The 114,586-nt window shown below is 54.4% G+C and carries 113 protein-coding genes, 1 other RNA gene, 1 pseudogene and 1 other annotated feature (2 of these 116 only partly in view); of the genes and pseudogenes, 47 read left to right on the forward strand and 68 right to left on the reverse strand.

Going from position 1 to position 114,586, the window contains the following annotated elements:
- The 3 genes from copA to ybaK all read left to right on the forward strand — a co-directional run.
- On the forward strand, positions 1–1,414 hold the 3' portion of the coding sequence (gene copA, locus C1N58_RS12825) for a copper-exporting P-type ATPase CopA (RefSeq protein ID WP_394564223.1). Its footprint begins 1,103 nt before the window's first position; 1,414 of the gene's 2,517 nt are visible here — the last part of the coding sequence; its start codon lies off the left edge, out of view; it ends in the stop codon at positions 1,412–1,414.
- A 67-nt stretch (positions 1,415–1,481) separates the two neighbouring features.
- Positions 1,482–2,285 carry a TraB/GumN family protein gene (locus C1N58_RS12830; protein WP_006117911.1) on the forward strand — a complete coding sequence of 268 codons (804 nt, stop codon included), beginning with the start codon at positions 1,482–1,484 and terminating at the stop codon, positions 2,283–2,285.
- Between the two features lie 184 nt (positions 2,286–2,469).
- Entirely contained in the window at positions 2,470–2,949 is a 480-nt protein-coding gene (gene ybaK / locus C1N58_RS12835) for a Cys-tRNA(Pro)/Cys-tRNA(Cys) deacylase YbaK (RefSeq protein WP_006117912.1), read from the forward strand.
- Here ybaK and C1N58_RS12840 read toward each other — a convergent pair.
- Positions 2,946–3,815, reverse strand: a pseudogene (locus C1N58_RS12840) (LysR family transcriptional regulator). The gene ybaK and the pseudogene C1N58_RS12840 overlap by 4 nt on opposite strands.
- A gap of 86 nt (positions 3,816–3,901) precedes the next feature.
- Here C1N58_RS12840 and C1N58_RS12845 point away from each other — a divergent pair.
- Positions 3,902–4,333 (forward strand): multidrug/biocide efflux PACE transporter, encoded by a 432-nt coding sequence (locus tag C1N58_RS12845; protein WP_394549830.1) that lies wholly within the window; start codon positions 3,902–3,904, stop codon positions 4,331–4,333.
- 36 nt (positions 4,334–4,369) lie between these two features.
- Here the strand turns inward: C1N58_RS12845 and ushA are convergent, their stop codons facing one another.
- Positions 4,370–6,094 (reverse strand): bifunctional UDP-sugar hydrolase/5'-nucleotidase UshA, encoded by a 1,725-nt coding sequence (gene ushA, locus C1N58_RS12850; RefSeq protein WP_394564887.1) that lies wholly within the window; start codon positions 6,092–6,094, stop codon positions 4,370–4,372.
- Positions 6,095–6,852: 758 nt separating this feature from the next.
- On the opposite strand from ushA, the gene ybaL reads away from it, so the two are divergent.
- The gene (gene ybaL, locus C1N58_RS12855; RefSeq protein ID WP_205951349.1) at positions 6,853–8,547 is read left to right on the forward strand and encodes a YbaL family putative K(+) efflux transporter; all 1,695 of its coding nucleotides are present in this window, start codon (positions 6,853–6,855) and stop codon (positions 8,545–8,547) included.
- Between the two features lie 67 nt (positions 8,548–8,614).
- On the opposite strand, the gene C1N58_RS12860 is transcribed toward ybaL, so the two are convergent.
- From C1N58_RS12860 to C1N58_RS12895, 8 genes are all read right to left on the reverse strand, one after another.
- Positions 8,615–9,916, reverse strand: a complete 1,302-nt coding sequence (locus tag C1N58_RS12860) for an inosine/guanosine kinase (protein WP_033738797.1) — start codon at positions 9,914–9,916, stop codon at positions 8,615–8,617.
- Positions 9,917–10,284: 368 nt separating this feature from the next.
- Positions 10,285–10,929, reverse strand: coding sequence for an adenylate kinase (adk, locus tag C1N58_RS12865; RefSeq protein ID WP_394564224.1), 645 nt, complete (start codon positions 10,927–10,929; stop codon positions 10,285–10,287).
- Between the two features lie 275 nt (positions 10,930–11,204).
- Entirely contained in the window at positions 11,205–13,079 is a 1,875-nt protein-coding gene (htpG, locus tag C1N58_RS12870) for a molecular chaperone HtpG (protein WP_033738700.1), read from the reverse strand.
- Positions 13,080–13,177: 98 nt separating this feature from the next.
- Positions 13,178–13,783, reverse strand: a complete 606-nt coding sequence (gene recR, locus C1N58_RS12875) for a recombination mediator RecR (protein ID WP_006117920.1) — start codon at positions 13,781–13,783, stop codon at positions 13,178–13,180.
- Positions 13,783–14,112 (reverse strand): YbaB/EbfC family nucleoid-associated protein, encoded by a 330-nt coding sequence (locus tag C1N58_RS12880; protein WP_033738698.1) that lies wholly within the window; start codon positions 14,110–14,112, stop codon positions 13,783–13,785. The genes recR and C1N58_RS12880 overlap by 1 nt, the downstream gene beginning before the upstream one ends.
- 56 nt (positions 14,113–14,168) lie before the next feature.
- Positions 14,169–16,052, reverse strand: coding sequence for a DNA polymerase III subunit gamma/tau (dnaX, locus tag C1N58_RS12885; RefSeq protein ID WP_394564225.1), 1,884 nt, complete (start codon positions 16,050–16,052; stop codon positions 14,169–14,171).
- Positions 14,685–14,734: a sequence feature (DnaX frameshifting element), on the reverse strand. Its footprint overlaps the gene before it by 50 nt.
- 158 nt (positions 16,053–16,210) lie before the next feature.
- Complete coding sequence (gene apt / locus C1N58_RS12890; protein ID WP_006117923.1) at positions 16,211–16,762, reverse strand: adenine phosphoribosyltransferase; 552 nt, start codon at positions 16,760–16,762, stop codon at positions 16,211–16,213.
- Positions 16,763–16,907: 145 nt separating this feature from the next.
- On the reverse strand, positions 16,908–17,297 hold the full coding sequence (locus C1N58_RS12895) for a DUF454 family protein (protein ID WP_033738795.1): 390 nt from the start codon (positions 17,295–17,297) through the stop codon (positions 16,908–16,910).
- 57 nt (positions 17,298–17,354) lie between these two features.
- Here C1N58_RS12895 and priC point away from each other — a divergent pair, with 57 nt between their 5' ends.
- Both priC and rsmS read left to right on the forward strand, forming a co-directional pair.
- Positions 17,355–17,885 (forward strand): primosomal replication protein PriC, encoded by a 531-nt coding sequence (gene priC, locus C1N58_RS12900; RefSeq protein ID WP_394564226.1) that lies wholly within the window; start codon positions 17,355–17,357, stop codon positions 17,883–17,885.
- Between the two features lie 76 nt (positions 17,886–17,961).
- Positions 17,962–18,117 (forward strand): pleiotropic regulatory protein RsmS, encoded by a 156-nt coding sequence (gene rsmS / locus C1N58_RS12905; protein ID WP_006117926.1) that lies wholly within the window; start codon positions 17,962–17,964, stop codon positions 18,115–18,117.
- Here rsmS and acrR read toward each other — a convergent pair.
- A complete protein-coding gene (gene acrR, locus C1N58_RS12910) occupies positions 18,114–18,752 on the reverse strand; it encodes a multidrug efflux transporter transcriptional repressor AcrR (RefSeq protein WP_039338471.1) in 639 nt (212 codons plus the stop codon). The genes rsmS and acrR overlap by 4 nt on opposite strands.
- A 142-nt stretch (positions 18,753–18,894) precedes the next feature.
- Between acrR and C1N58_RS12915 the strand changes: the two genes are divergently transcribed.
- The 4 genes from C1N58_RS12915 (at position 18,895) to ykgO (ending at position 24,238) form a co-directional block, all read left to right on the forward strand.
- Positions 18,895–20,097 (forward strand): efflux RND transporter periplasmic adaptor subunit, encoded by a 1,203-nt coding sequence (locus C1N58_RS12915; RefSeq protein ID WP_006117928.1) that lies wholly within the window; start codon positions 18,895–18,897, stop codon positions 20,095–20,097.
- 16 nt (positions 20,098–20,113) lie between these two features.
- Positions 20,114–23,272, forward strand: a complete 3,159-nt coding sequence (locus tag C1N58_RS12920) for a multidrug efflux RND transporter permease subunit AcrB (RefSeq protein WP_033738689.1) — start codon at positions 20,114–20,116, stop codon at positions 23,270–23,272.
- Positions 23,273–23,831: 559 nt separating this feature from the next.
- Positions 23,832–24,086, forward strand: a complete 255-nt coding sequence (locus C1N58_RS12925; protein WP_033738687.1) for a type B 50S ribosomal protein L31 — start codon at positions 23,832–23,834, stop codon at positions 24,084–24,086.
- 11 nt (positions 24,087–24,097) lie between these two features.
- Positions 24,098–24,238, forward strand: a complete 141-nt coding sequence (ykgO, locus tag C1N58_RS12930; RefSeq protein WP_006117931.1) for a type B 50S ribosomal protein L36 — start codon at positions 24,098–24,100, stop codon at positions 24,236–24,238.
- Between the two features lie 57 nt (positions 24,239–24,295).
- On the opposite strand, the gene C1N58_RS12935 is transcribed toward ykgO, so the two are convergent.
- From C1N58_RS12935 to C1N58_RS12945, 3 genes are read right to left on the reverse strand one after another with little or no spacing between them, the layout of a single operon-like run.
- Positions 24,296–25,174, reverse strand: coding sequence for a metal ABC transporter substrate-binding protein (locus C1N58_RS12935; protein WP_033738684.1), 879 nt, complete (start codon positions 25,172–25,174; stop codon positions 24,296–24,298).
- Positions 25,175–25,186: 12 nt separating this feature from the next.
- A complete protein-coding gene (locus C1N58_RS12940) occupies positions 25,187–26,026 on the reverse strand; it encodes a metal ABC transporter permease (RefSeq protein ID WP_006117933.1) in 840 nt (279 codons plus the stop codon).
- Complete coding sequence (locus C1N58_RS12945; protein ID WP_033738793.1) at positions 26,023–26,691, reverse strand: metal ABC transporter ATP-binding protein; 669 nt, start codon at positions 26,689–26,691, stop codon at positions 26,023–26,025. The genes C1N58_RS12940 and C1N58_RS12945 overlap by 4 nt, the downstream gene beginning before the upstream one ends.
- Before the next feature lie 349 nt (positions 26,692–27,040).
- Between C1N58_RS12945 and C1N58_RS12950 the strand changes: the two genes are divergently transcribed.
- From C1N58_RS12950 to C1N58_RS12960, 3 genes are all read left to right on the forward strand, one after another.
- Positions 27,041–27,394 (forward strand): hypothetical protein, encoded by a 354-nt coding sequence (locus C1N58_RS12950; RefSeq protein ID WP_033738682.1) that lies wholly within the window; start codon positions 27,041–27,043, stop codon positions 27,392–27,394.
- Positions 27,395–27,540: 146 nt separating this feature from the next.
- Positions 27,541–27,918 (forward strand): Hha toxicity modulator TomB, encoded by a 378-nt coding sequence (gene tomB, locus C1N58_RS12955; RefSeq protein WP_039338473.1) that lies wholly within the window; start codon positions 27,541–27,543, stop codon positions 27,916–27,918.
- Positions 27,919–27,942: 24 nt separating this feature from the next.
- Positions 27,943–28,158 carry an HHA domain-containing protein gene (locus C1N58_RS12960; protein WP_006117940.1) on the forward strand — a complete coding sequence of 72 codons (216 nt, stop codon included), beginning with the start codon at positions 27,943–27,945 and terminating at the stop codon, positions 28,156–28,158.
- Positions 28,159–28,325: 167 nt separating this feature from the next.
- On the opposite strand, the gene ffs is transcribed toward C1N58_RS12960, so the two are convergent.
- Positions 28,326–28,422, reverse strand: an RNA gene (gene ffs, locus C1N58_RS12965) — signal recognition particle sRNA small type.
- 134 nt (positions 28,423–28,556) lie between these two features.
- On the opposite strand from ffs, the gene C1N58_RS12970 reads away from it, so the two are divergent.
- A complete protein-coding gene (locus C1N58_RS12970; protein ID WP_394549831.1) occupies positions 28,557–28,898 on the forward strand; it encodes an MGMT family protein in 342 nt (113 codons plus the stop codon).
- A gap of 40 nt (positions 28,899–28,938) precedes the next feature.
- Here C1N58_RS12970 and C1N58_RS12975 read toward each other — a convergent pair whose 3' ends face one another.
- Positions 28,939–29,496 carry a YbaY family lipoprotein gene (locus C1N58_RS12975; RefSeq protein ID WP_054688066.1) on the reverse strand — a complete coding sequence of 186 codons (558 nt, stop codon included), beginning with the start codon at positions 29,494–29,496 and terminating at the stop codon, positions 28,939–28,941.
- A gap of 192 nt (positions 29,497–29,688) precedes the next feature.
- On the opposite strand from C1N58_RS12975, the gene tesB reads away from it, so the two are divergent.
- On the forward strand, positions 29,689–30,552 hold the full coding sequence (gene tesB, locus C1N58_RS12980; RefSeq protein ID WP_006117944.1) for an acyl-CoA thioesterase II: 864 nt from the start codon (positions 29,689–29,691) through the stop codon (positions 30,550–30,552).
- A 48-nt stretch (positions 30,553–30,600) separates the two neighbouring features.
- On the opposite strand, the gene amtB is transcribed toward tesB, so the two are convergent.
- The 5 genes from amtB to C1N58_RS13005 all read right to left on the reverse strand — a co-directional run bounded on the left by amtB (position 30,601) and on the right by C1N58_RS13005 (position 36,540).
- Positions 30,601–31,887 carry an ammonium transporter AmtB gene (gene amtB, locus C1N58_RS12985; protein ID WP_033738675.1) on the reverse strand — a complete coding sequence of 429 codons (1,287 nt, stop codon included), beginning with the start codon at positions 31,885–31,887 and terminating at the stop codon, positions 30,601–30,603.
- A gap of 33 nt (positions 31,888–31,920) precedes the next feature.
- Entirely contained in the window at positions 31,921–32,259 is a 339-nt protein-coding gene (gene glnK / locus C1N58_RS12990) for a P-II family nitrogen regulator (protein ID WP_003850469.1), read from the reverse strand.
- Between the two features lie 257 nt (positions 32,260–32,516).
- Entirely contained in the window at positions 32,517–34,292 is a 1,776-nt protein-coding gene (locus C1N58_RS12995) for a SmdB family multidrug efflux ABC transporter permease/ATP-binding protein (RefSeq protein ID WP_394564227.1), read from the reverse strand.
- Positions 34,285–36,054 carry a SmdA family multidrug ABC transporter permease/ATP-binding protein gene (locus C1N58_RS13000; RefSeq protein ID WP_394564228.1) on the reverse strand — a complete coding sequence of 590 codons (1,770 nt, stop codon included), beginning with the start codon at positions 36,052–36,054 and terminating at the stop codon, positions 34,285–34,287. The genes C1N58_RS12995 and C1N58_RS13000 overlap by 8 nt, the downstream gene beginning before the upstream one ends.
- Before the next feature lie 24 nt (positions 36,055–36,078).
- Positions 36,079–36,540 carry an Lrp/AsnC family transcriptional regulator gene (locus C1N58_RS13005; RefSeq protein ID WP_033738670.1) on the reverse strand — a complete coding sequence of 154 codons (462 nt, stop codon included), beginning with the start codon at positions 36,538–36,540 and terminating at the stop codon, positions 36,079–36,081.
- Between the two features lie 117 nt (positions 36,541–36,657).
- On the opposite strand from C1N58_RS13005, the gene C1N58_RS13010 reads away from it, so the two are divergent.
- On the forward strand, positions 36,658–37,692 hold the full coding sequence (locus C1N58_RS13010; RefSeq protein WP_033738668.1) for a PLP-dependent cysteine synthase family protein: 1,035 nt from the start codon (positions 36,658–36,660) through the stop codon (positions 37,690–37,692).
- Between the two features lie 108 nt (positions 37,693–37,800).
- A complete protein-coding gene (gene queC, locus C1N58_RS13015) occupies positions 37,801–38,496 on the forward strand; it encodes a 7-cyano-7-deazaguanine synthase QueC (protein WP_006117951.1) in 696 nt (231 codons plus the stop codon).
- A gap of 36 nt (positions 38,497–38,532) precedes the next feature.
- Here the strand turns inward: queC and C1N58_RS13020 are convergent, their stop codons facing one another.
- From C1N58_RS13020 to bolA, 9 genes are all read right to left on the reverse strand, one after another.
- The gene (locus tag C1N58_RS13020) at positions 38,533–38,937 is read right to left on the reverse strand and encodes an acyl-CoA thioesterase (protein ID WP_394549834.1); all 405 of its coding nucleotides are present in this window, start codon (positions 38,935–38,937) and stop codon (positions 38,533–38,535) included.
- 95 nt (positions 38,938–39,032) lie between these two features.
- Entirely contained in the window at positions 39,033–39,356 is a 324-nt protein-coding gene (locus C1N58_RS13025) for a helix-hairpin-helix domain-containing protein (RefSeq protein ID WP_033738667.1), read from the reverse strand.
- A gap of 139 nt (positions 39,357–39,495) precedes the next feature.
- Positions 39,496–41,364: a peptidylprolyl isomerase gene (ppiD, locus tag C1N58_RS13030; RefSeq protein ID WP_262959921.1), complete on the reverse strand. Its 1,869-nt coding sequence runs from the start codon at positions 41,362–41,364 to the stop codon at positions 39,496–39,498.
- 250 nt (positions 41,365–41,614) lie between these two features.
- The gene (hupB, locus tag C1N58_RS13035) at positions 41,615–41,887 is read right to left on the reverse strand and encodes a nucleoid-associated protein HU-beta (RefSeq protein WP_006117956.1); all 273 of its coding nucleotides are present in this window, start codon (positions 41,885–41,887) and stop codon (positions 41,615–41,617) included.
- A 215-nt stretch (positions 41,888–42,102) separates the two neighbouring features.
- Positions 42,103–44,457, reverse strand: coding sequence for an endopeptidase La (lon, locus tag C1N58_RS13040; RefSeq protein WP_033738666.1), 2,355 nt, complete (start codon positions 44,455–44,457; stop codon positions 42,103–42,105).
- 186 nt (positions 44,458–44,643) lie between these two features.
- Entirely contained in the window at positions 44,644–45,915 is a 1,272-nt protein-coding gene (gene clpX / locus C1N58_RS13045) for an ATP-dependent protease ATP-binding subunit ClpX (RefSeq protein WP_033738665.1), read from the reverse strand.
- 132 nt (positions 45,916–46,047) lie between these two features.
- Positions 46,048–46,671, reverse strand: coding sequence for an ATP-dependent Clp endopeptidase proteolytic subunit ClpP (clpP, locus tag C1N58_RS13050; protein WP_006117959.1), 624 nt, complete (start codon positions 46,669–46,671; stop codon positions 46,048–46,050).
- 335 nt (positions 46,672–47,006) lie between these two features.
- On the reverse strand, positions 47,007–48,311 hold the full coding sequence (gene tig, locus C1N58_RS13055) for a trigger factor (protein WP_039338475.1): 1,305 nt from the start codon (positions 48,309–48,311) through the stop codon (positions 47,007–47,009).
- Between the two features lie 294 nt (positions 48,312–48,605).
- Positions 48,606–48,920 carry a transcriptional regulator BolA gene (gene bolA, locus C1N58_RS13060; RefSeq protein ID WP_006117961.1) on the reverse strand — a complete coding sequence of 105 codons (315 nt, stop codon included), beginning with the start codon at positions 48,918–48,920 and terminating at the stop codon, positions 48,606–48,608.
- A gap of 266 nt (positions 48,921–49,186) precedes the next feature.
- Here bolA and C1N58_RS13065 point away from each other — a divergent pair, with 266 nt between their 5' ends.
- From C1N58_RS13065 to C1N58_RS13100, 8 genes are all read left to right on the forward strand, one after another.
- Positions 49,187–49,765 carry a lipoprotein gene (locus C1N58_RS13065; RefSeq protein ID WP_006117962.1) on the forward strand — a complete coding sequence of 193 codons (579 nt, stop codon included), beginning with the start codon at positions 49,187–49,189 and terminating at the stop codon, positions 49,763–49,765.
- A 46-nt stretch (positions 49,766–49,811) separates the two neighbouring features.
- Complete coding sequence (gene ampG / locus C1N58_RS13070; RefSeq protein WP_006117963.1) at positions 49,812–51,284, forward strand: muropeptide MFS transporter AmpG; 1,473 nt, start codon at positions 49,812–49,814, stop codon at positions 51,282–51,284.
- A gap of 446 nt (positions 51,285–51,730) precedes the next feature.
- Positions 51,731–52,657, forward strand: a complete 927-nt coding sequence (cyoA, locus tag C1N58_RS13075) for a cytochrome o ubiquinol oxidase subunit II (RefSeq protein WP_033738657.1) — start codon at positions 51,731–51,733, stop codon at positions 52,655–52,657.
- A 4-nt stretch (positions 52,658–52,661) separates the two neighbouring features.
- Positions 52,662–54,644: a cytochrome o ubiquinol oxidase subunit I gene (gene cyoB, locus C1N58_RS13080; RefSeq protein WP_033738655.1), complete on the forward strand. Its 1,983-nt coding sequence runs from the start codon at positions 52,662–52,664 to the stop codon at positions 54,642–54,644.
- On the forward strand, positions 54,644–55,255 hold the full coding sequence (locus tag C1N58_RS13085; protein WP_006117966.1) for a cytochrome o ubiquinol oxidase subunit III: 612 nt from the start codon (positions 54,644–54,646) through the stop codon (positions 55,253–55,255). Before cyoB ends, C1N58_RS13085 begins: the two co-directional genes overlap by 1 nt.
- Positions 55,255–55,584 carry a cytochrome o ubiquinol oxidase subunit IV gene (locus tag C1N58_RS13090; RefSeq protein ID WP_006117967.1) on the forward strand — a complete coding sequence of 110 codons (330 nt, stop codon included), beginning with the start codon at positions 55,255–55,257 and terminating at the stop codon, positions 55,582–55,584. Before C1N58_RS13085 ends, C1N58_RS13090 begins: the two co-directional genes overlap by 1 nt.
- A gap of 12 nt (positions 55,585–55,596) precedes the next feature.
- The gene (gene cyoE, locus C1N58_RS13095; RefSeq protein WP_006117969.1) at positions 55,597–56,484 is read left to right on the forward strand and encodes a heme o synthase; all 888 of its coding nucleotides are present in this window, start codon (positions 55,597–55,599) and stop codon (positions 56,482–56,484) included.
- Positions 56,485–56,616: 132 nt separating this feature from the next.
- Positions 56,617–57,981, forward strand: a complete 1,365-nt coding sequence (locus tag C1N58_RS13100) for an MFS transporter (protein ID WP_006117970.1) — start codon at positions 56,617–56,619, stop codon at positions 57,979–57,981.
- Between the two features lie 237 nt (positions 57,982–58,218).
- Here the strand turns inward: C1N58_RS13100 and C1N58_RS13105 are convergent, their stop codons facing one another.
- Positions 58,219–58,710, reverse strand: a complete 492-nt coding sequence (locus C1N58_RS13105) for a YajQ family cyclic di-GMP-binding protein (RefSeq protein WP_006117971.1) — start codon at positions 58,708–58,710, stop codon at positions 58,219–58,221.
- Between the two features lie 133 nt (positions 58,711–58,843).
- Here C1N58_RS13105 and panE point away from each other — a divergent pair, with 133 nt between their 5' ends.
- Entirely contained in the window at positions 58,844–59,764 is a 921-nt protein-coding gene (gene panE, locus C1N58_RS13110; RefSeq protein WP_054688072.1) for a 2-dehydropantoate 2-reductase, read from the forward strand.
- Positions 59,718–60,317, forward strand: coding sequence for a protein deglycase YajL (gene yajL / locus C1N58_RS13115; RefSeq protein ID WP_394564229.1), 600 nt, complete (start codon positions 59,718–59,720; stop codon positions 60,315–60,317). The genes panE and yajL overlap by 47 nt, the downstream gene beginning before the upstream one ends.
- A gap of 96 nt (positions 60,318–60,413) precedes the next feature.
- On the opposite strand, the gene thiI is transcribed toward yajL, so the two are convergent.
- Entirely contained in the window at positions 60,414–61,862 is a 1,449-nt protein-coding gene (thiI, locus tag C1N58_RS13120; protein WP_039338476.1) for a tRNA uracil 4-sulfurtransferase ThiI, read from the reverse strand.
- A gap of 232 nt (positions 61,863–62,094) precedes the next feature.
- Between thiI and xseB the strand changes: the two genes are divergently transcribed.
- From xseB to C1N58_RS13140, 4 genes are all read left to right on the forward strand, one after another.
- A complete protein-coding gene (xseB, locus tag C1N58_RS13125; RefSeq protein WP_006117975.1) occupies positions 62,095–62,337 on the forward strand; it encodes an exodeoxyribonuclease VII small subunit in 243 nt (80 codons plus the stop codon).
- Entirely contained in the window at positions 62,337–63,236 is a 900-nt protein-coding gene (gene ispA / locus C1N58_RS13130; protein ID WP_033738647.1) for a (2E,6E)-farnesyl diphosphate synthase, read from the forward strand. Before xseB ends, ispA begins: the two co-directional genes overlap by 1 nt.
- A 19-nt stretch (positions 63,237–63,255) precedes the next feature.
- Positions 63,256–65,121, forward strand: a complete 1,866-nt coding sequence (gene dxs, locus C1N58_RS13135; RefSeq protein WP_039338477.1) for a 1-deoxy-D-xylulose-5-phosphate synthase — start codon at positions 63,256–63,258, stop codon at positions 65,119–65,121.
- 78 nt (positions 65,122–65,199) lie between these two features.
- Entirely contained in the window at positions 65,200–66,174 is a 975-nt protein-coding gene (locus C1N58_RS13140) for an aldo/keto reductase (protein WP_054688075.1), read from the forward strand.
- Positions 66,175–66,308: 134 nt separating this feature from the next.
- Here the strand turns inward: C1N58_RS13140 and pgpA are convergent, their stop codons facing one another.
- From pgpA to nrdR, 6 genes are all read right to left on the reverse strand, one after another.
- A complete protein-coding gene (pgpA, locus tag C1N58_RS13145; protein WP_054634407.1) occupies positions 66,309–66,806 on the reverse strand; it encodes a phosphatidylglycerophosphatase A in 498 nt (165 codons plus the stop codon).
- Entirely contained in the window at positions 66,793–67,770 is a 978-nt protein-coding gene (gene thiL / locus C1N58_RS13150) for a thiamine-phosphate kinase (protein WP_054634408.1), read from the reverse strand. The genes pgpA and thiL overlap by 14 nt, the downstream gene beginning before the upstream one ends.
- Positions 67,771–67,824: 54 nt before the next feature.
- A complete protein-coding gene (nusB, locus tag C1N58_RS13155; protein WP_006117983.1) occupies positions 67,825–68,244 on the reverse strand; it encodes a transcription antitermination factor NusB in 420 nt (139 codons plus the stop codon).
- A gap of 19 nt (positions 68,245–68,263) precedes the next feature.
- Positions 68,264–68,734: a 6,7-dimethyl-8-ribityllumazine synthase gene (gene ribE / locus C1N58_RS13160; RefSeq protein WP_006117984.1), complete on the reverse strand. Its 471-nt coding sequence runs from the start codon at positions 68,732–68,734 to the stop codon at positions 68,264–68,266.
- Positions 68,735–68,824: 90 nt separating this feature from the next.
- The gene (gene ribD, locus C1N58_RS13165) at positions 68,825–69,928 is read right to left on the reverse strand and encodes a bifunctional diaminohydroxyphosphoribosylaminopyrimidine deaminase/5-amino-6-(5-phosphoribosylamino)uracil reductase RibD (RefSeq protein ID WP_394564230.1); all 1,104 of its coding nucleotides are present in this window, start codon (positions 69,926–69,928) and stop codon (positions 68,825–68,827) included.
- A gap of 3 nt (positions 69,929–69,931) precedes the next feature.
- A complete protein-coding gene (gene nrdR, locus C1N58_RS13170; RefSeq protein WP_006117986.1) occupies positions 69,932–70,381 on the reverse strand; it encodes a transcriptional regulator NrdR in 450 nt (149 codons plus the stop codon).
- A gap of 458 nt (positions 70,382–70,839) precedes the next feature.
- On the opposite strand from nrdR, the gene C1N58_RS13175 reads away from it, so the two are divergent.
- On the forward strand, positions 70,840–71,388 hold the full coding sequence (locus C1N58_RS13175) for a SadB/YajI family lipoprotein (protein ID WP_205952804.1): 549 nt from the start codon (positions 70,840–70,842) through the stop codon (positions 71,386–71,388).
- 51 nt (positions 71,389–71,439) lie between these two features.
- Here C1N58_RS13175 and secF read toward each other — a convergent pair whose 3' ends face one another.
- The 5 genes from secF to queA are packed head-to-tail and all read right to left on the reverse strand — an operon-like array spanning position 71,440 to position 76,887.
- Complete coding sequence (secF, locus tag C1N58_RS13180; RefSeq protein WP_006117989.1) at positions 71,440–72,408, reverse strand: protein translocase subunit SecF; 969 nt, start codon at positions 72,406–72,408, stop codon at positions 71,440–71,442.
- Positions 72,409–72,418: 10 nt separating this feature from the next.
- A complete protein-coding gene (gene secD / locus C1N58_RS13185; RefSeq protein ID WP_072021736.1) occupies positions 72,419–74,266 on the reverse strand; it encodes a protein translocase subunit SecD in 1,848 nt (615 codons plus the stop codon).
- A gap of 25 nt (positions 74,267–74,291) precedes the next feature.
- A complete protein-coding gene (yajC, locus tag C1N58_RS13190; protein WP_006117993.1) occupies positions 74,292–74,624 on the reverse strand; it encodes a preprotein translocase subunit YajC in 333 nt (110 codons plus the stop codon).
- Positions 74,624–75,772 carry a tRNA guanosine(34) transglycosylase Tgt gene (gene tgt, locus C1N58_RS13195; RefSeq protein WP_006117994.1) on the reverse strand — a complete coding sequence of 383 codons (1,149 nt, stop codon included), beginning with the start codon at positions 75,770–75,772 and terminating at the stop codon, positions 74,624–74,626. The genes yajC and tgt overlap by 1 nt, the downstream gene beginning before the upstream one ends.
- Before the next feature lie 44 nt (positions 75,773–75,816).
- Positions 75,817–76,887, reverse strand: a complete 1,071-nt coding sequence (queA, locus tag C1N58_RS13200; RefSeq protein WP_394564231.1) for a tRNA preQ1(34) S-adenosylmethionine ribosyltransferase-isomerase QueA — start codon at positions 76,885–76,887, stop codon at positions 75,817–75,819.
- A gap of 101 nt (positions 76,888–76,988) precedes the next feature.
- Here queA and C1N58_RS13205 point away from each other — a divergent pair, with 101 nt between their 5' ends.
- The 3 genes from C1N58_RS13205 to C1N58_RS13215 all read left to right on the forward strand — a co-directional run bounded on the left by C1N58_RS13205 (position 76,989) and on the right by C1N58_RS13215 (position 79,874).
- Positions 76,989–77,570 carry an acyl carrier protein phosphodiesterase gene (locus tag C1N58_RS13205; protein WP_006117568.1) on the forward strand — a complete coding sequence of 194 codons (582 nt, stop codon included), beginning with the start codon at positions 76,989–76,991 and terminating at the stop codon, positions 77,568–77,570.
- A 202-nt stretch (positions 77,571–77,772) separates the two neighbouring features.
- Positions 77,773–78,588 carry an inositol monophosphatase family protein gene (locus C1N58_RS13210; protein ID WP_205959243.1) on the forward strand — a complete coding sequence of 272 codons (816 nt, stop codon included), beginning with the start codon at positions 77,773–77,775 and terminating at the stop codon, positions 78,586–78,588.
- On the forward strand, positions 78,588–79,874 hold the full coding sequence (locus C1N58_RS13215; protein ID WP_394564232.1) for a histidine-type phosphatase: 1,287 nt from the start codon (positions 78,588–78,590) through the stop codon (positions 79,872–79,874). Before C1N58_RS13210 ends, C1N58_RS13215 begins: the two co-directional genes overlap by 1 nt.
- A 167-nt stretch (positions 79,875–80,041) precedes the next feature.
- Here C1N58_RS13215 and proY read toward each other — a convergent pair whose 3' ends face one another.
- The 6 genes from proY to phoB form a co-directional block, all read right to left on the reverse strand.
- Positions 80,042–81,394 carry a proline-specific permease ProY gene (gene proY / locus C1N58_RS13220; RefSeq protein WP_006117571.1) on the reverse strand — a complete coding sequence of 451 codons (1,353 nt, stop codon included), beginning with the start codon at positions 81,392–81,394 and terminating at the stop codon, positions 80,042–80,044.
- A 70-nt stretch (positions 81,395–81,464) separates the two neighbouring features.
- Positions 81,465–82,784, reverse strand: a complete 1,320-nt coding sequence (gene brnQ, locus C1N58_RS13225; protein ID WP_006117572.1) for a branched-chain amino acid transport system II carrier protein — start codon at positions 82,782–82,784, stop codon at positions 81,465–81,467.
- A gap of 390 nt (positions 82,785–83,174) precedes the next feature.
- Entirely contained in the window at positions 83,175–84,278 is a 1,104-nt protein-coding gene (locus C1N58_RS13230; RefSeq protein WP_039338488.1) for a cobalamin-independent methionine synthase II family protein, read from the reverse strand.
- Positions 84,279–84,557: 279 nt separating this feature from the next.
- Positions 84,558–85,478 carry a PstS family phosphate ABC transporter substrate-binding protein gene (locus C1N58_RS13235; RefSeq protein WP_394564233.1) on the reverse strand — a complete coding sequence of 307 codons (921 nt, stop codon included), beginning with the start codon at positions 85,476–85,478 and terminating at the stop codon, positions 84,558–84,560.
- A gap of 13 nt (positions 85,479–85,491) precedes the next feature.
- Positions 85,492–86,811 carry a phosphate regulon sensor histidine kinase PhoR gene (gene phoR, locus C1N58_RS13240; RefSeq protein WP_033738623.1) on the reverse strand — a complete coding sequence of 440 codons (1,320 nt, stop codon included), beginning with the start codon at positions 86,809–86,811 and terminating at the stop codon, positions 85,492–85,494.
- Positions 86,812–86,825: 14 nt separating this feature from the next.
- Positions 86,826–87,515, reverse strand: a complete 690-nt coding sequence (gene phoB, locus C1N58_RS13245; protein WP_014606457.1) for a phosphate response regulator transcription factor PhoB — start codon at positions 87,513–87,515, stop codon at positions 86,826–86,828.
- A 197-nt stretch (positions 87,516–87,712) separates the two neighbouring features.
- On the opposite strand from phoB, the gene sbcD reads away from it, so the two are divergent.
- From sbcD to C1N58_RS13260, 3 genes are read left to right on the forward strand one after another with little or no spacing between them, the layout of a single operon-like run.
- Positions 87,713–88,909 carry an exonuclease subunit SbcD gene (sbcD, locus tag C1N58_RS13250; RefSeq protein WP_006117577.1) on the forward strand — a complete coding sequence of 399 codons (1,197 nt, stop codon included), beginning with the start codon at positions 87,713–87,715 and terminating at the stop codon, positions 88,907–88,909.
- Complete coding sequence (locus C1N58_RS13255; RefSeq protein ID WP_394564234.1) at positions 88,906–92,580, forward strand: AAA family ATPase; 3,675 nt, start codon at positions 88,906–88,908, stop codon at positions 92,578–92,580. The genes sbcD and C1N58_RS13255 overlap by 4 nt, the downstream gene beginning before the upstream one ends.
- A gap of 10 nt (positions 92,581–92,590) precedes the next feature.
- Positions 92,591–92,956: a cell envelope integrity protein TolA gene (locus C1N58_RS13260; RefSeq protein ID WP_367143262.1), complete on the forward strand. Its 366-nt coding sequence runs from the start codon at positions 92,591–92,593 to the stop codon at positions 92,954–92,956.
- 132 nt (positions 92,957–93,088) lie between these two features.
- Here the strand turns inward: C1N58_RS13260 and mak are convergent, their stop codons facing one another.
- The gene (gene mak, locus C1N58_RS13265; RefSeq protein WP_394564235.1) at positions 93,089–93,994 is read right to left on the reverse strand and encodes a fructokinase; all 906 of its coding nucleotides are present in this window, start codon (positions 93,992–93,994) and stop codon (positions 93,089–93,091) included.
- Positions 93,995–94,137: 143 nt separating this feature from the next.
- Between mak and rdgC the strand changes: the two genes are divergently transcribed.
- Entirely contained in the window at positions 94,138–95,049 is a 912-nt protein-coding gene (gene rdgC, locus C1N58_RS13270) for a recombination-associated protein RdgC (RefSeq protein WP_033738615.1), read from the forward strand.
- Positions 95,050–95,082: 33 nt separating this feature from the next.
- On the opposite strand, the gene ppnP is transcribed toward rdgC, so the two are convergent.
- From ppnP to aroL, 3 genes are all read right to left on the reverse strand, one after another.
- Positions 95,083–95,373: a pyrimidine/purine nucleoside phosphorylase gene (gene ppnP / locus C1N58_RS13275; protein WP_006117582.1), complete on the reverse strand. Its 291-nt coding sequence runs from the start codon at positions 95,371–95,373 to the stop codon at positions 95,083–95,085.
- A gap of 154 nt (positions 95,374–95,527) precedes the next feature.
- Positions 95,528–95,719 (reverse strand): YaiA family protein, encoded by a 192-nt coding sequence (locus C1N58_RS13280; protein ID WP_006117583.1) that lies wholly within the window; start codon positions 95,717–95,719, stop codon positions 95,528–95,530.
- Positions 95,720–95,830: 111 nt separating this feature from the next.
- A complete protein-coding gene (gene aroL, locus C1N58_RS13285; RefSeq protein WP_006117584.1) occupies positions 95,831–96,355 on the reverse strand; it encodes a shikimate kinase AroL in 525 nt (174 codons plus the stop codon).
- Between the two features lie 282 nt (positions 96,356–96,637).
- Here aroL and C1N58_RS13290 point away from each other — a divergent pair, with 282 nt between their 5' ends.
- Positions 96,638–97,345, forward strand: a complete 708-nt coding sequence (locus tag C1N58_RS13290) for a DUF2076 domain-containing protein (protein ID WP_006117585.1) — start codon at positions 96,638–96,640, stop codon at positions 97,343–97,345.
- Position 97,346: 1 nt separating this feature from the next.
- Here the strand turns inward: C1N58_RS13290 and C1N58_RS13295 are convergent, their stop codons facing one another.
- Positions 97,347–97,796, reverse strand: coding sequence for a YaiI/YqxD family protein (locus C1N58_RS13295; RefSeq protein ID WP_006117586.1), 450 nt, complete (start codon positions 97,794–97,796; stop codon positions 97,347–97,349).
- Positions 97,797–98,076: 280 nt separating this feature from the next.
- Here C1N58_RS13295 and proC point away from each other — a divergent pair, with 280 nt between their 5' ends.
- Positions 98,077–98,889, forward strand: a complete 813-nt coding sequence (gene proC, locus C1N58_RS13300) for a pyrroline-5-carboxylate reductase (RefSeq protein ID WP_033738612.1) — start codon at positions 98,077–98,079, stop codon at positions 98,887–98,889.
- A 47-nt stretch (positions 98,890–98,936) separates the two neighbouring features.
- Here proC and C1N58_RS13305 read toward each other — a convergent pair whose 3' ends face one another.
- From C1N58_RS13305 to iraP, 3 genes are all read right to left on the reverse strand, one after another.
- On the reverse strand, positions 98,937–100,469 hold the full coding sequence (locus tag C1N58_RS13305; protein WP_394564236.1) for an FAD-dependent oxidoreductase: 1,533 nt from the start codon (positions 100,467–100,469) through the stop codon (positions 98,937–98,939).
- 223 nt (positions 100,470–100,692) lie between these two features.
- Entirely contained in the window at positions 100,693–100,995 is a 303-nt protein-coding gene (locus C1N58_RS13310) for a PsiF family protein (protein ID WP_006117589.1), read from the reverse strand.
- Between the two features lie 116 nt (positions 100,996–101,111).
- Positions 101,112–101,366: an anti-adapter protein IraP gene (iraP, locus tag C1N58_RS13315; RefSeq protein ID WP_006117590.1), complete on the reverse strand. Its 255-nt coding sequence runs from the start codon at positions 101,364–101,366 to the stop codon at positions 101,112–101,114.
- A gap of 699 nt (positions 101,367–102,065) precedes the next feature.
- Here iraP and C1N58_RS13320 point away from each other — a divergent pair.
- Positions 102,066–102,317 carry a biofilm development regulator YmgB/AriR family protein gene (locus C1N58_RS13320; RefSeq protein WP_006118140.1) on the forward strand — a complete coding sequence of 84 codons (252 nt, stop codon included), beginning with the start codon at positions 102,066–102,068 and terminating at the stop codon, positions 102,315–102,317.
- 12 nt (positions 102,318–102,329) lie between these two features.
- Here C1N58_RS13320 and C1N58_RS13325 read toward each other — a convergent pair whose 3' ends face one another.
- Together C1N58_RS13325 and C1N58_RS13330 are read right to left on the reverse strand one after the other, a co-directional pair.
- Positions 102,330–102,650, reverse strand: coding sequence for a hypothetical protein (locus C1N58_RS13325; protein WP_006118139.1), 321 nt, complete (start codon positions 102,648–102,650; stop codon positions 102,330–102,332).
- 208 nt (positions 102,651–102,858) lie between these two features.
- Positions 102,859–103,155, reverse strand: coding sequence for an I78 family peptidase inhibitor (locus tag C1N58_RS13330; protein WP_033738606.1), 297 nt, complete (start codon positions 103,153–103,155; stop codon positions 102,859–102,861).
- A gap of 482 nt (positions 103,156–103,637) precedes the next feature.
- Here C1N58_RS13330 and C1N58_RS13335 point away from each other — a divergent pair, with 482 nt between their 5' ends.
- Positions 103,638–104,285: a CPBP family intramembrane glutamic endopeptidase gene (locus tag C1N58_RS13335; RefSeq protein ID WP_033738779.1), complete on the forward strand. Its 648-nt coding sequence runs from the start codon at positions 103,638–103,640 to the stop codon at positions 104,283–104,285.
- A gap of 91 nt (positions 104,286–104,376) precedes the next feature.
- On the forward strand, positions 104,377–105,390 hold the full coding sequence (locus C1N58_RS13340) for a LacI family DNA-binding transcriptional regulator (RefSeq protein ID WP_394564237.1): 1,014 nt from the start codon (positions 104,377–104,379) through the stop codon (positions 105,388–105,390).
- A 25-nt stretch (positions 105,391–105,415) separates the two neighbouring features.
- On the opposite strand, the gene C1N58_RS13345 is transcribed toward C1N58_RS13340, so the two are convergent.
- The 4 genes from C1N58_RS13345 to C1N58_RS13360 all read right to left on the reverse strand — a co-directional run bounded on the left by C1N58_RS13345 (position 105,416) and on the right by C1N58_RS13360 (position 108,881).
- The gene (locus tag C1N58_RS13345; protein WP_110268590.1) at positions 105,416–106,846 is read right to left on the reverse strand and encodes a glycoside hydrolase family 1 protein; all 1,431 of its coding nucleotides are present in this window, start codon (positions 106,844–106,846) and stop codon (positions 105,416–105,418) included.
- Positions 106,847–106,858: 12 nt separating this feature from the next.
- The gene (locus C1N58_RS13350; RefSeq protein WP_006118134.1) at positions 106,859–107,173 is read right to left on the reverse strand and encodes a PTS lactose/cellobiose transporter subunit IIA; all 315 of its coding nucleotides are present in this window, start codon (positions 107,171–107,173) and stop codon (positions 106,859–106,861) included.
- 3 nt (positions 107,174–107,176) lie between these two features.
- Positions 107,177–108,487, reverse strand: coding sequence for a PTS sugar transporter subunit IIC (locus tag C1N58_RS13355; protein ID WP_033738601.1), 1,311 nt, complete (start codon positions 108,485–108,487; stop codon positions 107,177–107,179).
- An 85-nt stretch (positions 108,488–108,572) separates the two neighbouring features.
- Positions 108,573–108,881 (reverse strand): PTS sugar transporter subunit IIB, encoded by a 309-nt coding sequence (locus C1N58_RS13360; protein WP_006118087.1) that lies wholly within the window; start codon positions 108,879–108,881, stop codon positions 108,573–108,575.
- A 401-nt stretch (positions 108,882–109,282) separates the two neighbouring features.
- Here C1N58_RS13360 and C1N58_RS13365 point away from each other — a divergent pair, with 401 nt between their 5' ends.
- Positions 109,283–109,453 (forward strand): hypothetical protein, encoded by a 171-nt coding sequence (locus C1N58_RS13365; protein ID WP_006118086.1) that lies wholly within the window; start codon positions 109,283–109,285, stop codon positions 109,451–109,453.
- Between the two features lie 107 nt (positions 109,454–109,560).
- A complete protein-coding gene (locus tag C1N58_RS13370; protein WP_006118085.1) occupies positions 109,561–109,791 on the forward strand; it encodes a hypothetical protein in 231 nt (76 codons plus the stop codon).
- A gap of 304 nt (positions 109,792–110,095) precedes the next feature.
- Here the strand turns inward: C1N58_RS13370 and C1N58_RS13375 are convergent, their stop codons facing one another.
- The 5 genes from C1N58_RS13375 to C1N58_RS13395 all read right to left on the reverse strand — a co-directional run.
- A complete protein-coding gene (locus C1N58_RS13375) occupies positions 110,096–110,524 on the reverse strand; it encodes an OsmC family protein (RefSeq protein ID WP_394564238.1) in 429 nt (142 codons plus the stop codon).
- A 45-nt stretch (positions 110,525–110,569) separates the two neighbouring features.
- The gene (lldD, locus tag C1N58_RS13380; RefSeq protein WP_394564239.1) at positions 110,570–111,757 is read right to left on the reverse strand and encodes an FMN-dependent L-lactate dehydrogenase LldD; all 1,188 of its coding nucleotides are present in this window, start codon (positions 111,755–111,757) and stop codon (positions 110,570–110,572) included.
- Positions 111,757–112,527: a transcriptional regulator LldR gene (gene lldR / locus C1N58_RS13385; RefSeq protein ID WP_033738599.1), complete on the reverse strand. Its 771-nt coding sequence runs from the start codon at positions 112,525–112,527 to the stop codon at positions 111,757–111,759. Before lldR ends, lldD begins: the two co-directional genes overlap by 1 nt.
- On the reverse strand, positions 112,524–114,179 hold the full coding sequence (lldP, locus tag C1N58_RS13390) for an L-lactate permease (protein WP_394564888.1): 1,656 nt from the start codon (positions 114,177–114,179) through the stop codon (positions 112,524–112,526). The genes lldR and lldP overlap by 4 nt, the downstream gene beginning before the upstream one ends.
- A 219-nt stretch (positions 114,180–114,398) precedes the next feature.
- A protein-coding gene (locus tag C1N58_RS13395; protein ID WP_162286718.1) for a cyanate transporter crosses the window boundary here: on the reverse strand, positions 114,399–114,586 show its 3' end. Its footprint extends 976 nt past the window's final position; 188 of the gene's 1,164 nt are visible here — the last part of the coding sequence; its start codon lies off the right edge, out of view; it ends in the stop codon at positions 114,399–114,401.

The following is a 114,586-nucleotide window of genomic DNA, read 5'->3' on the forward strand; positions in this document are numbered from 1 at the left end:
CTGGTGTGACGAAGCAATGCTGACTGGCGAAGCGGTTCCCCAATCCAAAACACAGGGCGATCGCCTGTTTGCCGGTACGCTGGTGCAGGACGGGACCGTTCGCTTTATTGCGCAGGCGACTGGCGGCAATACCGCGCTGGCACGAATTATTCAGCTGGTACGTAAAGCGCAGAGCAGCAAACCTGAGGTTGGCCGTCTTGCGGATCGTATCTCTGCGGTCTTCGTACCGGTGGTCGTGGTTATTGCCTTGCTGAGTGCGCTGATTTGGTACCTGGTGGGTCCACAGCCCCAACTGGCCTATGCGCTGGTTGTGGCCACCACCGTCATGATCATCGCCTGTCCCTGTGCGCTGGGTCTGGCAACACCGATGTCGATTATCGCGGGCACCGGACGCGCTGCTGAATACGGTGTGCTGGTGCGGGATGCCGATGCATTGCAACGCGCAAGTCATATCGACACGCTGGTGTTTGATAAAACGGGCACGCTTACCCAAGGTGCCCCGCAGGTCACCGAGGTTATCACCTGGCAGGGCAGCACCCGCGATGCCGTGCTCTCTGCCGCTGCGGCACTGGAACAGGCGTCAGGGCATCCACTGGCGAAAGCTATCGTGGCAGAGGACGGCGCTGGCGAGAAGCCTGAGATTTCGCAATTTCGTACAATACGCGGCAAAGGGGTGAGTGGCATTCTTAACGGCAGACAACTTGTCCTGGGTAATGTCAGCCTGTTAAGCGAGCACGGTGTGGATTGCCAGGCGGCACAGGAAGAAACGGAGAGACTAACCCGCCAGGGCGCAACGCCGGTTTTACTGGCTGAAGACGGGAAGCTTACTGGCCTGATTAGCCTGCGTGATACTCTGCGGCCGGAGGCGGGTGAAGCGCTGCAACGGCTGCATCAGGCAGGTTACCGGTTGATTATGCTGACCGGGGACCATGAGAATACCGCCCGCGCTATTGCTGATGACGTGGGCATGGATGAAGTGATTGCGGGTGTTTTGCCGGAAGGTAAAGCCGATGCGATCAGCCAGTTGCAGCAGCAAGGCCGTCAGGTCGCCATGATCGGCGATGGGATTAATGATGCACCCGCGCTGGCTCAGGCGGATGTCGGCATAGCCATGGGCGGCGGCAGTGATGTGGCGGTGGAAAGCGCATCGATAACGTTGCTACGTGACGATCTGCATGGCGTGGCAGATGCCTTAGCGATTGCATCCGCCACACTCAGGAATATCCGTCAGAACCTGTTTGGTGCCTTTATCTACAACATTATCGGTATTCCGCTAGCTGCGGGCGTGCTCTATCCCTTCACGGGGTTGTTACTCAGCCCGATTGTTGCCGGCGCGGCGATGGCACTCTCATCGATTACCGTCGTCAGCAATGCTAACCGGCTACTGCGCTTCACACCGCGCAAGAAGCCTTAACGGCCGCCTCTGTTTTTCGCCGCCGGATCCCGCTAGCATGGTGTCTTTAACACAGTAAGGACAGGGAATGACTGCGAGCCTTTGGCAACGTTTGCGTAACTGGATGGCGCCCCTTTTTCCCACCAGCTACCGGTGGCCGGCCGTCGATATCCGGTCGGGAGCATGCCAGTTTCATCTGGTGGGAAGCATTCATATGGGCACGCGCGATATGCAGCCTCTGCCAGTGCGGCTGCTACAACAGTTGCAAAATGCCGATGCCCTGGTAGTGGAAGCGGATATTACTCAGGGCGGTTCGCCATTTGATGACACCGAAGTATGCCCGCCGCTGTCGGTGCGTATGGATGAAGGCACGCTGGCGAAGCTGGACGCGTTATGCAATGAGACCGGTTTGTCCCTGACGCAGTTTGATACGTCACCGGCCTGGCAAATTGCGTTGATGCTGCAGGCCCGTCAGGCCCAGCGGCTGGGATTGCGCCCGGATTACGGCATTGATTATCAGTTGCTTCAGGCGGCACGTTCACTGCAAAAACCCGTGATTGAGCTTGAGGGCGCAGACGCGCAAATCACCCTGTTAAAGTCGCTGCCCGATAACGGCATGGCGCTGCTGCAGGATACGCTGACGCACTGGCACACCAACGCGCGCATGTTGCAGACGATGGTGAGCTGGTGGCTGGAAAGCCCGCCCCGCGAACCGCAAATCGCCTTACCGGCGACGTTCAGTCAGACGCTCAATGACACGCTGATTAGCCAGCGCAACCGTGAGTGGCGCGGGCGATTACAAACGTTGCCCGCGGGACGTTATGTGGTGGCCGTCGGCGCACTGCATTTATATGGTGAGAACAATCTGCCAGCCCTGCTACGGGCGGAGTAATCAGGGATAAAAAAAAGAGAGCCGACAGTCATATCGGCTCTTCAAAGAGGAATGTGTTAATGATTTTAGTTATCGCTCAACAACCCAGTTGCTGGCGCGTGGCAATTCTCGCCTAAAGCACATTATTTCGCCACATTTATCTTTCAATAAAACGTAATAAGATTTTTCTGAATCAGAGGCCATTATGACGCCTGCGGTAAAACTGCTGGAAAAACAAAAAGTCAGCTTCACACTGCACCCTTATGAGCATGACGCAAGCGAAACGCATTTTGGCGATGAAGCGGTACGTAAGCTTAACCTGGACGCCCGCCAGGTCTATAAAACGTTGCTTGTAGCGCTGAACGGCGATGCAAAGCAGCTGGCCGTGGCGGTGACGCCCGTGGCAACGCAGCTTGATCTCAAAAAGGTGGCTAAGGCTCTCGGGGCAAAAAAAGCGGAGATGGCCGATCCCCTGCTGGCGCAGCGGATTACGGGTTATCTGATCGGCGGCATCAGTCCGCTGGGGCAAAAAAAGCGTCTGCCGACGGTGATTGACCACTCAGCCAACGACTTTGCCACGCTGTTCATTTCTGGCGGTAAACGCGGACTGGATATTGAACTCAGCCCGCAGGATTTGTCCCGTCTTCTGGATGCCCCGCTGGCAGACATTGCCCGACGCGATTAAGCCGGTTGCAGAGCGCAGAGTTCATCAATCATCCAGCGCCCGGCCGGGCCGGGCGGATGGCGGCGCGACCAGACCACTTCTACGGCGATGCGCTGCGGCCACCCGGCGACAGGCAATTCCTTTAAGACACCATGTCCAAACTGTTTCACCAGCCAGCGCGGCAAAATGCTCCAGCCAAAGCCCTGTTCCGCCATTTCAAGCAGCACATAATATGTCTGAGCAGACCAGGCCCGGCCCTGAAAAGTGGGGGCGCGGCGTTCGGTTCAGGTATTGAGACGAAGGTGACGAAGGGGGTCAAGCTGGCTTTCATTCACCGTCGCTTCCTGCGCCAGAGGATGATCCCGGTGCAGGTAAATCCCTAACTCAGCATCGACCTGCAGGCGGGCGACCGCGATGTCAGCCGGGAGCGTCGGCTGGGCACGAATCACGCCGATCTGCGCGCGCCCGGTTTGCAACAGTTCGACGACATCGTCATCTTCCGCCGCGATGCCTTCCAGCTCCACCTCCGGATAGCGCCTGTCAAATTGCCTGAGCAGGCGCTGATGGTAGTGCGTTTGCCAGAAGTCAGATACCGCCACGCTGAGCCGCGGTTCGATTCCCTCGGACAGGCGCGTTGCCAGCGCATCCAGTCGCTCACTGGCGGCAAGAATCTGCTGAACCTGCGGTAAGACGCGTCGCCCTTGTTCGGTCAGTTGCGGCTGACGACCGCGCCGGTCAAATAAGGCAAAACCCAGATCGTCTTCCAGGTTAACCACAGCCACGCTGATGGTGGACTGGCTTTTGTTTAAGGCGCGCGCGGCGGCAGAAAACGAGCCACTGGCTACCGTTTGCACAAAGGCTTCCAGGGATTCAGGAGAGTAACGCATGTGAACCATCGCTTTTATCGATAGATGATCATTTTATCTTAGCATGATGCCATGGGAAAATAGGCACCTGAACTAAGGAGACTGACATGCAAACCCATTCACTCACCGAGCGCATCTTACATGCCAGCCTGTTTGAAGGTCTGGCCATCCTCACCATTGCCCCGCTGGCAGCCTGGATGATGGATAAACCGCTGTTTCAGATGGGCGCACTGGCCATCATGTTGTCCACGGTCGCGATGCTCTGGAATATGATGTACAACAGCGTGTTTGATCGCTGGTATCCGCCTCGTCAGAAACGCAGTGCGTGGGTTCGTGTGCTGCATGCTCTGGGATTTGAGGGCGGCTTTATCCTGATAGGGCTTCCGCTGGCCGCCTGGATGCTGGAGATTTCGTTATGGCAGGCCTTTATGATCGAAGTGGCGTTTTTTCTGTTCTTTCTGCCCTACACCTTCGTCTATAACCTGGTGTGGGATAAACTGCGGTCGCACTGGTTCAACCGTAAGGCCTGCCGCGCCTGACAAGGCACCGGGGAGACGAAGCGCCTCCCCGGTGATTTAACGCGGTGCTGCACGTTCCCCGTTCCAGTGTTGTATCCATGCCAAAATCATTTTGGGATAACGACGCGCGGGCACCGTTTCTTTCGCGTCTTTCAATGCATCCTGGGCCGTTGCCGTCTGGTAAATCACCTTATCGCGAGGCACGTAGTCGCTGGCATTCAGCGGCGAATGTTTACTGACCCAGTCACGCAGCACCACGGCGTCAACGTTGCCACTGTTGACATAACCCGGATGTGAATCAATACGGGGATAGCCATCGCCGCCCGCCGCATTGAAGCTGTTAGTCGCCATCCGATAAGTTTTGGTGTCATCCAGCGGCTGTCCGTTGATCGTGACTTTACTCACGCCGCTGCCATTCGCGGTCAGACTGACATTTGCAAACTGGGCATAACCGCCTGAACCCGGTTCGATATTCGCCACCACCGCCAGATAGCGTTTAATTTCCGCCCCACTCAGCGTGACGGAAACGACCTGATTGGCAAAGGGTTGGACCTGGAGCAAATCGCGCCACGCTAAGGGCCCTGGTTTGAGCGAGGCCCGAATTCCGCCGCCGCTCATCACGGCGAAGTCGGCCTGGGTCGCGGCCATCTGCGCCCGCAGGATGAGCTGCCCGAGGCTGCTTTGCTGAACGCGCACGGTTTCTTTTTCGCCGGAAAACACCCCGTTGACGCGCCCGACATTCACCTGCAACGTCGCTTCAGCGCGTTTTTGAAACGGCGTCAGTAATTTCATCATAGCCGTGTTTTTGGGGATCTCTTCCTGCCAGGTCAGCCAGGATTCGCTGCCATCGAGATTTTTGATTTTATGTTTGAGGTTAACCGGGATGAGCTGATACGACGCCAGGGTAACCTCGCCATTGCGGTAGGTAAAATCGCCACGTCCGACATATTTTCCCCACTTTTCCGCCTGCATAATCCAGACGCCATTTTGCCGGTCAGGCTGACAGGGCTGACCCGGCTGGTAATCTTTGCGGCTCACATTCTCTTTTTCCATACAGACCGCGTCATGCGAATGCCCCCCTACGATCATATTGAGGGTGCCCGCAGGCAACCTGCGCGCCAGCGTCACATCATCAATCCCGTTACTGCCGTGTTTGCCGTCGTCATAATGACTAAGATGGGTCAGCGCCACGATCACATCCGGTTTTTCTTTGGCGCGTAGTTCAGACACAACCTTTACGGCTTCGGCTACCGGGTCACGGAATTCGATATCCGTTAACTGTTCAGGGTTGGTCAGGCGGGCGGTATCCGGCGTGATTAACCCGATAACCGCAATCTTCAGCCCCATGCGCCGGAACATCGCCCAGGGTTTAAACAGACGTTTACCTGTGCTTTTTTGATAAACATTCGCGGCCAGAAAAGGAAATTTGGCCCATTTTTCCTGTTTCCGCAGCACGGCGAGGGGTTTATCGAATTCATGGTTGCCCAGCGTCATGGCATCGTAACCAATCAGGTTCATGCCACGGATATCAGGTTCGGCATCCAGGGCATCCGATTCCGGCACGCCAGTGTTGACATCTCCGGCCGACAAAATCAGTGCACCACCGCCTTTGGCCTGAATATCGTAGCGTGCGGTATCTATTAATGTTTTTTGTGCCGCCAGACCGTACTCGCCCTGCTCATCAAACCAGAAATGGCCGTGCAGATCGTTGGTGTGCAAAATGCTGAAACGGTAACTCCGGTCAGGCACGGCAGCCTGAGTAAACAGTGATGAGAGCAACATCGCCCCGGTCAGACCCGCACCCGCCCATCGAGATAACACCACAGCCTCTCTCCTTTGAATAATGATTCTTGCCGATCGTCAGCGCCCTTTTGTGTCGCACATTCCCTGTGTTAACTCAAGTTTATCGCGCGTCGTCCGGTCATTATCGCAGGTTGTTCAGCGCAGGACAGGGTCTGATTTTGTCATCACTGTTATGCATGAAGGCGCAATGTTAAGCAGAAGGAACAATCAGCTTGTTAATTTTTAGCTACTTTCGCTGGTGTGATTCGCCCTGTGTTAAATTTATGTATTACTCTGTTTTTAACAGTGCATTTCGTCAAGATGGCCTTCGCGCGCGCAGACAAGGCTGGCTGAGCCAATGCTAAATAACAGACTGTTTTGTTTGCTGTTTTATCACCCGCTTTCATGCCATCAGGTCAGCCGCCTATCCGACCGCCCCGACGCACAGAGGCCAACGAAGCAAAGGGAGCAGGCAAATCGCTGCCTGAGTGCGGTTGTAGGCTGTTACCAACACATTTTCACCTCATTATCGTCACGCTTGTGTCATTTAGAATGAATAAACTCCTTCATGACCGTACGCAACAGACCGTTGTATCGACCCATAACTGCGATAAGTGAGAAAAACAGCCTTCATCTTGCACTTTTCGCCTATTTCCCTAATTTCTTTTGATAATCCCACAAATTATTCAGCGATGCCGCCTGATATGCATTAAACTCATTTGTTACAACCGGATACATTTACATCCAAGGAGACAGGCATGCATCACACCACACCGCTGATCACCACTATTGTCGGGGCACTGGTTCTGGCTTTCCTCCTTGGTATGCTGGCTAACCGGTTACGAATTTCTCCGCTGGTGGGTTACCTTGTTGCTGGTGTTATGGCCGGCCCTTTTACACCCGGCTTTGTGGCAGACACGAATCTGGCACCGGAACTGGCCGAACTGGGCGTGATTCTGCTGATGTTTGGCGTCGGTCTGCACTTTTCACTGAAGGACCTGATGTCGGTAAAGCGGATAGCCATTCCCGGCGCGATTGCACAGATCGCGGTAGCCACCTTGCTGGGAATGCTGATGTCGTGGGCGATGGGTTGGTCGTGGATGACCGGCCTGGTGTTTGGCTTGTGTCTTTCAACCGCCAGTACTGTGGTGTTGCTGCGTGCGTTAGAAGAACGGCAGCTGATTGAAAGCCAGCGCGGTCAAATTGCTATCGGCTGGTTAATTGTCGAAGACCTGGTGATGGTGCTTACGCTGGTCTTGCTGCCCGCCATTGCGGGCATGATGGAACAGGGCAACGCCAGCGCCAGCCTGGTGATCTGGGATCTGCTCTGGACCATCGGCAAAGTTGCCGCCTTTATGGTGCTGATGATGGTGGTAGGCCGCCGTGCGGTCCCCTGGATTCTGGCGAAAAGTGCGGCCACGGGTTCACGCGAGCTGTTTACGCTGTCTGTCCTGGCGCTGGCGCTGGGCATCGCATTTGGCGCCGTCGAGTTCTTCGACGTGTCTTTTGCGCTGGGTGCGTTCTTTGCCGGAATGGTGCTGAATGAATCGGAGTTAAGTCAGCGCGCTGCCCGTGACACGTTGCCGTTACGGGATGCTTTTGCAGTGCTGTTCTTTGTCTCTGTCGGCATGTTATTTGATCCCATGATCCTGGTGAAAGAGCCGCTGGCCGTGCTGGGTGCGTTGGTGATTGTCGTCATCGGCAAATCCGCCGCCGCCTGGCTGTTGGTTTCGCTGCTGGGTCATTCGCGTCGGACAGCGATGACCATCTCGGTGAGTCTGGCGCAAATCGGCGAGTTTGCCTTTATTCTTGCCGGTCTGGGCATTTCACTTGGCCTGCTTGATGAAGAAGGCCGAAATCTGGTCCTGGCGGCCGCTATCCTTTCGATCATGCTCAATCCGGTTCTGTTTACGCTGCTGGGGCGTTACCTCGCCAAAAATGAAACGATGGAGCAGCAGACGCTGGAAGAAGCGCTGGAAGAAGAACAAGAGATTCCTGTGGATGTCTGCAACCATGCGGTCATCGTTGGCTATGGTCGCGTCGGCAACCTGCTGTGTGAGCAACTGATCAAACTGAATATTCCGGTGGTGGTGGTAGAAAGCTCCATCCCGCGCGTAAAAGCCTTACGGGATCAGGGGATCAGAGCGGTGCTGGCGAATGCCGCCCGCGCCAATACCCTGGCGCTGGCCCGGGTGGACTGTGCCAGTTGGCTGTTAGTCACTATCCCTAACGGCTACGAGGTAGGCGAAATTGTGACGGCAGCACGACAGAAGCAGGCTGATATCGATATTATCGTGCATGCCCATTATGACGATGAAGTGGAGTATATTCTGGAGCGCGGTGCAAACCACGTCGTTATGGGTGAGCGGGAAATTGCCGCCAGTATTATTCAGAAGTTACAGGAAAAGCTAACGCTGCGGGAAGAAAAAACCGTCCGCGAAGGCCAGCACTAATCCATCCCAAACGGCTGTCGCCCCGCTGAACTCTCAGAGATTCAGCGGGGCGTCTGACTTGTCGGCCTTAACGATCCCAGTAGGACTCTTCCAGGCTGTCTTCACGCTCAGGCAAACCGCGCGTCAGTCGGGGCGAATGCTGATTCAGGACCTGATAGCTGACCCGGTTAGCATATTTGCAGACCTGCGCCAGCGACGAATAGGTCAGATAAGCACGCGCATGTTTACTGGAGTTAGGTACGTTGCGGCGATGGTAGTTATTCGCCGTAATGTCATGCAGCAACGCTGCCAGCGCGCCGTCCCCTGCCCCATTGGTATTCATGATCTTCTCCGGGCCGCCCATGTAAGGCGCGATGTGCGAGAAAATGCGTAACGGCTGCTGACAATCCTGTTTACGCATTGCGCGACTGAATTCGTACTGGTTGAATTCAGCAATCGCGCCCGGTAACAAAGGATGGTTGGTTTTACGCTTAAATTCGTCTTCGGTATAGCCCGCCATATATAAACCGGTCGGCCCTGCCGTGCACAGCACCAGATCCACCCACTCCAGCGCCCTGTCCGAGGCCAGTAGCGGGTCGGCCTCGCCCGTCAGCGCCAGCGCCTCTTCTTCGTTCATCGCCACAATCGACACGTGGTCACGCAGGAAATCACGCCAGAACTGAGGATTGTCACCTATCACGTGTTTCGTGCCTAACGTCAGCACCACCGGCACGTTGTGGCGCTTTGCATACTCGATAGCCTGCAGCGTCGCCTGTGGCATCGGTTCACCGTCTTTGCAACGCACCAGATACGAGGTCAGAACCAGCGCGGAAGCGCCCGCAATTACGTCCTCAGGCACACTTTCCGCTTTGAGCTGGTTCATCTGGCCAGGGCTAATCGCAAAGGTCCGATCGCCCTGATCGCCGATCAGGGTGAAACAGCGGCCAATCGCTCCGTCCACGCCCTGAAGATAGTTAAGATCCATGCGGCTCGACGTATTACAAAGGTAACGATACGCATAACCGCCAATCTGAATGTTATTGCACATCACGCCCAGCAATACGGAACGGTCGTCCGCCAGCACGGAGAAATTGTGCAGCGTGTTGCCAATCGTGCCGCCTGCGAACTGGTGAGTAATCAGTTCGTCACGCATCAGTTCAGCGTACAGCGCTTCTGCCACGGCATCGTCAATGACCAGCGAATGGCCGGCACTCAGACCATAGCGGACCAGAAAGGCATCATCGACTTTCGCTTCGATATCGACCAACGTCTGATCGATGCCCACTACCCAACTGCCGTCTTCGTTATCGAATGACGAGGACTGGAGAAGGGGATCGCGCGCGCTGACGGGAAAATAGTGTTTGGATTTACGTTTGCCGGGAAATTTCATGGTGACTGCCGTGAGGAAAAACAGGCAGAGAAGCATATCATATTCTCTGCGACGACTTTAACGCTGCGCGCGAATCCGTAGCACGCCCATCCCGCCCTGCCAGACTCCGGCGCATCTGACGTGTCAGCGTATATTCCTGGCAGGCCATCTGATGAACGCCGGGACGTGGCGCCTGCAGGTTCATGACAGCCTGTAGGAGGATGCAGCACGACTGCAATGCGGTTCCGTACCTGTCAGGCAGCAAGGGCCAGAAAACGGTCTGCGACAAGCGCGGCTGGCGTTCAGAGGACAACGAAGAAGGAAAACGCAGGAAAATATGGGTAGATTCACTACAGCAAAAGGGGCCAGTCGTACCGGCCCCTCTCTGCTTAGCCCAGAATTTTAGCCAGCTCTGCACTCACGTCGGACACATTACGTGTGCCGTCGATTTTGTGGTACTCAGTGTTACCCGCTTCGGCTTCTTTGCTGTAGTAAGCAATCAGCGGTGCGGTTAGCTGATGGTATTCCACCAGACGTTTGCGCACCGTTTCTTCCTGATCGTCTTTACGCGTGGTCAGCTCTTCACCGGTCACGTCATCCTTGCCTTCCACTTTCGGTGGATTGAATTTGACATGGTAAACACGGCCTGATGGCGCATGAACACGGCGACCGACGATGCGTTCAACGATCAGTTCATCCGGCACAGCGAACTCCAGCACATAGTCCACTTTGATACCGGCTTCTTTCATTGCGTCAGCCTGAGGAATGGTGCGTGGGAAACCATCAAGCAGGAAACCGTTTTTGCAATCTTCCTGGGCGATGCGCTCTTTAACCAGCGCAATCACCAGCTCATCAGTAACCAGCTTGCCGGCATCCATAATGGCTTTCGCCTGGTTGCCCAGTTCGGTGCTCGCTTTAACCGCTGCACGCAACATGTCGCCAGTGGAGATCTGCGGAATGCCGTATTTCTCCATGATGAATTGGGCTTGAGTCCCCTTACCTGCGCCCGGAGCTCCGAGCAGAATAATACGCATTGCGTAAATCCCCTTGCGAATCGCATTGATGAATCTGAGAAGCGGAAGAACATACCATTATGATCCGCGCACCACAAGGAAGGGGCGGATCAACGCAGATCAGTGTACTGACTTTAGCCAGCGATCGCAGTGCGCGATACCAGTGAAAAGGCATTTTCGGACTGGTAGCGGGTACAATGGGGCTTTTAAGGCGGTTGCGCAACAAATATGGGTGCCGGAAGGCAGGAAGGCTGCAGCCAAAAAAAACCGGTGAGGATCTCACCGGTTTCGTCGTCTTACGCCGTCAGCAGTTGGTTCATCCGACGGATAAACTGATTAGGATCGTCCAGCGTGCCGCGCTCTGCCAGCAGGGCCTGATCCAGTAACAGCTCAATCCATTCACCGAAGCGGGCTTCATCCTGGGTATCTGCCACGCGCTTCACCAGTTGGTGATCGGGGTTGATCTCGAAGATATATTTCACTTCCGGCACGTCCTGTCCTGCCGCCGCGAACAGTTTGGCCATTTGCGTGGTCATCTCGTTTGCATCGGTGGTCACAATCGCAGGCGTATCGGTCAGACGGTGCGTCAGACGGACTTCTTTCACACGTTCGCCCAGCAGCGTTTTCACGCGCTCAACAAAAGGTTCCAGCGCTTTTTCCGCTTCTTTCTGCGCTTCCGTTTCTTCGTCAGCCAGCTTATCCAGCGCTTCATCCGCTTTGCTGACGGACTGGAAGGCCTTACCGTCGAACTCGGTCAGATAGCTCATCATCCATTCATCGATACGATCGGACAGCAGCAGGACCTCAATGCCTTTTTTACGGAACAGCTCCAGATGCGGACTGCTTTTCGCTGCAGCATAGCTGTCGGCGGTAATGTAGTAGATCTTCTCCTGACCCTCGACCATACGGCTGACGTAATCTTCCAGCGACACGGTTTGCGCCGCGCTCTCGCTTTGTGTGGTGGCAAAACGCAGCAGTTTGGCAATCGTCTCTTTGTTGGCGTGATCTTCAGCGGGGCCCTCTTTCAGGACCAGACCAAACTCTTTCCAGAAGGTCTGGTACTTTTCGCTGTCCTCTTTCGCCAGCTTCTCCAGCATCTGCAGAACACGTTTGGTCAACGCACCGCGCAGATTCTGGGTAACACGGCTGTCCTGCAGAATCTCACGCGATACGTTGAGCGGCAGATCGTTAGAGTCAATCAGGCCGCGCACAAAGCGCAGGTAGTTCGGCATAAACTGCTCGGCGTCATCCATGATAAACACGCGCTGCACGTAGAGTTTCAGACCATGTTTATGGTCGCGGTTCCACATGTCGAACGGTGCGCGAGCCGGGATATATAGCAGGCTGGTGTACTCCTGTTTCCCTTCTACGCGGTTGTGGCTCCATGTCGCCGGATCGCTGAAATCATGGGCAATATGTTTGTAGAACTCTTTGTACTCTTCGTCGCTGATCTCTGACTTGCTGCGGGTCCACAGCGCCTGAGCTTTGTTGATTTTCTCCCAGGTCGTGGTGCCGCTTTCTTCATCTTTGGTTTCGATTTCAACCGGCAACGCAATGTGATCGGAGTATTTACCAATGATGTTGCGGACGCGCCAGCTGTCGAGGAATTCATCTTCGCCTTCACGCAGGTGCAAGGTGATTTCCGTACCGCGATCGGCTTTGCTGATGTCAGCGATGGTATACTCACCTTCACCTGCCGATTCCCAGAACACGCCTTCGTCTTCGGCGGCACCCGCCGCGCGCGTGCGCACCGAGACTTTGTCGGCAACGATAAAGGCCGAGTAGAAACCCACACCGAACTGACCGATCAGCTGACTGTCTTTGGCCTGATCGGAGCCCAGGGATTCCAGAAAGGCTTTGGTGCCGGATTTTGCAATAGTGCCAAGGTTTTCAATCACTTCATCACGGCGCATGCCGATACCGTTATCGCTCAGCGTGATGGTGCGGTTATCCTTATCGACAGAGAGACGCACGCGCAGGTCACCATCGCCTTCGTACAGGCTGGCATCAGACAGCGCGCGGAAGCGCAGTTTATCCGCCGCATCCGAGGCGTTGGAAATCAGTTCACGCAGGAAAATCTCTTTGTTTGAATAGAGAGAATGGATCATCAGGTGCAGAAGTTGTTTTACCTCTGACTGAAAGCCACGAGTCTCTTGTCCTTTCATGGTCATTGCTACCTCAACAGAATCAGATTTAACGAACGTTGAGGAGGATGTGGGGGTACATGCAGGATTTTCAAGCCGGCGTTTTTCACAACGCCGGCAAGCGTTTAAAATTTAATCTTCTGGCGGCCTGCCAGTGAGTGGGATAGCGTGGTGCCATCCACCATTTCCAGTTCGCCGCCCATCGGAACGCCATGCGCAATGCGGCTGGCTTCAACGCCATACTGGCCGCATAATTCTGCAATGTAGTTCGCGGTCGCTTCGCCTTCCACGGTGGGGTTGGTCGCCAGGATCACTTCCTGAATCGCTTCCTTCTCCAGACGCTGTTCCAGCCGATCGAGACCGATATCTGCCGGGCCAATGCCATCCAGGGGCGAAAGATGGCCCATCAGAACGAAATAACGGCCGGCAAATTGCCCGGTTTGCTCAATAGCATGGATATCTGCCGGACTTTCCACCACGCAGATCTGACCGTTTTGCTGACGCCGGGGATTGGCGCAGATAGTGCAGATTTCCTGCTCGGTGAAGGTGCGGCAATCGGCACAGTGACCGATTTCCGACATTGCCCGGGTCAGCGCCTGTGCCAGCCGCATTCCCCCACTACGATCGCGCTGTAGCAGTTGGAACGCCATCCGTTGCGCCGACTTCGGCCCAACGCCCGGCAAACAGCGCAATGATTCCATTAAGGACTCTAGCAGTGGGCTGGTTTGCATCAGAACGGCATCTTGAAGCCTGGTGGCAACTGCATGCCTGAAGAGACAGACGCCATTTTCTCTTTCTGCGCTTCATCAATGCGACGCGCCGCGTCGTTGAAGGCGGCAGCGATCAAATCTTCCAGCATGTCTTTGTCATCTTCCAGCAAGCTGGGATCGACTTCCACACGGCGGCAGTTGTGGGCACCATTGATGGTCACTTTGACCATGCCTGCGCCTGATTCACCCGTGACTTCCAGGGCGGCAATTTCTTCCTGAACCTGGGCCATTTTGTCTTGCATCTGCTGGGCCTGTTTCATCAGGTTGCCCAATCCGCCTTTACCAAACATAGTTTTCTCTCTCTGCTGAGGCTACAACGCGGTTTATTCATAACGTTGCAGCGTGTTCAAACGGGTCGAATGCTTTCCTCATCCAAATCGGCATCGAAAAAGCGACGAAGGGTTTGAATGTGGCTGTCACTCAAGATGGACTGACGCGCCTGCGCCAGCTTCTCTTCATAAATGGCCTGACGCCACTCCAGTGGCGTCAATACCGTAGGATTATCGTCTTCAATAACCGACAGTTCAACCTGATGTCCGGCAACCTGACTCAATGCGGCGGTCAGGGCCTGCTGCGCGGAGGCCGAATTCAGGTGGCGCTGGCTGGAACGTAAATGCAGGCAAATACCCTGATCGGTGGTCTCTTTCCAGGCATTCAACGCCAGCTGTTGAACCAGTTTAGGCAGCGGCAAACCGGCCACTTCAGCCGCCCAGGCATCACGCTGCTGGGCTTCTTCAGCCAGCCGTGCGGCCAGCTCAGGATTTTTCTCATGCTCCAGCGCAGAACGCAAGGCTTTTGGCGTGGCGACGGGCGCGGCCGCTTCGGTTACGGGCGTCAGCGCTTTCCAGCGGTACGCCTCTTTTTTTACTGGCGCTGCCGGCTCACTCTTTTTTGCTTTGTTTGCTCCCTGGCGCAGCAGTTGGGTTCGCGCCTGCAGGAGCTGGCTGGTGGAACTGGACAGTGACGGTTCGGGTGCCGCAGGCGAGACAGACTGCGCGGTTGGTGCCGAAGCGGGTTCGGGTGCCGCCATTTGTGGCCGGGCAGCGGGCGCCGATTCGGTTGGCGACGGCGGTACGTTCTGTACCGGCACCGGCGCTGACTGCGCGGTCAGCGTGGGCCGCGCGATCGGCTCCGCGACGGCCGCTTTGGGATGAAACGCCAGCGCGCGCAATAAGGCCATCTCAATGCCCATACGACGATCGGGCGCAAGGGGTAAATCTTTGCGCCCCATCAGCAGGGTTTGATAATAAAGCTGCAGATCGGCAGGCGGCACGACGCGCGCCAGTTCCCGTAGGCGCAACGCATTGCTTTCTTCATCGTCGTTAAGAGAGGCAGGCAGTAACTGTACCATGGCAATGCGGTGCAGCAGGCGAAGCATCTCAACGAGCAATGCCTCCCAGTCAACCCCGCGCGAAGCTGCCTGCGCCAGCAACGCCATCACCTGTTCCCCGTTGCCGTCGACTACGGCTTCAAGCAGCCCCAGGGGTTGCTCATCGTCAAGCGTCCCGAGCATCGCCCCGACGGTCGCGCTGGTCACGCTGCCCTCGCCCATCGCAATGGCCTGATCGGTAAGGCTCAGCGCATCGCGCATACTGCCATCGGCAGCACGGGCCAGCAGTTGCAGCGCCCGAGGTTCCCGGGCGATCTGCTCCTGTTCTAATACATTGTCAAGCTGCTGACGGATCTGGTCAACATCCAGCGCTTTAAGGTGAAACTGCAGACAACGGGACAGGATTGTCACCGGCAGCTTCTGCGGATCGGTCGTCGCCAGCAGGAATTTAACGTGTGAAGGCGGTTCTTCCAGCGTTTTCAGCAGCGCATTGAAGCTGTGACGCGACAGCATGTGCACTTCATCAATAAGGTAAACTTTAAAGCGGCCGCGGGCGGGCGCATACTGCACGTTATCAAGCAGATCGCGCGTGTCTTCCACTTTGGTGCGCGAGGCGGCATCAATTTCGATGAGATCGACAAAACGGCCCTGTTCGATCTCACGGCAGTTATCGCACTGGCCACAGGGCGTGGCGGTGATCCCGGTTTCGCAGTTAAGGCCTTTTGCCAGCAGACGGGCAATCGTGGTTTTCCCTACGCCCCGTGTGCCGGAGAAGAGATAAGCATGATGGATGCGTCCCAGAGACAATCCATTCGCCAGCGCCGTCAGAACATGTTCCTGACCGACAACATCAGCAAACGCCTGTGGACGCCATTTTCGGGCAAGTACCTGATAGCTCATGTGGTTTCGACGAATTTGGATGGAAATGTGAGCGCAGACGCACTGCAACCCCTGTATATGATTGCAGTAGTCTAACAGCTACGCTTTCACCTATCACTCGTTATCTTGAAGCGGTAAAGCGGAATGGCCCCACAGGTGCGCGAGGCCAGAAGCGAGGCTTAGTGGCCGGGGAAATTGACCAGGCTGTAGCTGTCAACGCCCAGCGCCTTGAGGCGGGCTTCCCCTGCCAAATCGAACAGGTTAATAATAAAAGCAGCATCTTTTACTTCACCGCCTGCACGACGGATCAGTTTGATCGTGGCTTCCAGCGTTCCGCCGGTCGCCAGCAGATCGTCGACCACCAGCACGACGTCGCCCGGCTGGATCGCATCTTTGTGCAATTCCAGTTGGTCGGTACCGTATTCCAGCTCGTAGGATTCGCTGTAGGTTTCACGTGGCAGTTTGCCCGGTTTACGCACCGGGACAAAACCCAGCCCCAGCCCCAGGGCAACCGGCGCACCAAAGAGGAAGCCACGCGCTTCTGTGCCGACAACTTTGGTGATGCCTTTATTACGGTAGCGCTCAACCAGCAGGGCGATGGACGCTGCATAGGCGTTCGGGTCTTCCAACAGGCTGGTGACGTCACGGAAAAGAATACCCGGCTTCGGGTAATCAGGAATACTTTTGATACTGTTTTTAATCAGTTCAAGCTGCTGCGCAGTGTCGGTCATAATCTTAAGCCTGGTAAAAAAATTCTGTTTTGCGCAGCTTCAATAGCGCCAATACCTGATTAAAGGTTCAGCGGAAATACATTCATAATGGGAAGCCGCACACGAAGAGGCCCAAATCTAAGCAAATGGCCGGCTAATTGCAACTTTATCGCGGAGGTAAACTGTCGTCTGGTGTTTCTGCCACCACCGGCATCCGCCACATAAACAGCAACAGAAGGCACAACATGATGCCCAGCATGATCCGTACCCACAGCACTGGCACCAGCCACAAGGATAACGCAAATGTCGCCACAATCAGTATGATGGCGCGGCTTTTTGCCCCTGGCGGCATGCCACGATGCTGTTGCCAGTGACGAATATAGCGACCAAAGGGCGATTTCCAGAGCAGCCAGTGATGAAAACGTGGTGAAGAACGGGCAAAACACCATGCTGCCAGCAGCATGAATGGCGTTGTAGGTAATAAAGGTAATACAATGCCCAGTATGCCAAGCACTATCGCCAGCCAACCCAGGGTTAATAAGACAATGCGTTGCATACCTGCCACCCAGTGCGTTTTCCGTTGCATGACTTTAGCATACCTGCGTTGGGCGCAATGAGTAAGCATCCGACGCGGCAAAGGCTGCATCACTGCCTTCTCACCTTGCGCCAGGCCATCCACAGCCATCCCGACGGCGAGTGTCGCTCGCCGCGTTTTGACAACCAACTCTTTACGACGAAAGGGACCCGACTGACCGATTATCTGCAGGAGATTGAGCACAACTATCAGCGCCTTTGTCAGGCCGGCGAGGATGTGGAACGTAGCCAGTGGCTGGCGGGTCATCTGGTGGACCAAATCGCTGCCCTGCAGCGTGAAGCCAGTACCCAGCAACTTCGTAGCCGCGCAGAACGTGTCCGGCCTTCCGCCCGTCAGCAAAAATATCTGGAATACCGGGAATATGAGCGTCGACTACAGGCGATGATCGACCAGCGGGAGCAACGGCTGTCGCTGGCAGAAACCTTTGCCGTTCAGCAGCAGTTGAAAAAAGACCTGGAGGTACTGGAAGGCCGTATGGCACGCTGCCGGCAGGCGATCCGCTCGGTGGAGTGGGCAATGTCACTGTCAGACAGCCCGTTTAGCAGTTAATGCGCTATCTTTGCAAGACCGCCATCGCAGGATGGCACGCTTATCAGGCCCATGATACAACGTCGCAGGAGGAATGATGTCCCTGGAAACGGCCCCCGAAGAGGTCAAACTGGCGGTAGATTTGATTCAGCTGTTTGAAGAACACCAACTGTCGGTGGAAACGGTGTTGTCCGCCCTGGCCATTGTTCAGCGCGATTACGAAAAGAAACGCGACGAACAGCGCAAAGACTAAGCCTTTTTTGCCAGCGTCGGACTTAAGCGCAACATATCAATCAGGGCATCCACCAGTTCGGGCGCATCGGCAACCAGATCGAATTTGCCAGGCGTAAAAAGCCAGCTTTCCATCATGCCATTGACATAGCTGCGCATGATTAACGCCGCCTGTCGGGTCTGGAACGTTTCTGGAAGTTGCCCGGCATCAATGCACTGACGCAGTACGTCTTCAATTTCGTTGTAACGCTCAAGCAACAGACTTTGCTGGATACTTTTTACGGCAGCCATTTCCCCGACAAATTCGCATTTATGAAAGATGATTTCCATCAACGCACGGCGCTGCGGATCGCGCGCAGTCGCCTGAAAGATATAGACCAGCATCGCCCGTAAAATGGAGAGTGGATCACCGGGGTATTTTGTTTGATACTCAAGTTTCACTTCATTAAGCCCGGCATCGCAGCGAAGCCATATTTCGTTCAACAAATCGGCTTTGTTTTTGAAATGCCAGTAGATAGCGCCACGGGTTACGCTGGCTGCAGAAGCGATGTCCGCCAGGGAGGTGGCTGAAACCCCCTCTTTCGAAAACAGAGCAAGGGCGGCGTCCAGAATTTGATGCCGGGTTTCAAGAGCTTGCGCTTTGGTTTTTCGTGCCATAGGGGACTTTTTTTACAAACAGGTAAGTTTACATACATTTGTGAATGTATGTACCATAGCACGAGCTAAAATAATACGCAGCAATGGGTTCATGGCTTTGTGATCCATTGATCATTTGATATCGGACTCTAGAGGTTTATTTATGAACAAATTCAGAGGGTTAACGCCTCTGGCGGCCGTCCTGATGCTCTCAGGCAGCTTTGTGTTAACAGGATGTGACGGAAATAAATCCGACCAGGCCGCCCAACAACAGCCGCCGGAAGTCGGTGTTGTCACCGTTAAAAGTGAACCCCTAAAAATTTCGACCGAACTGCCTGGCCGTACCTTGGCTTACCGTATTGCCGAAGTGCGTCCGCAGGTTTCCGGTATCATTCTGAAGCGTAACTTTATTGAAGGCAGTGAGATTAAAGCCGGTGAATCGCTCTATCAGATCGATCCCGCGACCTATCAGGCGTCCTATGACAGCGCCAAAGCCGATTTAGCGAAAGCAGAGGCCAATGCACGTATAGCGCAACTGACGGTCAATCGTTATAAGCCGCTGCTTGGCACCAAATATATCAGTCAGCAGGACTACGATAATGCCGTCGCCACCGCGGCACAAAACAATGCGGCCGTTCAGGCCGCGAAGGCTAACGTAGAAACCGCACGCATTAACCTGGCGTACACAAAAGTCTCTTCGCCTATCAGTGGCCGCATTGGTAAGTCATCCGTTACAGAAGGTGCGCTGGTACAAAGCGGGCAAACCACAGCGCTGGCCACGGTGCAGCAGTTGGATCCGATGTATGTCGATGTTACCCAGTCGAGTGAAGATTTCCTGCGTCTGCGTTCAGAACTGGAGTCCGGTCAGCTGAAACAGAACGATGGCAAAGCCAACGTTACCCTGCTGATGCAGAATGGTAAAAACTATGCTCAGCCGGGTACGCTGGAGTTCTCGGATGTGACCGTTGATCAAACCACCGGCTCGATCACCCTGCGCGCGATCTTCCCTAACCCTGATAAAGCCTTGCTGCCAGGGATGTTTGTACGTGCCCGTCTGGATGAAGGTACCAATCCAAACGCCCTGCTCGTTCCTCAGCAGGCGGTAACGCGCACACCAACCGGTGACGCCTCTGTCATGGTGGTCGGCGCGGACAATAAAGTTGAAGCACGTAAGATCAAAGCAGCCCAGGCTATTGGCGATAAATGGCTGGTAACAGAAGGTCTGAAAGCGGGCGAGCGTGTGATCTTTACAGGTCTGCAGCGTGCAAAACCGGGTGCACAAGTTACACCTAAAGAAGTCACAGACGATGCAAAAGCCGCAAAAGGTGATCCCTCTCAGGCCCAGTCTGCTAAAACATCGTCCTAACAGGAGCCGTTGATACATGGCTAAGTTCTTTATCGATCGCCCAATCTTTGCGTGGGTGCTGGCTATTATCGTCATGCTGGCGGGCGCGTTATCGATTATTAAATTACCGATTGAGCAATATCCCAATGTTGCGCCACCGGCCATTGAGATTCAGGCTAACTACCCTGGTGCTGACGCGAAAACGTTGCAAGACTCGGTGACGCAGGTCATCGAACAAAACATGAACGGCATTGATGGCCTGATGTATATGTCATCAAGCAGTGATTCCTCGGGTGCTCTGACGCTGACTATCTCCTTCCAGTCAGGGACTGATGCGGATATCGCGCAGGTTCAGGTGCAGAACAAACTGCAGCTGGCAATGCCACTGCTGCCTCAGGAAGTGCAACAACAGGGGATTCAGGTTAAAAAATCCTCCAGTAGCTTCCTGATGGTAGCGGGTTTCATCAGCGATGATGGCAGCATGACGCAGAACGATATTGCTGACTATGTTGCCTCTAACATCAAAGATCCTATCAGCCGTACGCCTGGCGTGGGTGATACCCAGGTCTTTGGTGCGCAGTACGCGATGCGCATCTGGATGGATCCGAGTAAGTTAAATAACTATCAGCTGACGCCGGTTGATGTGATCAATGCACTTAAAACCCAGAACGCCCAGGTGGCTGCCGGTCAGTTAGGCGGAACACCGCCGGTGCCGGGACAGCAGCTGAACGCCTCGATTATTGCGCAAACGCGTCTGACCTCCACCAAAGAGTTCGGCAACATTCTGCTGAAAGTGAATAACGATGGCTCTCAGGTGCGTCTGCGCGATGTGGCACAGATCGAACTGGGTGGTGAAAACTACGAGATCATTGCGCGCTATAACGGTAAGCCTGCGTCCGGTATCGGTATCAAACTGGCGACTGGCGCTAACGCCCTGAATACCGCCGAAGCCGTTAAAGCCGAGCTGGCTAAGCTGCAGCCAACGTTCCCGGCGGGAATGAAGGTCGTTTATCCTTACGACACCACACCGTTCGTTAAAATTTCTATTTTCGAAGTGGTGAAAACACTGATGGAAGCGATTCTGTTGGTGTTCCTGGTGATGTATCTGTTCCTGCAAAACTTCCGAGCCACGCTGATTCCGACTATTGCCGTGCCGGTTGTGTTGCTGGGGACCTTCGCCATTATCGGCGCCTTTGGTTACTCGATAAACACCCTGACGATGTTCGGGATGGTGCTGGCCATCGGCCTGTTGGTGGATGACGCCATCGTGGTGGTCGAGAACGTCGAGCGCGTCATGGTGGAGGAAGGACTGCCACCGAAAGAAGCGACCAAGCGCTCGATGGAGCAGATTCAGGGCGCACTGGTCGGTATTGCCCTGGTGCTGTCAGCGGTCTTTATTCCCATGGCTTTCTTTGGTGGATCGACCGGCGTGATTTATCGTCAGTTCTCCATCACCATCGTGTCGGCCATGGCGCTGTCAGTACTGGTTGCGTTGATTCTGACCCCCGCACTCTGCGCCACTATGCTCAAGCCGGTGAAAAAAGGCGATCACGGCGCCACCAAAGGCTTCTTTGGCTGGTTTAACCGCCTGTTCGACAAGAGTACGCATCACTATGTTGACAGCGTAGGTCACATCGTTCGCGGTACGGGTCGCTATCTGCTGCTTTATCTGCTGATTGTGCTGGGGATGGCATTTCTGTTCCTGCGTCTGCCTTCATCGTTCCTGCCGGAAGAAGATCAGGGCCTGTTACTGGCTCAGGCTCAGCTCCCTGCCGGTGCCACACAGGAGCGCACGCAGAAAGTGCTGGATCAGGTTTCTGATTACTTCCTGACGAAAGAAAAAGACTCGGTGAAATCTGTCTTTACCGTTGCGGGCTTTGGCTTTGCGGGCCGTGGACAGAATACCGGTATTGCCTTCGTCAGCCTCAAGCCGTGGGATGAGCGTACCAGCAGCGACATGAAAGTGCCTGCGATCCAGGGACGTGCAATGCAAGCGCTGGCGCAAATTAAAGACGGTATGGTCTTTGCGTTTAACCTGCCTGCCATTATCGAGTTAGGTAACGCGACCGGCTTTGACTTTGAACTTATCGATCAGGGTAACCTGGGGCATGAAAAGCTGACGCAGGCGCGTAACCAGCTGTTTGGCATGATCGCACAACATCCGGATACGCTGGTCGGTGTGCGTCCCAACGGTCTGGAAGATACGCCGCAGTTCAAACTGGATATCGATCAGGAGAAAGCCCAGGCACTGGGTGTCTCACTCAGTGATATCAATACCACGCTGGGCGCATCCTGGGGCGGCTCTTACGTTAATGACTTCATTGACCGCGGTCGTGTGAAGAAAGTCTACGTGATGGGTAAAGCTGATGCGCGTATGCTGCCTGACGACATCAATAAGTGGTATGTCCGAAACAGCAACGGCGAGATGGTGCCCTTCTCTGCCTTCTCATCAGCACGCTGGCAGTATGGTTCACCGCGTCTGGAACGTTACAACGGTTTACCGTCTATGGAAATCCTTGGGCAGGCAGCCCCCGGCAAGAGCTCCGGTGATGCCATGAACCTGATGGAAGAACTGGCTTCGAAACTGCCGTCGGGCATTGGCTTTGACTGGACCGGGATGTCCTATCAGGAACGTCTGTCGGGTAACCAGGCACCTGCCTTGTATGCCATTTCACTGATCGTCGTGTTCCTGTGCCTCGCGGCCCTGTATGAGAGCTGGTCCATTCCGTTCTCGGTCATGCTGGTGGTTCCGCTGGGCGTGGTCGGTGCATTGATCTTTACGACCTTGCGCGGACTGAGCAATGACGTTTACTTTGTCGTGGGGTTACTGACCACTATTGGCCTCTCGGCGAAGAACGCCATCCTGATCGTGGAATTTGCGAAGGACCTGATGGAGAAAGAAGGCAAAGGGCTGGTGGAAGCCACGCTTGAAGCCTGCCGTATGCGTCTGCGTCCTATCCTGATGACCTCACTGGCGTTTATTCTGGGCGTACTGCCGCTGGCCATCAGTACCGGTGCCGGCTCTGGTGCACAGAATGCGGTCGGTACGGGCGTCATGGGCGGGATGGTGACCGCGACCGCGCTGGCCATCTTCTTCGTACCGGTATTCTTTGTGGTGGTGCGTCGTCGCTTTGGTAAAAACAAAGCCGAAATCGAAAAGGGTCATCCCGTCGATCATCCTGACCACTCGCATTAATCTGTAAACTTAAAGGCCGCATCAGCGGCCTTTTTTAATGCCTCACGCCGTCTCTTTTTTGACAGCCGCAGGGATTAACCGCTGCCACGATGACGCTGGCTTGTATTATCGCGATAACTTCCTGTTCACTCGGGGTGAACGCTGCCTTCCTCACCCTCTTTTACATTCAGGCTGGTCACGTCCGGCGCGATCCCGGATGACCTGACGAGTCACTTTGCTTCTTTTCGGTCTTAACCGGTTCACGCTGATTTCACACCCGCTTCTTTCTCTTGTCTCTGCCCGGCTTCTTACCCTCTCGTCAGACTGCGCTGACGTGTCACGCGGCTGACAAGCGTGTCTGAAGCCACTTTGTCTTTGTGGCAGCGCAAATCTGTTCTTTCCTGTCTGCCTGAAGCACGGTCTGCCCTGCGCCTGTTCTCAGTCAGCGACAGCGTGCTATCCGTTGCACGGTTTGCCCGCCATCGCCGCCCCGCTGTTTCCCCTGGGTTTTACAGGGTTGCATTCATATCGGCCACGGCGCATAATATTGTTATATTATAACATTACATTGGTGAGAAGTATGAAAGCGAATATTCATCCCTCCTATCGTGCCGTGGTGTTCCATGACACCTCGGCTGATGTCTTTTTCAAAATCGGTTCAACAATCAAAACCGACCGTACCGTTGAGTTTGAAGGCGAAACCCTGCCGTATGTGACGCTTGATGTCTCCTCGGCCTCTCATGTGTTTTACACCGGTAAGCAGAAAGACTTTGCCAAAGAAGGCAGTACCGCGCGCTTTAATCAGCGTTTTGGGCGTTTTCTGGGTCGGAAATAAGCGAGGGCAACATGCAGGTACTCAGCTCACTCCGTTGCGCAAAGCGTCGCCATCGGGATTGCAAAGTCGTTCGGCGTAAAGGCCGTATCTATGTCATCTGCAAAACGAATCCGCGCTTTAAAGCCGTGCAGGGAAGAAAGAAAAAACGTTGATGTGTCGTGAACCTTAGCCGGACTGTCTCTTTCGAGCCATTCCGGCTTTTTTTATGCTTAGCGCATGCTCTTGAGCATCACGTCAACGTTGTGTTTAAACGCGGCTTCATAGGTCGGCGCCGGGCCGGACGCGGTGGACAGCGCTTCCGGATAAAGCTCACCACCCGGCTTCGCGCCTGTCGCGCTGGCAATCTGTTTCACCAGACGGGGATCGGTCTGATTTTCCATAAAGTAGGTTTTGATATGCTCCTGCTTAAGTTGGGTGATCAAACTGGCTACATCGCTGGCGCTGGCTTCCGCTTCGGTGGAGAAACCAACCGGCGCAAGGAACGTGACGCCATAGCGTTGGCCAAAGTAACCGAAAGCATCATGGCTGGTCAGCACCTTACGTTTTTGCTGCGGAATGGCGGCAAAAGAGGTTTTGGCCCAGGCGTCCAGCTTTTGCAGTTGCTGAATATATTTTTCGCCGCGCTGACGGATATCTTCAGCGTCCTGGGGATCGGCCTTGATTAACGCATTCATCACGTTTTTGGCATAAATGGTGCCGTTATACATGCTGTTCCACGCATGGGGATCGGTAATGGTTTTGCCATCCTCTTCCATCGTGCGGGTTTCAATCCCTGTCGAGGCCACTACGGGCTCCCCTTTATAACCTGAGGCCGTCACCAGACGGTTCATCCAGCCCTCCAGACCGAGTCCGCTGACAAACACCACATCGGCTTTTGCCAGCGCTTCGCTGTCCTGCGGCGTCGGTTCGAAAGTATGGGGATCGCCATTGGGCCCGACCAGGCTTTTAACATGAACATGATCGCCGCCAATTTGTTTGACGATATCGGCCAGCACGGTAAAACTCGCCACTGCATCGATCGTTTTCGCCATGGTGAAGGGGCTGACGACTAATGCACCGATTGCCAGACTAATGGGTAATATCTTCATCGCTACCTCTGATTAATGGCGGCGCAGAATGCCACCGCACGGCCCTGTTAAGATGGAGAGAAAAAACAACATTGCGGCACTCAACACCACCGCCGGTCCGGCCGGCAGTGAAAAGTGCCAGGAAAGGACTAATCCCGTAAATGCCGACAGGACAGCCATCAACATGGCCGCGCCCAGCATCAGCACCAGATGACGGCTCCAGAATCGCGCGCTGGCGGCAGGCAACATCATCAGCCCGACCGACATCAGCGTGCCCAGCACCTGAAAACCCGCCACCAGGTTAAGCACCACCAGCGTCAGGAAAATACCGTGCACCAGTGGTGCGCTCCATTTACCTTGCGCACGAAGGAAATCCGCATCAAAAGCGTCAATGACCAGAGGGCGATAGATCACCGCCAGCATCAAGAGGGTAAACGCGGCGATGCTGCCCACCACGATCAGGGCCGGGTTGTCCACCGCCAGCAATGAACCGAACAGGACGTGAAGCAGATCCACGCTGGAACCGCGTAGTGACACTAACGTCACGCCCAGCGCCAGCGAACCCAGATAGAAGCCGGCAAAACTCGCATCTTCTTTCAGTGGCGTATAACGGCTGACCGCACCGGACAATAACGCCACCGCCAGCCCCGCTATCAGCCCACCCACGCCCATCGCAACAAGGGATAAGCCTGAGATTAAATAGCCAATGGCGGCACCGGGCAGTACGGCATGGGATAACGCATCACCGATCAGGCTCATACGCCGCAAGGAGAGAAAGACGCCCAGCGGGGTGGCACTGAATGCCAGAGCAATACAGGCCACCAGCGCCCTGCGCATAAAGCTGAATTCAATAAAAGGTTGAATAAGCGTCACGGGGCAATGCTCCGTAACGGCGTCATAGCAACCGCACTGCGCTGATGCGATCCCTCATCCATTGACAGCACATCCGTAAAATAACGTTCAACTAACGGACGGTCATGCAACACGACCAGCAGCGTCGTGCCCGCCTGCTGCTGCTGCTGCAGAATTGACATCAGTAACGCCACCGTTTTGCTGTCAATGCCGTTAAAAGGCTCATCCAGCAGCCACAAGCGACTACGTTGCAGCATGAGCCGGGCAAACAGGACACGCTGTAGCTGGCCGCCAGACAATGTCGCGGGCTGAGCATCCGCATAATCACGCATCTGCACCGCATCCAGCGCGGCGTTTATCTCATTGCGCAGTGCCCGGTTAATGCCGCCAAACCAGCCACAGCGCGGCCAGCAGCCAATAGAAACCAGCTCAAACACGGTGAGAGGGAAACGCGTTTCCAGTTCGCTACGTTGCGGCAACCAGCCCACTTCACGGCGCGAGATCCGCACATCACACTGCCCGCTTACCGGGGGTAATAATCCGGCGATCGTCTTTATCAGGGTAGATTTACCGCTGCCGTTGGCACCGATTAAGGCGGTCATACTGCCCTGCGCCAGTTCTGTTGTCACAACGGGCGTGACCGCGCGTCCCTGATAACCTGCCTGCAAATGCCTGAACGTTATCACGGCTGCATTCCCCACCACATCGCCAGCGCCAGTACGGCGATTAACATCAATGCCACCAACAGCCGTCCACCGAGTGACATCAACAGTCCACTTTGATTCATCACTACACCAAAAATGTTATAACATAACAACCATCATACCCGATGTTGTCCGCCCGCTGGCACGGCAATGTGTTTCAAAAAATAAACCAGGGCACAAATTGCCCGTATAAGGCCCAATAAGAAGCAGCAGTGAATCAATCACTTGCTTAAATGAGAGCATCACAGCGCAATATTGCTGAAGAGGGGGACTTGCAAAGCGACAAAAGAACATCAATGATGGGTCTGAAGACATTTATTATGAGTAAGCTATGTCAGTAAGCATTGAATGTGATGTTGCGCAGAATGAAACGGATTGCGTAAAATTAGCTACAATCATTGAACGGAATATTCTCAAAATAACAGAATCTCTGGTTGGCGATTTGCAATGGTATTCCGCAAACGCTCAGTTAGTACCAGACAGTTTAAAAGTTATTGATGTTCAGATGACCGGACCGAATAGATTTAAGTTACTTTACGATTTCCAGTGGAATTTATTTAATCCTTGTCTGGATTTAAATGAAACCATTACGCAAAATGAACAAGTCAGTTTTCATATCGGCCCTGCCGCGCTTGTGTTTGAGCCCATTGAGAATCACCGTCCCTCACCCGGAGATGAATTGTAATATTTAGTAATGGAGGTGAGCAGAACTAATGATTTTACACTATCCTTAATGCAGTCCGTTAATTATAAGCCCAACCACCACTTCCTGGCCGCTTCACCGAACCTGGCCGCATTGCGGTAACTTTGCTAGCTACGGAGGGGAAAAAGATGGACGAATACTCACCGAAACGGCATGATATTGCCCAGCTTAAATACGTGTGTGAGAGTTTGTTTGACGCCAGTATGGCAACATTAACCGACAGCCATCATGGCTGGGTAAATGACCCTACTGCCGATGGTAATTTACAGCTGAACGATTTGATAGAGCATATCGCCTCTTTCACCATGAATTACAAAATTAAGCATGCAGAAGACGAAGCGCTGATTACCCAAATCGATGAATATCTTGATGATACTTTTATGCTATTTAGCAACTATAGCGTTAACACTCAGGATCTGCAGCGCTGGCAACGTTCAGCAAAACGTTTATTTAATCTGTTTCAAGAAGAGTGCGCTTATCTTCAACAGCCAAGCCATTCATTATAGTACTGACGTGAGAACGGTTTATTTATGAACAAAACCCTGACTAAAACTGATTATTTGATGCGACTGAGACGTTGTCGCTCAATTGACACGCTCGAAAGAGTGATTGAGAAAAATAAGTATGAATTGTCCGATGATGAATTAGCCGTATTTTACTCCGCAGCCGATCACCGCCTGGCTGAACTGACGATGAACAAACTGTATGACAAAGTCCCCGTGTCAGTATGGAAATTTGTACGCTAAGTTAATTTTTGCGTTACGTTTAATCTGATTTAACCCGCCCGTTTCTGTTCGACTCGCCTGCCGGCAATGGATCGGCCCAGGCGAGCTTTGCCTGCCTGCGAAGAAAGAGGCGTGTCAAAAAAAGCGAGTGACAAGAGAGGAATCGGGTGGAGACAAAATGGTGGAGGCCCTGCCAGCTACATCCCGGCACACGCGTCACCTGCTGCGGCTGCTTCCTTCCGGACCTGACCGAGTTCACAAGCTAGCATTGCGGGAGAACCAACAGGGCCCCCATTGACAAGCCCTCATATCGAGAGCGCAGGCATTATCGGGGAAGCCTATGGCAATTGCAAGCCTGGCACGGATGACCGTTGGTTTCTTGTACGATCCCTGTAAATTACCCCCTTTATGTTAGCATTATGGTTCTTTTACTGGCAGGTAAGCCTATGAACTCAACCACTGACGGCTTTAAACAACGTATCTGGCAAATTGTGGCCGCCATTCCGCCCGGCAAGGTTACCACCTATGGCGATGTGGCATTACTGGCAGGCTCGCCCCGCGCGGCGCGCCAGGTGGGCGGCGTTCTGAGCCGCTTACCGGAAGGCAGTACGCTTCCCTGGCATAGAGTGATTAACCGTAACGGTACGCTTTCGCTCCAGGGCGAACGTTTTTTTCGTCAGCGTGAAGCGCTGGAAGCGGAAGGCGTGGAAGTTACGGAGGCAGGTCAGATCGATCTGGCTAAGTTTCGCTGGCAGTTTTAATACTGCAGGGCGGTACAGCACGCCGCCCTGCCTCAGAGCCTTACATCGTTGTCGGTGCCGGCACGGCGGCGGACGGCGTAACCTGCGTGGGCGATGTGGGTGGCACAGTGGTGACGGCGCCAGGCTGAGTCTTCATCGGTACAGAAGGCACGGGCACTAACACCAGATCGGCTTTGGTGCCGCCCTGATTCACGACCGGTTTCACTTCTTCCGTAACGAAGGCCAGCTTGCCATCAACCGTAATTGCTGCGCTCAACAAAATGCGTGCATTTGGCTGAACATCCGCTGGGTTAAACGGCAGTATGAAATGGAACGGCGCCTGTTTCCCGTCGGTGCGAACCACGCGCTGTGCCAACACTTTGGACGGTGCATCTGCCACCGATGCATCAGACAGGGTCACTGTCAGGGCTGCATCAGGCGGTAACGCGATACGCTGACGAATATAAACCGCCCCGCTTACATTAGGCTGAGCGATGGTCGCCGTTTGTCCTGCGACCGCAGAACCCAATGTCGGTGTCGGTACCGGTTTTCCTTTATGGGCACAACCTGCGAGAGCCATGGCCATCGCGACGCCACTTAACACATGCCAGAATTTCATCGATGTCGTCTCCTTTTGATCAGAATGATTTTTAGCAGTGAATCTTTATTACAGCGTTTCACTCGCCGTATAGCTTTAATGTTGGCACAAAATCAAAAGTTTGCCTGGTTGGATGAAAGTCCAAAAGTGTGGTTGACGGAAACTGGTCGGATCTTTCACACTTAACAAAATACATTTTCTCAGGATAGCGCCATGAGTCAGGCACTCGAAAATCTGCTTAATCTTATTCATCTGGAAAAACTCGACGAGGGGTTATTTCGCGGCCAGAGCGAAGATTTGGGCCTGCGTCAGGTATTTGGCGGTCAGGTCGTTGGACAGGCTCTCTTTGCGGCCAAACAGACCGTTCCCGAGGATCGGGGCGTTCACTCCTTTCACAGCTATTTTCTTCGCCCCGGCGACAGCCAAAAGGCGATTATTTACGATGTTGAAAGTCTGCGCGACGGCAAAAGTTTTAGCGCGCGCCGCGTCAGTGCCATCCAAAATGGTCAGCCGATCTTTTATATGACGGCATCCTTCCAGTCTCCGGAAAGCGGGTTTGAACATCAAAAACCGATGCCGCAGGTTAAAGGACCGGAAAACCTGGCCAACGAGCAGCAAATGGCGCAAAAAATGGCGCATATGCTGCCGGAAAAATTACGCGAAAAATTTGTCGCTGAACGCCCGCTGGAAATCCGCCCGGTACAGATCCACAACCCGTTAAGAGGCCATGTCGATAAACCGCAGCGTCAGGTGTGGATTCGGGCCAATGGCACCCTGCCCGACGATGTGCGTATCCATCAGTACCTCCTTGGCTATGCGTCCGATCTCAACTTTCTGCCTGTGGCCTTACAACCGCATGGTAAAGGTTTTCTTGAAGCCGATATGCAGGTGGCGACCATTGATCACTCTATGTGGTTCCATCGGCCACTGAACTTTAATGACTGGCTGCTTTACAGCGTTGAAAGCACCTCAGCATCGGGTGCACGCGGCTTTGTTCGCGGGGAGTTTTACAATCAACAGGGTGAGCTGGTCGCGTCTACCGTGCAGGAAGGCGTTATGCGTCAGCGCAGCGAATAGCAAAAAGGGGCGAATCATCGCCCCTTTTTATTTATTCAGACTGACAAGTTACTGGTTGTAAGCGTTCTCGCCATGGCTGTTGACGTCCAGACCTTCGCGCTCCTGCTCTTCCGGTACACGCAGACCGACGATCATATCGGCCAGTTTAAAGCCAATAAAGGCAACGACGGCAGACCAGACAATGGTAACGCCCACGCTCAGCAACTGAATCGCAACCTGATGGCCCATGGTCACGCCAGGCGCATAACCCACGCCGCCCAGTGAAGATGAAGCAAACACGCCGGTCAGGATACAACCGATGATGCCACAGACACCGTGGACACCGAACACATCGCAGGGATCGTCAACGCGCAGCCATTTTTTCAGCGTTGTCACGCCCCAGATACCTGCCAGACCACCCACGATACCGATGATCAGCGCGCCGCCGACACCGACATAACCACAAGCCGGCGTGATGGCAACCAGACCAGCAATAAAGCCAGAACAGGCACCTAACAAAGACGGTTTACCACGCAGCGCCCACTCGCCAAAGGTCCAGGCCAGCACCGCACCCGCCGTCGCAACCACGGTATTCAGGAAGGCCAGAGCAGCAATTTCATTCGCAGCGGAAGCTGAACCGGCGTTAAAACCAAACCAGCCAACATACAGAATCGCAGTACCGGTGAACACCATCGGCAGGTTGTGTGGTTTGAATGCTTCTTTGCCAAAACCGGCACGTTTGCCCACCAGGTAAGCACCAACCAGACCGGCTACCGCAGCGTTAATGTGCACCACCGTGCCGCCCGCGAAGTCCAGTGCGCCATCCTGAGCCAGTAAGCCGCCCGCCCAGACCATATGCGCAATGGGAAGATAAGCCAGGGTCAGCCAGACACCGACAAAAATCAGCACCGCGGAGAAACGGATACGTTCCGCCAGCGCACCGACGACCAGACCGACCGTGATACAGGCAAAGGATGCCTGGAACGCGACGTGAATATATTGATAAAAGGTGCCCATGACGGCGGTCAGTGCAATGTTTTTCAGCATGGCCCAGTTGAAGCTGCCAAAGAAGGCATTGCCTTCGCTGAAGGCCAGTGAGTAGCCATAAACCACCCACAGCACACACACCAGCGAGAAGGTCACCGCAACCTGTGTGAGCATCGACAGCACATTTTTACTGCGGATCAGGCCGCCGTAAAACAGTGCAATCCCAGGAATTGACATAAACAGCACCAGTGCGGTGCAAATCATCATAAAGGCGTTGTCGGCTTTGTCCGCTACGGCAGGTGCCGCCATCGCCAGCGACGGTAACAGTGCCAGGCTGGTCAGGCCCAACTTGGTCAGCATTTTATTCATTTTTTTCCATCCCATCACATTACTGAGTCTTGTTTACAGTGCGGCTTCGTCGGTTTCGCCGGTACGTATGCGAATCACGCGCTGCAGTTCAGCAACGAAAATCTTGCCGTCGCCAATTTTTCCGGTGTAAGCCGCTTTACTGATTACGTCCACTACTTCGTCCAGTTGGTCATCGGCAATGGCGATATCAATTTTTACTTTCGGCAGAAAATTTACGCTGTATTCCGCCCCGCGATAGAGTTCAGCATGTCCTTTCTGACGCCCAAAACCTTTAACTTCGGAGACGGTCAGTCCCTGAATACCAATTGAAGACAATGCTTCTCGCACATCTTCCAGCTTGAACGGCTTAATCACAACGGTAACCAGCTTCATAGCCTCTCCTTAAGGATTAAAATAGGTCGGTCTCATGGACACGGAGAGAGTTAAGCAAAGCCTGTGCCAGATATAATTAATGGGCACAATCACTTTCCAGGCTGCGATAGAATCAGGGTTAGGAAACGCAGAATAAATAAGCAGGACGCAGTGATGGGATGGCTAAGCGAAGCGGATGCACGCTTTTGGTGCTGTTAAGCACAAAGACGTGCATCCAAACGGGTCAACAAGGAAAAAATGCGCAAAAAAGGTGCAGATCATCCGGCACTGGTCAGCACCTCATCCGATTCGAGCCGATCACCTGCCTGCTGCAGCTGGTACATTTGCCAGTAACGGCCCTGCAAGGCCAGCAGCTGCTGATGATTCCCCTGCTCGACAACGCGGCCACGGTGCAAAACCAGAATCGTATCGGCCTCGGTGATAGTGGAAAGGCGGTGAGCAATCACTACCAGGGTCGTATATTGACGTAAGGTGCGCAGCGTGTGTTGGATCGCCTGCTCCGTGCCGGAGTCAATATTCGCGGTAGCTTCATCCAGTATTAAAATCTGCGGCAGTTGCACCAGCACCCGAGCCAGGGCCAGTAACTGTTTCTGCCCTACCGAGAGATTATTACCCTGCTCTCCCAGTCGGGTATGGATACCGTCAGGCAAGGCGCGCGCCAGCGGGGCCATCTGTACCTGTTCAAGTATCGACCAGACCGCCTCTTCACTGATATCCCGACCCAGCCGTACATTCGCTAACAGCGTGTCGGCCAGCACCACCGGATCCTGCTGTACCATCGCGATACCGCGACGCAGTGCCTCATGGGAATACTGGTTAAGCGGACGATCGTCCAGGCGCACCTCGCCGCGCGTGGCGGGGTAATAGCCCATCAGCAAATTTGCCAGTGTGCTCTTGCCGCTGCCGGTATGTCCCACCAGGGCGACAAAGCCCCGCGAAGGCACGTCGAGATCAATATTACTCAGCACCTCACGATCGTCCCGGTAGGCAAAGCTCAGGTTCTCCAGCGTAATGCGTCCCGATTGCAGAGGCCGATCGTCATGACCGTAATGCTGCTGTGGCGCATCCATGAGTTCAAAAATACGTTCGCCCGCCACGACCGCCTGTTGCAGCATCGACTGCTGGGTGGTCAGTTCGATCAGCGGTTCATTGAGGCGCCCCAGATAGGTAATAAAGGCGTAAAGTACCCCAACTTCAAACACACCCGGCACCGAAAAGCTGAACAGCAACAGCAATCCGCAGAGTATCAGCGCGGAGAACAGGCTCAGCAGCGGCCGTAGCAGGAAACCATCCAGCCTGAGCGTTTCCATGCGCGCCAGATAATGTGAACGGCTGGCCTCCAGCATGCGTTCACCAAAGCGCGCCTGCTGGCGAAACTGTTGTATCACGCTCATTCCGCTGATGACTTCATTGAAGCCATTATTAATGTCTGCCAGGTAGCTGCGTACACGACGGGCTATCGGCGTGCTGTAGCGCTGATAAATCAGCATCACAATGAGCACCATCGGGAAAATTAACATCGCCACCAGCGCCATGCGCCAGTCCAGACTAAACATCGCCACCATCATGGCACCGACCAGCGCGGCGCTACGCAGCACCGTTGCCACCACCGTGACGTACAGATCCCGAACAACTTCGGTATCATTCGTGACCCGGGAAATAATTTGCCCGACCGGCTGCGTATCAAAGGCGCCGAGCGGCTGGCGCAGTGCCGCATTCATGGCGTCGGTGCGCAGGCGCTGTACCACGCCAATGGCGGCCCGGTTAAACAGTAAGGCCTGCCAGTAATGCAAAGCGGCAGCCAGAAGCTGCAACAGGATAAAACTTACGACCAGTCCCGCCACCGTGCCCCACGGCATCTGATGCTTTGCGACCAGATTATCAATAAAATAGCTCACCAGAACCGGACCGGTCACTTCTGCCGCGGCCGCAATCCACAGCATCAACACGGCCAAAGACAATGACTTGCGCCACGGGCTGCCATAACTGAGCAGGCGTTTGAGCGTTGGCCACATACGTTGTGATTTAGCCATGTGCCACCTCTTCTTCCCTCTCAGCGTCGTCCAGTGCCGCTTCCAGCTGTTGGTAACGGTACATATCGCGATACCAGCCAGGCATATTCGCCAGCCCGGCATGATCGCCACGCTGTGCCACCGTGCCTTTTTGCAGCACCAGAATTTCGCTGGCCTCTGTCAGCGCCGACAAACGATGCGCACTGATAATGATCGTTCGCCCTTTGCCCCACTGCCGCAGATTATGCAGGATGTCGTGTTCAGTGCGACCATCAACCGCCGAGAGTGCATCATCAAGCACCAGAATTTCCGCATTCATCAGCAAGGCACGGGCGATGGAAATACGTTGTTTTTGACCACCCGACAGCATGACGCCGCGCTCGCCCACCTCGGTTTCATAGCCCTGCGGCAGACGCAGAATATCCTCGTGCACGCAGGCCATTTTCGCCGCCTGCTCAATCTCGTCCTGCGTAGCGTTGGGCTTACCCAACGCAATATTGCGGGCCACACTGTCCGAGAACAGGAACGGAGTTTGGCTCACCACGGCCAGGCGACTGCGCCAGCTGTCCAGACGCAGCGACGGCAGCGGGATGGCATGGTAGCGAATATCACCTTGCTGAATGTCGAAATGACGCTGAATCAGACTCAGTAACGTGGTTTTACCACTGCCGGTCGGGCCACACAGCCCCAGCATATCGCCCGGTTTTAACTGGAACGTGACATTGCTTAATACCGCACCGGCACTGGCGGGATAATGAAATTCGCGGATAGCCACCTGCAGCGTTCCCGCTGGCTCAGGCAAGGTGTGATCACCGTCTTCCACCACTGGCGCTTCGGATAATAATGCGCGGATGCGGCTCCAGGCTGCGCTGCCTCGTTCAACGATGTTAAACATCCATGCCAGCGCCAGCATCGGCCAAATCATCAGGCCAAGATACATTACAAAGCTGGTGAGCTGGCCCAGCGTCATGTCTCCGTGCCACACCAGCCAGCTTCCGCCGCCTATCGCCAGCAGGTTGGCAAAACCAATGGCAATATAGATGGTGGGATCGAAACGCGCATCCACCCGGGCGACGCGCAGATTTTTTTCGCCGGTATCGCGTGCAATATCGGCAAACTGCTGGGACTGATGCTGCTCAAGTCCAAATGCTTTGATCATACGGATACTGGTCAGGCTCTCCTGCGTTTGATCGTTCAGGCTGGAAAAGGCGGCCTGAGCCAGTTTGAAACGGTTATGGAGTTGCTCGCCATAGCGGTGAATTACCAGTGCCATAAACGGCATTGGAATAAGCGAAATCAGCGTTAACTGCCAGCTGATTTGGGTACTCATGGCAATCAGCACAACACATCCCATCACCAGCGAATCCACCAGCGTGAGCACGCCTTCCCCGGCAGCAAAAACCACGCGATCCACATCGTTCGTGGCACGGGCAATGAGATCGCCGGTGCGATGGCGCAGGTAAAAGGCGGGCTGCTGTCGGCTGAGCTGACGGTAAAAGTCCTCGCGTAATTCGACGGCGAGTTGATAGGACGCGCCAAACAACAGCACGCGCCAGACATAACGCAGCAGATAAACCACGACGGCAGTCAGCAGCATCACCCCAATCCACATCATAATGCGGCTGGCGCTCATGCTGTGATGCGTTACGCCGTCAACCACCACGCCAATCACCCACGGCGGCAGAAGTTGCAGTACGGCAATGATGATTAATAAAGTGACGGCGCCCAGATAACGCCGCCACTCACGGATAAAATACCAACTTAACTGGCTGAATAATCGCACAAGGCAGCTCTCAATCTCAGGTAATCAGGGGGCAACCGGCAGGGCTGTAGTGTATTTGATCTCTTCCATCGCAAAGCTGGAGGTCACATCGATCAGGCCTGTTACACCATTAACTAAACGCTTATAGAAGGCATCATAACTTTTCATGTCGGCAACCTGAATACGCAGCAGATAATCATACTCCCCGGCCATGCGATAGAAGCCCATCACTTCAGGCATGCTTTGCACTACCGACACAAATTCCTGATACCAGTCTTTGCTGTGCTGGGTGGTTTTCACAAACATAAAGGCGGTAAGTGACAGGCCGAGTTTTTCATTATCAAGTAGGGCAACGCGTGCGCGGATGAAGCCATCTTCTTCCAGCTTTTTCAGGCGCTTCCAGCAGGGCGTGGTGGTGAGGTTAACCGCATCCGCCAGTACCTGGAGCGAAACTGTGCAATCCTGCTGCAGCATCGCCAGCAGTTTAAGGTCGATTTTATCTAACATGCGCACTCCGGTAGAAATTTTTTCTCCATTACGCCGATCTTACTGCAAAAGCTGCAAGCTCTTTTTCCTGCACGTGCCTTAAAATAGGGGGCTTTCACCCGGTCGGAAATAACCCTTATGTCTTCATGCTGGATACGCCACGCGATAAACGAAATCAATGCTGACTTTCAACGCTCTGCGGATACGCATCTGATCCGCTTTGCATTGCCCGATTTCCCGGGAATCGGGTTCTATCTGAAAGACGAAAGTACGCATCCCAGCGGTAGCCTGAAACACCGTCTGGCGCGGTCATTGTTTCTTTATGCTCTCGCTAATGGCTGGATCAAACAGGGTACGCCCGTGATTGAAGCGTCATCGGGCAGCACCGCCGTCTCAGAGGCGTATTTTGCCCGCCTGCTGGGCCTGCCCTTTATCGCCGTGATGCCAGCCAGTACGGCCCGACGTAAAATCGAACAAATCACGTTCTATGGTGGACAGTGTCATTTTGTGAGCGATCCCTGTCAGCTTTATGCCGAATCAGAACGGCTGGCGCGGGAACTGAATGGCCACTTCATGGATCAGTTCACCTATGCAGAGCGGGCAACTGACTGGCGCGGCAATAACAACATTGCCGAGAGTATTTTCCGCCAGATGGCGAATGAGCCTTTTCCTGTTCCTCATACGCTGATTATGAGTGCGGGAACCGGTGGGACCTCCGCCACGCTTGGCCGCTACATTCGCTATCAGGGATGCGATACCCGTTTGCTGGTTGTTGATCCGGAGCATTCCGTGTTTTACGACTACTGGCGAAACCGTGATGCCTTGCTCACCGGTCAGCGCGGCAGCATGATTGAAGGCATTGGACGTCCGCGCGTGGAACCGTCGTTTATGCCCGACGTTATTGATGAAATGATCAAAGTCCCGGATGCAGCCTCGATTGCCGCCATGCTTAAGCTGGAAACCCTGCTGGGGCGTAAACCGGGCCCGTCTACCGGCACAAACTTCTGGGGCATGATGCAGGTGGCCAAACGCCTGCGCGACAATAACCAACAGGGTTCACTGGTTACCCTGCTGTGCGACAGCGGCGAGCGCTATCCTGACACTTACTACCAGCCTGACTGGGTCGCACAACATATTGGTGATATCACGCCCTGGCAGCGCGAACTGGAATAATATTTCACCCCGCCAGGCAGATATAACCTGATGTGATCGCCGCCTGCAGCTGTTCAGCGGCGCACTCAGGTATTACCATAAGCGCAAATGTTTAAACTGGGATATCTCATGAAACGCGCTGTTGTGGTGTTTAGCGGTGGGCAAGACTCCACCACCTGTCTGGTTCAGGCTTTGCAACGTTATGATGAAGTGCACTGTGTGACCTTTGATTACGGTCAGCGTCATCGTGAAGAGATTGACGTTGCCCGCGACCTGGCCCTGAAGCTGGGTGCCCGTGCTCATAAAGTGCTGGATGTGACGATGCTGAATGCGCTGGCGGTGAGCAGCCTGACGCGTGACAGCATCCCGGTGCCATCGTATGACCCGACTGCAACCGGCCTGCCCAGCACCTTTGTCCCCGGCCGCAATATCCTGTTTCTGACCCTGGCATCAGTTTATGCCTATCAGGTTGAAGCGGAAGCTGTCATCACAGGCGTTTGCGAGACCGACTTCTCGGGCTACCCCGACTGCCGCGATGAGTTTGTCAAGGCGCTCAACCATGCCGTCAGCCTGGGCATGGCGCGTAACATTCGTTTTGAAACACCGCTGATGTGGCTTAATAAAGCCGAAACCTGGGCGCTGGCCGATTACTGGCAGCAGCTCACCTTAATCCGCGAAGACACCCTCACCTGCTACAACGGCATTAAAGGCGATGGTTGCGGCGACTGTGCCGCCTGCCATCTGCGGGCCAATGGCCTGAAGGCCTATCAGCAGGATCGCGCTGGCATTATGGCCGCCATGAAGGCCAAAACCGGTCTGGAATAATACTTTTGCGGCGACGATGGCGTGTCGCCGCCTCAATCAGACCGGCTTCATTAATCTTTCCAGTCGCTGCCGCAGTTCTCCTTCGAGCGGAACGGCTTTTTGCGTGCGAAGATCAATGCACACAAACGTCAGTGCAGCATCCGCGACCACCGTTTCACTGCCCGCTAACAAAATGTGTTGAGTGATGATGCCACTTTTCCCATTGAGGTGCTTAATATCACTGCTGACCTCCAGTACGTCGCCCAATACGGCCGGGCGACGATAATTGATATTGATGTTTACCACCACAAAAGCCAGTTTTTGCTCAAGCAGCCAGGTAAAGGCCTCTGCTTCTTCCAGCCATTGCCAGCGCGCTTCCTCTAAAAACTCCAGATAACGCGCATTGTTAACATGCTGGTAAACATCCAGATGGTAGCCGCGCACTTTTATCGTGGTCTGCATGATCCTTCTCCTGCTGCTTATTGACTGGTTGGACCTGTTCACTCTAGCAGAGTCCCGCCCTGACAGCAGGTTAAGCATCAGAGTTGCGCTTCACTTCACAATTTTAACCGTGAGGCATTTCGCTCCACCAGCGCGTGACCAAAGCCAGGCACGTCTTTCAGTTGATCTACCGCCGTGAACGGCCCGTATTCTTCACGATAGCTGACGATAGATTGCGCCTTTTTCAGACCAACGCCATTCATCACCGCTGAGAGTTGCTCCGCCGTGGCTTCATTGATACTGACCTGCTCCTGATGCGGCATTGAAACCTGTGCAGCCTGTGTCTCACTGGGGGTTTCCGCCGCTGCCAGTGGCGTTTGAACGAGGGCGCCACACAGGGCGAGGGAAAGATAAAAGGCATGTAAGTGGGTTTTAGCCATGCTGTGTTTCTCCTTGTGTTAAACAGCAGGCTCAGCGTGTCATGTCCGCTAAACAGACTCAAAGGGCAACGTTCTAAAATGGAAAAGGCCGCATAAGCGGCCTTTAGTCATTTCAGCTGTTACCTGAAATTTGCGAGGATTACTGCATTTGAGCAGCGGCACCGTATTTGATTTTGGCCGCTTTACGCAGGTTTTGCAGTAAGGCTTCAAAGGTCAGTTGCGCGTTGTTTTGCGTGACGCCTTTGACCATCTCGTCAATCTGCGCCTGAGGCAGGCTACCGGTCGTAACCTTATTCACCGCGATCAGCACCACATTGCCTTGCATGTCCTCACCCACGCCCCATGACGGTTTGTTATCCGCTGGCTCTGGCAGGTTGAAGGCAGCCTGAGCAACGGGATCCTGCGTGTTACGGTCAACCGTTTTGCTGGCGGTTAACGTCAGACCTGCGGCTTTCAGCACATCCGGTTTACCGGCTTTCAGCTCGGCTAACAGTTTATCAGCCTGGGCTTTTGCCTGTTGCGTCGCTTTATCATGCTTGATCGTCTCGGTGATTTGCGCTTTTACCTTGTCGAGGGGTTCCACCGCTTCGGGTTTATGCGCACTGATACGCAGTACAAAGGCACGATCGCCATCGACATTGATGATGTCAGAGTTATTTCCGGGCGCACCGTTTTGTCCCACTAACCCACCATTGAAGATGGCCTGCTTAACGGCATCAAAGTCGAGATCTTTAGGCACATCGTCACGGCTGAACCAGCCTGTTTCTGTGGCTTTCATACCTGACGCCTGCTCTGCACCAGCCAGCGACTCATTATCATTGCTCGCGGCTTCACTGACTTTCTGCTGCAGTTTGTAGAATTCCGCCTGTGCTTTATCCTGTTTGACCGCGTCCGCGATCTCATCACGTACTTCTGCCAGCGGTTTAACCTGCTCAGGCTTGATGTCGTCAAGACGGGCAATCAGGAAACCTACAGAAGACTTGATTACACCGGAAAGCTGACCCTTTTCTTTCAGTCCCGCATTCTTCAGCTCGTCTGGCGTTGTTGACGGCTCAAGCCAGCCCATATCGCCGCCTTTACGGGAAGAGATCGGGTCAATGGATTTGGTTTTTGCCAGTTCCGCGAAATCCGCGCCGCCTTTCAGCTGCGCCAGAATAGCGTCGGCATCGGCTTCGGTTTTGGTCTGAATCACGCTGTAACGATCGCGCTGGGGCTGCGTGTAGTCCGCTTTATGTTGATCGTACCAGGCCTGAATATCCGCATCGCTGGCATTTTCCTGCATGCTGGCGGCATCCAGTTTGATATAGCTTACGCGGAACTGCTCAGGGGCCATAAAGCTGCTTTTATGCTGCTGATAATACTGGTTGATTTCGTCGTCATTGACGGTTTGCTTTGCAGCCAGAGCATTCACATCGAGGGTAGCCGTCTGAATATCACGCTTTTGCGCCACCAAATCCACCAGCTTAGTGGTTTCATTTTTCAGCATAAAATCGGTATTCGCGACCGCATTGATCAGCTGTTGGGTGGCCAGTTGTTTACGCAACGCTTCGGCATACTGATCCGGCGTGAATCCCATATTGCGGATCATCGCATTGTATTTAGCATTATCGAACTTGCCGTTGGTCTGAAACGCAGACTGGCTGAAGATAGCCTGTTTGACCTGATCGTCACTGATGGCAATATGCAGATCTTTTATGTAGGTATCCAGTAATGCCTGGTCAATCAGCTGAGACAGCGCCTGCTGGCGCATCTGCTGCATGTAACCTTCGTTGCCTGCAAGCTGCGAGAACTGATCACCCAGCATCTGCTGCTGACGATTGCGCTCGTTGTTGAACGCCTGCTCTAACTGCGCACGGCTGATCTCCTGGCCATTAACTTTGGCCGCATAATCGTTGTTACCGCCAATCAGATAGTTGCCAACGCCGGTCAGCACAAAGGAGAGAATGATCAACCCCAAAATAATCTTGAGCACGACATGGTTCGACGCCGCGCGTAAATTGTCCATCATGGTATGACAACACTCCGCTGTAGTGTGAATGTAAAGCCCTGCCGCAATAACGCCATCTTCCCGACGCATTACTCCGCTGCAAGTCTGGCTGGCAGCATGCATCCTGTTGAGACAAGTCTCGCAACCTTAAACCGCCTCTCCGGATGTAAAAAAGGCACATCTTATTGATGTGCCCGTATGTTACATGAGAACGCGTTAACCGTCCTCTAATCCACTCAAGAAAATGTGTTATTGAGTGGTGGCGTTGTCATTAGTTGACAGCGTCTTTCAGTGCTTTACCTGCACGGAAACCCGGTACTTTACCTGCCGGGATAGTAATCTCTTTACCGGTTTGTGGGTTACGGCCGGTGCGCGCTGCACGCTCACGTACTGAGAAAGTGCCGAAACCTACCAGCGCCACTTCATCTCCGCTTTTCAGCGCGTCAGAAACAGAGCCCATAAATGCATCTAAAACACGTCCTGCTGCTGCTTTAGAAATGTCGGCATCGGCAGCAATTTTATCGATCAGTTGTGACTTATTCACTCTATTCATCCCCTCTTTATTATTTCACATCGTACCCACGCTTCCTGTCGGGCACGAACGCGCAGCAAGTTATATCAAGCCTTATATGCCGAAACAACGGTAATCCTCTTATAACATCGCTTCAGCAGCCACCTAAATTAGCGGGACAAAAAAAAGCTGGCAAGCACCAATTGGTGTTGCCAGCGCGGCTTTTTAACGCTTTATGCCATTAATCACTATTTTGCGGTAGCTACCTGCATACCGTAAGGCGCGTTTTCCAGTGCCAGGTTCAGCACTTCCTCAATACGTTTGACCGGATGAATTTCCAGATCGGCAATCACGTTCTGAGGAATTTCTTCCAGATCGCGTTTGTTTTCGTCCGGGATCAGCACCACTTTAATACCACCGCGGTGTGCCGCCAGCAGCTTCTCTTTCAGCCCGCCGATAGGCAGGACCTGACCACGCAGGGTGATCTCGCCGGTCATCGCGACGTTTGAACGCACCGGGTTACCGGTCAGGCAGGACACCAGGGCAGTACACATGGCAATACCGGCACTGGGACCATCTTTCGGCGTCGCGCCTTCCGGTACGTGCACATGGATATCGCGTTTTTCATAGAAATCGCCATTGATACCCAGTTTTTCCGCCCGGGCGCGGACGACAGTCAGCGCGGCCTGAATGGATTCCTGCATGACTTCGCCCAGCGAACCGGTATAAGTCAGCTTGCCTTTACCCGGTACACAGGCGGTTTCAATGGTCAGCAAATCGCCACCCACTTCCGTCCAGGCCAGACCTGTTACCTGACCCACGCGGTTTTCGCTGTCGGCGCGGCCATAGTCAAAACGCTGCACCCCAAGGAAATCCTTCAGGTTTTCACCATTAATGGTGATGTGCTTTTTGGTTTTGTCCATGAGCAGCGTTTTCACTGCTTTACGGCACAGCTTGGACAGTTCACGTTCCAGGCTACGCACACCGGCTTCACGCGTGTAGTAACGAATGATGCCAATGATGGCGCTGTCTTCGACGGTGATCTCAGACGACTTCAGGGCGTTACGCTCAATCTGCTTCGGCAGGAGATGCTGCTTGGCGATATTGAGTTTTTCGTCCTCGGTATAGCCAGAAAGACGAATCACTTCCATACGATCCAGCAGTGGAGCCGGAATGTTCATGGAGTTCGACGTCGCCACAAACATCACATCAGACAGATCGTAATCGACTTCCAGATAGTGGTCGTTAAAGGCGATGTTCTGTTCAGGATCCAGTACTTCCAGCAGCGCTGAGGCCGGATCGCCGCGCATATCCGACGACATTTTGTCGATTTCATCCAACAGGAACAGCGGGTTTTTCACGCCGACTTTCGCCATCTTCTGAATCAACTTGCCCGGCATAGAGCCAATATAGGTACGGCGATGACCGCGAATTTCCGCTTCATCCCGCACGCCGCCGAGGGCCATGCGTACATACTTACGCCCGGTTGCTTTCGCAATAGACTGACCCAGCGAGGTTTTACCCACGCCCGGCGGTCCCACCAGACACAGAATCGGCCCTTTAATTTTGCTGACGCGACTTTGCACCGCAAGGTACTCAAGGATGCGGTCTTTGACGCGTTCCAGGCCATAATGGTCGGTATCCAGCGTTTCCTGGGCTTTGCGCAGATCTTTCTTCACTTTGCTGCGCGCATTCCACGGAACCTGAACCATCCAGTCGATATAGCCGCGCACCACGGTCGCCTCGGCAGACATCGGCGACATCATTTTCAGCTTCTGCAGTTCTGCTTCAGCTTTCTCACGCGCTTCCTGCGGCATTTTGGCCGCATCGATTTTACGTTTTAACGCTTCGTACTCGTCAGGCGTATCATCCATCTCGCCCAGCTCTTTCTGAATGGCCTTCATCTGCTCATTCAGGTAGTACTCACGCTGGCTCTTTTCCATCTGCTTTTTGACGCGATTGCGAATGCGTTTCTCAACCTGCAGCAGATCGATTTCAGATTCCATCATGGCCATCAGATATTCCAGACGTTCATTGACGTCTGACATCTCCAGCACTGACTGTTTATCCGCGAGTTTTAATGGCATGTGCGCCGCCACCGTATCCGCCAGGCGCGCCGCATCATCAATATTGTTCAGTGACGTTAAGACCTCAGGCGGGATCTTTTTATTCAGTTTGATATAGCCTTCAAACTGATTGATCGCCGTGCGCACCAGCACTTCCTGCTCGCGCTCTTCAATCTCCGGAGAGACCAGATATTCCGCCTGGGCGACAAAATGGTCACCGTTGTCAGCCAGCGTAGTGATATTGGCACGCTGTAAACCTTCAACCAGCACTTTTACCGTTCCGTCTGGCAGTTTTAACATCTGCAGTACGGAGGCAATGGTACCCACTGAAAAAAGATCGTTTATGCCAGGTTCATCCGTTGAAGCCTCTTTCTGTGCGACCAGCATGATCTTTTTATCATGATCCATTGCGGCTTCGAGGCACCGAATTGATTTTTCCCGGCCAACAAACAACGGAATTACCATGTGCGGATAAACTACCACGTCGCGCAACGGCAGGACGGGGATTTCAATGCGTTCAGAACGCTCAGGATTCATAGAGCTCTCTCTTAGTTTAGTGTCCGCAAGGTGATGGGTACCGCATCAGGCAGGTGTGCGGTCAAACCCACAGGTGTCTGAGTATATGGGGATGATTGTCAGACATTCAATGTCACAACGGTGAGAAATGCAAAAGGGGAAAGATTTTCCCCTTTATAGATGGCACAATGTGGACGATTTGTTTATTTATTCGCCAGAAGCCTGAGCTTCGTGCTTGCCATAAATCAGCATGGGTTCAGACTGACCTTCAATCACCGACTCATCAATCACCACTTTCTCGACATCTTCCATGGACGGCAGATCGTACATGGTTTCGAGCAGCGCGCCTTCCACGATAGAACGCAGACCGCGCGCACCGGTTTTACGTGACATCGCCTTTTTAGCAATCGCCGTCAGGGCTTCGTCACGGAACTCCAGCTCAACGCCTTCCAGGTTAAACAACGCCTGATACTGCTTGGTGAGTGCGTTTTTCGGCTCACGCAGAATCTGAATCAGCGCTTCCTCACTCAGTTCATTGAGCGTGGCTACCACAGGCAGACGGCCAATGAATTCTGGGATCAGGCCAAATTTGATCAGATCTTCCGGCTCACATTGCGCCAGTAACTCGCCTTCTGTTGCCTTCTGTGATTTACCTTTCACCGTTGCGCCAAAGCCAATGCCTGAACCGGTTTCAACGCGCTGCGAGATAACCTTATCCAGACCGGCGAAGGCGCCACCACAGATAAACAGAATCTTAGAGGTATCGACCTGCAAAAACTCCTGCTGCGGATGCTTACGGCCACCCTGCGGCGGCACAGCGGCGACGGTGCCTTCAATCAACTTCAGTAACGCCTGTTGCACACCCTCACCCGATACGTCACGGGTGATCGATGGGTTGTCTGATTTACGTGAAATTTTATCGATTTCATCGATATAGACGATACCACGTTGGGCTTTCTGCACATCGTAGTCACATTTTTGCAGCAGCTTCTGGATGATATTTTCGACGTCTTCCCCCACATAACCGGCTTCGGTCAGCGTGGTTGCATCCGCCATGGTAAAAGGCACATCCAGTAAACGGGCCAGGGTTTCAGCCAGCAACGTTTTACCGCTACCGGTCGGACCGATCAGCAGAATGTTACTTTTGCCCAGTTCGATACCGTTGCTGGTATCCCCGTTGCGTAAACGTTTGTAGTGGTTGTACACCGCCACGGCCAGGACTTTTTTGGCCCGTTCCTGACCAATAACGTAATCGTCGAGGTGATGGCGGATCTCATGCGGCGTAGGCAGCGCACTACGTTCGCGATGCGGGGCAACCTCTTTAATCTCTTCGCGAATAATGTCGTTACACAGATCAACGCACTCATCGCAGATATACACTGACGGCCCGGCAATCAGCTTACGCACTTCATGCTGGCTTTTGCCGCAAAAAGAGCAGTACAGCAACTTTCCTGAACCGTCTTTGCGCTTATCTGTCATCAGTTAACCTCTTCTTGTTCTCAGGCCGTACCAGCCGTACAGCACTGGCCGTGGGTACACGGCCGATGTTCATTCAACCCGTCATTATCTTGTCCTGTTAACTATAGACCAGAGACAAGGTGAAGTTAGGGCTTATTGGCGATGCGTCAGGATTGAATCGACCAATCCATACTCTACCGCTTCGCTGGCGGAGAGGAAACGGTCACGCTCAGTGTCACGCTCAATTTCTTCCAGTGACTTACCGGTATGTTCCGCCATGAGCTCGTTCATGCGCTGCTTCACTTTCAAAATTTCACGCGCATGAATCTCAATGTCGGTCGCCTGTCCCTGATAGCCACCCAGCGGTTGGTGAATCATCACGCGTGAGTTTGGCAGGCAGAAACGCTTGCCTTTCGTCCCGGCTGTCAGCAGGAAAGCCCCCATTGAGCAGGCCTGGCCCATACAAATGGTGCTGACGTCAGGCTTGATAAACTTCATGGTGTCATAAATTGACATGCCAGCCGTAATGACGCCACCCGGTGAGTTGATATAAAGGTAAATATCTTTTTCCGGGTTCTCCGCTTCCAGAAACAGCATCTGGGCCACAATCAGGTTAGCCATGTGATCTTCTACCTGGCCGGTTAAGAAGATAACGCGCTCTTTAAGCAGACGGGAATAGATGTCGTATGAACGCTCGCCGCGCGAGGTTTGCTCGACCACCATTGGCACCAACGCATTGTGCGGTGCAGTAAACTCACGATCGCCACTGTATGACATTACCGTCTCCTGGATAAATTTCATTGGCAACATTCTGTACCGATTTTACGTAAGACGAGCAACAAAAACTATGCTCTGCCTCTTACCGACAACATCAGGACGGTTAATCAGTCAGCCGAACTGTTTTTTGCATACTCCCTCTATCTTGGGATAGTGCTCAGTTGTTTCAAGCATAACAACCTTTTCATCAATCGCTAACCCGGAAAAAGCGATGCGTGAACAATTCGCCTAAAAATTAATCAAATAGCGACAGACCCGTTGCCAGAAAGCGTATTACAGAAAAAAGCCCGCGACTTTTCAGGCGCGGGCTTTAGCACAAGGGGTTAAACGGACGATCAGGCCTGAGCGGTCTGATTCATCAGTTCCTGGAAGTTAGTTTCTTTTTCAGAAACTTTGGCTTTCGCCAGCACAGCTTCAACCGCCTGCTCTTCCAGCGCCACATTGCGCATGTTGTTCATCAGCTCGTTATTTTTGCTGTAGAACTCGATCACTTCCTGCGGATCTTCGTAAGCAGACGCCATTTCTTCGATCAGCACTTTAACGCGATCTTCATCGGCTTTCAGCTCGTGCGTGCGAATCACTTCGCCCAGCAGCAGACCGACCAGAACGCGACGCTTCGCCTGCTCTTCGAACAGTTCGCGTGGCAGTTCCAGCGCTTGCTTCTCGTTACCACCAAAGCGTTGTGCAGCCTGACGACGCAGAACGTCGATTTCGCTGTCGATCAGCGCAGCAGGCACATCAATAGGGTTCGCTTCAACCAGACCGTCGATAGCCTGTGTCTTCACGCGGTTACGAATCGCGCCTTTCAGCTCACGTTCCATGTTCTTACGCACTTCCGCACGCAGGCCCGCAACCGAACCATCTTCCACGCCGAAACGCTTGATGAATTCTTCGGTCAGTTCTGGCAGTTCGCGCGTTTCCACTTTCTTCAGCACGATCTCGAACTTCGCGTCTTTCCCTTTCAGGTTTTCCGCGTGGTAGTCGTCAGGGAATTTCACGTCGATAGTGAAGGTTTCGCCTGCTTTGTGACCCACAACGCCTTCTTCAAAGCCTGGGATCATACGGCCCTGGCCCATGGCCAGAACGAAGTCAGATGCTTTACCGCCTTCGAATTCTTCGCCGTCAACAGAACCGGTGAAATCGAGGGTAGCGCGGTCTTCAGCACCCGCTGCAGCGTCGGTTTCAATCCAGTTAGCCTGCTGCTTGCGCAGCGTTTCCAGCATGGTATCGACATCGGCGTCGGTCACTTCGACCTGAGGCTTTTCAACTTCGATGTTTTCCAGGCCTTTCAGCTCAACTTCTGGATACACTTCGAACTCAACCGCATAGGTGAAGTCCTGACCTTCTTTATATTCGCCTGGCACATAGTTAGGCGCGCCAGCCGGATTGATCTTCTCTTTGATGATGGCGTCAACAAAGTTACGCGTCATCAGATCGCCCAGCACGTCCTGGCGCACAGAAGCACCGTAGCGCTGCGCGACGATGTTCATGGGCACTTTGCCTTTACGGAAACCATCGATACGGACTTTCTTCGCCACATCCACCAGTTCTTTTTTAACGGCGCTTTCGATGCTGTCAGCTGCGACAGTAATCGTAATGCGACGGCCCAGGCCCTGAGTGGTTTCTACAGAAACTTGCATCTTGTTACCTCAAAAAATCACGTGCTCGGTCAACTTCAGACACCACACATTAATTAATGCGCCGTATCTAACAACCGGGACGGCTTCCGTGAAGAGAACCTGATCCCTGTTACCAGAAGCGTCCCGAAGACATTCCGGAAAAATAGACGCAGCATTATAGCGGCATCACTGAGATGAGTCGAGGACGCTAAGTCACCACTTTTCAGGGAGTTTGCTGCTTTTTTGAGCCAGGTAACGCGTTTAGCAAGGATAAAACACAAAAACGGCCCGCAGGCCGTTTAAAAAGAGAGGGTGTTATGCGAGTGTGCCCGCACCGCGACAGTTCGGCGAAGCGAGTACCGTATCCTGCAATCCTTCCCACTCTTTCAGGGTATAAGTATGCAAGGCCAGTGCGTGAACACTTCCCGCCAGCTCAGCACTGAGTTCACCATAAATTGCGCGATGGCGGGCGAGAAAACGCTGACCGGTAAAAACGTCGCTGACAATCACCACTTTGAAATGGCTTTCAGAACCGGCAGGCACATTGTGTCGGTAGCTTTCATCATGCACTTCCAGATGAGCCGGCTCAAAAGCCAGGCGCAGCTTCTCTTCTATCTGTTCTCGAATCATGGTTTTACCCTCAATGGCGAGCGCTGTGCCCCATCTGTTTAAATAATAGTCCGTTTTTGGCTGCGCAACGCGACAGCGGACGTAATATTATCACTCCGTCGCCCTCTTCGCTTGTGCCTTGTCAGGCGGGGAATATGAAAAGGTAGAGAGCAAGAAAAAGCGCCTTGCGCGGTTTACCTTGTGGCAAAGGGCTTTATTCACTGCACCGCTTTGCTATGATGGCCGCAGTTTTTGCACACCAACCCATGACACTAACGAGAAAGCGTATGTTGAAAAAACTGTTATTCCCGCTGCTGGCTGCTTTTATCCTGGCCGGTTGCGCTTCCAGCAACAACACATTGACCATTCAACCTAAGATTCAGCTGCCACAGCGCGATCCGAGCCTGATGGGCATTACGGTGAGTATCAACGGCGCCGATCAGCGTCGCGATCAGGCGCTGGCAAAAGTTAATCGCGATGGACAACTGGTCAGCCTGACCCCGTCGCGCGATCTGCGTTTCTTACTTCAGGAAGTGCTGGAGAAACAAATGACAGCGCGCGGCTATATGGTCGGTCCTAATGGCGCGGTTGATCTGCAAATCATCGTCAATAATCTGTATGCCGACGTCACCCAGGGTGATGTGCGTTACAGCATTACCACCAAGGCGGATATCTCTATCGTGGCGACCGCGAAAAATGGCAATAAACAGATTAAAAATTACCGCCAGACCTACAGCGTAGAAGGGGCTTTCAGCGCCACCAATCAGAAAATCACCAATGCGGTGAATTCTACGCTGAGCGACGTGATCGCCGATATGGCGCAGGACACCAGCGTCAACGACTTCATCAAACAAAACGCCCGTTAATCAGGTCTTTTGCCCGGCACCCGGCCGGGCACTTTTCAAGGTCAGTATGAATCACTACTTCCGTGTCTTCCGCCAAAAAAATGCAGCCATTTTACTCCTTCTGGGATTCGCATCAGGTTTGCCTCTGGCCTTAACCAGCGGGACGCTGCAGGCGTGGATGACGGTGGATAATATCGATTTGAAAACCATCGGATTCTTTTCACTGGTGGGCCAGGCCTATGTGTTTAAGTTTCTCTGGTCCCCCATGATGGATCGCTTCACGCCGCCGCTTCTCGGTCGGCGCAGAGGCTGGTTGCTCATTACGCAACTGGCACTGGTGGCCAGCATTGTGGCAATGGGCTTTTTGCAGCCCAGCCGGGATTTAACCCTGATGGCGGCACTGGCGGTACTGATTGCATTCTGTTCTGCGTCACAGGATATCGTCTTCGATGCCTGGAAAACGGATGTGTTGCCGCCGGAAGAACGCGGAAGTGGCGCTGCCATCACGGTGTTAGGCTATCGCCTGGCAATGTTGATATCGGGCGGTCTGGCGCTGTGGCTGGCCGATCGCTATCTCGGCTGGGAGGCGACTTACTGGCTCATGGCCCTGCTCCTGCTGCCCTGTCTTATCGCAACCTGTCTTGCCAAAGAGCCGGACAACGCGCAGGCCGCGCCGCGCACGCTACGTCAGGCGGTTGTCGATCCTCTGCACGATTTTTTTAATCGCAACAACGCCTGGCTGCTGATCACGCTCATCATTCTTTACAAGCTCGGCGATGCATTTGCCGCCTCTCTCACCACCACCTTTTTGATTCGCGGCGTGGGATTTAATCCGGGCGACGTCGGGCTGGTAAACAAAACGCTGGGCTTGCTGGCGACCATCATTGGCGCGCTTTATGGCGGCATGCTGATGCAGCGCCTGAGCCTGTTTCGCGCGTTAATGATTTTTGGCCTGCTCCAGGCGGTGTCGAATTTCGGCTACTGGCTGCTGGCGGTCACCGACAAACACCTCTGGAGCATGGCGAGCGCGGTCTTTATTGAGAACCTGTGTGGCGGAATGGGAACCGCTGCGTTTGTCGCGCTGCTGATGACGCTGTGTAATAAGTCCTTCTCGGCGACGCAGTTCGCCCTGCTGTCTGCGCTTTCAGCGGTAGGCCGGGTTTACGTGGGACCTGCAGCCGGTTATCTGGTCGAGATCTGGGGCTGGCCAACGTTCTACGCCTTTACCGTTTTCGCCGGTCTGCCGGGCCTGGCCCTGCTGGCTTTTTGTCGCGGTACACTGGACTTTACCCAAAAAACCGGCCAGTTTTTGCCGCGCCGCTATTTTTCCACAGGCTACCGTTGGACGAAACGGCTGTTTGCAGGCGGATGCGGGTTACTGGCGCTATGGCTGCTGTCGCTGGCGCTGAATGCAACGGGTATGCTCACGCTTTCGGCGTGGCTGGCTCCGCTGTTTGAAGCCGGTATGGCGCTGGCGCTTTGCGGTGTGCTGTCCGGTGTGGTGCTGGATTATCGCGCATTGAGAAAGGCCGGGAATTGACCTTTTGCCTCATAATCGCACAGTCGCAGGTGCCATTTCAGCCAATTGGTTAAGCGCACCTAATTTGTCTTTGCGTGTCAATTTACAAAAAATATTTTTATCATGTGCGCGCTTCGGGCAAGATATTTAAATCCGGTACGCAATTAATTAAGTTAAAAATTAGAGAAAAAATGATGCAATATTGTTAAATAATTGGGTATTAAAAGTCAGGGTTATTCCTTTCCTACTTTTGTTTAACCCCGCATCCATCTCTTTTTGTTATATTACTGCCAACTGCTTGTCCACGTTAATAATTTGTCACCGAGAACAACATCTGTGACACCCTTAGCAAAAGGTGTCAACATGGTTCTGACACATCCTTAAGCTGGTTTACACTGCATAAACCTTCCCGTAAAATGCGCGCACACTTAAACGACAATAGAGCCCTTTGTCATTGAGGTCGTTAAATGAGACTCAGTAAATACAATAAAAGTTTGGGGATTTTGTCATTAATCGCAGGCACTTTATTAATGAGTGGCTGCGATAATGCATTGTTAAATCCCAAAGGACAGATTGCGCTGGAGCAACGTTCGCTGATACTGACCGCTTTTGGTCTGATGATGATCGTCGTGATTCCTGCAGTCTTAATGGCCGTCGTGTTTGCCTGGAAATATCGGGCGTCGAACACGAATGCTAAGTACAGTCCTAACTGGTCACACTCCAATAAAGTGGAAGCTGTGGTCTGGACCATTCCGATCCTGATCATCGTTTTCCTTGGTGTACTGACCTGGAAATCAACCCATGCGCTGGAGCCAAGCAAACCCCTGGCCTCTGACGTGAAACCGGTTGAAATTGACGTCGTTGCTCTGGACTGGAAATGGTTATTCATTTATCCAGAACAAGGTATTGCGACAGTTAACCAGATTGCCTTCCCGGCAAACACCCCGGTTAACTTCAAAATCACCTCCAACTCCGTCATGAACTCCTTCTTTATTCCTACGCTCGGTAGCCAGATCTACGCGATGGCGGGCATGCAGACCAAACTGCACCTGATTGCCAACGAGCCAGGAACTTTCGACGGTATTTCCGCCAACTTCAGTGGTCGCGGTTTCTCTGGCATGAAGTTCAAAGCCATTGCAACCAAAGACGATGCGGAGTTCCAGCAGTGGGTTGCCAAAGTAAAAGCGGCACCTAACACGCTGATGACGATGGATGATTTCGAGAAAGTGGCTGTGCCAAGCGAAAATCACCCGGTGGAATATTTCTCTTCAGCTAATCCTGAACTGTTCTTGCAGGTCATTAACAAGTTCATGAATAGCCACGGGAAAATGGACATGTCTGAACACAAAGGCATGGACATGAGTCACACCGCTACCGCGGGAGCCGAGGAATAATACGATGTTCGGAAAATTAACTCTGGATGCAGTGCCCTACCATGAACCGATTATCATGGTTACGGTTGCCGGCATCATCATTGCAGGTCTGGCGATCGTCTCTGCCATCACCTACTTTGGTAAGTGGAAATATCTGTGGTCTGAATGGCTGACGTCAATCGACCATAAAAAACTGGGTATCATGTATATCATCATGGCGTTCGTCATGCTGCTGCGCGGCTTTGCTGACGCCGTGATGATGCGTACCCAACAGGTTCTGGCTTCCTCCGGGGAAGCAGGCATATTGCCCCCTCATCACTACGACCAGATCTTTACCGCTCACGGCGTAATCATGATCTTCTTCGTGGCGATGCCATTCGTGGTGGGCCTGATGAACATTGCCGTACCGTTGCAAATCGGTGCGCGTGACGTTGCCTTCCCGTTCCTGAACAACCTGAGCTTCTGGTTTACCGCAATCGGTGTGATTCTGGTTAACCTGTCTCTGGGTGTCGGCGAATTCGCGCAAACTGGCTGGCTGGCCTATCCACCGCTGTCGGGGGCAGAATACAGTCCCGGCGTGGGGGTGGATTACTGGATCTGGAGTCTCCAGCTTTCCGGTATTGGTACAACCCTGACCGGTATTAACTTCTTCGTGACCATTCTGAAGATGCGTGCGCCGGGCATGGACCTGTTCAAAATGCCCGTCTTTACCTGGGCTGCGCTGTGCACCAACGTCCTGATCATCGCTGCGTTCCCGGTTCTGACCGTGACTCTGGCGCTGTTGACACTTGATCGTTACCTCGACTTCCATTTCTTTACTAATGATATGGGCGGTAACATGATGATGTACGTCAACCTGATCTGGGTCTGGGGTCACCCAGAGGTGTACATTCTTGTTCTGCCGGTGTTTGGTGTCTTCTCTGAAGTCACGGCCACCTTCTCGAAAAAACGTCTGTTTGGTTATACCTCACTGGTCTGGGCGACCATCGCCATTACCGTGTTGTCGTTCATCGTCTGGCTGCACCACTTCTTCACCATGGGTGCCGGTGCCAACGTTAACGCCTTCTTCGGTATCATGACGATGATCATCGCGATTCCGACCGGGGTTAAAATCTTTAACTGGCTGTTCACCATGTATCAGGGTCGCATTCAGATGCACTCTGCGATGCTGTGGACCGTAGGCTTCCTGGTCACCTTCTCTGTGGGTGGTATGACCGGTGTTCTGCTGGCCGTTCCGGGCGCTGACTTTGTCCTGCACAACAGTCTGTTCCTGATTGCGCACTTCCATAACGTGATTATCGGTGGTGTGGTATTCGGTTGTATGGCGGGTGTGACCTACTGGTTCCCGAAAGCCTTCGGCTTTACCCTGAACGAAACCTGGGGCAAACGTGCTTTCTGGTTCTGGATCATCGGCTTCTTCGTTGCCTTTATGCCGCTGTACGCACTGGGCTTCATGGGAATGACCCGTCGTCTGAGCCAGGATATCGATCCTCAGTTCCACTCTCTGCTGGTTGTTGCAGCGGTAGGTGCGGGTCTGATTGCCTGCGGTATTATTTGTCAGCTGATCATGTTCTACGTGTCTGTACGTGACCGCGACCAGAACCGTGACCTGACTGGCGATCCGTGGGGTGGCCGTACGCTGGAGTGGGCAACCTCTTCACCACCGCCGTTCTATAACTTTGCTGTTATCCCGCATGTGCATGAGCGTGACGCTTTCTGGGAAATGAAAGAGAAAGGCGAAGCGTACAAGCAGCCGGCTAAATATGAAGAAATTCATATGCCGAAAAACAGCGGTGCTGCGATTGTTATTGCCGCGTTTGCGACCATCTTCGGTTTTGCGATGATCTGGCATATCTGGTGGCTGGCAGGTCTTACTTTCCTCGGCATGATCGTAAGCTGGATCGTGAAGAGCTTCGACGAAGACGTGGACTACTACGTCCCTGTTGCCGAAGTAGAGAAGATTGAAAAGCAGCACTTTGACGAAATCAGCAAAGCAGGTCTGAAATAATGTCAACTACCGTAAAACACCACCACGACGCCCATGCGGAGCATGGGCATCACGATGCAGGAGCCAATAAAGTCTTTGGCTTCTGGATCTACCTGATGAGTGACTGCATTATCTTTGCAACCCTGTTTGCGACCTATGCAGTTATGGTTAACAACACCGCCGGCGGCCCGGCAGGCAAAGATATCTTTGAACTGCCGTTCGTGCTGGTTGAAACCGCCCTGCTGTTATTAAGCTCCATCACCTACGGCATGGCTGTTATCGCCATGAACAAGGAAAACAAAGGCGCCGTTATCGGCTGGCTGGCGTTGACCTTCCTGTTTGGTGCGGGCTTTATCGGGATGGAAATCTATGAATTCCATCACCTGATTGCTGAAGGCTTCGGTCCAAACCGTAGTGGCTTCCTGTCCGGCTTCTTTACACTGGTCGGTACGCACGGTCTGCACGTGACCTCGGGTCTGATCTGGATGGCCGTGCTGATGTTCCAGATCGCGAAACGCGGTCTGAACGCCACTAACCGTACCCGTATCATGTGTCTGAGCCTGTTCTGGCACTTCCTGGACGTGGTTTGGATCTGCGTGTTTACCGTTGTTTATCTGATGGGAGCCATGTAATGAGTCATTCTGTTAACGAACATGGTGCATCACACGGTAGCGTGAAGTCTTACATGATCGGCTTCATCCTCTCTATCATCCTGACGGCAATCCCGTTCTGGATGGTAATGGATGGTAGTGCTTCTCATGGAACCATCCTCGGCGTTGTGCTGGTCTGTGCAGTCGTTCAGGTGCTGGTTCACCTGGTTTACTTCCTGCATCTGGACAGCAAATCTGAGGGCGGCTGGAACATGGTGGCCATTGTCTTCTCAGCAATCATTATCCTGATTGTTGTGGTTGGCTCACTGTGGATCATGTGGAACCTCAACTACAACATGATGCCCCACTAAAGAGTCTGTGTAATGTTTAAGCAATACCTGCAAGTTACAAAGCCAGGAATTATTTTCGGGAATTTAATTTCTGTGATTGGCGGATTTTTGCTGGCCTCTAAGGGCAGCATTGATTACGCCCTGTTTCTCACCTCACTGGTTGGCGTGTCGCTGGTGGTTGCGTCAGGTTGTGTCTTCAACAACGTGATTGACCGTGATATCGACATCAAGATGGAGAGAACCAGGAATCGGGTGCTGGTTAAAGGCCTTATCTCCGCGAAAGTAAGCCTGGTGTATGCCACTGTGTTGGGTATTGCTGGCTTTGCACTGCTGTATTTCGGTGCTAACCCGCTGGCCATGTGGCTGGCGGTGATGGGCTTCGTGGTATACGTTGGCGTTTACAGCCTGTATATGAAGCGTCATTCGGTTTACGGTACGCTGATTGGTAGCTTGTCTGGCGCTGCGCCGCCGGTGATTGGCTACTGTGCCGTGACCAATGAGTTCGATGCGGGCGCCCTGATCCTGCTGGCGATTTTTAGCCTGTGGCAGATGCCGCACTCTTATGCGATTGCTATCTTCCGCTTTAAGGATTACCAGGCTGCCAACATCCCGGTCTTACCGGTTGTGAAAGGCATCTCTGTAGCAAAAAATCATATTACGCTTTATATCCTGGCGTTTATGATTGCCACGCTGATGCTGACGCTGGGTGGCTATGCAGGCTATAAGTATCTGGTCGTTGCCGCTGCCGTCAGCGTCTGGTGGCTGGGCATGGCGCTGTCAGGTTATAAAACCTCAAACGATCGGGTTTGGGCACGTAAACTGTTTGTCTTCTCCATCGTCGCCATCACCGCGCTGAGCGTGATGATGTCAGTGGATTTCATGACGCCTGCGTCAAAAGATTTGCTGACTTACGTGCGCTGATGTGTACCAAAACAGCATGAAACGGGCGCGATTTTCGCGCCCTTTCTTTTTGTTACGACTGCTTAAGAACTATTGTTTTACCCTTCCACTCTCCCTCCCTAAAATAAATGCAGCACATCAACAGAGGTAGGAATGAACGATAACAAAATGACTCCGGTGGAGCTGCGCGCCACATGGGGCCTTGGCACGGTCTTTTCCCTGCGTATGCTGGGAATGTTTATGGTCCTGCCGGTATTGACCACCTATGGCATGGCGCTCCAGGGAGCGAGTGAAACCTTAATCGGTCTGGCCATTGGCATTTATGGCCTGGCTCAGGCCATTTTCCAGATCCCCTTTGGCCTGCTGTCCGATCGTATTGGACGCAAGCCTCTGATTGTGGGCGGCCTGCTGCTGTTTGTCCTTGGCAGCGTGATTGCCGCCAGCACGGAATCCATTTGGGGCATCATCCTTGGCCGGGCGTTGCAGGGTTCGGGCGCGATTGCGGCCGCCGTGATGGCGCTGCTGTCGGATTTAACGCGTGAACAGAACCGCACCAAGGCGATGGCGTTTATTGGCATCAGTTTTGGCGTTACCTTTGCGATTGCGATGGTGGTGGGACCGATTGTGACCCACGCACTGGGCCTGCATGCGCTGTTCTGGATGATCGCAACGCTGGCGACGCTGGGTATTCTCATTACGCTTTGGGTGGTCCCCTCCTCCACTCAGCATGTCCTGAACCGTGAGTCGGGCATGGTGCGCGGCAGCTTTAAAAAAGTGCTGGCCAACCCGCGCCTGGTAAAACTGAATCTTGGCATCTTCTTTTTGCATATCCTGTTGATGTCGAGCTTTGTTGCGCTGCCCGACCAGTTTGAGCAGGCGGGATTACCGCCATCAGAACACTGGAAGGTCTATTTAACGACCATGCTGATCGCCTTTGCGGGCGTCGTGCCTTTTATCATTTATGCGGAAGTGAAGCGCAAAATGAAGCGCGTCTTTGTCGGCTGTGTCGGCATGATGGTCATCGCAGAAATTGTTTTATGGGGCGCACAGGGCCATTTCTGGACGCTGGTGCTCGGCGTACAGCTCTTCTTCCTTGCCTTTAACCTGATGGAAGCCATCCTGCCTTCCCTGGTCAGTAAGGAATCGCCTGCCGGTTACAAAGGGACAGCAATGGGGCTTTACTCCACCAGCCAGTTTCTGGGCGTTGCGATCGGCGGAAGCCTGGGCGGTTGGGTGTTCGGTCATTTTGATGCGCAAACTGTGTTTATGGTGGGAGCGATTGTGGCGGCAATCTGGCTGTTCGTCAGTATGACCATGCAGGAACCGCCCTACGTCAGCAGTCTGCGCATTGTGCTGAGTGATGCGGCGCTGGCAGTACCGAATCTGGAGAAGCGCCTGAAGGCCCAGCCTGGAGTGAACGCGGTGCTGATCGTACCGGAAGAAAAAAGCGCTTACATTAAGATCGACAGTAAGATCACCAGCCGACCGGAGCTTGAAGCCCTTATCGGCGGTGGCTAATCCCCTGCCCTCACCGGGTTTGTTGTCTTTGACAAACCCGGTTCCTCCCGTTTATCCCCGCGCAAAATGCGTCCCTCTGGTCACGCAATTTACGTCACGGACATCAGCACCTTGCAGGGCAAAAGCGTTGCTGTCGCGGAAGGGGATCAGTGACAGCCAGACTGGTGTCACAGTCAGGCTGCCAACCCGACAGGATGCCTCAGAGGGCATCCTGTGCTAACGTGCTGAGTGGAGGGATTAATCGCGGAAGTTTTTGAACTGGAAAGGCTGGCCCAGGTTGCCATTACGCACCAGCGCCATTGCGCCCTGTAAATCATCACGAGACTTACCCGTTACGCGCAGAGATTCGCCCTGAATCTGCGTCTGCACTTTCAGCTTGCTGTCTTTAATCAGCTTCACCAGCTTTTTCGCGACGTCGCTTTCAATGCCTTTTTTCATTTTGGCATCCACGCTCCAGCTTTTGCCGCTGTGTTCAATCTCTTCTGGTACTTCCAGCGCCGCGCCTTCAATACCGCGCTTGAGCATTTTCTCGCGCAGGATATCCACCAGCTGCTTTACCTGAAAATCCGATTCACTGATGACCTTAATGGTTTCATTTTTTTCATTGAGTTCGTAACTGGCAGTGACGTTGCGAAAATCAAAACGCGTCGACAGTTCACGGTTAGCATTCTCTACTGCGTTGCGAACTTCCTGCATGTCGACTTCTGAAACGATATCGAAAGATGGCATCTCTTCTTCTCCTGAGGCTAAACTGGCATGCATAATACGCGTCTTACGGCACTAAATAAAATCGCACTGTGTAGCGCTATACTTAACTCATTGCCACAGCGCATAAATAATAAGCCCGCGAGCGGGAGGCAGCATGAAAATAACCGTATTAGGATGTGGCGCATTGGGCCAGGTGTGGCTCACCGCTCTTGCCCATTGCGGGCACGATGTCCAGGGCTGGTTACGCGTACCTCAGCCCTACTGCTCAGCAAATGTAATCGATCCGCTGGGGCGCGTGACGAACCGGACCTTCATTGCCAACGATCCGCTGTTTTTGGCGCAGAGCCAACTGCTGTTGGTGACGCTGAAAGCCCCGCAGGTATCAACGGCCGTAAAAAATCTGGAAAGCGTGATGTCAGAAAACTGCCCGGTTTTGTTGTTGCACAATGGCATGGGCACGCTTGGCGAATTAAAAGGTCTGACGCAGCCGCTGTTACGCGGTATCACCACGCACGCCGCAATGCGGGATGGCACGGTCATTAAGCACGTCGCCACGGGCGTCACCCATATTGGTCCCGGCAACCGTAAAAGCGAGCACTGGAGTGAGGTCGCCGATGTGCTGCACGAAGCGCTGCCCGATGTCGCCTGGCATGACAATATCCGGGCGGCCTGCTGGCGTAAGCTGGCGGTAAACTGTGTGATCAACCCACTCAGCGTGATTTACGACTGTCAGAATGGCGCACTGCGTCAGCATCAGGCAGACATCATCACCTTATGTGACGAAATCAGTTGGGTTATGGAGCATGAAGGCCAGTCCGTGGCCAGCCAGAGCCTGCAGGATCAGGTGCTGAATGTGATTGAGACGACCGCCGCCAACACCTCATCAATGCTGCAGGATATACGCGCTCAGCGACTGACGGAAATTGAATACATCACCGGCTTTCTGCTGCGTCGCGCACGCACTCACGGCTTAGTGTTACCTGAAAACACCCGGCTGTACGACATGATTAAACGCAAGGAGTCTTATTATGGGCGCGAACGCCTCGGTACTGGTCTGTCTGGCTCATGGCAGTGAAGAGACGGAAGCCGTTACCACACTCGATCTGCTGGTCCGTGGCGGGATAAAAACGGTGACCGCCAGCGTGGAAAGCGATGGCTGCCGTGAAATCGTCTGTTCGCGCGGCGTTCGCCTGCTGGCCGACGTCCCGCTGGTCGAGGTGGCGGACAACGCCTACGATGCCATTGTCCTGCCCGGCGGACTAAAAGGAGCCGAGACATTTCGTGACAGTCCGCTGTTGGTTGAAACCGTACGCCAGTTTCATTTGTCAGGACGTATTGTTGCGGCCATCTGCGCAGCCGCTGGCACGGTACTGGTGCCGCATAAACTGTTTCCGGTCGGCAATATGACAGGGTACCCCGGTTTAAAGTCCACCATACCGGAAGAGAAATGGATGGAACGTCGTGTCGTCTGGGATCCGCGAGTCAATTTGCTCACCAGTCAGGGACCGGGCACGGCGATGGATTTTGCGCTGAAATTAATTGATTTGCTAGCAGGCAGTGATAAAGCACGTGAGGTCGCGGCACAACTGGTGCTGGCGCCGGGTATTTACGACTATCAGGCCAGTTAAGTCGCCGGTTCAGACGCCTGCCGGACGCTCTGTGCTCGTCTTGCCCTGGTACGCAAGGCGAGCACAGGGGGAAGCGGTCAGTGACCGCTATGCGGATTACGGACGATATACCTTCACGTTTTTAAACCCCTGCTCATGCAGATAGAGCGCCTGTAATTTACTCATCACACCGCGATCGCAGTACAACAGCCAGGTTTTGTTCTGATCAAGGTCGCCAAACTGCGTACTGAGTTTGTAGAAAGGCATCGACTTCACCTCCGTTCCCGCCAGCTGTAGCGGTTTGTCTTCCTGCTCATCCACGGAGCGGATATCCAGCACGCTGTCGTTTTCGTTCAGCAAGCCGACCGTCTCAACCTCAACCACCTCTTCCTGCGTCTGCTCCGCGATTTCGCGAATATCCACATTGGTCGCCTCGGCCACCATACGTTCCAGAATCGCGAAATCAAACTGGCTTTCTTCGGCTTCGATTTTGCCTTTTACCGCTTTGACCGTCGGGCTTTTCGAAATCACGCCACAATATTCCGGCATGGTGCTGGCAAAGTCTTCGGTGCCGATTTCACGCGCCACTTTAATAATGTGCTCTTTGTCGTGGGAAATCAGCGGGCGCAAAATCAACGTATCGGAGGCATTGTCGATCAGTCGCAGATTGGTCAGCGTCTGGCTGGAGACCTGCCCCACCGCTTCGCCTGTGACCAGGGCCTGTACGCCATAACGTTCCGCCACCATTGAGGCTGCACGGACCATCATACGTTTCAGCACCACGCCCATTTGACCGTCGTCGATTTTTTCTAAAATTTCGCCGACAACTGGCTCAAAGTTGATTGCCACAAAACGCACACGGTGCGAACGGCCAAAGCGGTTCCACAGATAATGGGCGACCTGACGTACGCCGATTTCATGTGCCGCGCCGCCCAGGTTAAAGAAGCAGTAGTGAACGCGGCTGCCACGACGCATCAGCATGTAGCTGGAAACGCCGGAGTCAAATCCCCCCGAGATCAGCGACAGCACATCTTCCTGGGTACCAATCGGGAAGCCGCCCAGCCCTTCATAGCGTGCGGTGACCAGCGTTAAGCGGTTTTCTTCCACTTCGAGGTTAACCGTCACCTCAGGTTTCTTAAGCTGAACGGTGGCGCTGGCGATGTGCTGATTTAGCCCGCCGCCAACATAGCGTTCGACGTCCTGCGAACTGAAGCTGTGTTTGCCACGGCGCTTAACCCGCACGCAAAAGGTTTTGTTTTCCAGGCTGTCGCGATACTGTGCCAGCGTCTGCTCGAAAATATCGTGGATGTCGGTATATTCGCGCTCTTCAACCGCAAGAACATGATGAATACCCGGGATGCGCATCAGCTCATCGGGAATAATCTGCCGCATGGCTTCATCTTTGCAGCGCACTTCAATATGATCCCAAAAACGCACCACCGCGATCTCATCGCTGACCGTTTTGAGCACGTTGCGGATATTACTGGCAAGAATCTTAATAAAGCGCAGACGCACCGACTGACTCTTGATGGTGATTTCAGGAAATAACTTGACGATAAACTTCATGGCAATACAGCTTCGTTGGGCAAATAAGTGCTAAAACAGGCTGCACTTAGCTGGTAAGATCATAAAATTGCGGGGTGACAGGCGCATCCGCATCCGAGGCGCGAGAGTATATCACCTTTACCCGGTGACTGCTTCTGCAACAGCATGCACATTGATTATTTTGCTAATCATTCTCTCTCAGCTACCATGACCGATTGCAAGATAACGTTCCAACCGTGAGTCGACACGAAATATGCCGAAAAAAGCCGAACAGCCAGCCAGCTTTGAAACGTCATTGCAGCAGCTGGAGCAGATTGTTAATCGTCTGGAAAGTGGTGAACTGCCGTTGGAAGACGCCCTGAATGAATTTGAGCGCGGCGTGCAGTTAGCGCGCAATGGCCAGCAAACGTTGCAGCAAGCCGAGCAGCGCGTGCGCATTCTCCTCAGCGACGATAACGATGCCGATCTCTCCTCTTTCACGCCGGAAAACAACTAATGGATTTTCCTGAACTGCTCAATGCGTATCACCAGCAGGTGAATCACGCGTTGATGGGCTACCTGGATGCCCTCCCTTTTCAGAGTTCTCCTCTGGTGAATGCCATGCAGTATGGGGCACTATTAGGTGGCAAACGCATGCGCCCGTTTCTGGTTTACGCAACCGGCACCATGCTCAATGCGAATAAAGCCAGTCTCGATGTGCCTGCAGCGGCTGTCGAATGTATTCACGCCTATTCACTGATTCATGACGATTTGCCGGCAATGGACGATGATGCGTTACGTCGTGGGCAACCAACCTGCCATATCAAATATGGTGAAGATACCGCCATTCTTGCCGGTGATGCGCTACAAACGCTGGCCTTTTCTATTCTGGCCGACCAGCCCATGCCGGGCGTGAGTGCAGAATACCGCCTCGCTATGCTGTCAGAGCTGGCCAGGGCCAGCGGCGTAGCGGGTATGTGCGGCGGGCAGGCGCTGGATCTGGCGGCAGAAGGTCAGTCTGTCGATCTTCATCAACTGGAACAGATCCATCGTCACAAAACGGGGGCGTTGATTCGCTCAGCCGTGCGTCTCGGTGCCTTTGCTGCCGGCGACGCGGGCCGTGAAGCGCTGCCGTATCTTGACCGCTATGCGGATGCCATCGGCCTGGCCTTTCAGGTGCAGGATGACATCCTGGATGTGACGGGCGACACAGCCGTTATCGGAAAACGTCAAGGTGCCGATCAAGATCTTGGAAAAAGCACCTATCCTTCATTGATGGGTCTGGATAATGCCCGGATTAAGGCACTGGATTTATACCAGGAAGCCGTGGATGCTTTGCACATGCTCTCTGCAAAATCCTATGACACCTCTGCCCTGAAGGCGCTGGCGAGCTTCGTAATTGAACGCGATAAATAACTTCCATGATGAGTCACTGATGAGTTTTGATACTACAAAATACCCGACACTGGCGCAGGCAGAAACGGTACAGGCACTGCGTGCCCTGCCTAAAGAAAAATTGCCTGCGCTCTGCAATGAGCTGCGCCAGTATTTATTAGACAGCGTGAGCCGCTCAAGCGGCCATTTTGCGTCGGGCCTGGGCGTGGTCGAGCTGACGGTGGCGCTGCATTACGTCTATAACACACCGTTCGACCACCTCGTGTGGGACGTCGGTCATCAGGCTTATCCGCATAAAATTTTAACCGGCCGCCGCGATCGCATCGGATCGATTCGGCAAAAGAATGGCGTGCACCCCTTTCCGTGGCGGGGAGAAAGTGAATACGACGTCCTGAGCGTCGGTCACTCCTCTACCTCCATCAGTGCCGGGCTGGGCATGGCTGCTGCGGCCGAACGGGAAGGTAAAGGGCGCCGTACCGCCTGTATTATCGGCGACGGTGCCATCACCGCAGGCATGGCCTTTGAGGCCATGAACCACGCGGGCGATATTAAACCCGATATGCTGGTTATCCTGAACGACAACGAAATGTCGATTTCTGAAAACGTCGGGGCGCTGAATAACCGCCTGGCACAGATTTTATCGGGTAAGACCTACGCGCGTCTGCGCGAAGGAGGCAAGCGCGTACTGACCGGCCTGCCGCCGATTAAAGAGTTGGTAAAACGCACCGAAGAACACCTGAAAGGCATGGTGGTACCGGGCACCCTGTTTGAAGAACTGGGGTTCAATTACATCGGGCCGGTCGATGGTCATGATGTCCTGACGCTGGTGAATACGCTGACGAATATGCGTAGCCTGAAAGGCCCGCAGTTCCTGCATATTATGACGAAAAAGGGTAAAGGTTATGCCCCGGCAGAGCAGGATCCGATCGCCTGGCATGCGGTGCCCAAATTTGATGTCGCCAGCGGCGAACTGCCTAAGAGCGCCGAAGGATTGCCGAGTTATTCGAAGATCTTCGGTAACTGGCTGTGCGAAACGGCGGCTGACGACGCGAAGCTGATGGCGATTACGCCCGCCATGCGCGAAGGGTCGGGTATGGTAGGATTCTCCCGCAAGTATCCCAACCAGTATTTTGACGTTGCCATTGCCGAACAGCACGCCGTGACCTTTGCGGCGGGCCTGGCCATTGGGGGCTATAAACCGGTTGTTGCGATTTACTCCACCTTCCTGCAGCGCGCCTACGATCAGGTTATTCACGATGTCGCGATTCAGAAGCTTCCGGTCCTGTTCGCGATTGACCGTGGCGGCATCGTTGGGGCCGACGGCCAGACGCATCAGGGTGCCTTTGATCTCGCCTATCTGCGCTGCATTCCGGATATGGTCATCATGACGCCGAGCGATGAGGACGAATGCCGCCAGATGCTTTATACCGGCTATCACTATCAGGCAGGTCCGGCTGCCGTGCGTTATCCACGCGGAACCGGCACTGGCGTTGCTCTGACGCCACTGCAAAGCCTGCCGCTGGGCAAAGGTGTGGTTAAACGTCGGGGCGAAAAGCTGGCGATCCTTAACTTCGGTACACTGCTGCCTGAAGCCAGCCACGTTGCCGAAGCGCTGAACGCCACTCTGGTGGATATGCGTTTTGTTAAACCGCTGGATGAAGCGTTAATTACCGAACTGGCCGCACAGCATGAGTCGTTGATTACGCTGGAAGAAGGCGCGATTAAGGGCGGCGCAGGCAGCGGCGTCAACGAGTTCGTGATGGCGAAACGTCTGGGCATTCCCGTTCTCAATATTGGCCTGCCTGACGAGTTCATTCCCCCGGGCACGCAGGAAGAGATGCGTCACGACTACCACCTGGACGCAGACGGTATTCAGCAGCAAATCAGTCACTGGCTGGCGCAGTAGTTCCCCTCCCCCGCTCTCTGCGGAGAGCGGTATTCCTGCTATGCTTAATTCCCCTGGAAGGACATAGCAGGAGTCATGATGAAAACCGTTCCACTCGCGAATACTGATTTAAAAGTTTCCCAGCTCTGCCTGGGCTGTATGACATTTGGTGAGCCCACCCGCGGTAAACATGCCTGGACACTGCCCGAAGAGAGCAGCCGACCGCTTATCAGGCAGGCGCTGGAGGCCGGGATTAATTTCTTCGACACCGCTAACAGCTATTCAGACGGCAGTAGTGAGGAGATTCTGGGGCGAGCGCTCAGGGATTTCGCCCGCCGCGAGGAGGTCGTGGTCGCCACCAAAGTCTATTTCCCGCTGAGTAACCTGTCACAAGGCCTGTCCCGTAAAAACATTCTGCAATCCATTGATGACAGCCTGCAACGGCTGGGCATGGAGTATGTCGATCTGCTGCAGATTCACCGCTGGGACTATGACACGCCGCTCGAAGAAACCCTGTCGGCACTTGATGAGGTGGTGAAATCCGGCAAAGCACGTTATATCGGCGCCTCATCCATGCACGCCAGTCAGTTTGCACAGGCCTTAACCATGCAGGCAGAACAGGGCTGGGCACGCTTCGTCAGCATGCAGGATCAGTACAACCTGATTCAGCGCGAAGAAGAACGTGAGATGCACCCGCTGTGCCAGCGTGAAAATGTTGCGGTCCTGCCATGGAGTCCACTGGCACGCGGTAAGCTCACCCGGCCATGGGGCGAAACCACCGCCCGCTCCGTTTCTGATGAGGTGATGAGCACGCTCTATGCTTCAACGGAGGAAAACGATGCGGCGATTGCGGCGCGCCTGGCGCAGGTAGCAGCCGACAAAGGCGTAACGCGAGCGCAGGTCGCACTGGCGTGGTTACTGAGCAAACCGGTGGTGACAGCGCCCATCATTGGCGCCTCTCGCGCAGAGCAGTTTGCTGAGCTGGTGGAAGCCGTGAACGTTGACCTGACAACGCAGGATATTGTCGCCCTGGAAAGTGAATATCAGCCTCACCCGGCCACCGGCTATCAGTGATACCAACGCAGCGTGTTCACAGGCGTGACGCGCTCATTCGGCCCGGCCGGGAGAGGATAATGGTGAGACAACCGTACGCCGGTATTTCGGCTACGGTTGCAAAACGGTGATGATAAGGGGCGCAGGACGAACGCTTAACCGGCGAGATAAACCCCGGCACCATAAAGGATGGCTGCAGCAATAATGCCCGCAATAATGTCATCGACCATAATGCCCATGCCGCCATGCACGTTACGGTCGAACCAGCGAATCGGCCAGGGCTTCCAGATATCCAGCACGCGGAACAGCACAAAACCGGCCACCACCCACTGCCAGCTGTTCACCGGAATGGCCATCAGCGTAATCCACATCCCGATAAACTCATCCCAGACAATGCTGCCGTGATCGTGAACGCCCATGTCTTTGGCGGTGCGATGGCAAAGGTACACGCCCACGCTGATGCCTAGCAGCACCGCCAGCGAATACAGATCGTGCGGAAGCAAGGTCAGCAGACACCAAAAAGGAATCGCGGCCAGCGATCCCACTGTACCAGGCATAACCGGGCTGAGCCCACTGCCAAAACCGGTCGCCAGTAAATGCCAGGGATTACGCATCCGCAGACGACCTTTGGCGATATGTTTATCTGATGTCAAAATGGTCGAATCCTTTAAAACGCACATCTGTCGGTTTGCCGTTTTCGAGCAGTGACAATCCTTCTGACTCGGGCGCCATCTGCCCAATACAGGTATAAGGCACGCCAAGATGTCCCAGCGCCACGTCCAGTGCACCCCGATTCACTTCCGGCACACTGAAGCACAGCTCATAGTCTTCGCCGCCGCTGAGCGCCCAGCGCAGCACCTGTGACGCATCAAAATTGTCACGCAGTGCCGGGGACAGCGGAAGCGCGTCAAGGTTGATACGTGCCCCGCAGCCGCTGGCTTTCAGCACATGACCTATATCAGAAATCAGCCCGTCTGAGATATCGATAGCGGAAGAGGCCAGCGAACGCAGTGACTGCCCCTGTAACACGCGCGGCATGGGCCGCAGGTGACGTTTAATCAGGGCTTCATGAATGGCCGGATCGTCAATGCGGCAGTGATGCTGCAGCAACGCCAGCCCGGCCGCGCTGTCGCCCAATGTACCGGTGACATAGATCCAGTCGCCGGGTTTTGCGCCCGAACGCTTTAACGCTTTGCCGTGAGGAATCAGCCCATGAATACCCAGCGTCAGGCTGAGAGGCCCCCGCGTCGTGTCTCCCCCCACCAGCTGCATATCGTAATATTCCAGCAGGTCAAACAGGCTTTCGCTGAAGCTGCTCAGCCAGCTTTCATTCACATCCGGCAAGGTCAGCGCCAGGGTTAGCCAGGCAGGATCGGCACCCATCGCGGCCAAATCGCTCAGATTCACCGCCAGTGATTTATAGGCTAAATCTGCAGGATGGATCGTGGGCAGGAAGTGGATACCGGAAACCAGCGTATCGGTGCTGACCGCCAGCGTTTGCTTTTCGGGCACGCTCAGCAGCGCGCAATCGTCGCCGATGCCGAGTTCGACATCACGGCGGCTACGCGTTCTGCGATTGAAGTAGCGTGCGATGAGTTCAAATTCACCACATGACATAATTGCGTTCCGCTTAACCATTAATGAAAAAGGCCGGCAAGCCGGCCTTATTGATTATTTGCGTTGGGGTCGAATTTGCGGACCGGCTTTATCCAGCACACCGTTGACAAATTTATGGCTGTCTTCAGCGCCAAATACTTTCGCCAGTTCGATACCTTCGTTGATGGCCACTTTATAAGGCACATCAGAACGCTTGCTCAGTTCATACAGCGACACACGCAGAATGGCTTTTTCCACCTGCCCCAGTTCTTCTAACTGGCGCGACAGATAGGGTTGCATCAATCCATCCAGGTACGCGCTGTTGGTCGCCACACCGGCCAGCAGTTCGCGGAAATAAGTAATATCGACGTCTTTAACGTCCTGTTCCGCCAGAAACTGGTATTCCACATCGGCAATGTCGTTGTTAGACAACTGCCAGGAGTAAAGCGCCTGGACAGCGCACTCACGGGCGCGACGACGAGCAGCAGGTTTCACAAAATTCCCCTTACAAAAATCAGGCTTTAATGGCTTTCAATACGTTGATCATTTCAAGTGCGGTCAGGGCCGCTTCGGCACCTTTGTTACCCGCTTTGGTTCCAGCACGCTCAATGGCCTGCTCGATATTTTCGGTTGTCAGTACGCCGAATGCCACAGGAATATCGCTGTCCATGGCAACACTGGCAATGCCCGAGCTGGCTTCACCCGCGACGTATTCGAAGTGCGCCGTGCCACCACGAATCACGGTACCCAGCGCAATCACGGCATCATGTTTGCCGGTTTTAGCCAGCGCACGCGCGGCCAGCGGCAGTTCGTAAGCACCCGGTACCCAGACGACAGTGATATTGTCATCGTTGACCTGGCCGATACGCTTCAGGGCATCCACAGCGCCGTCTAACAGGCTCTCGTTGATAAAGTTGTTAAAACGCGCGATAACGATGGCAATTTTTGCCTCTGGCGTTGCAACGGCAGCTTCGATAACTTTCATACATATCCTTTCAGGGGTTTGTTTAGCCCCGCGCAGGGGGGCGGATTCTAACATACTCTTTGGCGGCGTGCTCTCGCTTTTCCGCCTCTGTTATTGCGGTATCAGGGTCAGACGGAGATCGCTGCCGACCTGACGCACGTCGCTGAAGGCAAAAACCGGCGCGTCAGCCAACTGCGTCAGCCCCGTAAGCTGACACAAACCGCGCGCGTCATTACCCAGTAATTTCGGTGCCACATACACAATGAGTTCGTCAACCAGACCGGCCTGAAGCAGTGCCCCTGCCAGCGTGGCACCGGCTTCAACCCAGACGCTGTTAATCTGGCGCTGGCCCAGCACCATCATCAGCGCCACTAAATCCAGTTGGCTGCCGCGTAAAGGAACCGGAATTTGCGTCACCGAGTCAGGCCAGCGCTGAGTGTCGGCCTGCTGTCGCATCAGCCAGGTTTCGCCCAATTGTTCTATAAGTTTGTGCTGCGGTGTTACGCGATTCTGGCTGTCGACGATGACGCGTACCGGCTGGCGTAAGGTCTGCGCATCGATCAGGCGCTGACTGTCGCTGTCCAGTTCGGCCCAGCGTACGGTCAGGGAAGGATCGTCGGCCAGCACCGTTGCGCTGCTGCTGAGAATGGCGGCGCTCTGCGCTCGCAAACGCTGGACATCGCGTCGGGCAGCCGGCGAGGTGATCCACTGGCTTTCGCCACTCGCCATGGCGGTGCGGCCATCCAGTGATGCCCCCAGTTTAAGCTGTATCCAGGGGAAGCCGGTCCGCATGCGTTTCAGGAATCCCCGGTTCAGGGCTTCCGCTTCCTGCATCATCAGTCCGTGGCTGACTTCAATGCCCGCCTGCTGCAGTCGATGTAATCCCCGTCCGGCGACCTGCGGATTGGGATCCTGCATCGCGGCCACGACGCGTTTTACACCGGCCTCAATAAGCGCGTCGCAACACGGCGGCGTGCGCCCGTGATGACTGCATGGCTCCAGCGTCACATAGGCTGTCGCCCCACGCGCACGCGCACCGGCCATGCGCAGGGCATGCACTTCCGCATGCGGTTCTCCGGCGCGCTGGTGCCAGCCTTCGCCAACAATGTCGCCATCGCGTACAATGACGCAACCGACATTGGGGTTCGGCATGGTAGTAAAACGTCCGCGCCGCGCCAGTTCCAGCGCGCGCGCCATATAACGTTCATCGGTCATGATTTAATCCTGTAATCTGGCAATCTCTTCGCCAAAATCACGCACGTCCTCAAAGCTGCGATAAACAGATGCAAAGCGAATATAGGCCACTTTATCGAGTTTTTTTAGCTCGTCCATGACAAGGTTACCGATCAGCTTGCTGGGAATTTCACGTTCCCCCGTCGCACGCAACTGCGTTTTGATATGGCTTACCGCACTCTCTACGGCATCCGCACTGACCGGGCGTTTCTCCAGCGCTTTCATCATGCCGCTGGCGAGTTTGTCTTCATTGAAAGGTTCACGCACATCGTTGCTTTTCACCACGCGTGGCATGACCAGCTCAGCGACTTCAAACGTAGTAAATCGCTCATGGCACACCAGACACTGACGACGGCGCCGCACTGACGAACCCTCACTGACCAGACGAGAATCAATCACTTTTGTGTCTACAGCGGAGCAGAATGGGCAATGCATGACGTTTCCTGACACGAGATAAATGGGCCGTACAGTGTAGCGCGAACTGCAAGTCAACAAAATCGATTCCCGTGTTTTACCCCGCCCGCTTCACAGACCGGATGGGAAATGCCCGCCCGCATAAAACCCGCTACGCTTAAAGCGCTCAGGGCAAAAAGCGGAGAACGTAGCCACTTTAGTGCCGATCCGGGGTACTGCATCACCGGATACCTGCGCCACTGCGCTGGCCAGATGCCTGATATCAACCTGTTTCACCTTGCATCATTACGCGTAACGCGAGGTGAAATCGGCACGCCAGCGGCTACGGCATTTTATCGCTCAGGGAAAGGCAATTTCAGAGCACACTTAAGGTAATCGGCGTGATTTCAGTTCAGGCTTCAACGCCATAAGCGGATGCTGATGCGTCCCGCGACAAGGGGCAGTTATTACGTCATTTGAATAAAGGATAAAAAAACATGATGAACAGGATGGTTTGGGCACCCGCGGCCCTATCACTGGTTCTGCTAAGTGGTTGCAGCACCCCAGCCCAGCCGCAGGTGAAACAACTGCACCGGGAAGTCAGTCAGCTTAATCAGCAGATGCAGCAACTCACCAGCCAGGCAAGTGCGGTTGAAATTCAGGGACAGCTGAACGCCCATTCACAGCAGGGCGCATGGCTGTTGCCGCAGGCAAACACGCCCGTGGCACTTCAAACGCAGGCTGGCACGCTGCGCCTGTCGCTCGCACGCATTGAGGCCGAGGCCGGCGGTACGCATGCTGACCTGACGCTTCGCACACAAGACAATTCACCGCTGCCCGGGATGCATGCGACAGTAGTCTGGGGCCAGCTCGATCCCGCAACCGGTAAGCCAATTGAGGCCGACAGCCTGACGCAAACCCTCAGCGTTCCCGCTTCACTGACGCCACGCAGTTCGGTCACCGTACCATTACGGTTAAAGGATGTGACGCCGGAGCAACTGGGTTATGTTCGAATTCACCAGGTGATCGCAGATACGTCCAGGCCCTGAAAACAAAAAAGCCGCCAGATTACGCTGGCGGCTTTTTTTATCGTACCAATACTACGGCAGGATCGAAGGCTGATCGGCGCCCTCTTTCTCCACTTTCTGTACCAGCATATGTTCGCGTTTCATGCCCAGCTTCAGCGCCAGCGCTGAAGAAACGTAGATCGACGAAACGGTACCGATGGTGACACCAATCAGCATGGTCAGTGAGAAGCCTTTCAGCAGCGCACCACCAAAGATGAACAGGATCAGGATCATCGCCAGCGTAGTCAGCGAGGTGATCAGGGTACGGCTTAACGTCTGCGTCAGGGACACGTTCGTAATGTCATAAGAGGAGCCGCGACGGATCTTGCGGAAGTTCTCACGAATACGGTCCGAGACCACGATTTTATCGTTCAGCGAGTAACCGATGACCGACATCAGCGAGGCCACAATGGTAAGGTCAATCTCGACCCGGAACAGCGACAGCAGTCCACAGGTGATAATGACGTCATGCGCCAGCGCCAAAACCGTACCCAGTGCCAGACGCCACTCAAAGCGAATACCGATATAAATCAGAATCGCAATCAGTGCCGACAGCAGGGCTAACGCCCCGGCCTGCGCCAGATCGCTGCCCACGCTCGGTCCGACAAACTCGATACGTTTGACCGTCGCGTTTTGCTGCGTCGTCTGGTTGATAACCGTTACCACTTTATTACCCAGCTCGGTTCCCGCAGGCCCGGTGACCGGCGGCATGCGCACCATCACATCGCGGCTGCTACCGAAATTCTGGATCAACGGTTCCTGGAACCCGGACTTCACCAGCGCACCGCGGATGGCGTCGAGATCGGCCGGTTTCTCCAGATTGATCTCAATGACCGTACCGCCGGTGAAATCGAGCCCCCAGTTAAAACCGCGTACGCCAACAATGGCAATCGAGATGATGATTAACAGTCCCGAAATGATGAATGCCAGCGTATCCCAGCGCATAAAGTCAACGACTTTACGGCCGTGGTTTAACTGCTCAATGTTATATTCCTGTGCCACAACGCACTCCTCAGATAGACAGCTTCTTAACGCGCTTGCCACCGTACATCAGGTTGATAATGGCGCGGGTTCCGACGATCGATGTGAACATGGAGGTCGCAATACCGATAGCCGTTGTAATCGCAAAGCCCTTAATGGAGCCCGTACCAATTGCATACAGAATCACCACCTTAATCAGGGTCGTCACGTTCGCATCGACAATACTGGAGAAGGCACCTTTGTAGCCCTCATGAATTGCCTGCTGTACGGAACGCCCGTTGCGCAGTTCTTCTTTGATACGTTCATTGATCAGGACGTTTGCATCGACTGCCACCGCCAGCGTCAGCACAATACCGGCGATGCCTGGCATGGTCAGCGTGGCCCCCGGTAACAGCGACATAATGCCGACAATCAGCACCAGGTTTGCCAGCAGTGCGCTGGTCGCAATCAGGCCCACTTTCTTGTAGTACAGCACCATAAACAAGATGGAGGCGACCAGGCCCCACAGGCAGGCTTCCAGCCCCTGAGTAATGTTCTGCTGACCCATTGTCGGACCGATTGTCCGCTCTTCCACAATCTGGATAGGCGCAATCAAGGCCCCGGCGCGCAGCAGCAGTGACAGCTGACGTGCTTCGTTCGGGTTGCTGATACCGGTGATGCGGAAGCTGTTGCCCAGGCGTGACTGGATGTTGGCGACGTTAATCACCTCTTCCTGTTTCACCAGAATGGCGCGACCATTCGCATCTTTCTTACCGCTGTCTTTGTACTCCACAAACAGGGTCGCCATCGGTTTACCGATGTTGTCCTTGGTGAAGTTCGACATGATATTACCGCCCGCGCCATCGAGTGAAATATTCACCTGAGGCTGGTTGTATTCGTCCATGCTGGAGGTCGAATCGGTAATGTGGTCACCGGTCAGAATCACGCGTTTGTACAGCACGACAGGCTGGCCGTCACGCATGTCTTTGACCTCGGAATCCCCCGGCACGCGACCATTGGCGGCGGCGGTCGGATCAACGCTGGTATTGACCAGACGGAACTCCAGCGTCGCGGTTGCGCCCAGAATTTCTTTGGCGCGCGCCGTGTCCTGAATACCTGGCAGTTCTACCACGATGCGGTCAGAACCCTGACGTTGCACCAGCGGCTCCGCGACACCCAGTTGGTTCACACGATTACGCAGGATAGTGATGTTCTGCTGAACGGCATATTCGCGCGCTTCGCTGAGGCGAGCATCGGTCATGGTGGCTCGCAGAGCATCGTTACCGCTGTTGCTGATCACCAGATCCTGATGACGGGATGACAGCCACTTCACGGCAGCGTCACGGCTGGCTGCGTCACGGAAACGGATTTCCACGCCGTAGTTAGCAATCTTGCTGACGTTGGTATAAGGGATATTCTTTTCGCGCAGGTCGCTGCGCAGGCTGTCCGCATTCTGCTCTTGCAGTTTGCTCAGGGCAGTGTCCATATCCACTTCCATCAGGAAGTGCACGCCACCGCGCAGATCGAGGCCAAGTTTCATTGGCTGCGCCGCCAGCAGGGTAAGCCAGCGCGGCGTTGCGGGAGCCAGATTCAGCGCCACAACATAGTTTTCGCCCAGCGCTTTCATGATCGCTTCACGGGCGCGCAACTGCACATCCGTGTTAGAAAAACGCGCCGTAATCGCCCCGTTTTCCAGGGCAACAGACTTCGCCTGAATATTATCTTGTTTTAATACGTTCTGAATTTGATCCAACGTTTGCTCACTGGCGGCGCTTCCGCGCGCGCCAGTGATTTGAACAGCCGGATCCTCACCATAAAGGTTGGGAAGTGCATATACCAGGCCAATGACAAGCACCACGACCAGCATTATGTACTTCCACAAAGGATAACGATTTAACACGGCAGTTCCCTTAGGGAAGTAAAAATTACAGCGCCTTCATAGAACCTTTCGGCAGGACGGCAGCCACGAAATCACGTTTAATAACCACTTCGGTAGTGTCGTTTAGCGCAATCGCAATGTAGCCGGTTTCTGCCACTTTGGTTACGCGCCCCACCAGGCCACCATTCGTCAGCACTTCATCACCTTTGGAGATAGAATCCATCAGCTTCTTGTGCTCTTTTGCGCGTTTCTGCTGAGGGCGCAGGATCATGAAGTAAAAAATCAGGCCAAAGACGACCAGCATGATCACCAGAGAATACGGACTTCCCTGAGACGGTGCGCCTGCTGCAGCCACAGCGTCAGAAATGAAAAAGCTCATTAAATTTCCCTCATTGATGAATTATCAGACGTTAAAGGCGGAACCGCTTTGCCCGTCCGTTGGTAGAACTCGGTAACAAAGCGCTCTAATTTACCCTCTTCAATAGCCTGGCGTAAACCTGCCATCAGGCGCTGGTAGTAGCGCAGGTTATGAATCGTGTTCAGACGCGCGCCCAGTATTTCGTTACAGCGATCAAGATGATGCAAGTAAGCACGGCTGTAATTGCGACAGGTGTAACAATCACACTCGGCATCCAGCGGCGACACATCGTCTTTATGCTTCGCATTGCGGATTTTTACCACGCCGTCCGTCACAAATAAGTGACCATTACGTGCATTACGCGTTGGCATCACACAGTCAAACATGTCCACGCCGCGACGCACGCCTTCGACCAGATCTTCAGGTTTGCCCACGCCCATTAAATAACGCGGTTTGTCCTCAGGGATCTGCGGACAAACATGCTCCAGGATGCGGTGCATGTCCTCTTTCGGCTCACCGACCGCCAGGCCGCCCACAGCGTACCCATCAAAGCCAATCTCTACCAGACCTTTCACAGACACATCACGTAAATCTTCGTAAACCGAGCCCTGAATAATACCGAACAGCGCGTTCTTGTTGCCCAGGCTGTCAAAGCGGTCACGGCTGCGCTGCGCCCAGCGTAACGACATCTCCATTGAGCGTTTCGCATAATCCCAGTCGGCCGGGTACGGCGTGCACTCATCGAAGATCATGACGATATCGGAGCCCAGATCGTACTGAATTTCCATGGATTTTTCTGGATCGAGGAAAATCTGATCGCCATTGATCGGGTTACGGAAGTGAACGCCCGCTTCGGTGATTTTACGAATGTCGCCCAGGCTGAAGACCTGGAAACCGCCGGAGTCCGTCAGGATAGGGCCTTTCCACTGCATAAAATCATGCAGATCGCCATGCAGCTTCATGATTTCCTGACCGGGACGCAGCCAGAGGTGGAAAGTATTGCCCAGAATAATTTGCGCGCCGGTATCCTGCACTTCTTCCGGCGTCATGCCTTTTACGGTGCCATAGGTGCCCACGGGCATAAACGCCGGGGTTTCGACCACGCCACGATCAAAAATCAGACGCCCGCGACGCGCGCGACCGTCTGTGGTATCAAGCTCAAATTTCACAAGACCTCCATCGGAGAAACAGTCCGATGTTCAAAGTAAACAGATCAGGCGCCCACTTTTTCCAGCGGCGCCTGGGGGTTTTTGCTGATAAACATCGCGTCGCCGTAGCTGAAGAAACGGTATTCTTCTGCCACCGCAGCGCGATAAGCAGCCATGGTGTGCTGGTAACCGGCGAAGGCCGAGACCAGCATAATCAGGGTTGATTCCGGCAAATGGAAGTTGGTGATTAACGCATCGATCACCTGGTACTCGTAGCCCGGATAGATAAAAATTTGGGTATCGTCGAAGAACGGCGCAATCGGGGCATCCTGACTGGCTTTGGCGGCGCTTTCCAGCGAACGTACCGAGGTGGTGCCAACGGCGACCACTTTATTCCCCCGTGCCTTACAGGCCAGCACCGCGTCTACCACATCCTGCGGGACTTCCGCGTACTCCGCGTGCATGTGGTGATCTTCAATCGTCTCGACGCGCACCGGTTGGAACGTGCCCGCCCCAACGTGCAAGGTGACAAAGGCCATTTCCACGCCTTTATCTTTGAGCGCCTGCAACAGCGGCTCATCAAAATGCAGCCCCGCCGTGGGCGCGGCGACGGCACCGGGTCGGGCGCTGTAAACCGTTTGATAAAGCTCACGATCCGCCTCTTCATCCGGGCGGTCAATGTACGGCGGCAGCGGCATATGGCCGACGCGATTAAGAATGTCCAGTACGTCGCGGTCATCATCAAAGGCGATCTCGAACAACGCATCGTGCCGCGCCACCATAGTGGCTTTCACGCTCTCGTCGTCACCCAGCAGCAGCGCTGCGCCAGGCTTCGGCGCTTTCGATGCGCGAACATGCGCCAGCACGCGCTTGTCATCAAGCATGCGCTCGACCAGCATCTCAATTTTGCCGCCGCTTGCCTTGCGTCCGAACACCCTGGCCGGGATAACGCGCGTGTTGTTAAACACCAGCAGATCTCCGGGCTGGAGCTTATCCAGCACATCCGTAAACACGCCGTGAGTGAGCGCGCCGGTTGGGCCATCCAGCGACAGCAGGCGGCAACCACTTCGTTGCGCCTGGGGATAATGGGCGATAAGAGATTCAGGCAAATCAAAAGCAAAATCGGCGACACGCATGACAGACTTCTTACTCAGAAAAACAGGCGGCACAGTTTAGCGGAAAACCGAACAATTCTGAACAACTGGCTGCGTAAACGGAGTTGCGCTTATAATGCCGCATGAATTTTCTTGCGCATCTTCACTTAGCCCATCTTGCCAACAGCTCTTTGCTGGGCAATCTGATGGCAGATTTCGTTCGCGGCGCGCCGCACCAACACTGGCCTGAACCGGTGGCCGACGGCATTCTGATGCATCGTCGCCTGGACGTAATGACCGATGCCCTGCCGGAAGTGCGCGCGGCACGCCAGCTTTTCCGGGCAGAGACCTATCGCGTCGCCCCCATCACGCTGGATGTCATCTGGGACCATTTTCTGGCGCGCCACTGGGATCGCGTTCATCCGTCACAAACGCTGCAAGCGTTTACGGCCCGTGCCGAGCGTGAAATCGTTCCGCAACTGGCCGCCACGCCCGAGGAATTTAAAGAACTGAATGCGGTGATGTGGCGAGAACGCTGGTTCGAACACTACGCCGATCCCCTGCGCCTTGAACGCGTGCTGAATGGCATGGCCCGACGTCGGCCAAGGCTGGCGGCACTCAGCGACTCTTACCAGGACTTCACCGCCCATTATCCGGCCTTTGAAGCCTGTTTCTTTCAGTTTTATCCCCGCCTGATGCAGTTGGCCGCCAGCCGGCAGCTGTGATTCACCCTCTTTATCAGGTAAGACGCGGCTTACCTGATAACGCTGAAAAAGCACGCAAACAGTACACCGACGATATTGCCATTACTGGCGCACTACGGCTTAATAAGCCTTGCTTAACTATGCTTTGCGCTACTCTCACTGTCAGACCGCCTGTTCAGGCGCTTCCTGTATTCGATGTGTTTTAAAATCATAAGAGGGAAACATGTCATCCGCTTCGCATTCTGAAATTGACGCGCGCTATCGCTACGCCTGCGAAATCGCCCGTGCCGCCGCAAGCCGCGCCTTGTCATGGTATCAACAGCGTCAAAAACTGGTGGTGGAACATAAAAGAGACCTTCAGGACGTGGTCAGTGAAGCTGACCGTAACGTTGAAGAATTAATTAAATCACTGATTGCAGAACGCTATCCCGAGGATGCGGTATTAGGTGAAGAGAGCGGTGGAGAAACAGGCGAGGCCCGCATTTTATGGGTCATCGATCCGATTGATGGCACCGCCTGCTTCGTCAATGGTCTGCATAACTGGTGCGTTTCGCTGGCCATCGTCTGCGAAGGTGAACCGGTGGTGGGCGTGGTTTGCGATCCCAATCATCAGGAGCTGTTTCACGCCCGCAAAGGCCAGGGCGCCTGGCTTAATGAGACCCGGCTTGAGGTTCATCAGGCCCGTCACCTCAACGAAGGGCTGTTGGGCATCAGTAATTCCAGCCGGGTGCCGGGAGAAAAGGTTACGCAGCTTATTGATGCGCTACTCAAACAAGGCGGGATGTTCATTCGCATCGGCTCCGGTGCATTAACCAGCGCCTGGGCCGCTGCCGGTCGCCTGATTGGCTATTACGAAGCCCATATGCATCCCTGGGACAGCCTGCCGGGCATCGTGTTAATGCGGGAAGCGGGCGGCGTCACCAATGACTATATGCGCAATGATGGCCTGAAAAACGGCAATCCCGTTTTGCTGGCGAATGCCGTAATCTATCCACAGATTAAAGCCCTTCTCGCGTCCCAGGAACTGGAGGATGAATAATGTCTGCCTGTAGCCCCCTGCGCGTAGTCGCGCTCTGTGCGTTATGGTTCGCGGCGGGGTCGCTTTACGCGGCGCCAGAATACCAGTTAGAGAAAGTGGTCGAACTCAGCCGACACGGGGTGCGCCCGCCGACGCCGGGCAACCGCCAGGAGACCGAGGCAGCAACCGGACAGCCCTGGCCCCGGTGGAGTACAGCGGACGGCGAGCTGACGGGCCATGGCTACAGTGCGGTGGTGAATAAAGCGCGCTGGGAAGGCGATCACTATCGCCAGTTGGGATTACTTCCCGCGGGTTGTCCGGACGCGACAGCACTCTACGTACGCGCCAGCCCTCTTCAGCGAACGCGCGCCACTGCCGAAGCGTTGGTGGATGGCGCATTTCCCGGCTGCGGCGTGGCGGTGCATACCGTCACGGGCGACGTCGATCCGCTTTTTCAGACGGAAAAACTGCCCTTTGCCCGCATCGATCCGCAGCGAGAGATGGAAGAAAAGCGACGTGTGGCGGGCGATTTAGCACAGCGACAGCAGCAGCTCCAGCCCGCCATTCAGGCGCTTAAAAAGGCGGTCTGTCCGGCTAATCGCGCGTGCCCGTTTTTTGATCGCCCCTGGCAGTTAAAGCAGACCCAAAGCGGCAGCGTCTATGTTGAAGGCTTAAGCACGCTGGCCGCCATGGTCGAGACGTTGCGCCTGGGCTACAGCGAAAACTTACCGTTCGCCAGGCTGGCGTGGGGCCACATCACTTCCGCTCAACAGATCACCGCCCTGCTCCCCCTACTGACGGCCAGTTATGATCTCAGCAATGATGTGCTCTATATGGCGCAACGTCGTGGCTCGCTTCTGTTACAGCGGATGCTCGACGCCATTCAGGGGAACGATCCCGATGTACGATGGGTACTGCTGGTGGCCCATGACACGAATATCGCGATGGTTCGCCGCCTGATGGGATTTGAATGGCAACTGCCGGGTTATACGCGCGGTAATATTCCGCCGGGAAGCAGCCTGGTGATGGAGCGCTGGCGGGATACGCAAAGCAATCAGCGCTACCTGCGCGTCTATTTTCAGGCACAAAGTCTGGACGGGCTACGTCAGTTACAACCCATTAATGACCGTCATCCTTTGTTGCGTCAGGAGTGGCAGCAAGCCGGCTGCCATATCACCGACGTGGGTACACTGTGCCCGTTACAGGATGCGATTGCCGCGTTGGGTCAACAGCTGGACCGCAGCGCGATCGTTCCGGAATCCCTTATATTACCCGCGCAGAACGCATTAGCGCCCGTGTCGGGTTAACGGTGGGCTTTCTCTTATTTTTCGGCAACTTATTTAACGACGTACGCTTTTGCATTAGCATCGTTTCGTCAATCATCCCTCTGTTTGTTTCATTTGCTATGTGACGTTTTCGGCGAATCCTTTCGCCGATTTTATTTCGTCGTGTCAGTCGCCTTCGCGGCCGGGAATCAGGACGGCTTGCGCACCAGCTTATAACCCAGCAGCAACAGCACAATCCACACCATGCCCACGTAAAGTGAGATGCGCGTATCCGGAAAGTAGCCGATCAGGCCGATGATAAAGCATAAAAAGGCTACGCCGAAACCGGCTGTCCAGCTTCCGCCCGGGAGGGCAAATGTCAGTTGACGGGCTGCCGCTTTACCAATTTTGCGGCGAAACGCAATCTGGGACAGCAGAATCATAATCCAGACCCAGACGGTGGCAAAGGTGGCCAGAGAGGCAATGACCAGGAACACTTTCTCGGGCATCAGGTAGTTGAGCCAGACCGCAATCAGCATGGCAAACATCATAACTACTACCGTGACCCACGGAATCCCGCGTGCTGACACCTTCATAAACACTTTAGGCGCATGGCCCTGCTGCGCCATACCGTGCAGCATACGCCCGACACCGAACACATCGCTGTTAATCGCGGACAGGGAGGCCGTCAGTACCACAAAGTTGAGGATAGAAGCGGCAGCGGCAATACCCAGATGCTGGAAGGTCAGCACAAACGGGCTACCGTTGGTGCCCACCTGATTCCATGGATAGAGGGACATGATGACAAACAGCGTACCAACGTAAAACACCAGAATACGCATCGGCACGGAATTAATGGCGCGTGGGATGGAGGTCGCCGGATCCTTAGCTTCACCGGCCGTGATGCCAATAATTTCTATCCCGCCGTAAGCAAACATCACCATCTGAAGTGACAGCAGCATGCCAACGATCCCGTGGGCAAAAAAGCCGCCGTTGGTCCACAGGTTGTGAATGCCGGTCGGCTGGCCACCGTTACCGATGCCCCAGATGATCATGCCAAATCCGGCCAGAATCATCACAATAATGGTGGCGACTTTGAAGAAGGAGAACCAGAACTCCACTTCGCCGAACACCTTCACGCTCATCAGATTGACCGCACCGATGATCAGCACGACGCTCAGTACCCAGATCCAGTGCGGCACCTCCGGGAACCAGACACCCATATAAATACCAAATGCCGTGACGTCGGCGATGGCCACAATCAGAATTTCAAAGCAGTACGTCCAGCCGGTGATATACCCAGCCATTGGTCCAAGATAATCCTGCGCGTAACGAGAAAACGAGCTGGCCTGGGGATTATTAACGGACATTTCTCCCAGCGCGCGCATGATAATGTACGCCACCGCGCCGCCGATAATATAGGCGAGCAGAACGCTCGGTCCTGCCATCCTGATGGCGTCCGCCGAGCCATAAAACAGCCCGGTGCCAATCGCCGATCCCAGCGCCATAAAACGGATGTGGCGCGTGCTCAGTCCGCGTTTGAGCTTGTTGGTTTCTTGCATAACAACCTGTACCTGTGAAATGAAAAAACCACGGGCAAGCCCGTGGTTAAAGAAGAATCAATCTTAGCCGTTACGAGTGAACTGTCACCTGTTCCGGCCCTTTTAACCGATCAACCAACGCCACAAGCAGCAACATCACCAGTGAGGGCGGCAACCAGGCAAGCCCCTGGTCGGCTAATGGCAGATGCTGGCTGAATGCGGGTAACGCCTCTTTAAACCCGGTGGTTTTGATTGCGTCAAGGATACCAAACAGCAGGCTGACAAGCATAGTCGGAGCAATGATTCGGCTGCTTTTGTTCCAGATATTCTGGGTAAAACTCAGCACAACCAGTACGATGCACGGCGGATAAATGGCGGTCAGCACCGGAATCGAGATCTGGATCAGATGACTCAGCCCCAGGTTGGAAACCACCATGGAGAACAGCCCCAGCACAAACACCAGCGTTTTGTATGACAACGGCAGATACTGGGCAAAAAACTCGGCGCAGGCACAGGTCAGGCCCACGGCTGTCACCATACAGGCAATAAAAATCAGCGCGGCAAGGAAGAAGCTGCCCATATCGCCAAAGGTGTGCTGTACGTAGGCATGCAGAATCGCGGCGCCGTTAGCATTTTGATCGACCAGCGCCCCGCTTCCTGCGCCCAGTTTAAACAGGCTCAGGTAGACCAGCGTCAGCCCTACACCCGCGATAATCCCCGCCAGTACCGTATAACGGGTTAACAGTGCCGCGTTATCAATACCGCGTGAACGGGCCGCATTCACAATCACAATCCCGAATACCAGGGCACCCAGCGTATCCATCGTGAGATAGCCGTTCACGAAACCGCTGGAAAACGCAGCGCGCTGGTAGTCGGCGGTGGCCGGAATGGTGCCGCCTGCGGGCCACAGCAGGGCGGCAACGCCGAGCAGCGTCAGGGCGGCAATTTTCAGCGGTGCCAGAATATGCCCGACCGTATCCAGCAGTTTGCCGGGATAGAGCGAAATGCCCATCACCAGCACAAAGTAGATCAGGCTGTAGATGAACAACGGCAGTGCACCGTCGCCGGTGATCGGCGCGATCCCGACTTCAAACGACACCGTGGCGGTGCGCGGCGTGGCAAAGAGTGGCCCCACCGCCAGATAGCAGACAGTGGCCAGAACCACCCCGGCAATTTTACCAATCGGTGTACTCAGCGCGTCAATCCCGCCGCCGACGCGCGCCAGCGCAATGACGGTGATGACGGGTAATCCCACAGCGGTAAGCAGAAACCCTAAAGCGGCCACCCAGACATGTTCGCCTGACTGAATACCGACCATAGGAGGAAAGATAATGTTACCCGCACCAACAAACAGGGCAAACGTCATAAAGCCCAGCGCGAGAATGTCTTTAACGGTTAAACGATGTGTCATACGGCCTGTCACTGATGTTGCGATGAAAGATAAGTTTGCGTTGCCCCCTCGCTGCGCTATGACAACAGCTGATCAGACGACAGCAGCGCATTATGCGCAGCGTCCGGTTTAGCGCAGGTGATTTGAGCTGCTTTTTTTCTGTTCACAGAGGGATAAATCGACAACGGCCGTAAGTAAAACGTTTATAGCGAAGAAAGGCAATACGAGATCGGAAAACCAGAGGCTTATTTCGTGATTTAAGTCAAAATTAGTGGATCACATCAATATTAGCAGCAAGCACATCAGATGATGTGCCTTAATAATAAACAGGCCATGGGAAATACCAGCATACTGACGTCTTTTTATGCACAAGTGGCGCATACATTGCGCCACACTGCGCACTTTTGACGCTTACCAGACCTGATTCGCCACATCCACAACCAGACGAATCTTCTGCCACTGTTCCGCTTCGGTCAGGCTGTTCCCCTCTTCCGTTGAGGCAAAGCCACACTGTGGACTAAGGCAGATCTGGTCAAGGCTGAGGTACTGCGTCGCCTCCTGTAAACGTGCTTTTACCTGATCCACGTCTTCGAGTTCGCCGACCTTGGTGGTAATTAAACCAAGCACCGCCTGCTGATGACCCGGCCGGATAAAACGCAGCGGTTCGAAACCGCCGGAACGGTGGTTATCATATTCCAGGAAAAACGCATCGACATTAACAGTGCCAAACAGGATTTCGGCCACAGGTTCATAGCCGCCTTCTGAAATCCAGGTCGAACGGAAATTGCCGCGGCAGACATGCAGACCGACGGTCAGATCGGCCGGTTTATCCTCCAGCGCTTTATTCAGCACGCGGGCGTAGGTTCGGGCCAGCTGCTCAGGATCGTCACCGCGCTCGCGGATCTCACGCTTTTGATCGTCCGAGCACAGGTACGCCCACACCGTATCATCCAGTTGCAGATAGCGGCAGCCTGCCGCATAAAAGGCGGCGATTGCGTCTTTGTAAGTCTGTGCCAGATCGTCAAAGTACACATCAAGATCGGGATACACCTCCGCGTCGATCACTTTACGTCCGCCACGGAAATGCAGCACGCTGGGACTGGGAATCGTCATTTTCGCCACGGCATCCCCTGCGATGCCTTGCAAAAAGCGGAAATGATCCAGCATCGGATGCCCGTCAAACCCCAGTTTGCCGGTCACTTTGACACCGTGCGCTTTGGTCTGTACGCCGTTAAACTGAATGCCCTGATCGGCTTCAAAATGTTCCACGCCTTTCAGGCCGTAGAAAAAGTCAAAATGCCACCAGCCGCGACGGAATTCCCCATCCGTGACCACTTTGAGGCCGTTTTCACGCTGTTTTGCCACCACATCACGGATGGCTTCGTTTTCAACCTCACGCAACTCGTCAGCGCTGATTTCCCCCGCCTGGTATTTCTCGCGAGCCTGTTTGATCGCGGCAGGACGAAGAAAGCTGCCAACGGTGTCGGCACGAAACGGGGCGGTTTGTCTTTGCATGATCACTCCTTGTCACGGCCAGATAATTTCGGCCGGGAATAGTTACATAATGTCATTTTAGCCTTCTAGATGGCTAAACGTCTAAATGCAGAGTGACATGCTGTTCTCTCAGCGGCAAACGAATAAAATTCACGTCGCCTGAAAAAAATTCATGTTGCATCGTCGCCGTCGGCTTTTCTGTCAGCGGCCGCAGCACAGACAGCCTGATGGGGTTTACGGGTCCGGAGGCAGGCTGTTTCACGGTGACGCTACCGGCGTCTGTTGACGGGCAGGTGGGCGTTATTCGAGCGAAGCGCGAGCCTGAGCAATCTGCGCCGCAGAGAGCGGCAAATACCCGGCCTCGCTGACGCGCTGTTGCCCCTGACTGGAAAGCACCTGTCGTAAAAAGGCATCGACCAGTGGCGGTAAAGGTTTACCTGGCGCTTTATTCACATAGAGATAAAGCGGACGCGACCATGGATAGCGGCCGGTACGGATAGTCTCTGGATCCGGTGCCACCGCGTCGCCGTTTTTGGTCACCACAGGCAGCAACCTGACGCCGCTCAGATGGAAACCAAAACTGGCATAGCCGATGCTGCGGGGATTACCGGCTACGGCCTGTACCACGGCGGCAGAGCCGGGAAACTCGGCCACGTCATTGCGGAAATCGCCCTGACACAGCGCCTGCTGTTTGAAAAAGCCCCATGTTCCCGAGGCGGAGTTACGGCCATAGCGCTGGATGGGACGCTGCTGCCATTCTGTCTGGCGCAGTCCCAGGTCACCCCAGCGTTGTGGAACCTGATGCGCGCCGCAAAGCCGGGTGATGGAAAAAACCGCATCGAGCTGACGCGGATCGATTTCACGCAGGGGGTTACGTTGATTGACCACCACGACCAGCGCATCCATTGCCACCGGCACGGCCAGCGGCGGATAGCCATAGCGTGCCTCAAAGGCCTGGCGCTCATCAGCCTGCATCGGACGACTCATCGCGCCCAGTTGAACGGCCCCGGCGGTCAATGCAGTGGGCGCAGTAGACGACCCCGAAGCCTGAACCTGAACGTTCACGCCAGGCGCCTGACGGCTAAAGTCATTTCCCCATAACGTCATCAGGTAGCCGAGCGTGTCGGAGCCGGCGCTACTGAGATTTCCGGACAGCATGACGGGCTGCGCCTGCCCGAGGGCTGGCAACAGCGAAAAGAACACCAAGAGAAAAGCGCGCATCGTTCCGGTCCGTTCACGATTGATGAACGGCATTCTCCTGCATCCCGTTACTGACAATCAACCTTGGCGCCAGGGTAAATGTAAAACAGGTTTCCTGATGCGGGATGCTGGTGATCTCCAGCCGGGCATTATGGTGACTCAACGCATGTTTGACGATAGCCAGCCCCAGCCCGCTGCCGCCGGTCGCACGTGAACGCGCTTTGTCTACACGATAAAAGCGTTCGGTCAGGCGCGGAATATGCTCAGCGGGAATACCGGGACCGTTATCGCAGACCTTAAATACCGCGCCCTGCTTGCTGCGTAACCAACTGATATCAATTCGTGTGCCGTCTGGCGTATGGTTGACCGCGTTGTAGACCAGGTTAGAGATGGCACTGCGCAATTGCTCGTCATTGCCAAACACTTTCAGATGCGGATCGGTGTGAAAATGGATTTGATGTCGCCCGCCGCTCAGCGTTTCCGCTTCATGTTGCAGCAGTTTCAACATGACCGGCACATCAACTTTTTCTTTCATATTGATGACCGGGGCCGCCTCAATACGCGACAGCGTCAGAAGCTGCTTCACCAGGCTGTCCATTCGGCGGGTTTGTTCTGACATGGTGTGCAACGCTTTGTCACGCGAACGTTGATTCATGACTGAGTCATTCATCATCTCCAGATAACCCTGAAGCACCGTCAGCGGCGTGCGAAGTTCGTGACTGACGTTGGCGAAGAAGTTGCGTCGTGCACCTTCCAGCTGGTGCATTTGCGTCACGTCGCGGGCCACCATCAACCACTGGCCTTCGCTGTAGGGCATAACACGAAATTCCATGTGATGCTGGTTATTCAGCACCAGCGTCAGCGGCTTGTCGAAATCGCGCTGGCGCAGATAACGTGAAAATTCAGGATAGCGCAGCAGATTAAGGATATTTTGCCCGTTATCTTCGGGCCAGCGCAGCCCGAGGTGCTGCTGTGCCAGGCCATTGCACCAGAAGATGGTGCCCTCTTCCGTTGTCAGGATAACGGCATCCGGCAGCGACTCTGCACCACTGCGAAACCGTTTGATCAGATGACCCAGCTCACGCCGCCGACGTCGGTTGCGCAGCTGCATTTGATACAGACCGTAAAACAGCGGTTCCCAGCTTGCCTGACCGGAAGGCGGGGTCATCGTGCGATCCAGCCACAGCCAGTGCGACAGCCGCATCAGGTTATAAAAATGCCACAGTAAAATACCGACTACGCTGAGTAACAACAGCCACGGCAGATAGCCGAACAACAGGCCAAGTACCAGCGCAGGCAAACACGCCAGCACCAGTTCGGACAATAATCGCTTCCATGAGAGGCGTTCCAGCACGGTTAAAGCTCCGTTTAAAAGCGGGCAGAGAAACGATAACCTGTTCCGCGGACGGTTTGTACCATGCGATCGTGACCGGTCAGTTCCAGCGCTTTGCGCAGACGGCGAATATGCACGTCAACTGTACGATCTTCAACATAGACGTTGGTGCCCCAGACGTGATTCAGTAGCTGTTCACGGCTGTAAACACGTTCAGGATGGGTCATAAAGAAGTGGAGCAGCTTGTACTCTGTCGGCCCCATCTCCAGCGGCGTGGTTTCCGACATCACCCGGTGCGAGGAGGGATCCAGGCTCAGGCCCTGCATTTCAATTACATCTTCGACCGCCATCGGCGAAATGCGACGCATCACAGCTTTGATACGGGCCATCAGCTCTTTCGGTGAAAACGGTTTGGTAATGTAGTCGTCGGCCCCGACTTCCAGGCCACGCACGCGATCTTCCTCTTCGCCACGTGCGGTCAGCATCATGACCGGAATATCACGCGTCATCGCTTCACGTTTAAGGTGTTTGATAAACTGAATGCCGCTGCCGCCAGGTAACATCCAGTCCAGCAGGATAAGGTCAGGCCAGGGTTCAATCAGCTTACTGACGGCGCTGTCATAATCTTCTGCCTCAATCGGCTGATAATCATTTTGTTCCAGAACGAAACATAACATCTCACGGATTGGAGCTTCATCTTCCACAACTAAAATGCGCTTAGCCATTATGACTCCTGCAGGTAGGACGGCTTTCACTGATATTTGCGGCGCCATTATGCGTCAGTTTTGTGACACTTTTATGAAAAAGTTAGCCATAAAAACCGGCCTGCAACAACCATTTATGACAACATGACGACATGTTTTGTGGCTTTAGTGATGGAGCCAGTATAATCGCCGGGCGATTTGTTATGGCAGGGAGTGTTATGCGCATTATCCATACCGCGGACTGGCACCTGGGGCAGTTCTTTTACAACAAAAGCCGGGCCGCTGAGCATCAGGCCTTTCTGGACTGGCTGCTGGCCCGAATTGAAGAGCATCAGGTGGATGCGCTGATTGTGGCGGGTGATTTATTCGATACCGGCACACCGCCCAGCTATGCACGTGAAATGTTCAACCGCTTTGTGGTGGCGTTACAACCCAGCGGCTGTCAGCTGGTGGTGCTGGCCGGAAATCACGATTCGGTGGCTACGCTGAACGAGTCGCGTGAACTGCTCGCCTGCCTGAATACCCGCGTGATTACCACGCCGCAGGACGGTAACGATGTGCTGATGTTAACGACGCGTCAGGGCGAACCGGGCGCGCTGCTGTGCGCCATTCCTTATCTGCGGCCACGCGATATTATGCGCAGCCAGGCCGGCCAGTCAGGACGCGATAAACAGCGCAGCCTGCTGGAGGCCATTACCGCCCATTATCAGCGCAGTTTTGCTGCCGCGCAGGCGCTGAATCTGGCGCTTCCCATCGTCGCGACCGGCCACCTCACCGCCCTCGGCGTCAGCAAAAGCGACTCAGTGCGCGATATCTATATTGGTACACTGGATGCCTTTCCGGCCTCGGCCTTTCCGCCTGCGGATTATATTGCGCTGGGGCATATTCATCGTGCGCAGCGCGTGGCCGACAGCGATCATATTCGCTACAGCGGTTCGCCGATTCCGCTCAGCTTCGATGAACTGGGCAGCGAAAAAAGTGTGTTCCTGCTGGATTTCAGCCCGTCAGGCCTGACGGTCACGCCCCTGACCATTCCTCTGTTCCAGCCAATGCAGGTCCTGAAAGGCTCGCTGGCGCAAATCACCCGGCAGCTCAGCCAGTTTTCTGCGCCCGACGGGACCAAACCTGTCTGGCTGGATATTGAAGTGACCACGCAGGAATATTTAAGTGATTTGCAGCGTCAGGTAGAAGCGCTGACAGCTTCCCTGCCCGTAGACGTTTTGCTGCTGCGCCGCAGCCGTGAACAGCGCCAGCACAGTCTGGCACAGCTGGATAAAGAAACCCTGAGCGAACTGAATGTGGAAGAAGTGTTTGCCCGACGACTGGCGCTGGATGACGCGCTGGACGCGGATCAGATTGCCCAGACCACCCTGCGGTTTAAACAGACGCTGGCGGATCTGGAGGAACAGCCATGAAAATTCTGACGCTGCGCTTCAAAAATCTTAACGCGCTCAAAGGTGAGTGGTTTATTGATTTTCGCACCGAGCCGTTTGCCAGCAACGGGCTGTTTGCGATTACCGGCGCGACGGGCGCCGGTAAAACCACGCTGCTGGACGCCATCTGTCTGGCACTGTATCACCAGACGCCGCGCCTGGGCGGCATCTCTCAGGGGTATAACCCCCTGATGACACGCGACTGTGCCGAGTGCCTGGCGGAGGTCGAGTTTGAAATTAAAGGCGAAGCCTGGCGGGCATTCTGGAGCCAGAACCGCGCGCGCGGCACCGCTGACGGTAAACTGCAGGCTCCCCGCGTTGAGCTGGCACGCTGCGCCGATAATCAGATTGTGGCAGATAAAGTGAGCGATAAGCTCAAACTTACGGAAACGCTGAGCGGGCTGGATTTTGCGCGCTTCACCCGCTCAATGATGCTGTCACAAGGCCAGTTTGCGGCGTTTCTTAACGCCAAAGCCAATGAGCGGGCAGAACTGCTGGAAGAACTGACCGGAACCGAAATTTATGGTCGTCTGTCCATGGCCGTGTTCGAACGCCACAAAGCGGCCAAAACGGCGCTGGAACTGTTACGCAGTCGGGCAGGCGGCATGGCGCTGCTTGATGAGGCAACCCGTACTGCACTGCACCAGCAAAAAAAGGCCCTTAGCGACGCTGAACACCAGCTGACTGCCGCGCTTGCCGTGGCGCAGGCGCAGCAACAGTGGCAGCAACAGCATCAGCAGGCTATTGCGGATACAGAGCAGGCAACCGCGGCCCTCGCAGCGGCAGAGCACGCCAGTCAGGCGGCAGAGCCGGATCGTCAACGTCTGGCGCGCAGTGAACCGGCGGAGAAACTGCGCGGTCCGTTGCAGCAACGTGACAGTCTGCTGGCCGAACGCAACGCGATGCGGGAACGTCAGCAGCAGCTCAGCCAACAGATGCACACGGCCACACAGGCGCATCATGTGTTGCAGCAACGCTATGCGGAAACGGACACGGCGCACGAACAGTGCCGACAGCAACAGCAGCAGCAGGAAACGCTGTTGACCGGGCAGGTCATTCCGCTTGATCAGTCTCTCTCTGCCTTATACGAGCACATTCAGCAGCTACAGCAGGATGCCGAACGGCAACAGCAACACTGCGCTCAGCGCGAAGCCGCGTTACACAGCGAAGCCCGCCAGGTGCGCCACTTGCAAGAGACGATTGCCCAACAGCATGCCCTACGTGAGCAGTTAGCTGACATGCCGCAATGGGGTGAACACCTTCCGATCTGGAAAGAGCGTTTTGCCCAACTGACCCGCTATGAAGCGGCACAGGCTGAGCTGGATCAGCAGATACAGCAGCAACAGCGCCACATTCATCAGCGCCAGGGGGATATTGAGCAGCTGGCACAGCAACTCACGCCACTGGATCAGGCCGCACAGCAGGCGCAGCAGTCCTTGTCTCAGGCTGAGCAAGCACTAACTTCCCTTCAGAACGCGCATCCACCTGAAGCCTTACGTCAGGCACTGAGCCAGCATCAGCAACAGCGCGAGGCGCGCCATGCGCTGACGATAGTGGCCGCGCAGTGGCAACCCCTGCATCAGCAGCGCACGCAGTACGAAAAACGCCTGCATGAACTTGAGACGGCTCAGCAGCAGGCTGAAAGCGCACTGCTGACGTTAAGAGAAGCCTGGCGACGGGAAAAACAGCAGCTCAGCGACGTAGAGAAAATTTGCCAGCTCGAAAGCCAGATTGCTGACCTGGAACAGTACCGCGCCCGGCTTGAAGCCGGGCAGCCCTGCCCGTTGTGCGGCGCCTGCGAGCATCCTGCGGTCGAAACCTATCGTGCTCTGGAAGTTAGTGCTAACCAACAACGTAAAGCCGAGCTGCAAAAACAGGTAGACGCGTTGAGTGAAACCGGGACGGCAAAGAAGGAGCAGATAAAGCAGCTACAGGCTCAACAGCAATCCCTGCGCGAAGAAATCACGGGTCTGACCCAACAACTTGATGCCCTTTCTCAACAATGGCAGGAACTGAGCAGTGAGCTGGCGCTCACCTTCCCGCTGACAGATACGGATGCAAGGATCGCGTGGCAGCAGGCGCAAAATCGCCACGAGCAGACGCTTACGGCCCGGCTTGACGCACTGGAGCAAGCCGAGCGCGCGGTGCTGGCGGCCAAAGATCACCACCTGCGGCAGCACCAGACATTACAACAGCATCAGCAAACGCTACTGTTGACTCAGCAGCAACTGGAAAGCCAGCACCAGGCGCTTCAGGCGTTACAGCAACAGCAGCGTCAGGCCGCAGAAAACGGCCAGCAGCTTGAAGCCGCGCTGGCACAGCAGTTCAGCGACGTGGCGTTGTCTTTACCTGAACGTACGGCGCGCGACAGCTGGCTGGCAACCCAGCAAGAGCGCTGGCAGCGCTGGCAAGAGAGTGAGCGGTTGCTTGCTAACCTGCAGCCGCAACTTGCACGGGCGGAAACACAGGCTGACGCGCTGCAACAGCAGTTACAGCTTGAGCAGCAACGCCTGGATCAGCAGCGGCAGCAGCTCACCGCGTTACAGCAGCAGGCGCGTGAAAAACAGCAGCAGCGTCAGGCCCTGTTTGGCGATCGCGATGTGGCTCAGGCGCGCCAGCAGATGCAGGCGCTCGTCGATCAGCACGAGGCGCAACTTACGCAGCAGCGCAACGCACTGCATCAGTCACAGGCAGAGGTCAGCCGTCTTAATGGCCAGTTGACGCTGCTGGAAAGCCAACTGCAGAGCCTGTCCGGGCGCGTCACGGAAGCAGAACAACGCTTCAGCGCCGCGCTGGCGGCGGCCGAATTTGCTGATGAAACGCACCTGCGCGCGGCATTGCTGGATGAACAGGCGGCGCAACAACTGCGTCAGCAGCTTCAGCAGATTGACCAGCACCGTCTGCACCAGCAGGCACGCCTGGCAGAACTGCAGCAGCGGCTGGCGGCACATCAGCAGCAAAAACCGGCTTTGATGCCGGATTCACCGGACGTGCTGGCGGCAGAGCTGGCGCGCTTACAGCAGTCCCTGCGTGAAAATGCAAACCAGCAGGGCCAGGTACAGCAGCAGTTAGACAGCGATGCCAGCCTGCGAAACCAACAGCAAACGCTGCTGGCGCGTATTGCGCAGGATGAGACGGCGTTAGCGCAATGGACCCTGCTTAACGATCTTATTGGCTCGGCAACGGGCGATAAATTCCGGCGCTTTGCCCAGGGGCTTACGCTCGATCACCTGGTGGCCCTGGCCAACCGTCAGTTAGATCGCCTGCACGGTCGCTACCTTTTACAGCGACGTGCCAGCGATGTGCTGGAACTGGATGTGGTGGATACCTGGCAGGCCGACAGCGCCCGCGATACGCGCACGCTGTCCGGCGGAGAAAGTTTCCTGGTGAGCCTGGCGCTGGCGCTGGCGTTGTCTGACCTCGTCAGCCATAAAACCCGCATTGAGTCGTTATTTCTGGATGAGGGCTTTGGTACGCTGGATGCCGAAACGCTGGACACCGCTCTGGATGCCCTGGATGCGCTTAACGCCAGTGGCAAAACTATTGGCGTCATCAGCCATGTTGAAGCCATGAAAGAGCGCATTCCCGTTCAGATTAAGGTACGCAAAATGAATGGCCTGGGTTACAGCACCCTTGACATCCCCGGCCAGTAAGAGGTTAACCATGTTGAGATGGACCGGTATTTTCGCGGTTGCCCTGCTGCTTTTAGCAGGCTGCAGCCAGCCGCACGGCGCTGATGCCAGGCACTGCGCGCCGAACATGACGCAGACTCAGTGCCAGACCGTCGACCACTATATCGCGCAGGTGAATGCCGTGGTGATGCGCAATTTTCATCACGCGCAACGTTACACAGGCCAGCGCTGCCTGGTGACGGCACAACGCCGCGCGGACGGCCGCTATAACGTCATGCGCACAGAAGGAAATGAATCGTTATGCCTGAGCGCCTGGCAGAGCGTGAGTAGCGCGCGTGATATGCCCCTTCCGCCTCAGGGCGCGCCCCGGCAATGGGTATTTGCTTTTGCCCCGTAACCATAACGCGGCAGCTCGCGCCATCGCGGCCTGAACGTAAATGCAGATGCGCCCTTTCGGAAAGTCCTGAACCGGCGGTGCAGCCTGACGGTGATCAAGCCTGAAAACTGGCGGTTCACCGTCCACAACGGATTACTCAGGCCAGAGCCAGGCGGCTCCGCGAACACCGCTCGAATCCCCGTGTACGGCTTTCAGTACCGGCGTTTCACATTCACCGCCAAATACCCATTTTTTCATCAGTGTGGGGACGGTCTGGTACAGACGATCCACGTTGCTCATACCGCCGCCCAGAACAATCACATCCGGATCGATCAGGTTAACCACCTGGGCCAGCGATTTGGCCAGGCGCATTTCGTAGCGGCTCATAGCCAGTTCCGCCACCGGATCCTGCTGTGCCAGCAGGTGAACAATCTCGGCACCTTTGCGTGTAACGCCGCTCAAACGCTGATAATCAGTGGCAAAGCCGGTGCCCGAGACAAAGGTTTCAATACAGCCCTGTAGTCCGCAATAACAGGGCACTTCAGCGCGATAGCGCAGTTCATCTTCGTCCATCCACGGCAGCGGATTGTGGCCCCATTCGCCCGCATTACCATTGCCACCGATACGGGATTCACCGTTTATCGCCACGCCCGCCCCCGAACCGGTGCCAATAATCACTCCAAAGACCAGCGGCTTACCGGCACCCGCGCCGTCAACGGCTTCGGATACGGCCAGACAGTTCGCGTCGTTGGCAATGCGGACGTCACGATTCAGCGCGTGCGCCAGAGCCTTGTCCAGCGGCTGTCCGTTAAGCCAGGTTGAGTTCGCGTTTTTTACCCGCTGCGTGTAGGGCGAAAGCGTGCCGGGAATACCGAGGCCTACCGTGCCCGTCTGTCCGGTCTTTTCTTCCGCCAGACGCACCAGATCGACAATAGCCTGTACCGTAGCGGCATAGTCGTTTCGGGGCGTGGAAACCCGATGGCGAAACAGCTCGCTTCCCTCGCTGGACAACGCAATCACTTCTGTTTTGGTGCCGCCCAAATCAATGCCGATGCGCACGGTTTATTCCTCATTATTCGTTAGGGGATTCTTACACTAAAAGGCGATGCCCTTAAAGGCAATGAAACCGCATCGATGTTTCGCTATCATGCGCACACTTAGTGAGATTTGTGCGCCCGATCGCGCCACGGTAAGGAATCCTGATGTTGTGGTTTAAAAATATGATGGTTTATCGTCTGAATCGTGACATTCCGTTGTCCGCAGACGACATGGAAAAACAGCTTGAGGCATTCACCTTCTCGCCTTGTGGCAGCCAGGACATGAGCAAGACCGGTTGGGTGTCACCGATGGGAAATCGCAGCGATGCGCTGACCCATGTGAATAACGGTCAGATTGTCATCTGCGCGCGCAAAGAAGAGAAAATTTTGCCTTCACCGGTGGTGAAGCAGGCGCTGGAAGCCAAAATTGACAAGCTTGAGGCAGAACAGAGCCGTAAGCTGAAAAAAACCGAGAAAGATTCGCTTAAGGATGAAGTGCTGCACAGCCTGTTGCCGCGTGCCTTCAGCCGTTTCAGCCAGACGTTTATGTGGATCGATACCGTTAATAATCTGATCATGGTGGACTGCGCCAGCGCGAAAAAAGCCGAAGATACGCTGGCCCTGCTGCGTAAAAGCCTGGGTTCACTGCCGGTCGTACCTCTGACGCTGGAAAGCCCGATTGAACTGACGCTGACCGAGTGGGTACGTTCCGGCGATCTGCCCGCAGGCTTTGCCCTGATGGATGAAGCCGAGCTGAAAGCGATTCTGGAAGACGGCGGCGTGATTCGCTGTAAAAAACAGGATCTGGTATGCGACGAAATCGCCAACCATATCGAGGCTGGCAAGCTGGTGACAAAACTGGCGCTCGACTGGCAGGAACGGATTCAGTTCGTCCTGTCGGATGATGGTTCCGTGAAGCGCCTGAAATTCAGCGATACGCTGCGTGATCAGAACGACGATATCGATCGGGAGGATTTTGCTCAGCGCTTCGATGCCGACTTTATCCTGATGACCAGCGAACTGGCCGCCCTGACCAGTAATCTGATTGAAGCGTTGGGTGGTGAGGCTCAGCGGTAAAACAGGCGGCCGCAAAAGATGCGGCCGTTTTTTTCAGTCTTTCAGATAGCGGCAAAGATAAGAGCTGGGCTCGCCTACCTGCAGATGAAACTCGCTGTGACCCGGCACGTTAAATACCGATCCCGCCTCGAACCATTTCCACTCTGTTTCCCCCGGCAGCAACACTTTCATTGATCCACTGACCACGGTCATCTCTTCCGGCTGGGCAGTGCCAAAGGTGTATTCGCCTTCTGCCATCACACCAACGCTGGCACGACCGGTGCTCGCACTGTCAAAACCGATGGATTTAACTTTTCCGTCAAAATACTCACTTACGTTGAGCATAAATCTTCCTCACAGCACATTAGGGTGACTGGCAGTGTAGAAGCGAACTTGCTGATCTGTCACGCGAAATAATGAGCGAATGTGATCGCTGGCGGTGACAAGGGACGGGGATAAGACGGGCGCGCATCGACGGCATCCTTGCCAGCGCGACGGCTTACTCTTTTTCTACATCTTCGTAACGTTGTTTCGCATCATGCGCTTCCTGCTCTGAATCGTGCTCACTGATGAGTGAATCCGGCTTCGGATGATCGGCTCGCAGTTGCCAGGACGTGACTTTTTTACCTTCGGGGCCTTTTTCCACGGTCACAACGCGCGCTTCTCTGGGGTAAGGAGGTCTTGACGGCATCATTTGTCCCTCTTGGCTGAATGACATTCCACACGACAGGCGGTTGCCCGTCATGGAATAAGTATAGTCAAAAAGGCGTAAATCGCGGCGGGAAGGAGATAAATCTGACGGTTAGCTGGCGCGTGCCAGCGATAACGACTGCAGAATTTGCTCAACAACGCGTTCCGGCGGCTGCATCGCGTCCACTTCATGGTGAGCGGCCATACGATACAGGTGGGCACGGGCGCGCAGCACCTCTGTCATCTCTTCTGCGATGGGCCGTCCGGTCAGCGTCGGGCGCTGCGCAGCTTCAGGCTGGCTTTCCAGACGTCGGGCAAGCACCTCAGAAGGCGCACTTAACCAGATAACCTGTCCATGTTCGCGCATATAGCGGCGGTTGACCTCTGCCAGCACCATGCCACCACCGGTCGCGATGATGGTTGAGGGCGCCGTCACGGCTTTCAGCGACTCGGTCTCCCGCGCACGAAAGCTTTCCCAGCCTTCCGCCGCGACAATTTCAGCCACGGTACGCTGGGTCGTGAATTGCAGGTGGTGATCGGTATCGCGGAAGGCATAACCCAGCGCATGAGACAGGGCTTCACCGATGGTGGTTTTTCCGCAGCCGCGCGCACCAATCAAAAAAATGGACAAGGACATCTGGGCACTTCCTCCGCCGTACAGCCCATAACAGCTGCAGGTCTGGCTTAAATAATACGCGCATCATAGCGGGAAATGATGGCGGCCTCTACCCATTGAGCGTATTTTACGCACAGTCAGACAACGCATTACATTAAACTTTTTATAAACAATGAATTAACCATGCACATTTTGTGCATGAACACCGTATTTTTGTCTCTGCAACATTTGCTTACCGCCACGAATTTACATTGCTGCTCATCGCCCCCATATACTGTTTACAGTCGCAACGGGAGAGTAATCATGCAACGCGAAGAACAACAACTGATTGAAAATCTGTTCAGCCGTTTGAAACAAGCGGAAAGCCAGACAGCGGCGCGCGATGCTGCTGCCGAACAACTCATCAAACAACACCTGCAGGAACAACCAGGCGCGCCCTACTACATGGCGCAGGCCATTCTGATTCAGGAAGCGGCCCTTAAAAAACTTAATGAACGTATTAAGGAACTGGAAAACCAGCTGGCGCAACAACAGGCGCAGCAGCAGCCGAAGAGCAGCGGTGGATTTTTATCCAGCCTGTTTGGCGGCGGCAGCGCCCAACCGCAGCCAGCTCAGCCGCAGTGGAACAGTGCGCCGCAACAGGCACCGCAACCGCAGCAACCTTATGCCAGCGCCCCGGCGCCACGTGGCAGCGGCTTCCTGGGCGGTGCCCTGCAAACCGCCGTTGGGGTGGCAGGCGGTGTAGTCATGGCCGATATGCTGACCAGCATGTTCCATCATTCTCAGCCGCAGGAGATCGTTAACATCATCAACGAGCAGCCGTTGCCGCAGGTGGACGACAGTCTGAATACCTTCAACGGTGGCAACGATCAGTCGTTCCTTGACCAGAACGGGGCGGATAATCAGTCTTTCCTGGATCAAAGTAACGGCTGGAGTGATTCCTACGCCGACAACGGCGACCTGAATGATTTTGGCGGCAATGACTTCGACGACGACGACAACTTCGTCTGATTTAGCGCTGGCGTTGTCGGAGCCAGCTGTCTAATTCATTGGCAAACTGCTGGCGGTCCCGTGGGCTTAATGCGGCGGGGCCGCCTGTCTGAACACCGCTGGCGCGCATGGTGTCCATAAAATCGCGCATGGTCAGTCGTTCGCGAATGGTTGCTGGTGAATAGCGCTCCCCGCGTGGATTCAAGGCTGCCGCGCCCTTCTCAATCACTTCCGCGGCCAACGGAATATCGGCCGTAATCACCAGATCGCCGACGTTTACGCGCTTAACAATCTCATTGTCCGCCACATCAAATCCCGCAGGCACCTGCAGTGTTCGCAGCCAGGGCGAAGGTGGCACCCGCAGGGACTGGTTAGCCACAAAGGTCACCACGGTTTGCGTTCTGTCCGCTGCCCGGTACAGCACGTCCTTAATCACGTTAGGACAGGCATCAGCATCAACCCAGATAGCCATCGTTATTCCTTGTTCTGCAAAAGAGTGACGATGGTAACCTGTTTTGCTGATCGGGTTGAGTGAAAAACACAGCCCTCTTTAACGCAGAACTTGCTTTATCCGACCTGGCTGCACCGCCACTGCGCCTGAATGCGCAGCGCACCGCGCCATGTCCTGGCACGGTTAAACGCCTCCGGTCAGCGGGGGGACAGCAGGCCGTTCAGCACAGGGCTAACTTGTTATTAATCCTGTCTGCAGTAAGCTACATCGTTGATATGTGTAAACAGCAAAGGAGACGGTGATGCAGGAAAAGAAAATCGGATTTATTGGCGGAGGCAACATGGCCAAAGCCATCATTGGCGGCCTGATAAACAGCGGGCAAGTTGCACCGTCAGCGATCTGGATTTATGACCGTAAAGCCAGCACTAATCAGGAAATGGCCGAACAATACGGTATCCATGCGGCTGAGAGCGCAGAAGCGCTAGCGCAGCATGTTGATGTCCTGTTTGGTGCGGTAAAACCGAATGTCATCCTCAGAGTTCTGAATGATCTCGCCACCTGCATGAAAAAAGAGACGCTGGTTGTCTCCATTGCAGCAGGCGTTACCCTGGACAATCTGGCCTCCGTACTGGGACACGATCGAAAAATCATTCGGGCCATGCCGAATACCCCGTCTCTGGTGGGAGAAGGGATGACCTCGGTCACGCCCAATGCGCTGGTTGAACAGAGCGAACTCGATGAGGTCGTTGCAATGTTTAAAAGCTTTGGCCAGGCGGCGGTAGTGGATGAATACCTGATTCATTCCGTGGTGGGCGTGAGTGGTTCGGCACCGGCTTACGTGTTTATGTTCATTGAAGCCATGGCCGATGCTGCGGTGGCAGGTGGCATGCCGCGGGCGCAGGCCTACCAGTTTGCGGCACAGGCCGTAAAAGGTTCGGCACAGATGGTACTGGAGACCGGCAAACACCCGGGCGAGTTAAAAGATATGGTCTGCTCGCCGGGCGGCACCACGATAGAAGCGGTCAAAGTTCTGGAAGAAAAAGGTTTTCGCTCCGCCGTGATTGAGGCGATGCAGCAGTGCATGGCGAAATCAGAGAAGCTGAGCCGCAGTTAACCCGCGGCGTCTGGCAACGGCAGTGCGCGTTGCCAGGCGCCTCCCCACTAGCCGGCGGAACGGTAGTCCTGATAAAGCGCCAGCGCCTGCTTCACCGTCATGGGTTGCTGCATGTTGTCAACCAGCGCGGCGGTCAGAGTGTAAAGGCCACAGGAGAAAATCGCCGCCAGTTGCCCTTCTTTGCCATAAAACGCCATGAACTCCTTTTCTTCCAGCGAGCCCACCGACTGGTAGTCATCCCAGTCCGCCGCATGGCCAAGATATTCATAGCGCGTACCATAGTGCGCGGTCCAGAAAAACGGCACCCGATCAAAGTGACGGATATTGCCCAGCATATTGATGGCCGCTGTCTGTCCCTGTTGTTCGGCAACACGAAAGTGTTCGATTCGCAACGGCCCCTGGGGAGAAGGATACGTGGCGATATCGCCTGCCACCCAGACATTCTCGGCCACCCGGAGTTGTTCGTCCGTTTGCAGGCTGCCATCCTCCAGCAGCGGCAAATCATGAATAAAGTGTGTGGCGGGTTTAACGCCGGTCGCAAACAGCACCACATCGGCGGCAATATGCTTGCCCGTTTTTAGTCGTACCGCGTTAACATGGTCTTCGCCCAGCAGGGCATCGATCTCGCCTTCGATAAACTTTACGCCGTTCGCCTGATGGAGCTGATAAAAATAGCGACCAACGGCTTCGCCAAACTGTTTCGCAAACGGCAGCGGATGACGCGCAATGACGGTGACATCAATGTCGCGATTACGCAGTGAGGAGGCCAGTTCCATGCCGATAAAGCTGTTGCCGATAATGACAATCTGTTGAGTGTCATCGACCGCCTGCAGTAAGTCTGCGGTGTGCTGTTTACTGCGCAGGATATGAACGCCAGCAAGATCGCGCCCGGCCAGCGCAGGTTTGACGGGCGCGCCACCTGTGGCAATCAGGAGCTTATCGAATTGCAGCGTCGTACCGTCAGCAAATATTATCCGGTGCTGAGGGTTATCAATCCGCTCCACGCGCTTTTGCAGGCGTTCTACGTGCGCCATGATGTCCTCACCCAGCAGTGAGGGCACCTCATCGATGTCCATTTTGCCCGAGGGGACAAATTTGGTTAACGCCGTGCGATCATAGGGTGCATCTGGCTCCTGCTCAATCAGGATCAGCCGCCCTTTAAACCCCTCGTGACGTAACCGCCATAGCGCCGCACTCCCGGCTGCGCCACCACCCAGCACGACAAAGACCGGCGCAGCGGCTCCACTGCCTATCGCAGTCGCAGGCGACATGGCTTTGGGATTCACCAGAACCGCCTCGTTTTCAATGCGCACGGGATACTGTTTGAGATCGGCCAGCGCGAGCGGCTCACACATTTTGCCACTGTCCAGTTCAAAAGTGGCTTTATGCCAGGGACAGATCAGCCGGTTTTCACAAATGGCACCCTGCTCAAGGGGTGCGCCGGCATGGGGACACTTCGCCTGGTAAGCGTGTACGTTGTCGCCATCACGAATTAACAGCAGCTCTGTTTCCCCGAGCTTTTTTTTAACCGGCTGGCGGTGCGGTAAATCCTTCAGAGCGACCACAAATTGATAGTTCACGACATAGCTCCTTTTCCGACTGTCACGGCTGAACGCGCAGATCAACAGGGCTTCTGCGCAAATGCCTGTAAACAGTAAGTGTGGCAAAGGATCGGCCAGACTCCGGTTTTAACGTCAGGATTTTTTGCTAACTGTTTGTTTAAGCGGAAATTAAAAATACGTGAGGATGTGACAGCGCAGGCAGGAGAAAACTAAAGCGGCCACCGAAATGGCCGACCGAACGTTAACTTTTCTTCAGACACTGACTCATGAAGGTTTTGCGTGCTTCCCCCGTCAGCTTTTTATCACCGGCCTGCAGATTACAGGTTTTCATTTTTACCTGCTGCGGCGACATGTCGGCGACCTTACTGTCCTTTTTCAGGCAATCGCTCATAAATTTCTTTCGCACATCGCCTTTCAACGCTTGTGACGTGGCATGTTCATTACACATGGCCATTTTTTGCTGTTGTGGCGTTTTTTCAGCCGCACTGGCGCTGCCGCCCACCAGTAAGCCTGCTAACACTAGCGTCATTAAACCGCGTTTCATTGTATTCACTCCCTCTTGATGAAAACAGATTAATTCTGGCACGTTACACGCTATACGGAATACGTTTATCAGGGAATAAGGCAGAGATCGCAAATCTGAATTGTCGGTGGCACTTTTCAGATACGCGGACGATTAAGTAAGCGCGTGACATAACGTTTTAGCAGGACCGTATTTTTATCATTATGATCTACATCGGCATTCATCATGGCGGTTTCAATACTGCTGACGATAGCGTGATGCTGCTCGGGTGGAAGCAAACGCAGCATCGCGGTAACCACGATTTCCAGCGCTTCGATCTGTGCAACCTGCTCTTTTGACGCCTCTTCTTTTTCTGCCAGGGTGATTAGCAACTCAGCAATCAGGTTTTTCATGCCGGGGCCCCTTCGTGTAAGACAAATAAAAATTAGCATTCGTCAGATTAAAAAACAAAGTGATTTTTCAGCCCGCTTTGCGTCCGACTCAGGCCATTTTGTCGCTACGGTTTTATTGCATTTATTTTGCCGGAAAACGAAACGTTGTTATCGCAATGAAATAACACGCTGACTCACTCAGTCGAAATAAAATAAAGATTCCCGGCTGGCTTTTTTTAGCAGAGATTCTTTTCTTACAAGCGATAACGGCCGTTTTCATTCCCGTTAACGTGAGAAAAATCTCCCCGCGATTGCGGGCAGTCGGTCCCCCTGTTCCTTAACCTTCCACCTGGACAACCGGATCCTCACGGCCCGATAATGACGGGCTACTCAGCCCTTTGGCTGCGCCAAAAACGCACCTGATTCAGTGCAACAGCTTGTCTTTCATCAAGATAATCTGAAAAAACGCCTTATTGCATATTGGCACTATTCGATTTTCACTCATCACATCTGAAAAATATTTCAGGCTGTTACTGACAATCCTCTCTGGCCCACCTATGTTTAAAAAACCGCCAGGTACGGGCGGGACGTTGGCTGTTCTGACCAACGAAACGCTCCCGATAAAACCCTTGCCGTTCTTTCCGGGAGCCCATCATTCAGTAGCTTCTGCCTGCTGCGCCGTTGCGCACCGGGCAAAGGGTCTGTTTGCGGAGACGGGGAATGAGCGTCCAATCTAATAGTGCCAGTCGTGCTATCACTGATTACTTCAACAGCCCGGACTGGAACGTGCTGCCGGAGTCCGATCTGCTGGCCGTTATCCTGCGTGAACTGATGGAAGCAGGCCAGCCGACAACGAATAAGGCAATAATCGCACGCGTCATTAATAAACTGGAGTTTGAAGGGGATGAGCAGCGCCTGCAGCGTTACCGGGGTTTACTGGCCCAGTTGATGGAAGCGCGGCCACGTGAGTAGGCCGCCTTTATGCTATTTCACCCAACGGAGCTGACGGGCTTCACTTACACTGGCACGGCCGCTGCTGCGTTGAAACAGGCAGAGTTCACGCCCACGCCGGTTTTTCATTTGCTTCTGTGGGTAATGCCCCTCAAGTAACAAGGCGCTGTAACCCACGCTGTCATCATAGTCGATGGGCTGCCCCACGATTTTTACCTTACTTAGCGTACTGGCATTAATACAGGCCTGCCGCATGACCTGCTGGTTTTCCTGCCATGCCGTCGGGCTGGAAGCCAGTGCGACCGGACTGATCAGCAACAGTAATGACAGTGAGAGGCGTGGACGAGAGTACATGCGTTGCTCCTTCCAGACTGAGCCAGAAAAAAATTCCCGCCAGAGCGGGAATAAACAAGACGAGCATTGCAAATTGATGTGACGAGGAAATCCCGATCCTGCTGGCTCAGTGCGACCAGACGACCACAGGCTGAAGACAGCAGAATACCGGCCTTATCTTCCCCTGTCCCCATGACACCTCAATGACAATGCGCGGTTTATTTAACGCTTAACCACAATAGACCTGGGTGATAGTACCGCTTTTGTCTGCCAGAAAGTTCAGGCGGGCGAAATTAAAATCCATCGTGACGGCAGAATTCCACGGAATGGCGCGCACCTTCTGACTGAAACGCTGTTGCTCAAGGGCGGACAGCGGTTTGCCGACAAAGTTTTGGTAATGAGAGGCACCGCAACTGTCCGCTTCCTTGCCGGGCGGGACGGCTGCCGTATCAGGCTGCGTGGTGGACTGACAGGCCGTCAGCAATAAGAAGCCGGTTGCCACCAGCACTTTTCCGTAATGATTCACGTATGTTCTCCTGTAATCGTGTTAAACCCTGACCTGAAGCGTAACAAGCCCCACCACCGGGTTTAATCGTTAAAATCAAGCGATTCACACATTATTAAGCATTAAATGCTGCCTTATTGCCAGATAACCAGTGTAAAGGCACTTACCGTTCAGAATTTCAAATACAAGACGCTAACCTTACTAAGAATTATCTTAGGAGGCTACTATGGAACTTGTGATTTTTATCTGCTTTGCCGTTGTGATGACACTGATTGCGGTTCGGGTGCGATAAGCGGCCCGTTCACGGGTGCGGTTTCACGCCTGACAGGCTGGGCGACCTGACAGGCGACAGAGTGTATCGTAGGCAAAGCACTGATTTTTTAATTGATTAACCCAGACTCATTTACGTAAGGTAATAAACAGCTAACATTGTGTGATCGGCTCTCTCGACAGCGATTTGAGGCATTGCTACTATGCGCTTATCTTCGCTGGCTGGGTCGCCTATGAACACCAATTCCGACAGAGTGACGTTGACACTGTTTTATGTCGGCAGCTTTGTTGTTTATTACCTCGTTACTATGTTGATTACCCTGTTTCCTAATTACGGTATTCTGCGTAATGACGGTTTACTGGTGCCTGTGCTTTGCCTGTTTGAATTTGCCGTTATCTATCCGCTGTATCGCTTTTATTGCCAGCGTCGTACCGATATTCCTCTGGGCTTTTTGCGTTCCGGTCAGACTTTACTGTTTATTGGCGCGCTGTTTATTTTAATGGTGGCACAAACGCAGTATTTGCAGCCGGAAGGCTGGCTGGTCGCACAAACTCAGCAGGGGCCCAGTTCGATGCTTATCCTGCTGTTGACCGCCGTCTTACTGGCTCCTGTGTTTGAGGAAGTGTTGTTTCGCGGCTTTTTATTACAGGGATTTCTGTTGTGGGCACCTAACAGCCGTTTTGCCTGTGTATTACTGACCTCGTTACTGTTCGCGCTCATGCATACGCAATATGTCCACTGGGAAACGGTGGTGGCGCTGACGCTGTTTTCTATGCTGCTTTGCTACGCCCGTCTGCGCAGCAATACGCTGGCCCTGCCGGTCTTTCTGCATACGCTGAATAATCTGATTGCGATTCTGCCTGCCTGGTATTTCGCCTGATCCCGCTACCCTTTTTGTTACCAGGTCATCACTAACCTGCGTAAAATCAGCGTGTATCTTTTACTAACAGGGAGGGATGGTCAGAAAGCCCATGATTACCATGCTGGATGTGGCCCGCAAGGCCGGCGTCTCTAAAGCCACCGTCTCGCGCGTGCTGGCGGGAAATCGCTACGTCAGTAAGAGGACGCAACAGAAGGTCTTTCAGGCTGTGGCGGAAACCGGTTATCGCCCTAACCTGCTGGCACGTAGCCTGGCGACGCAGAAATCCCAGAATATCGGGCTTATCGTTACCCATTCTTTATTTAATGGGCCTTACTTCAGCGAATTGCTGTTTCAGGCTGCTACGTTGACAAATAACTATGGCCGGCAGCTTATTCTGGCGGATGGTAAAACCAGCGCTGACGATGAACGTGCCGCCATTGAGTTTCTGCTCGACCTGCGCTGTGACGCCATCATAATCTACCCCCGTTTTCTGGATACCGCGGCGCTGGATGCCATTATTGAGCAGCACGCCATTCCCGTTATGGTGGTGAATCGTCAGCTGCAGCGTCATCCGGCACACTGCGTCTGGGCCACCCATCAGCAGAATACCTTTCAGGCCACCCGCTATTTGATTACGCGCGGCCATTACGACATCGCTTTCATTACGGGTCTGGCAGGCTCACCGACCGCTGCGGCCCGCCTGGCCGGTTATAAGCAGGCGCTTGACGAGCATGGCTTAGCGGACCGTGCGCTGATCGTGCAGGGTGCATGGACGCCCGCCAGCGGCATGGCGGCGGCAAAAACGCTGCTTGAATCGGACATGCCATTTAGTGCACTGATGGCCAGTAATGACGATATGGCTATTGGGGCCGCGCTGGCGCTGAACGCTGCGGGCAAACGGCTGCCGGAGGATGTCTCCCTGCTGGGCTTTGATGATATTCGTGTGGCGGAATTTTTTCTGCCGCCGCTCACCACGGTACATGTGCCGGTCGCAGAGATGATTCAGCATACGCTGGCGCAGCTGGTGGCGATGCTGGAAGGGGAAGCGGTCACGGCCTTGCCGCCGTTTAGCGGTCACCTGATCGAACGGGCCTCGGTCACTGACGGGCCTTATAAACAGTAAGGCGCGGCATCCCTGCCGCGCACCATCAGTAGTCGACTGAATCGTTCAGCGTTGCGCCATTACTGCGAATCAGTTTCTGGTACCAGAAAAAACTCTTCTTACGGTAACGTGCCAGATCCTTTAAATCTTTTTCATCGCGGTTGACGTAAATAAAGCCGTAACGCTTGTTGATGCCCTGATGCGTACTTACCAGATCTATTGCCGACCAGGGACAATAGCCAAACAGTTCCACACCATCGGCAAGTGCCAGCTGCAGTTGCGCAATGTGTTCGCGCAGATACGCAATACGGTAATCATCATGTACCTTATTATCGGCCTCCAGCCGATCAAAGGCACCCAACCCGTTTTCGGTCACGATAAGCGGCAAAGCATAGCGGGCATAAATCTGGCGCGCCGTAATGCGAAAACCCACCGGATCGATATACCAGCCGAACTGATTTTGCCGGAGATGCGGATTATCACATCCCACATAAACCGACCGATCAATGCCCGCCATTTGCTGATCGGGCCGAGGTTTATTTTCGCTTTGCTCACCCTCGCCTTCGGCTCCCACCGTCGCGGACGCATAATAATTAAAGGCGATAAAATCCGGCTTGCCTGCGGCGATGATGGCCATGTCATCGTCTTCGATCGTCGGTAACCAGCCGCGCTGTTTCAGGAAAGCCCAGACCACGGCGTTATAGCGACCATGGACCGCCAGATCCAGATAGAGCCAGTTGCGAATTGCAGAGAAATTATCGGCTGCCAGCACATCTTCCGGCCGCGCACTGGCGGCATAGACGCAGGAGATATTGGGTGCCGGGCCAATTTTGGCATCCGGCAACCGTTCATGGCAGGCGATCATCGCTTTCGCCTGTGCCAGCATCATATGATGATTCTGCTGATACAGCGTTTTCTGCGGATCGGCGGTGCCGGGTGGCAACGTACCAATCACATCGCCCTTGAGGATCATCATGTTCTGTTCGTTGATGGTCAGCCAGTACTTAACCTGACGACCATAGTGCTCAAAGCAGGTGATGGCAAAACGCTCAAAGGCCGCCACTGTACGCCGTGAAGACCAGCCGCCCGCCTGCTGCAACGCCCAGGGCAAATCAAAATGATAAAGGGTGACCAGCGGCGTAATGCCGTACCGACAGAGTTCATCGATCACCTGCTGATAAAAAGCCACGCCCGCCGGGTTCAACGCACCATCGCCCTCGGGATAAAGACGGCTCCAGGCAATGGAAAAGCGGTAGGTTTTTAATCCCATCTCCGCCAGCAGCGCGATGTCCTCTCTGAAACGATGATAGTGATCGCTGCAAACGGTAAAATCGGTAAGGTCCTGATGGAAGGTTGCCTGGTCAATGACGGAAGGCCCTTTGCCCTCTTCATTCCAGGCCCCTTCAACCTGATAAGCTGAGGTGGACGCGCCCCAGAGAAAGTCCCTGGGAAACGCGGGCAATGTCGAATGTTGCATATAACCTCCTGTTTAACGTGCGGCTAACTCCCGGCGCAGTTGAATGATCTCCTCAGCCAGTTCGCGACAGAGCATTGCGTTCATCAGGTGGTCCTGAGCATGGACCATAATCAGACTGACCGGAATCTTTCCGCTGCCCTCATCAGCGCCAATGAGCTGCGTCTGCGTTTGATGGGCTGCTTTGGCCGCCGCGGTTGCGGCACTGAGCATACTGTCCGCCTGCGCCCAGTTTTGCTGCCGCGCCGCCCGCAACGCCTCCATTGAACAGGAGCGAGCTTCGCCTGCCTGGATAATCAGTTCGATTACCGTGCTTTCATCAATTTCCATGGGTTACTCCTTAACCGGTTGCGCTGCGGCAGAGGGTTGCTCTTGCTGCAGCAGTTGACGCTCGTACATTTTGAAAAACGGGTAGTAGATCAGCGTGGCAATAGTGACCAGCACGGCAATCAACACAATGACGCGCCAGTCCCAGCCGGTTGACCAGGCGGCCCCAATGGGGGCGGGCGTCGTCCACGGAGCCAGTGAGATCACGTGATTAATCAGGTTCGTTTTGGTGGCGATCCAGGCAATGACGGCGTTAACTAACGGGGCAAGAATAAAAGGGATAAACAGAATGGGGTTCATCACGACCGGTGAACCAAAAATCACCGGTTCGTTGATGTTGAACATGCTGGGCACCACACTCAGTTTTCCAATCGATCGCAGATGTGCTGACTGACTGCGCAAGTAAAGCAACACCAACCCCATCGTCGAACCGGAGCCACCGATAACAATAAAAAACTGCCAGAAAGGTTCAATAAACACGTGGCTGATGGGTTCTCCCGCGTTCAGCGCCTGCTGATTCAGACCGAGATTGGTCAGCCAGAAAGCCTGCAATATGCCCCCGACAATCACCGCCCCATGAATGCCTGCAAACCACAGCAGATGGCACAGCAGTACCGCCACCAGCACGGCAGGCAGCGAATCGGAGGCAGAGATGATCGGCGAGAAAATAGCCATGATGGCCTGAGGCAGCAACATGCCGAACTGCGCCTGTACCCACAGGCTCAGGGGAAACAGCGTGATAAAAATCGTGATAATCGGGATGAGCAAATCGAACGACTGACGGATCTTCGGCGGCACCTGCTCGGGCAGTTTGAAACCGATGTTGTATTTCTGCAGAACGTGCATCAGCTCCGTCGCAAAGAGCGCGACCAGAATGGCGGTAAAAATGCCCTCCCCGCCCAGCGAACCAACCGGCAACGTTTTGCCGCTCTGCGGTGCCGCCACCACCAGAAACGCCATCAGCGACAGACTGGCCGCCATAAAGCCATTCATCTTATAACTGTTTGCGAGGTTATAGGCGATGGCACTGGCGATATAGAGCGCCATAATGCCCATCGTCATGTTGTACGGCATCATGATTTGTTCTTCATGCGCCTTTACCATGCCCAGCCACCACTGTGCGAACGCCCAACTGCTGTCTGCCGAAAAAGGCGGATGAGCAAACAACAGCATAAACGAGCCCACGATCAGAAACGGCATGGAGGCAATAAATCCGTCCCGGATAGCGATGACATGACGCTGGCTGGAAAGACGGCCCGCCAGTGGGCTAATACGGTTTTCGATGACGCCGAATAGAGATTCACTGAAGTGGCTCATTGCCTGACTCCTTGCTGAGGCAAAAGAGAATAACCTGCCTGACGCAGTGCGGGTTTCGCGTGATATATCCCGGACCTCCCTGGTGTCAGGTATGAATAAGCTTTAGTGCGTCGCTTAATATTTTTTCACCATTCATCATGCCGTAATCCATACTGTTGATGACCGCAACCGGCTTGCTGTATTGCTGGGCGATCGGTTGAAAATCGGCCAGCTTGTATTTGATTTGTGGCCCGAGCAGGCAGCAGTCGTAATCGGCGATATCGTCTCTAAACTCTTCAATCCCCACAGCTTTTATCTCGACGTCCAGCCCTTGCTGTTGCGCCGCCTTTTCCATTTTCTGCACCACCATACTGGTGGACATGCCCGCAGCACAGCACAGTAAAATCTTCGTCATGGTGTATTCCTCTTTGTGGTGAATGATTAACGAATACACAGGGTGAAAATTTTCTGCAACCGGTTTCAGATTTGCGTATCAGAAGTGTGAGAAGTATCAAAACGCGAGCATTAAAGAGGTTCGGGGCGAATAAACACCTGAATAAGCCTTATCAGGAAGCCCGTTTCTCGTCATGCTGAGGCAATAAAACGGCGGTTCACTCAGCCATATCGTCGGCGCTGTCCATCGCAGTGATGGGTAAGAATTCACTGCCTGATAAGCGGGTAACGCGTATAATTGCTCAGAGCAATCCGATACCGACTGCCGTAACACGGGCGTCCGGCGGCAATTAGCTATACTGGTGATATATAAAGGAACACTCACCCTTCTCGCAGTACGCGGACCGGGATAAGGAGTCGGTTATGTTAATTGGTTTTGTGTTATTGGTCAGCGCGTGTGGACACGATGCCTGTGAAGCTTTACCGGTGTCAGAACGCATTTATCCGACGAAAACCGCCTGTGAAGTCATGGCAAATCGTATCCATAAAGTGCGTCCTAACGTCGTGCTGATATGTGGCGAAGTGCATCGTTAAGAAAGCGGTACAGGGCGAATGGCACAAAAAGTAGCCGATGACATTGCAAGGTTGCCGCTTAACGTTCAAAATATAAGCTGTTCTACACCAACACAGTTGTGAATCCCATGAAAAGTAGTCGTCCCCGCCGTCCTACCGGGCGTTGGGTTTATTACATTTTGTATGAAGGCATTCTGTGGCCCTGTCCGGTTCGCTGGGAATGGGAAAGCGGATACGGTGGCTGGCTGCCGTTTTATTACTCACCTACGTTTGAGTTTGTCGCGGGCGATCCCGGCAAGGCGTACCGTATTGCGCGCACGGATGTACGTGTGAAGCGGAGTGAAGAGATTTACGCCTGATTGCTGTCATGCATTCCATGGCAGCCACGAGGCGGTAAGAAGGAAACAGATTACCTCCAGCAGCAGTACCACCATCAGCAACACGCCGGGTTTGTGGCGCGACAGCCAGGTTTTCAGCCCCATAACATTGCGGCCCTGTGGATCAGCAGCAGTCCGCCACCCATGCTCAGCAAAACCCGCACCCCTTTTCCGTCTTTTTTGCCATTTCAGTGTCCCTCTGAAGAAAGCGAAAATGCGCCCTGAGGCGCATCCTGATGCTGCAAGATTGCTGCGGGAGCCGCCAGAAGGCGACTCAGGTACGCAATCAGTTATTCAGCGTGTAATCGAGTGTGATTTCTGCATTAAGCACCTGCGAAACCGGACAGCCGGCTTTAGCTTTATTGATGATTTCATCAAAGGTGTCGTTATCAATGCCCGGCAGCGAGATGGTGCTGGTCAGTGCCACTTTCGTAATCGCGAAGCCTTCACCTTTTTTGTCCAGCGACACATCGGCACTGGTATCAATGCTTTCAGGTTTATGGCCTGAGTTACCTAACATGAGCGACAGTGCCATTGAAAAACAGGCGGCATGTGCTGCGCCGATAAGCTCTTCCGGATTGGTGCCTTTCTGCCCTTCGAAACGGGTGTTAAAGCCGTAAGGTTGCTGGTTCAGTACACCACTTTCTGTGCTGACTGTGCCTTTGCCTTTGATATCGCCTTCCCAATGCGCCGAACCTTTCTTATGAATGGTCATATCATTCCTCCTGTTGGTAAAGAAGGTAAGTATAGACAACGTCGCTCAGTTTGCCGGGCATGAGGCCGGATGCAGGGCCACTTCGCCCAGCAACGCATTCGCCTGCACCAGCGACGTCTGGTTGATATCGGCTATACACTTCGCGCCTGTTAAGGTCATCGCGACTTTCATTTCGTTTTCAATCAGCGTCAGCAGATGTTCGACGCCACGTTGGCCATGTGTGGCCAGCGCGTAAACAAAGGCCCGTCCCAGCAGAACAGTATCTGCGCCCAACGCAATCATGCGCACCACATCAAGCCCATTATGGATGCCGCTGTCGGCAAGAATCGTCATATCCCCCTTCACCGCATCCGCGATGGCCGGTAAGGCACGAGCCGAAGACAACACGCCGTCCAGCTGGCGTCCGCCATGGTTTGAGACCACAATGCCATCGGCACCAAACCGCACCGCATCGCGGGCATCTTCCGGATCCAGAATGCCTTTAATCACCATTGGCCCGTCCCAGAACTCACGGATCCATTCCAGATCTTTCCAGGAAATCGACGGATCGAAATTCTTTGCCAGCCAGCCAATATAGTCTTCCAGCCCGGTCGGTTTGCCCAGATAGGTGGAAATATTGCCCAGATCGTGTGGTCGGCCCTGTAGCCCAACATCCAGTGCCCAGCGTGGGTGCGTGACAGCCTGCCAGTAGCGGCGCAGGGCCGCGTGCTTGCCGCTCATGCCCGAGTGCGCATCGCGATAGCGTGCGCCCGGCGTTGGCATATCAACGGTAAATACTAATGTGGTACAGCCCGCCGCTTTTGCCCGCTCAAGGGCGTTACGCATAAAGCCGCGATCGCGCAGCACATACAGTTGAAACCACATGGGCCGACTGATTTGCGGTGCCACTTCCTCAATCGGGCAAACGGAGACGGTCGATAAGGTAAACGGAATCCCTTTGCCCGCCGCAGCGCGCGCGGCCTGCACTTCCCCACGACGCGCGTACATGCCACACAGCCCAACCGGTGCCAGCGCGACGGGCATGGACAGCGTTTCACTGAACAGCGTGGTTTCCAGGCTGAGCGCCGACATGTTCCGGAGAATGCGCTGGCGCAGCGCCACGTCTGACAGATCGGCAACATTCCGCCGTAGCGTATGCTCTGCATAGGCACCGCCATCCAGATAATGAAACAGAAAAGGCGGTAAAATGCGCTGCGCGGCGGCGCGATAGTCACTGGCGGCAGAGATGATCATCAGCGGTTTTCCTTGTGATTGTGCAGGTCATGACCCGGCAAACGCGTAATTCGCGCCTGCCTGGCTTCGTCTTCATCAAGTGTTTTCATCGTGGTGTGAACAAAACCCAGATGATCCATGGCGGCTGACCGGGCAGCCTCGGCATCGCCCAGTAAAATCGCGTCGAGCATCGCCCGGTGCTGATCGGTCAGGCGGTCAAAAATCACGGGTCTGATGTACATCAGCTTACGACTGTGCAGCATGGACGAGTGCAGTAAATCGAATAATCCCCGCATGGTTTGCAGCAGCACGATGTTATGTGAGGCTTCTGCGATAGCCAGATGAAAGCGCAGATCGGCCTGCCCGGCCAGATGGGGATCGTCACTCTCTTTCATCGCCAGCGTGGCATCAAAGGCGTACCGCAGACGCTCTTTATCTGACTCGGTAGCCCGTAGCGCCGCATGCCAGGCCGTGCTTCCCTCAATCGCATGGCGCGCTTCAAGAATGTCGTAACGGTAGTCTGGATCGTTGGCGAGAAGCTGACGAATGGGCTCGACGATGCGCTGCTCAGACCAGGGCTCCTGCGGCTGACGCAGCCAGGTACCGTCACCGCGCCGACTCATCAAAACGCCGCTACTGATCAGTTGCTGAATAGCTTCACGCAGCGACGAACGGGAAACGCCCAGCGCGGCCGCCAGCTGACGCTCGGCGGGCAAACGCATGCCCGGCTCAAGCTGATGATCGCGGATATAGTGCTTAAGCCGCATCGGTAAGGGATCGTTTGGTGTCATGGGATCATCCAGGGAAAAACGTAAGCCTGCAGCGTGGTCATCACCCCAACCAGGCCGGTGAAGATCAGGCTGTGCTTTACGGTGAAGCGGAACAGATCGGACTCTTTGCCGACCAGACCGACCGCTGCACAGGCAATAGCGATCGACTGGGGAGAGATCATTTTACCGGTGACGCCACCCGTGGTATTCGCTGCCACCAGCAGGATATCGGAAACGCCAATCTGCTGCGCCGTGGTGGCCTGCAACGCGGCAAACAGCGCGTTGGAGGAGGTATCCGAACCGGTAAGAAACACGCCAAGCCAGCCCAGAAAGGGGGAGAAAAAGGTAAAGGCATGGCCCGTGTGCGCCAAGGCCAGCGCCAGCGTGGCTGATAAACCCGAGTAGTTCGAGATAAAGGCAAAGGCCAGCACCATACCAATGGAGTAGATGGGCAACATCAGGGATTTCAGTGTTTCGACAAATGTCCCGACTGCCGCTCTGGGTTTCATTTTCAGAAAGATAATCGCCACAATTGCCGCAATCAGAATGGCAGTGCCGGTTGCAGACAGCAGATCCAGTTTAAAAATGGCGGGCCAGGCGCTGGGCTGTGCCACAACCGGCGGTATCCGGGTAATCCAGTCATGCAGGCCAGGGACGGGAATGCTCATCACCCAGTTGGCCAGTGCCCCCCCTTTGGCAAAGAGCGCTTTAAAGGGCGGGATACTCCACAGCGTTACCGTTGCGGTGAGAAACAGGAAGGGCATCCAGGCGCGAATGATCTGCTTTGTCGTATACGTCTGCTGACGTGCGGGTTGCGTCGCCGTCTGATTTTCGGCATCCCTGAAGCGAAAGATGCGAACCGGCTGCCAGACGCGCAGAAACAGAGTCAGGGAAACGAGTGACGCCAGCGAAGAGATAATATCGGGTAACGCCGGGCCCAGGAAATTTGAACTCAGGAATTGTGCTATCGCGAACGACCCACCCGCAACCATCACCGCCGGCCAGGTTTCTTTCACCCCGCGCCAGCCATCCATGATCGCCATGATCCAGAACAGCACGATGACGGTTAAAAAAGGCAGCTGGCGTCCGGCCATCTGACCGATGGCAAAGCTGTCCAGACCGGTAACCTGCCCGGCGACAATAATGGGAATACCCATCGCACCAAACGCCACCGGCGCGGTATTCACGATCAGGCATAACCCTGCGGCATAAAGCGGATTAAAACCCAGCCCTACCAGCAACGCAGCCGTGATCGCCACCGGCGCACCAAAACCTGCCGCGCCCTCTAAAAAGGCACCAAAGGAAAAACCGACAATCAGCATCTGTAAGCGCTGATCCGGCGTGATCGACAAGATGGACGCGCGAATGATATCGAACTGCCCGGTCCTGACCGAGATTTTATAGACAAAGACCGCGGCCACGATAATCCAGGCAATGGGCCACAGGCCGTACAGGAAGCCGTAGGCCGCTGAGGCCAGCGCCTGCTGCCACGGCATATGATACAGCAGCAGCGCAACTCCCAGCGCCAGCATGACAGTGATGGTGGCAGCCTGATGGCCTTTCATCTTTAGCTTAATCAACGCAAAAAAGAAGAACAGAACAGGCAGTAACGCAATCAGGCTGGAGAGCCAGATGTTATTGAGCGGATCATAATTTTGCTGCCAGACCTGCATGCCGTTATCTCCAGAAAGGTGATGAGAGCGATGCGCGACGGGCATAAACACAGGGCGCATCTGTCACGCCCGCTCTGCTTATTGGTCCTACCAATTTTGCCAGTTAGGGCTTATTCGTTACAGATACTTAACCCGCTGTTAACCCAAGGCAACAGTTACGGCTTTAATTTTAACGTTATGTGAACCACTGAAAAGGTTTAGCTATTTTGGTCGGACCAATCACGGTTGTGGAAAGGCGTATTTGTAACTTTGCGGATGAAAACGCAGATTTAACCCGACCAGCCCAATCGTAACGCCGCACTGGAGCCACCAGATCGTGGAGAAATCCCCGGTCAGTGCATGCAACTGACCGGCGATAAACGGCATACTGCCGGCAATAATAAAGCCAATCCCTTGCATGAACGCCA

This window comes from Pantoea sp. SGAir0180 (genome assembly GCF_043546245.1).

Bases quoted from the DNA above. Each gene is read 5' to 3' on its own strand.
- C1N58_RS12830 (WP_006117911.1), top strand. From the start codon at position 1,482: ATGACTGCGAGCCTTTGGCAACGTTTGCGTAACTGGATGGCGCCCCTT.
- ybaK (WP_006117912.1), top strand. From the start codon at position 2,470: ATGACGCCTGCGGTAAAACTGCTGGAAAAACAAAAAGTCAGCTTCACA.
- C1N58_RS12845 (WP_394549830.1), top strand. From the start codon at position 3,902: ATGCAAACCCATTCACTCACCGAGCGCATCTTACATGCCAGCCTGTTT.
- ushA (WP_394564887.1), bottom strand. From the start codon at position 6,094: ATGTTGCTCTCATCACTGTTTACTCAGGCTGCCGTGCCTGACCGGAGT.
- ybaL (WP_205951349.1), top strand. From the start codon at position 6,853: ATGCATCACACCACACCGCTGATCACCACTATTGTCGGGGCACTGGTT.
- C1N58_RS12860 (WP_033738797.1), bottom strand. From the start codon at position 9,916: ATGAAATTTCCCGGCAAACGTAAATCCAAACACTATTTTCCCGTCAGC.
- adk (WP_394564224.1), bottom strand. From the start codon at position 10,929: ATGCGTATTATTCTGCTCGGAGCTCCGGGCGCAGGTAAGGGGACTCAA.
- htpG (WP_033738700.1), bottom strand. From the start codon at position 13,079: ATGACCATGAAAGGACAAGAGACTCGTGGCTTTCAGTCAGAGGTAAAA.
- recR (WP_006117920.1), bottom strand. From the start codon at position 13,783: ATGCAAACCAGCCCACTGCTAGAGTCCTTAATGGAATCATTGCGCTGT.
- C1N58_RS12880 (WP_033738698.1), bottom strand. From the start codon at position 14,112: ATGTTTGGTAAAGGCGGATTGGGCAACCTGATGAAACAGGCCCAGCAG.
- dnaX (WP_394564225.1), bottom strand. From the start codon at position 16,052: ATGAGCTATCAGGTACTTGCCCGAAAATGGCGTCCACAGGCGTTTGCT.
- apt (WP_006117923.1), bottom strand. From the start codon at position 16,762: ATGACCGACACTGCGCAGCAGCTTGAACTGATTAAAAACAGTATCAAA.
- C1N58_RS12895 (WP_033738795.1), bottom strand. From the start codon at position 17,297: ATGCAACGCATTGTCTTATTAACCCTGGGTTGGCTGGCGATAGTGCTT.
- priC (WP_394564226.1), top strand. From the start codon at position 17,355: ATGAGTAAGCATCCGACGCGGCAAAGGCTGCATCACTGCCTTCTCACC.
- rsmS (WP_006117926.1), top strand. From the start codon at position 17,962: ATGTCCCTGGAAACGGCCCCCGAAGAGGTCAAACTGGCGGTAGATTTG.
- acrR (WP_039338471.1), bottom strand. From the start codon at position 18,752: ATGGCACGAAAAACCAAAGCGCAAGCTCTTGAAACCCGGCATCAAATT.
- C1N58_RS12915 (WP_006117928.1), top strand. From the start codon at position 18,895: ATGAACAAATTCAGAGGGTTAACGCCTCTGGCGGCCGTCCTGATGCTC.
- C1N58_RS12920 (WP_033738689.1), top strand. From the start codon at position 20,114: ATGGCTAAGTTCTTTATCGATCGCCCAATCTTTGCGTGGGTGCTGGCT.
- C1N58_RS12925 (WP_033738687.1), top strand. From the start codon at position 23,832: ATGAAAGCGAATATTCATCCCTCCTATCGTGCCGTGGTGTTCCATGAC.
- ykgO (WP_006117931.1), top strand. From the start codon at position 24,098: ATGCAGGTACTCAGCTCACTCCGTTGCGCAAAGCGTCGCCATCGGGAT.
- C1N58_RS12935 (WP_033738684.1), bottom strand. From the start codon at position 25,174: ATGAAGATATTACCCATTAGTCTGGCAATCGGTGCATTAGTCGTCAGC.
- C1N58_RS12950 (WP_033738682.1), top strand. From the start codon at position 27,041: ATGTCAGTAAGCATTGAATGTGATGTTGCGCAGAATGAAACGGATTGC.
- tomB (WP_039338473.1), top strand. From the start codon at position 27,541: ATGGACGAATACTCACCGAAACGGCATGATATTGCCCAGCTTAAATAC.
- C1N58_RS12960 (WP_006117940.1), top strand. From the start codon at position 27,943: ATGAACAAAACCCTGACTAAAACTGATTATTTGATGCGACTGAGACGT.
- C1N58_RS12970 (WP_394549831.1), top strand. From the start codon at position 28,557: ATGGTTCTTTTACTGGCAGGTAAGCCTATGAACTCAACCACTGACGGC.
- C1N58_RS12975 (WP_054688066.1), bottom strand. From the start codon at position 29,496: ATGAAATTCTGGCATGTGTTAAGTGGCGTCGCGATGGCCATGGCTCTC.
- tesB (WP_006117944.1), top strand. From the start codon at position 29,689: ATGAGTCAGGCACTCGAAAATCTGCTTAATCTTATTCATCTGGAAAAA.
- amtB (WP_033738675.1), bottom strand. From the start codon at position 31,887: ATGAATAAAATGCTGACCAAGTTGGGCCTGACCAGCCTGGCACTGTTA.
- glnK (WP_003850469.1), bottom strand. From the start codon at position 32,259: ATGAAGCTGGTTACCGTTGTGATTAAGCCGTTCAAGCTGGAAGATGTG.
- C1N58_RS12995 (WP_394564227.1), bottom strand. From the start codon at position 34,292: ATGGCTAAATCACAACGTATGTGGCCAACGCTCAAACGCCTGCTCAGT.
- C1N58_RS13005 (WP_033738670.1), bottom strand. From the start codon at position 36,540: ATGTTAGATAAAATCGACCTTAAACTGCTGGCGATGCTGCAGCAGGAT.
- C1N58_RS13010 (WP_033738668.1), top strand. From the start codon at position 36,658: ATGTCTTCATGCTGGATACGCCACGCGATAAACGAAATCAATGCTGAC.
- queC (WP_006117951.1), top strand. From the start codon at position 37,801: ATGAAACGCGCTGTTGTGGTGTTTAGCGGTGGGCAAGACTCCACCACC.
- C1N58_RS13020 (WP_394549834.1), bottom strand. From the start codon at position 38,937: ATGCAGACCACGATAAAAGTGCGCGGCTACCATCTGGATGTTTACCAG.
- C1N58_RS13025 (WP_033738667.1), bottom strand. From the start codon at position 39,356: ATGGCTAAAACCCACTTACATGCCTTTTATCTTTCCCTCGCCCTGTGT.
- ppiD (WP_262959921.1), bottom strand. From the start codon at position 41,364: ATGATGGACAATTTACGCGCGGCGTCGAACCATGTCGTGCTCAAGATT.
- lon (WP_033738666.1), bottom strand. From the start codon at position 44,457: ATGAATCCTGAGCGTTCTGAACGCATTGAAATCCCCGTCCTGCCGTTG.
- clpX (WP_033738665.1), bottom strand. From the start codon at position 45,915: ATGACAGATAAGCGCAAAGACGGTTCAGGAAAGTTGCTGTACTGCTCT.
- clpP (WP_006117959.1), bottom strand. From the start codon at position 46,671: ATGTCATACAGTGGCGATCGTGAGTTTACTGCACCGCACAATGCGTTG.
- tig (WP_039338475.1), bottom strand. From the start codon at position 48,311: ATGCAAGTTTCTGTAGAAACCACTCAGGGCCTGGGCCGTCGCATTACG.
- bolA (WP_006117961.1), bottom strand. From the start codon at position 48,920: ATGATTCGAGAACAGATAGAAGAGAAGCTGCGCCTGGCTTTTGAGCCG.
- C1N58_RS13065 (WP_006117962.1), top strand. From the start codon at position 49,187: ATGTTGAAAAAACTGTTATTCCCGCTGCTGGCTGCTTTTATCCTGGCC.
- ampG (WP_006117963.1), top strand. From the start codon at position 49,812: ATGAATCACTACTTCCGTGTCTTCCGCCAAAAAAATGCAGCCATTTTA.
- cyoA (WP_033738657.1), top strand. From the start codon at position 51,731: ATGAGACTCAGTAAATACAATAAAAGTTTGGGGATTTTGTCATTAATC.
- cyoB (WP_033738655.1), top strand. From the start codon at position 52,662: ATGTTCGGAAAATTAACTCTGGATGCAGTGCCCTACCATGAACCGATT.
- C1N58_RS13085 (WP_006117966.1), top strand. From the start codon at position 54,644: ATGTCAACTACCGTAAAACACCACCACGACGCCCATGCGGAGCATGGG.
- C1N58_RS13090 (WP_006117967.1), top strand. From the start codon at position 55,255: ATGAGTCATTCTGTTAACGAACATGGTGCATCACACGGTAGCGTGAAG.
- cyoE (WP_006117969.1), top strand. From the start codon at position 55,597: ATGTTTAAGCAATACCTGCAAGTTACAAAGCCAGGAATTATTTTCGGG.
- C1N58_RS13100 (WP_006117970.1), top strand. From the start codon at position 56,617: ATGAACGATAACAAAATGACTCCGGTGGAGCTGCGCGCCACATGGGGC.
- C1N58_RS13105 (WP_006117971.1), bottom strand. From the start codon at position 58,710: ATGCCATCTTTCGATATCGTTTCAGAAGTCGACATGCAGGAAGTTCGC.
- panE (WP_054688072.1), top strand. From the start codon at position 58,844: ATGAAAATAACCGTATTAGGATGTGGCGCATTGGGCCAGGTGTGGCTC.
- yajL (WP_394564229.1), top strand. From the start codon at position 59,718: ATGGGCGCGAACGCCTCGGTACTGGTCTGTCTGGCTCATGGCAGTGAA.
- thiI (WP_039338476.1), bottom strand. From the start codon at position 61,862: ATGAAGTTTATCGTCAAGTTATTTCCTGAAATCACCATCAAGAGTCAG.
- xseB (WP_006117975.1), top strand. From the start codon at position 62,095: ATGCCGAAAAAAGCCGAACAGCCAGCCAGCTTTGAAACGTCATTGCAG.
- ispA (WP_033738647.1), top strand. From the start codon at position 62,337: ATGGATTTTCCTGAACTGCTCAATGCGTATCACCAGCAGGTGAATCAC.
- dxs (WP_039338477.1), top strand. From the start codon at position 63,256: ATGAGTTTTGATACTACAAAATACCCGACACTGGCGCAGGCAGAAACG.
- C1N58_RS13140 (WP_054688075.1), top strand. From the start codon at position 65,200: ATGAAAACCGTTCCACTCGCGAATACTGATTTAAAAGTTTCCCAGCTC.
- thiL (WP_054634408.1), bottom strand. From the start codon at position 67,770: ATGTCATGTGGTGAATTTGAACTCATCGCACGCTACTTCAATCGCAGA.
- ribE (WP_006117984.1), bottom strand. From the start codon at position 68,734: ATGAAAGTTATCGAAGCTGCCGTTGCAACGCCAGAGGCAAAAATTGCC.
- ribD (WP_394564230.1), bottom strand. From the start codon at position 69,928: ATGACCGATGAACGTTATATGGCGCGCGCGCTGGAACTGGCGCGGCGC.
- nrdR (WP_006117986.1), bottom strand. From the start codon at position 70,381: ATGCATTGCCCATTCTGCTCCGCTGTAGACACAAAAGTGATTGATTCT.
- C1N58_RS13175 (WP_205952804.1), top strand. From the start codon at position 70,840: ATGAACAGGATGGTTTGGGCACCCGCGGCCCTATCACTGGTTCTGCTA.
- yajC (WP_006117993.1), bottom strand. From the start codon at position 74,624: ATGAGCTTTTTCATTTCTGACGCTGTGGCTGCAGCAGGCGCACCGTCT.
- queA (WP_394564231.1), bottom strand. From the start codon at position 76,887: ATGCGTGTCGCCGATTTTGCTTTTGATTTGCCTGAATCTCTTATCGCC.
- C1N58_RS13205 (WP_006117568.1), top strand. From the start codon at position 76,989: ATGAATTTTCTTGCGCATCTTCACTTAGCCCATCTTGCCAACAGCTCT.
- C1N58_RS13210 (WP_205959243.1), top strand. From the start codon at position 77,773: ATGTCATCCGCTTCGCATTCTGAAATTGACGCGCGCTATCGCTACGCC.
- C1N58_RS13215 (WP_394564232.1), top strand. From the start codon at position 78,588: ATGTCTGCCTGTAGCCCCCTGCGCGTAGTCGCGCTCTGTGCGTTATGG.
- proY (WP_006117571.1), bottom strand. From the start codon at position 81,394: ATGCAAGAAACCAACAAGCTCAAACGCGGACTGAGCACGCGCCACATC.
- brnQ (WP_006117572.1), bottom strand. From the start codon at position 82,784: ATGACACATCGTTTAACCGTTAAAGACATTCTCGCGCTGGGCTTTATG.
- C1N58_RS13230 (WP_039338488.1), bottom strand. From the start codon at position 84,278: ATGCAAAGACAAACCGCCCCGTTTCGTGCCGACACCGTTGGCAGCTTT.
- C1N58_RS13235 (WP_394564233.1), bottom strand. From the start codon at position 85,478: ATGCGCGCTTTTCTCTTGGTGTTCTTTTCGCTGTTGCCAGCCCTCGGG.
- phoB (WP_014606457.1), bottom strand. From the start codon at position 87,515: ATGGCTAAGCGCATTTTAGTTGTGGAAGATGAAGCTCCAATCCGTGAG.
- sbcD (WP_006117577.1), top strand. From the start codon at position 87,713: ATGCGCATTATCCATACCGCGGACTGGCACCTGGGGCAGTTCTTTTAC.
- C1N58_RS13255 (WP_394564234.1), top strand. From the start codon at position 88,906: ATGAAAATTCTGACGCTGCGCTTCAAAAATCTTAACGCGCTCAAAGGT.
- C1N58_RS13260 (WP_367143262.1), top strand. From the start codon at position 92,591: ATGTTGAGATGGACCGGTATTTTCGCGGTTGCCCTGCTGCTTTTAGCA.
- rdgC (WP_033738615.1), top strand. From the start codon at position 94,138: ATGTTGTGGTTTAAAAATATGATGGTTTATCGTCTGAATCGTGACATT.
- ppnP (WP_006117582.1), bottom strand. From the start codon at position 95,373: ATGCTCAACGTAAGTGAGTATTTTGACGGAAAAGTTAAATCCATCGGT.
- C1N58_RS13280 (WP_006117583.1), bottom strand. From the start codon at position 95,719: ATGCCGTCAAGACCTCCTTACCCCAGAGAAGCGCGCGTTGTGACCGTG.
- aroL (WP_006117584.1), bottom strand. From the start codon at position 96,355: ATGTCCTTGTCCATTTTTTTGATTGGTGCGCGCGGCTGCGGAAAAACC.
- C1N58_RS13290 (WP_006117585.1), top strand. From the start codon at position 96,638: ATGCAACGCGAAGAACAACAACTGATTGAAAATCTGTTCAGCCGTTTG.
- C1N58_RS13295 (WP_006117586.1), bottom strand. From the start codon at position 97,796: ATGGCTATCTGGGTTGATGCTGATGCCTGTCCTAACGTGATTAAGGAC.
- proC (WP_033738612.1), top strand. From the start codon at position 98,077: ATGCAGGAAAAGAAAATCGGATTTATTGGCGGAGGCAACATGGCCAAA.
- C1N58_RS13310 (WP_006117589.1), bottom strand. From the start codon at position 100,995: ATGAAACGCGGTTTAATGACGCTAGTGTTAGCAGGCTTACTGGTGGGC.
- iraP (WP_006117590.1), bottom strand. From the start codon at position 101,366: ATGAAAAACCTGATTGCTGAGTTGCTAATCACCCTGGCAGAAAAAGAA.
- C1N58_RS13320 (WP_006118140.1), top strand. From the start codon at position 102,066: ATGAGCGTCCAATCTAATAGTGCCAGTCGTGCTATCACTGATTACTTC.
- C1N58_RS13325 (WP_006118139.1), bottom strand. From the start codon at position 102,650: ATGTACTCTCGTCCACGCCTCTCACTGTCATTACTGTTGCTGATCAGT.
- C1N58_RS13335 (WP_033738779.1), top strand. From the start codon at position 103,638: ATGAACACCAATTCCGACAGAGTGACGTTGACACTGTTTTATGTCGGC.
- C1N58_RS13340 (WP_394564237.1), top strand. From the start codon at position 104,377: ATGATTACCATGCTGGATGTGGCCCGCAAGGCCGGCGTCTCTAAAGCC.
- C1N58_RS13345 (WP_110268590.1), bottom strand. From the start codon at position 106,846: ATGCAACATTCGACATTGCCCGCGTTTCCCAGGGACTTTCTCTGGGGC.
- C1N58_RS13350 (WP_006118134.1), bottom strand. From the start codon at position 107,173: ATGGAAATTGATGAAAGCACGGTAATCGAACTGATTATCCAGGCAGGC.
- C1N58_RS13355 (WP_033738601.1), bottom strand. From the start codon at position 108,487: ATGAGCCACTTCAGTGAATCTCTATTCGGCGTCATCGAAAACCGTATT.
- C1N58_RS13360 (WP_006118087.1), bottom strand. From the start codon at position 108,881: ATGACGAAGATTTTACTGTGCTGTGCTGCGGGCATGTCCACCAGTATG.
- C1N58_RS13365 (WP_006118086.1), top strand. From the start codon at position 109,283: ATGTTAATTGGTTTTGTGTTATTGGTCAGCGCGTGTGGACACGATGCC.
- C1N58_RS13370 (WP_006118085.1), top strand. From the start codon at position 109,561: ATGAAAAGTAGTCGTCCCCGCCGTCCTACCGGGCGTTGGGTTTATTAC.
- C1N58_RS13375 (WP_394564238.1), bottom strand. From the start codon at position 110,524: ATGACCATTCATAAGAAAGGTTCGGCGCATTGGGAAGGCGATATCAAA.
- lldD (WP_394564239.1), bottom strand. From the start codon at position 111,757: ATGATCATCTCTGCCGCCAGTGACTATCGCGCCGCCGCGCAGCGCATT.
- lldR (WP_033738599.1), bottom strand. From the start codon at position 112,527: ATGACACCAAACGATCCCTTACCGATGCGGCTTAAGCACTATATCCGC.
- lldP (WP_394564888.1), bottom strand. From the start codon at position 114,179: ATGCAGGTCTGGCAGCAAAATTATGATCCGCTCAATAACATCTGGCTC.